This window comes from Adhaeretor mobilis (assembly GCF_007741515.1).
GTDB lineage: Bacteria > Planctomycetota > Planctomycetia > Pirellulales > Lacipirellulaceae > Adhaeretor > Adhaeretor mobilis.
Window position 1 is genome coordinate 230685 of the sequence record NZ_CP036263.1, and the last position, 115343, is coordinate 346027.

Annotated in this window: 91 protein-coding genes and 1 pseudogene (2 of these 92 cut by a window edge); 63 read left to right on the forward strand and 29 right to left on the reverse strand. The window is 54.5% G+C overall.

The genetic code is table 11. The features are described from left to right. The 5 genes from HG15A2_RS00880 to HG15A2_RS00900 form a co-directional block, all read left to right on the forward strand. Positions 1-225, forward strand: partial view of a hypothetical protein gene (locus HG15A2_RS00880; RefSeq protein ID WP_145056915.1) — the final stretch only. The gene continues 996 nt to the left of window position 1, outside the view; only the last 225 of its 1221 coding nucleotides appear in the window; the start codon falls outside the window, past its left edge; it ends in the stop codon at positions 223-225. An 84-nt stretch (positions 226-309) separates the two neighbouring features. After that, positions 310-1365: a PEP-CTERM sorting domain-containing protein gene (locus tag HG15A2_RS00885; RefSeq protein ID WP_145056917.1), complete on the forward strand. Its 1056-nt coding sequence runs from the start codon at positions 310-312 to the stop codon at positions 1363-1365. A 73-nt stretch (positions 1366-1438) separates the two neighbouring features. Beyond that, on the forward strand, positions 1439-2491 hold the full coding sequence (locus HG15A2_RS00890; RefSeq protein ID WP_218932229.1) for a DUF1559 family PulG-like putative transporter: 1053 nt from the start codon (positions 1439-1441) through the stop codon (positions 2489-2491). 143 nt (positions 2492-2634) lie between these two features. Then, entirely contained in the window at positions 2635-2997 is a 363-nt protein-coding gene (locus HG15A2_RS00895; protein ID WP_145056919.1) for a hypothetical protein, read from the forward strand. A gap of 76 nt (positions 2998-3073) precedes the next feature. Beyond that, complete coding sequence (locus HG15A2_RS00900) at positions 3074-4507, forward strand: PEP-CTERM sorting domain-containing protein (RefSeq protein ID WP_145056921.1); 1434 nt, start codon at positions 3074-3076, stop codon at positions 4505-4507. Here HG15A2_RS00900 and HG15A2_RS23710 read toward each other — a convergent pair. Continuing rightward, a complete protein-coding gene (locus HG15A2_RS23710; RefSeq protein WP_218932230.1) occupies positions 4497-4634 on the reverse strand; it encodes a hypothetical protein in 138 nt (45 codons plus the stop codon). The genes HG15A2_RS00900 and HG15A2_RS23710 overlap by 11 nt on opposite strands. A gap of 35 nt (positions 4635-4669) precedes the next feature. Here HG15A2_RS23710 and HG15A2_RS00905 point away from each other — a divergent pair, with 35 nt between their 5' ends. Together HG15A2_RS00905 and HG15A2_RS24420 are read left to right on the forward strand one after the other, a co-directional pair. Next, positions 4670-6007: a purple acid phosphatase family protein gene (locus HG15A2_RS00905; RefSeq protein WP_145056923.1), complete on the forward strand. Its 1338-nt coding sequence runs from the start codon at positions 4670-4672 to the stop codon at positions 6005-6007. 502 nt (positions 6008-6509) lie between these two features. Continuing rightward, a pseudogene (locus HG15A2_RS24420) lies at positions 6510-6602 on the forward strand (hypothetical protein); the annotation flags it as partial. A 428-nt stretch (positions 6603-7030) separates the two neighbouring features. On the opposite strand, the gene HG15A2_RS00915 reads toward HG15A2_RS24420, so the two are convergent. Next, a complete protein-coding gene (locus HG15A2_RS00915; RefSeq protein WP_145056927.1) occupies positions 7031-8047 on the reverse strand; it encodes a hypothetical protein in 1017 nt (338 codons plus the stop codon). Between the two features lie 516 nt (positions 8048-8563). On the opposite strand from HG15A2_RS00915, the gene HG15A2_RS00920 reads away from it, so the two are divergent. Then, positions 8564-9580, forward strand: a complete 1017-nt coding sequence (locus HG15A2_RS00920; protein ID WP_145056929.1) for a hypothetical protein — start codon at positions 8564-8566, stop codon at positions 9578-9580. 85 nt (positions 9581-9665) lie between these two features. Next, on the forward strand, positions 9666-11084 hold the full coding sequence (locus HG15A2_RS00925; RefSeq protein ID WP_145056931.1) for a polysaccharide biosynthesis/export family protein: 1419 nt from the start codon (positions 9666-9668) through the stop codon (positions 11082-11084). A 118-nt stretch (positions 11085-11202) separates the two neighbouring features. Here the strand turns inward: HG15A2_RS00925 and HG15A2_RS00930 are convergent, their stop codons facing one another. From HG15A2_RS00930 to HG15A2_RS00940, 4 genes are all read right to left on the reverse strand, one after another. Then, entirely contained in the window at positions 11203-12138 is a 936-nt protein-coding gene (locus tag HG15A2_RS00930; protein WP_145056933.1) for a hypothetical protein, read from the reverse strand. Positions 12139-13066: 928 nt separating this feature from the next. Continuing rightward, the gene (locus tag HG15A2_RS00935; protein ID WP_218932231.1) at positions 13067-15667 is read right to left on the reverse strand and encodes an O-antigen ligase family protein; all 2601 of its coding nucleotides are present in this window, start codon (positions 15665-15667) and stop codon (positions 13067-13069) included. Further along, complete coding sequence (locus HG15A2_RS23715) at positions 15660-16481, reverse strand: tyrosine-protein phosphatase (RefSeq protein WP_218932232.1); 822 nt, start codon at positions 16479-16481, stop codon at positions 15660-15662. The genes HG15A2_RS00935 and HG15A2_RS23715 overlap by 8 nt, the downstream gene beginning before the upstream one ends. A 53-nt stretch (positions 16482-16534) precedes the next feature. After that, positions 16535-18853 (reverse strand): polysaccharide biosynthesis tyrosine autokinase, encoded by a 2319-nt coding sequence (locus HG15A2_RS00940; protein ID WP_145056937.1) that lies wholly within the window; start codon positions 18851-18853, stop codon positions 16535-16537. A 797-nt stretch (positions 18854-19650) separates the two neighbouring features. Between HG15A2_RS00940 and nusG the strand changes: the two genes are divergently transcribed. The 26 genes from nusG (at position 19651) to HG15A2_RS01070 (ending at position 52916) form a co-directional block, all read left to right on the forward strand. Then, positions 19651-20328 carry a transcription termination/antitermination protein NusG gene (nusG, locus tag HG15A2_RS00945; RefSeq protein WP_145056939.1) on the forward strand — a complete coding sequence of 226 codons (678 nt, stop codon included), beginning with the start codon at positions 19651-19653 and terminating at the stop codon, positions 20326-20328. A gap of 69 nt (positions 20329-20397) precedes the next feature. Further along, entirely contained in the window at positions 20398-21750 is a 1353-nt protein-coding gene (locus HG15A2_RS00950; protein ID WP_145056940.1) for a nucleotide sugar dehydrogenase, read from the forward strand. 7 nt (positions 21751-21757) lie between these two features. Further along, positions 21758-22723, forward strand: a complete 966-nt coding sequence (locus HG15A2_RS00955) for an SDR family oxidoreductase (RefSeq protein WP_145056942.1) — start codon at positions 21758-21760, stop codon at positions 22721-22723. A gap of 93 nt (positions 22724-22816) precedes the next feature. Beyond that, complete coding sequence (locus HG15A2_RS00960; protein WP_145056944.1) at positions 22817-24850, forward strand: polysaccharide biosynthesis protein; 2034 nt, start codon at positions 22817-22819, stop codon at positions 24848-24850. 105 nt (positions 24851-24955) lie between these two features. After that, the gene (wecB, locus tag HG15A2_RS00965; protein WP_261342146.1) at positions 24956-26074 is read left to right on the forward strand and encodes a non-hydrolyzing UDP-N-acetylglucosamine 2-epimerase; all 1119 of its coding nucleotides are present in this window, start codon (positions 24956-24958) and stop codon (positions 26072-26074) included. An 82-nt stretch (positions 26075-26156) separates the two neighbouring features. Then, entirely contained in the window at positions 26157-27608 is a 1452-nt protein-coding gene (locus HG15A2_RS00970) for an oligosaccharide flippase family protein (protein ID WP_246117847.1), read from the forward strand. 271 nt (positions 27609-27879) lie between these two features. Then, on the forward strand, positions 27880-28437 hold the full coding sequence (locus HG15A2_RS00975; protein ID WP_218932234.1) for a class I SAM-dependent methyltransferase: 558 nt from the start codon (positions 27880-27882) through the stop codon (positions 28435-28437). Between the two features lie 116 nt (positions 28438-28553). Then, a complete protein-coding gene (locus HG15A2_RS00980) occupies positions 28554-29864 on the forward strand; it encodes a glycosyltransferase family 4 protein (protein WP_145056950.1) in 1311 nt (436 codons plus the stop codon). Further along, complete coding sequence (locus HG15A2_RS00985; RefSeq protein ID WP_145056952.1) at positions 29861-31177, forward strand: glycosyltransferase family 4 protein; 1317 nt, start codon at positions 29861-29863, stop codon at positions 31175-31177. The genes HG15A2_RS00980 and HG15A2_RS00985 overlap by 4 nt, the downstream gene beginning before the upstream one ends. 509 nt (positions 31178-31686) lie before the next feature. After that, on the forward strand, positions 31687-32529 hold the full coding sequence (locus HG15A2_RS23720; RefSeq protein ID WP_246117996.1) for an O-antigen ligase family protein: 843 nt from the start codon (positions 31687-31689) through the stop codon (positions 32527-32529). Positions 32530-32886: 357 nt separating this feature from the next. After that, the gene (locus HG15A2_RS00995; protein ID WP_218932236.1) at positions 32887-33255 is read left to right on the forward strand and encodes an acyltransferase; all 369 of its coding nucleotides are present in this window, start codon (positions 32887-32889) and stop codon (positions 33253-33255) included. A gap of 144 nt (positions 33256-33399) precedes the next feature. Then, positions 33400-34485 carry a glycosyltransferase gene (locus HG15A2_RS01000; protein WP_246117848.1) on the forward strand — a complete coding sequence of 362 codons (1086 nt, stop codon included), beginning with the start codon at positions 33400-33402 and terminating at the stop codon, positions 34483-34485. 366 nt (positions 34486-34851) lie between these two features. Continuing rightward, positions 34852-35808, forward strand: coding sequence for a glycosyltransferase family 4 protein (locus tag HG15A2_RS01005; RefSeq protein WP_218932238.1), 957 nt, complete (start codon positions 34852-34854; stop codon positions 35806-35808). A 172-nt stretch (positions 35809-35980) separates the two neighbouring features. Beyond that, positions 35981-36961: a polysaccharide deacetylase family protein gene (locus tag HG15A2_RS01010; RefSeq protein ID WP_218932239.1), complete on the forward strand. Its 981-nt coding sequence runs from the start codon at positions 35981-35983 to the stop codon at positions 36959-36961. Positions 36962-36990: 29 nt separating this feature from the next. After that, positions 36991-38409: a phenylacetate--CoA ligase family protein gene (locus HG15A2_RS01015; protein WP_145056963.1), complete on the forward strand. Its 1419-nt coding sequence runs from the start codon at positions 36991-36993 to the stop codon at positions 38407-38409. Positions 38410-38699: 290 nt separating this feature from the next. After that, entirely contained in the window at positions 38700-39800 is a 1101-nt protein-coding gene (locus tag HG15A2_RS01020) for a glycosyltransferase family 4 protein (RefSeq protein WP_391483935.1), read from the forward strand. 221 nt (positions 39801-40021) lie between these two features. Next, a complete protein-coding gene (locus HG15A2_RS01025; RefSeq protein WP_145056967.1) occupies positions 40022-40678 on the forward strand; it encodes a sugar transferase in 657 nt (218 codons plus the stop codon). A gap of 36 nt (positions 40679-40714) precedes the next feature. After that, complete coding sequence (locus HG15A2_RS01030) at positions 40715-41017, forward strand: acyl carrier protein (protein WP_218932241.1); 303 nt, start codon at positions 40715-40717, stop codon at positions 41015-41017. Continuing rightward, a complete protein-coding gene (locus HG15A2_RS01035) occupies positions 41017-42348 on the forward strand; it encodes an ANL family adenylate-forming protein (protein WP_145056969.1) in 1332 nt (443 codons plus the stop codon). The genes HG15A2_RS01030 and HG15A2_RS01035 overlap by 1 nt, the downstream gene beginning before the upstream one ends. Then, positions 42338-43084 carry an SDR family NAD(P)-dependent oxidoreductase gene (locus HG15A2_RS01040; protein WP_145056971.1) on the forward strand — a complete coding sequence of 249 codons (747 nt, stop codon included), beginning with the start codon at positions 42338-42340 and terminating at the stop codon, positions 43082-43084. Before HG15A2_RS01035 ends, HG15A2_RS01040 begins: the two co-directional genes overlap by 11 nt. A gap of 15 nt (positions 43085-43099) precedes the next feature. Continuing rightward, positions 43100-43777, forward strand: a complete 678-nt coding sequence (locus HG15A2_RS01045) for an acetyltransferase (protein WP_145056973.1) — start codon at positions 43100-43102, stop codon at positions 43775-43777. A 312-nt stretch (positions 43778-44089) separates the two neighbouring features. After that, positions 44090-46099, forward strand: coding sequence for a NeuD/PglB/VioB family sugar acetyltransferase (locus HG15A2_RS24935; protein ID WP_145056975.1), 2010 nt, complete (start codon positions 44090-44092; stop codon positions 46097-46099). 130 nt (positions 46100-46229) lie between these two features. After that, a complete protein-coding gene (xrtU, locus tag HG15A2_RS01055; RefSeq protein ID WP_218932242.1) occupies positions 46230-47924 on the forward strand; it encodes an exosortase U in 1695 nt (564 codons plus the stop codon). A gap of 116 nt (positions 47925-48040) precedes the next feature. Continuing rightward, positions 48041-49846, forward strand: coding sequence for a tetratricopeptide repeat protein (locus HG15A2_RS01060; protein WP_145056978.1), 1806 nt, complete (start codon positions 48041-48043; stop codon positions 49844-49846). 29 nt (positions 49847-49875) lie between these two features. Beyond that, a complete protein-coding gene (locus tag HG15A2_RS01065) occupies positions 49876-51579 on the forward strand; it encodes a TIGR03790 family protein (RefSeq protein WP_218932243.1) in 1704 nt (567 codons plus the stop codon). Between the two features lie 500 nt (positions 51580-52079). Beyond that, complete coding sequence (locus HG15A2_RS01070; RefSeq protein WP_145056981.1) at positions 52080-52916, forward strand: hypothetical protein; 837 nt, start codon at positions 52080-52082, stop codon at positions 52914-52916. Here the strand turns inward: HG15A2_RS01070 and HG15A2_RS01075 are convergent. Next, complete coding sequence (locus tag HG15A2_RS01075) at positions 52897-53805, reverse strand: hypothetical protein (protein WP_145056984.1); 909 nt, start codon at positions 53803-53805, stop codon at positions 52897-52899. The genes HG15A2_RS01070 and HG15A2_RS01075 overlap by 20 nt on opposite strands. 454 nt (positions 53806-54259) lie before the next feature. Here HG15A2_RS01075 and HG15A2_RS01080 point away from each other — a divergent pair, with 454 nt between their 5' ends. Both HG15A2_RS01080 and HG15A2_RS01085 read left to right on the forward strand, forming a co-directional pair. Next, entirely contained in the window at positions 54260-55096 is an 837-nt protein-coding gene (locus HG15A2_RS01080) for a PEP-CTERM sorting domain-containing protein (protein ID WP_145056985.1), read from the forward strand. 458 nt (positions 55097-55554) lie between these two features. Then, positions 55555-56283 (forward strand): hypothetical protein, encoded by a 729-nt coding sequence (locus HG15A2_RS01085; RefSeq protein ID WP_145056987.1) that lies wholly within the window; start codon positions 55555-55557, stop codon positions 56281-56283. Positions 56284-56540: 257 nt separating this feature from the next. On the opposite strand, the gene HG15A2_RS01090 is transcribed toward HG15A2_RS01085, so the two are convergent. Further along, positions 56541-57467, reverse strand: a complete 927-nt coding sequence (locus HG15A2_RS01090) for a hypothetical protein (RefSeq protein WP_145056989.1) — start codon at positions 57465-57467, stop codon at positions 56541-56543. Positions 57468-57907: 440 nt separating this feature from the next. Between HG15A2_RS01090 and sdhB the strand changes: the two genes are divergently transcribed. Then, a complete protein-coding gene (gene sdhB / locus HG15A2_RS01095; RefSeq protein WP_145056991.1) occupies positions 57908-58756 on the forward strand; it encodes a succinate dehydrogenase iron-sulfur subunit in 849 nt (282 codons plus the stop codon). Between the two features lie 329 nt (positions 58757-59085). Then, positions 59086-59463 carry an RNA recognition motif domain-containing protein gene (locus HG15A2_RS01100; protein WP_246117850.1) on the forward strand — a complete coding sequence of 126 codons (378 nt, stop codon included), beginning with the start codon at positions 59086-59088 and terminating at the stop codon, positions 59461-59463. Positions 59464-59731: 268 nt separating this feature from the next. Here HG15A2_RS01100 and fusA read toward each other — a convergent pair whose 3' ends face one another. After that, the gene (gene fusA, locus HG15A2_RS01105; RefSeq protein ID WP_145056995.1) at positions 59732-61840 is read right to left on the reverse strand and encodes an elongation factor G; all 2109 of its coding nucleotides are present in this window, start codon (positions 61838-61840) and stop codon (positions 59732-59734) included. A 460-nt stretch (positions 61841-62300) separates the two neighbouring features. Here fusA and HG15A2_RS01110 point away from each other — a divergent pair, with 460 nt between their 5' ends. Continuing rightward, on the forward strand, positions 62301-63209 hold the full coding sequence (locus HG15A2_RS01110) for a CAAX prenyl protease-related protein (RefSeq protein ID WP_145056997.1): 909 nt from the start codon (positions 62301-62303) through the stop codon (positions 63207-63209). A gap of 134 nt (positions 63210-63343) precedes the next feature. Here the strand turns inward: HG15A2_RS01110 and HG15A2_RS01115 are convergent, their stop codons facing one another. The 3 genes from HG15A2_RS01115 to HG15A2_RS24735 form a co-directional block, all read right to left on the reverse strand. Beyond that, positions 63344-65233, reverse strand: a complete 1890-nt coding sequence (locus HG15A2_RS01115; RefSeq protein ID WP_145056999.1) for a tetratricopeptide repeat protein — start codon at positions 65231-65233, stop codon at positions 63344-63346. 226 nt (positions 65234-65459) lie between these two features. Further along, the gene (locus HG15A2_RS01120) at positions 65460-66863 is read right to left on the reverse strand and encodes a class II fumarate hydratase (protein WP_145057001.1); all 1404 of its coding nucleotides are present in this window, start codon (positions 66861-66863) and stop codon (positions 65460-65462) included. Positions 66864-66948: 85 nt separating this feature from the next. Beyond that, positions 66949-67419, reverse strand: coding sequence for a hypothetical protein (locus HG15A2_RS24735; RefSeq protein WP_145057003.1), 471 nt, complete (start codon positions 67417-67419; stop codon positions 66949-66951). A gap of 252 nt (positions 67420-67671) precedes the next feature. Here HG15A2_RS24735 and HG15A2_RS01130 point away from each other — a divergent pair, with 252 nt between their 5' ends. Next, positions 67672-68241 (forward strand): tetratricopeptide repeat protein, encoded by a 570-nt coding sequence (locus tag HG15A2_RS01130; protein WP_145057005.1) that lies wholly within the window; start codon positions 67672-67674, stop codon positions 68239-68241. An 88-nt stretch (positions 68242-68329) separates the two neighbouring features. On the opposite strand, the gene HG15A2_RS01135 is transcribed toward HG15A2_RS01130, so the two are convergent. Continuing rightward, positions 68330-69778, reverse strand: coding sequence for a hypothetical protein (locus HG15A2_RS01135; protein WP_218932244.1), 1449 nt, complete (start codon positions 69776-69778; stop codon positions 68330-68332). 57 nt (positions 69779-69835) lie between these two features. On the opposite strand from HG15A2_RS01135, the gene HG15A2_RS01140 reads away from it, so the two are divergent. After that, positions 69836-70924 (forward strand): DUF1570 domain-containing protein, encoded by a 1089-nt coding sequence (locus HG15A2_RS01140; RefSeq protein WP_145057009.1) that lies wholly within the window; start codon positions 69836-69838, stop codon positions 70922-70924. Positions 70925-70930: 6 nt separating this feature from the next. Here HG15A2_RS01140 and HG15A2_RS01145 read toward each other — a convergent pair whose 3' ends face one another. The 3 genes from HG15A2_RS01145 to HG15A2_RS01155 all read right to left on the reverse strand — a co-directional run bounded on the left by HG15A2_RS01145 (position 70931) and on the right by HG15A2_RS01155 (position 73288). After that, positions 70931-71452: an AAA family ATPase gene (locus HG15A2_RS01145; RefSeq protein ID WP_145057011.1), complete on the reverse strand. Its 522-nt coding sequence runs from the start codon at positions 71450-71452 to the stop codon at positions 70931-70933. A 4-nt stretch (positions 71453-71456) separates the two neighbouring features. Further along, the gene (locus tag HG15A2_RS01150) at positions 71457-72257 is read right to left on the reverse strand and encodes a hypothetical protein (protein WP_145057013.1); all 801 of its coding nucleotides are present in this window, start codon (positions 72255-72257) and stop codon (positions 71457-71459) included. A gap of 101 nt (positions 72258-72358) precedes the next feature. Continuing rightward, positions 72359-73288 (reverse strand): ABC transporter permease subunit, encoded by a 930-nt coding sequence (locus HG15A2_RS01155; RefSeq protein WP_145057015.1) that lies wholly within the window; start codon positions 73286-73288, stop codon positions 72359-72361. Between the two features lie 246 nt (positions 73289-73534). Between HG15A2_RS01155 and HG15A2_RS01160 the strand changes: the two genes are divergently transcribed. The 6 genes from HG15A2_RS01160 (at position 73535) to HG15A2_RS01185 (ending at position 84734) form a co-directional block, all read left to right on the forward strand. Beyond that, positions 73535-75331: a hypothetical protein gene (locus tag HG15A2_RS01160; protein ID WP_218932245.1), complete on the forward strand. Its 1797-nt coding sequence runs from the start codon at positions 73535-73537 to the stop codon at positions 75329-75331. Between the two features lie 349 nt (positions 75332-75680). Continuing rightward, complete coding sequence (locus HG15A2_RS01165) at positions 75681-80126, forward strand: tetratricopeptide repeat protein (RefSeq protein WP_145057019.1); 4446 nt, start codon at positions 75681-75683, stop codon at positions 80124-80126. 268 nt (positions 80127-80394) lie between these two features. Further along, positions 80395-82149 (forward strand): hypothetical protein, encoded by a 1755-nt coding sequence (locus HG15A2_RS01170; RefSeq protein WP_145057021.1) that lies wholly within the window; start codon positions 80395-80397, stop codon positions 82147-82149. A gap of 52 nt (positions 82150-82201) precedes the next feature. Further along, positions 82202-82810 carry a hypothetical protein gene (locus HG15A2_RS01175; RefSeq protein WP_145057023.1) on the forward strand — a complete coding sequence of 203 codons (609 nt, stop codon included), beginning with the start codon at positions 82202-82204 and terminating at the stop codon, positions 82808-82810. A gap of 62 nt (positions 82811-82872) precedes the next feature. Continuing rightward, complete coding sequence (locus tag HG15A2_RS01180) at positions 82873-84348, forward strand: oxidoreductase (RefSeq protein WP_145057025.1); 1476 nt, start codon at positions 82873-82875, stop codon at positions 84346-84348. 2 nt (positions 84349-84350) lie between these two features. Beyond that, positions 84351-84734, forward strand: coding sequence for a hypothetical protein (locus HG15A2_RS01185; protein WP_145057027.1), 384 nt, complete (start codon positions 84351-84353; stop codon positions 84732-84734). Positions 84735-84768: 34 nt separating this feature from the next. Here the strand turns inward: HG15A2_RS01185 and HG15A2_RS01190 are convergent, their stop codons facing one another. Continuing rightward, a complete protein-coding gene (locus HG15A2_RS01190; protein WP_145057029.1) occupies positions 84769-85098 on the reverse strand; it encodes a winged helix-turn-helix transcriptional regulator in 330 nt (109 codons plus the stop codon). Between the two features lie 180 nt (positions 85099-85278). Here HG15A2_RS01190 and HG15A2_RS01195 point away from each other — a divergent pair, with 180 nt between their 5' ends. From HG15A2_RS01195 to HG15A2_RS01205, 3 genes are all read left to right on the forward strand, one after another. Further along, a complete protein-coding gene (locus HG15A2_RS01195) occupies positions 85279-85947 on the forward strand; it encodes a hydrolase (RefSeq protein WP_145057031.1) in 669 nt (222 codons plus the stop codon). Between the two features lie 35 nt (positions 85948-85982). Then, positions 85983-86843 (forward strand): pirin family protein, encoded by an 861-nt coding sequence (locus tag HG15A2_RS01200; RefSeq protein WP_145057033.1) that lies wholly within the window; start codon positions 85983-85985, stop codon positions 86841-86843. A gap of 374 nt (positions 86844-87217) precedes the next feature. Then, a complete protein-coding gene (locus tag HG15A2_RS01205) occupies positions 87218-87535 on the forward strand; it encodes a hypothetical protein (RefSeq protein WP_145057035.1) in 318 nt (105 codons plus the stop codon). 189 nt (positions 87536-87724) lie between these two features. Here HG15A2_RS01205 and HG15A2_RS01210 read toward each other — a convergent pair whose 3' ends face one another. From HG15A2_RS01210 to HG15A2_RS01225, 4 genes are all read right to left on the reverse strand, one after another. Beyond that, positions 87725-89521, reverse strand: coding sequence for an esterase/lipase family protein (locus HG15A2_RS01210; protein WP_218932246.1), 1797 nt, complete (start codon positions 89519-89521; stop codon positions 87725-87727). Positions 89522-89786: 265 nt separating this feature from the next. Beyond that, complete coding sequence (locus HG15A2_RS01215) at positions 89787-90635, reverse strand: class I SAM-dependent methyltransferase (RefSeq protein ID WP_145057039.1); 849 nt, start codon at positions 90633-90635, stop codon at positions 89787-89789. Positions 90636-90732: 97 nt separating this feature from the next. Then, entirely contained in the window at positions 90733-91275 is a 543-nt protein-coding gene (locus tag HG15A2_RS01220) for a tyrosine-type recombinase/integrase (protein ID WP_218932247.1), read from the reverse strand. Positions 91276-91755: 480 nt separating this feature from the next. After that, complete coding sequence (locus HG15A2_RS01225; RefSeq protein WP_145057041.1) at positions 91756-93390, reverse strand: DUF7453 family protein; 1635 nt, start codon at positions 93388-93390, stop codon at positions 91756-91758. A gap of 406 nt (positions 93391-93796) precedes the next feature. Between HG15A2_RS01225 and HG15A2_RS23725 the strand changes: the two genes are divergently transcribed. After that, positions 93797-94186 (forward strand): DUF4158 domain-containing protein, encoded by a 390-nt coding sequence (locus HG15A2_RS23725; RefSeq protein ID WP_218932248.1) that lies wholly within the window; start codon positions 93797-93799, stop codon positions 94184-94186. Here HG15A2_RS23725 and HG15A2_RS01235 read toward each other — a convergent pair. Next, positions 94132-94458, reverse strand: a complete 327-nt coding sequence (locus HG15A2_RS01235; RefSeq protein ID WP_145057043.1) for an SAM-dependent methyltransferase — start codon at positions 94456-94458, stop codon at positions 94132-94134. The genes HG15A2_RS23725 and HG15A2_RS01235 overlap by 55 nt on opposite strands. Positions 94459-94848: 390 nt before the next feature. Here HG15A2_RS01235 and HG15A2_RS01240 point away from each other — a divergent pair, with 390 nt between their 5' ends. Beyond that, on the forward strand, positions 94849-95649 hold the full coding sequence (locus HG15A2_RS01240; protein WP_145057045.1) for a hypothetical protein: 801 nt from the start codon (positions 94849-94851) through the stop codon (positions 95647-95649). A 302-nt stretch (positions 95650-95951) separates the two neighbouring features. Here the strand turns inward: HG15A2_RS01240 and HG15A2_RS01245 are convergent, their stop codons facing one another. From HG15A2_RS01245 to HG15A2_RS24740, 3 genes are all read right to left on the reverse strand, one after another. After that, positions 95952-96641 carry a class I SAM-dependent methyltransferase gene (locus HG15A2_RS01245; RefSeq protein ID WP_145057047.1) on the reverse strand — a complete coding sequence of 230 codons (690 nt, stop codon included), beginning with the start codon at positions 96639-96641 and terminating at the stop codon, positions 95952-95954. A 76-nt stretch (positions 96642-96717) separates the two neighbouring features. Beyond that, positions 96718-99186, reverse strand: coding sequence for a CBM96 family carbohydrate-binding protein (locus tag HG15A2_RS01250; protein WP_145063874.1), 2469 nt, complete (start codon positions 99184-99186; stop codon positions 96718-96720). A 135-nt stretch (positions 99187-99321) separates the two neighbouring features. Beyond that, a complete protein-coding gene (locus tag HG15A2_RS24740) occupies positions 99322-99453 on the reverse strand; it encodes a hypothetical protein (protein WP_261342147.1) in 132 nt (43 codons plus the stop codon). A 382-nt stretch (positions 99454-99835) separates the two neighbouring features. Between HG15A2_RS24740 and HG15A2_RS01255 the strand changes: the two genes are divergently transcribed. The 6 genes from HG15A2_RS01255 (at position 99836) to HG15A2_RS01280 (ending at position 104853) form a co-directional block, all read left to right on the forward strand. Further along, the gene (locus HG15A2_RS01255) at positions 99836-100195 is read left to right on the forward strand and encodes a hypothetical protein (RefSeq protein ID WP_145057049.1); all 360 of its coding nucleotides are present in this window, start codon (positions 99836-99838) and stop codon (positions 100193-100195) included. A 263-nt stretch (positions 100196-100458) separates the two neighbouring features. Then, positions 100459-100722: a hypothetical protein gene (locus HG15A2_RS01260; protein WP_145057051.1), complete on the forward strand. Its 264-nt coding sequence runs from the start codon at positions 100459-100461 to the stop codon at positions 100720-100722. A 401-nt stretch (positions 100723-101123) separates the two neighbouring features. Beyond that, positions 101124-102029, forward strand: coding sequence for a hypothetical protein (locus HG15A2_RS01265; protein WP_145057053.1), 906 nt, complete (start codon positions 101124-101126; stop codon positions 102027-102029). 4 nt (positions 102030-102033) lie between these two features. Continuing rightward, positions 102034-102729: a hypothetical protein gene (locus HG15A2_RS01270; protein ID WP_145057055.1), complete on the forward strand. Its 696-nt coding sequence runs from the start codon at positions 102034-102036 to the stop codon at positions 102727-102729. Between the two features lie 76 nt (positions 102730-102805). Then, a complete protein-coding gene (locus tag HG15A2_RS01275; protein WP_218932249.1) occupies positions 102806-103447 on the forward strand; it encodes a 3-keto-disaccharide hydrolase in 642 nt (213 codons plus the stop codon). A 284-nt stretch (positions 103448-103731) separates the two neighbouring features. Next, positions 103732-104853 carry a hypothetical protein gene (locus tag HG15A2_RS01280; RefSeq protein WP_145057059.1) on the forward strand — a complete coding sequence of 374 codons (1122 nt, stop codon included), beginning with the start codon at positions 103732-103734 and terminating at the stop codon, positions 104851-104853. Positions 104854-105062: 209 nt separating this feature from the next. Here HG15A2_RS01280 and HG15A2_RS01285 read toward each other — a convergent pair whose 3' ends face one another. Beyond that, a complete protein-coding gene (locus HG15A2_RS01285) occupies positions 105063-106085 on the reverse strand; it encodes a hypothetical protein (protein ID WP_145057061.1) in 1023 nt (340 codons plus the stop codon). A gap of 436 nt (positions 106086-106521) precedes the next feature. Here HG15A2_RS01285 and HG15A2_RS01290 point away from each other — a divergent pair, with 436 nt between their 5' ends. Together HG15A2_RS01290 and HG15A2_RS01295 are read left to right on the forward strand one after the other, a co-directional pair. Then, entirely contained in the window at positions 106522-108657 is a 2136-nt protein-coding gene (locus tag HG15A2_RS01290; protein WP_145057063.1) for a hypothetical protein, read from the forward strand. After that, entirely contained in the window at positions 108647-109576 is a 930-nt protein-coding gene (locus tag HG15A2_RS01295; protein ID WP_145063876.1) for a DUF1559 domain-containing protein, read from the forward strand. Before HG15A2_RS01290 ends, HG15A2_RS01295 begins: the two co-directional genes overlap by 11 nt. Before the next feature lie 48 nt (positions 109577-109624). On the opposite strand, the gene HG15A2_RS01300 is transcribed toward HG15A2_RS01295, so the two are convergent. Then, positions 109625-110197, reverse strand: coding sequence for a LysE family translocator (locus HG15A2_RS01300; RefSeq protein ID WP_145057065.1), 573 nt, complete (start codon positions 110195-110197; stop codon positions 109625-109627). Between the two features lie 518 nt (positions 110198-110715). Between HG15A2_RS01300 and HG15A2_RS01305 the strand changes: the two genes are divergently transcribed. Together HG15A2_RS01305 and HG15A2_RS01310 are read left to right on the forward strand one after the other, a co-directional pair. Further along, entirely contained in the window at positions 110716-112023 is a 1308-nt protein-coding gene (locus HG15A2_RS01305; RefSeq protein ID WP_145057068.1) for a serine hydrolase, read from the forward strand. 419 nt (positions 112024-112442) lie between these two features. Then, positions 112443-114317: a zinc metalloprotease gene (locus tag HG15A2_RS01310; RefSeq protein ID WP_145057070.1), complete on the forward strand. Its 1875-nt coding sequence runs from the start codon at positions 112443-112445 to the stop codon at positions 114315-114317. 207 nt (positions 114318-114524) lie between these two features. Here the strand turns inward: HG15A2_RS01310 and HG15A2_RS01315 are convergent, their stop codons facing one another. Both HG15A2_RS01315 and HG15A2_RS01320 read right to left on the reverse strand, forming a co-directional pair. Beyond that, entirely contained in the window at positions 114525-114761 is a 237-nt protein-coding gene (locus tag HG15A2_RS01315; RefSeq protein WP_145057072.1) for a hypothetical protein, read from the reverse strand. 181 nt (positions 114762-114942) lie between these two features. Next, positions 114943-115343, reverse strand: the end of a protein-coding gene (locus HG15A2_RS01320; protein ID WP_145057074.1) for a peptidoglycan-binding domain-containing protein. Its footprint extends 1192 nt past the window's final position; only the last 401 of its 1593 coding nucleotides appear in the window; the start codon falls outside the window, past its right edge — the gene reads right to left on this strand; its stop codon occupies positions 114943-114945.

Consider the following 115343-nt stretch of genomic DNA (forward strand, 5'->3'; position numbering starts at 1 on the left):
TCCGAACTTGATGGACCCTTGGTTACTGGTTCGGCCGGCGACTTCGACTTTAATCGCAAGATCGACTTGGAAGATTTCAAATTCTTCAAGGAAAACTTCCCTGGGGGAGCTGCCGGTTTGCAGGCCGCCATCTCGGCCGCAGGAGTACCAGAACCGACCTCTTGTGTGTTGGCTATCTTCGCGATGGCAGGGCTTGTAGCTCCTCGCCGTCGATCGAACAGCTAGTCACTTCCAGTTTCGCAGCTCTTTGATGACCTATTTCAGAGTTTATCGAACAAGAATAGTCAGCCAACTTGAGGAACCTCAGCGATGCGTATCAAACTATTAGTTGCTTTAACTTTTGTAACGGGAGTTGCTTTGCAGCAACACTCGATTGCTGATGAAGAGTTTTCGCTCGTCATCAACCCCTTCACCGGAGCAGCGTCACTCCGTAACGATGCGACGACGGCAGTAGACCTGGACGGATACTATGTCACCTCTGCTGGTTCGCCCGTGTTGAACCCTGGGGCTTGGAGTAGTCTTGCCGGTAACTCTGTTACCGGATGGACCAATACTGCCTCCGGAGGCGATCGATTGGGTGAAGTCAACCTGTTTGGATCGCTCGCCATAGCTGGCGGAGAAAGTGCTTCTATCGGAAATCCCTACACTGCATTTTCGCCGGTGACCTTTGGCGCAGCCGAACCAGCGCTTAGGAATCTCGACTTCAGCTACACGCTCGCAGACGAAAGTTCTGCTCGCATTGGTGATGTGGAGTTCAGCGCTCGCAACACTATCGTACTAGTAGTCGATCCAGTTACGGGCAATGCCTCACTGGAAAATCAGTCTAGTTTCAATGTCAATATCGACAGCTATCTAGTCACTTCGACCGCAGGCGTGCTCGACACGGTGGGCTGGTCTCCATTGGCAAGTGCCGATACCGCTTGGACATCAGCTACGGGTGCTGTCAATCGTCTAGCTGAGGGCAATTTGTTCAGCTCAACAACTCTGACGGCCAATGGTGGCTCGTTGGCGTTAGGCAGTCCTATCGATCCAGCGTTACTCAACGACGAGACCGACCTATCACTTGACTTCACGGCAGAAGGGATCGGAACCATCGCAGGTGGTGTACTCTTCGCCGCTGCGGCAACCTCGGCTGACTTTGACAACGATGGCAATGTCGACAGTGACGACCTCAATGGTCCGACCGATGGTTGGCAAGCTCGATACGGAAGCGATTTGAATGGGAGCGGTTTTCTTAGCTGGCAACGTCAGTTTGAAGGCAGTGCATCGCTTGCTCCAACAACTACTGCTGTTCCTGAACCAACCTCCATCATTTTAGTCCTATCGGCATCACTAATATTCTCCGCGAATCGCCGACAACGATAGTGCATGTTGTATTCGTGATAAGCCAAACCTCGAGAAGGAATTATAAGCAATGACGGTTCGAAGTATGAAACGAATGGGATTTACACTAGTAGAACTGCTTGTAGTGATTGCGATTATCGGTGTGTTAATTGGCCTTTTGCTCCCCGCGGTCCAGGCTGCCAGAGAGGCTGCCCGACGTGCTCACTGCCAAAACAATCTTAAGCAGGATGCTCTAGCTGTCATCGGGTACACAGATGTTAAGGGCGTCTATCCGACTGGTGTGACAGGGGGAAAGCTCTCCTCCAATATCGATCCTAAGTTGACTGGTGGAGAGATTGAGGCTGGGTTTTGTCAAATGGGAGTGGGTTGGGTTCCTTGGATTCTGCCCTACCTTGAACAGCAGCCGCTTTACGACAAGTTTTTTGATTCGAGCGGCTTGGGCATGAAGCCAGGCGATCCATTTCCATTTCCCAATATGCTCCAGTTTGGTCCAGCCATTTTAGGGATCGAAGTTTGGCGTGGAGGGGACACAGTACTTCCCTCTTTCCGCTGTCCATCCTCCGTGCTACCTGATCATGCAGAAGGCAGTATCAACATGGCAGCAGATGGCTATGCCACTAGTGACTACAAAGGCAGTATCGGATTCGCTGACCAGGGCATTTTCCACAGCCTTTGCGACCAAGCGCGTGCCTACTCCGGTGATAGTGGTACTCTCAACACGATTCGCCCTGGTAACGTCGAAGACGGGCTCAGCAATACCATCATGATTGGTGAGTCCTCCTACTACATTAAGACGCGGCAACAGGGAAGCGAGGGCGTCGTGTACTGGCCAGCATGGGCAGGTGGCATTCTAAGTGAAGAGCACACGCTCTTCAAAACGCGGCCACGGAGTGGAGAGAATATCAATTGCAATGTGGCTCCCAAGACACTCGATAACCTTTGGTACGGAACGCAGCCGGGGGTGGACATCACGAATCAGCCCTCCGGTCCGACCGACGATGACTGCGCATTCAGCTGGCATACCAGTGGAGCATTTTTTGCCTACTGCGATGGTTCCGTTCACTTCCTGCAAGATGACATTGATGACGACATCTATGAGAACCTCGGACAACGAAACGATGGCAACGTAGTTTTGGGGGAGTTTTGATAGCAATTCACCACGAGAAGGCCGTGACCGGCCAGAGAATGGACTGGTGTAACACAATGGTTCGGGCTTGTAGGCAATACGATTTATATTGTGTCTTTCTGTGCGGCCTAGTCGTGTTAAGCGGATGTGGGAGCCAGGACCTAGTGCCTGCACAAGGCAAGGTGAAATTCGAGGGTGAGGCAGTTTCTGCAGGAACGATCATGCTGATGCCGGTCGGGAAAGGCGAAAGATCCGTATCCCTGGTGTTTGAGCAAGGTGATTTCGCACTGCATACAGAAGGAGACCTAGGGGCCAAGCCAGGCACCTACAGAGTCATCTATCGAACTGAATTAGACGCAGACAAATTGCATCCAACGCTTCCCAAGGAGAAGGGGCTACCACAGGAAACGATTGTGATTTACCACAGTCCACAGACTCCTCCGCTTACCATCCCTCAAAACGGTACTGAAGAGTTAGTAGTCAATATCGACAAGAGAACTGGTTGGACACGTACCTTAAGTGATTGAATAAAGACAGGACGTTTTTTTAGAATTCCGCAAGAAGCAGCTTGTTCTTAGCTCCTATTGAAAGAAAGTTAGTCCAATGAGTACACAACCTTCACGTTTCATCTACTCTCTAGTTGCAATGGTTTCGATCGCGCTCAATCTAGCATTCGTCAGCGATGCGCAAGCGACTGTGATGATCAACAACGGCGGATTGAACAATATCAGCACGCCCTCGGAAGACCTCGATGTCTCCAATGGAGCTGGAGCCACGTCCACTGTGCTCAACATCATGGACGGAGCCGACATTGGCGTTAACGGTGATGGTCGAAGTGTGGGACTCTCGGAGCAATCCGTCCTGAATTTCTCCGGCGGTATCGCTCAAGGCGGTATCACGATGACTGGTAATTCGATTGCTAATCTTACTGGTTCAAGCGATATTTCCGGAGATATATCTGCCGATGGCAATAGCGAGCTGCAAATCAACAGTAACGCGTCTGTAGGCGGAGAAGTCTTTATTGAAGGCAATGCGACGGCGAGTTTCTTGGGAGGAGAGGTCGAAGTGTTTGGCATTGGTGGTGCAGCCACTGCCACGATCAACGGCGGATCGATCAACGATGACTTGGTTGCCGAAGGCGATGCCATCGTGACTGTTCATGATGTCTTTGTTAACGACGATGTGGATGCCGGTGATAGCGGTGTGGTGCATCTAATGGGCGGACTCTTCGACGAAGATGTCACAGCGGCTGGGAATTCAACGATCAATATTTCCGGTGGCGACTACGTTCGGATTTTCAGCGATGGAGCAGCTCTAACCGCCGAACAAGGCACGATCAACGTAACTGGCGGCATCTTTGGTGAAACTGGTGTCGACGACGGAGGCTTGGCCCTGGCTACGCTGGGAGGCACGCTCAACTTTGACGGTGCCGAGATCGCAGGTACGACTGAAGACATGGCACCGACAGCGGCTTTCTCAGCCGCACTCAACGGCAAAGTAAATCTCTCCAACGTGGACTTCGGAAATCTCGTGGTCGAGACCAGCACCAATGGCACCGTCAACTTGGGCGAAATCACAGCCAAGGACATCAGTGCCACAGTGTTTGGCGGAGGCGAACTGAATATTCTCAGTGGCGAGGCCGACTCGCTCAGCATCTTCGCCGAACTCGCCGGCGAAATCAATTTGCGGGGCGGGGACTTTGGTGATAGTTTAGTTACCTTGGAATCAGAGAGCATTCTCACAGTCTTTGGCAGTGACCTCACGTTTAACGGCACACCGGTAGAAGACCTCAATGCTGTTCTCGGCGCTGGAGCGTTTGATGAGGCCACGGGTAAGTTGGGGACCATTGCTGGCGACTTGGCTGGAGTTCTTGCTGACGGAAGCGCATTCAGCTTGTCTTTCTCACGAAGCTTCATTCCACCAACGGCTTCGCAAGTATTCCTCGTACAAGTTCCCGAGCCATCGACAACTGTACTTCTCTCATGCCTCCTAATGGGCTTGGCGATGAAGAAGCGCTCTGTGCGTTCTATGTGTTAGGAACGCCTTTCATGGCCACGGTGATTCTGGTGCGCACTGTGGCCCGGCGAGGCAGTCGAGCCGCATACGCGGAGTGTGGCAGATCGGTTGTGAGAATCAGTCCACCGAAATTTGCTGAGCTGGTCATTAAGACAATCCTATTTGGGAAATTGGACAAAGAGTATGACGTTTAACAAGCTGTTGCGTTTCTCGATAGCTTTGCTGCTATCCCTCATCGGCAATCAGGCTGTGATAGTTGCCCATGATAGTGAAGCCCATGACGGTGATTCGAAACCTGCAAGCTTCTCGCAGGTAGAGCAGTATCGCCCCACTCCCTTGCCAGATCGGGTAGTCCTCACCTGGAGCGACCAGCCTACGAACTCCATCGATATCACTTGGCGTACCGATCAGAGTGTCGGCAAACCAGTCGTCGAGTACACGTGTGCAGATGATCTGCTCGGTGATCTTCGGTCGGAGATTCCAGGATTAGGACGGGTCACAGGTGTCACTCAGGACTTTCAGTCTGACCTAGGGGCGTGCCTCATGCACTCGGCTCAACTACGTGGGCTGAGCCCAGAGACCATGTACGCCTACCGAGTGGGAGACGGCGAGCACTTTAGTGAATGGTTTCAGTTTCGCACAGCTAGCCGTTCCAACGATCCGTTTACCTTTGTCTATTTCGGCGATGCCCAGAATGAGGTGAGGTCGTGGTGGTCACGTGTCGTACGAGAAGCGAATCAACATGCTCCGCGAGCGGCCTTTATGCTGCACGCTGGAGATCTGGTCAATCGAGCCAATCAAGATGCTGATTGGGGCGAGTGGTTTGGAGCGGGAGGCTGGCTGAATGGCATGATTCCTGTCATCGCTTGTCCTGGCAACCACGAGTACCAAAATGGTCTTTCACGTCATTGGCGTCCCCAGTTCGCCTTCCCAAAGAATGGCCCGCCCGGACTGGAAGAAACAGCCTATTGGATCGACTATCAAGGTGCGCGGATTATTTCTCTCAATTCGAACGAAAAAATTGAGCAGCAGAAATCCTGGTTGGAAGCGGTCTTGAAAGATCCGCAACGGCCAAAATGGACATTTGTAACTTTCCATCACCCGATCTTTTCCGCTGCTAAGGATCGCGACAACCCAACGCTTCGCGACGCATGGCGTGAGATACTCGAGCATAACCATGTCGATTTGGTCTTGCAGGGTCACGATCACGCTTATGCGCGGTCTGGACTTGGGGGCCCTATCAACTTGCCAGAAGGAATCCGCAAGACGAAGAGCAATACGGTTTACGTGGTCAGCGTCAGTGGGCCCAAGATGTATTCCCTCCAAGAAACGTGGGAGGTCAGTCGAGTCGCATCAGGTGGGCAGTTATTCCAAGTTATCCATGTCCAGCCGAACCAGCTTCGCTACGAGGCGAGATTGGCAACCGGCGAGCTCTACGATGCGTTCAAGCTCAAGAAAGACGCCAACGGCAACAACGTCCTGACTGAGCAATTTCCTCACGTGGACGAAATCCGTCGCTAAGAACGTATCTTAAGATTTCAATCTTGAATAGTGAGCCGAAGGCGCTAGTCTTGGGTGCCTTGAGGTTGACCTAACAACCGGTCACTTGATGCTAACGCGTTCGGCGCAGGTAATTTAGCAACACGTCACTAACCATTTATTTGTTCGTCATTCTATCATGACAATGCTCTGTAGGAGTTGAGAACGTGCCAAGCAAAGACCAAGGATCGCTAGGTCTCTTGGTTCTTATCACAGCAATCGGGATTGTGTTAATCAGCACACTGCTCGCGCGAGCAAACCATTCATTTACTCTAGTCGCATGGCCCAACACGCAGAAATACTATCAACGACATTAACAATGCAGAACTCTTTACTCAACAAACTCAGTGGATAGCTGACCAAGTGCAATCCGCGGGGAATCCTAGGAATACCCAATTCGTTTCGCATCTTGGCGATCCATGCCCAAGAAGACCGCGAGGTAGCGTAGAAGAACGCTGCTGAGGTCGTGGGGAAGTTACACGGGATGAAGCTGGCCAAGGCCGCCAAGTGCGTTGAGGAAAGAGCGAGCGAGACGTTGAGCTACATGGCTTACCCACGCAAGCACTGGTTGCGTATTCGCACGAACAATCCGCTGGAGCGGACTATGCGTGAGATACGCAGGCGGACCCGTGTGCTGGTCGCGGCCCGCTGCGTCACAATGCAGGTGCGAAGGGGGCACACGGAAGTACCTGGACATGAGCCGCCTGAAAGATCAGCAGAAAGAGCGAGAGCAGCAGGAGGCGATGAAGCAACCCGAAGCAGTTGAGGGCGGACCTACCAGCAAGGGAATACCCTAAAAATGAATGTGCGCAGGTTGACGGACACTACCAAATCGCTAGGCCACATATTCTTGAAAGGTAAGCGAAAAAAGTTTGCAGTCTACAGCGTCATGTGAAGTCATGATGCGGTAGCCTACGGGTAGTAGCGGGCCAAAGTACCGTGAGCGCCGGATTAGCAATCGCTACTAATAACATTTACGATCACTGCCTCGGACCACACGAAGATCTAGCGAATGCGCACTTTGCTGCACAGTGCCGCAAGCAGAACTAGCGCAAGACCACTGGGCTCTGGTACGGCATTGGTTGCCGACACGAGAGGTGCAGGGGTGTTAACGTATTCGCGCTGCCAGATCAAGAAATCTGCGCCGTCGGAGTTCCCGTCGAGGTTGGCGTCGGCCGCTCCGGACACACCGTAGGCGGTTTGCCAGATCGATAGATCGACACCGTCTACGTCTTCGTCAATGTCGAAGTCTGCGCGGGAAACACCTCTCACAAGAAAGTTGTCGAAATATGCCGTGCCGGTTTGGTTCTGAGAATTTCCGTCAAAAGCCGCCGCCAGAGCAGCGATGTCGGCGTCTGTGAATTGATTGGAAGGGCCATCGACAAACCCCGTGCTCACGAGTGCTGTATTGTCTAAGAGGGCTTGGTATTGATTTTGACCAAAATCCAACCGGATCTGAAAGTGATGCCATTGACCGGAAAAAACCGTCATCCCAGCTTCGGTGAGAACTCCCGTGGATTGGGCCTGATACATCACATCGCCGGTTGTGCCATCGACGCCCAATGTGCCGAGGACATTGAATCCGCTTGTCGCGTCGTACGTCTCGACACCGAAAAATGGGCCGGTGCCACTGGGTGCTCCCGTAGCGGGTACCGCCATATCCCAGTCGACAAGAACCAAGCGATCATTGGGAATGGTCAAAGGCCCCACAGGAACTGCCCAGCGGTCGTCGCTGAGGGCACCTCGAACGACTTCCACGGCTTGTGTTCCATCGTTGGGATGGAACACCGTGTTTTGGACCGTGGCACTCCCTGCATTATTCTGCGTGGTGACCCACCCTTGCTGGCCTTCTAATGCGTCGGAGTTGGGGGCAATGGTATACCCAGCGCTCGACTCAAATCCGCCCGAGTCCACGATGGTGGTCGTGGCTTGAGATGCGGAGGGCAACGTAAGCAATGCGCAAACGCCAGCGAGAAAGTGCCGTGGCAATTGTGGCCGGAGCCGCGAACAAGCAGTAATCATAGTTGGATTCGAGGGTTGGGCCTGTCCGGCCGGGGCACGGGCGCATCCTTGGTTAGCGACCTGCTGTGATCTAGAAGCTTGCTAGCAGGCGATGCCGCAGCAGTACGGCGATTTCCGTAGACGATGCGCTCAGGCTGGCATTGAGAAGCTATTTTAACGGCCAGATTGAGAATCTGCAAATAATCGCGACCATCGAATTCCGATTAGCACGCAAGTCGCTCAGAAAGATTCGTAAGTTGTTTTGTCATAATGGGTTAGGTTCAGTGATGCAGCTCAAGCAATCATTCTATTAAGCACCGGGACCGCGGAAAGCCACCTTGCCGTTAAAGTCCAGCTAATCGTTAAGGTCTCGGTTACCGATAAGCAAGGTTATGGCGGGTTCTGCGCCCACGTTAGTGGGGCGTACACCATGGTGGTTTCCTGGGGGACCTGTATTTATGGAGGCGAACTAAACTCGCCTGCCGAGCGCTGACTACCAATTTTAGCCCATCGAAAAGTTCGCCAGATCCCTTCCCTATGGCCAAAATAACCGAATACCTGGAGCAAGAATTCCCAACTTGTGAGGATGACAGCGCAAGGGCTGCGCCAACGGGAATCGCATTCGAGCAGCTAGCTCTCCGAGCTTCCGACACGATTAGGCATTCGATAGCGAGAGTTTCCCTACTTAGCTTACTCATGCTCCTCCCGCTCTCTGGCTGCATGGTTTGCCAGTACGCCAAACGAACTGTTCTGAATGAGCCGAGTGCGTATTCATGGCGGAGTGATCGAAAGAGGAGCGTCAAAGTTTATCGATCCTGGGCTGAGCAAGCCTGGGCTGATCATGGCGGATCGGCTTGTGGGGCGGGTGTTTCGGACGCTTACGAGACCGGTTTCAAGGACGGTTTTGTCGATTACGTCTATGCCGGCGGTTCTGGTGAGCCACCAGCAATTCCACCTCGGAAGTACTGGAATGTAGGCGTGCGTAGTTCCGGCGGTAGCGCCGAAGCTACCGATTGGTTTGCAGGTTTCCGGAGTGGCTCGCAGGTGGCGCACAACGAGGGGTACCGGGAACAGGCCCTAGTACCTGCTTCGGCATTTCTTGGACCGCAAGAAAACTGCTGGGATGGGCCGCCTCGCTCCATCGACTCGTTCTCTCCGCCCGTTCCAGAGCATCAGAATCCGACGCATCAAAATCCGGAATTTCTGCTTCCAGGTCAGCTCGAGTCGAGTGAGAGTTCCGAAGGAGTTGCTCCTACACTACCCTTAGGCGATTCTTCTTCTGAGGAAGAGATGCCAGTACCCGGTGGCAGCTCTCCGAAATCAATTCCTCCAGCAAGATCAGATTCCCCTTCGATCCCTGAATCTAATTCGCCTGAACCTGATCCGGATGTCGACGAGCTCTTCGATGCACGAGCAGCTGATCTTGATTCACTTCGGCCGAACCGAATTCGACAAGCCAAGTTTACAGTTCCCATCCGCGAAGCTTCGAAGAGGCAACAAGGTGTTGCCGCATTCTCAGCGGCCGTGCGGGCTGCTTCGAAACCCAATCCGTAACGCACTCATTTGCCAGGGACGTATTAGTCAACGACCGAGTGTAGGTCTGGAACTCAGACTGCCAAAAAACAGATAACAAAATGCCATGAGCAACCTTTCGTCACTGCTGCCCCATTCACTAGTCGCGTGGTCACGAGCCACCCGGCAACTCCATGGCAATATGGTGCTGAGCCTAGTGGTATGCTTGCTCTCTAGTGGTTGCGCTGCGCTTACGAACCCTGTCGCCAATGGTATTCCGGCAAGAATCTTGCCGGAAGAGCTGCTGGCAGAATCTAAGGAGGGGTTTGAGCCCATTCCACTTACGTTGCTTCGTCAGGCTCCACCGAAAGAGTACTTCTTGGAGTCAGGGGATACGCTCGGAATCTACATCGAAGGTATTCTCGGCAACGAAGAGACACCGCCCCCGGTGAACATTCCTGACTCGACTGAGGAACCTCCATCGATCGGCTACCCATTCCCGATTCGTGATGATGGAACGATCTCGCTTCCGTACGTTGGAAAAGTAAAAGTCGCGAAGCCCGCCTTAGAAGAGAGTATCACTATCGAACAGGCTGAGGAAAAAGTCGTCGATGCTTATCGTGAAAAGGATATTCTGCGCGTCGAGGATAAACGCATATTGGTTTCGCTCTTCCGACCACGCTACGTTCAAGTCTTGGTAATACGATCGGACTCCAGCCAGCCTTCGGTTTCGCTGCAAAGCTCATCGCCACTAGCGCTTGGTGGGACGAGCGCTTCGATTGGCGGTGGGCGAACCGCCGTTGGGAAGATATTGGAGTTACCTGCCGGTCAGAATGATGTACTCAACGCACTGGCGCGCATAGGTGGCATACCGGGAATTGACTCAACGCAAGAGATCATTATCCAACGCGGCTACTGGGACGCCTACCTAGACCCCACAGCCTCCGACTGCCAATACCCGACCGAAGCCGATCTGACGGGTCGCAATCCCACTGGAGATGGCGCAGAGCGCCGCATCACCCGTATCCCATTGCGCACCCGTTGTGGCGAAAGTCTGTCGTTCGGCCCCGAGGATGTGGTGCTCAATAGTGGTGACATCGTGATCGTACGCGGTCGCGATCCTGAGTACTACTATACCGGCGGACTTATCCCATCGGCCGAAAATGTCTTGCCATTCCACCACGATATTACAGTCGTTGAAGCAGTCCTTCGGGCTCGCGGGCCACTGATCAATGGTGGTGTCAATTCTAGCAACTTAAGCGGGGCAATAGTTGGATCGGGCGTAGGCAATCCTTCCCCTAGCCTTGTTAGTGTGGTCCGCAAGTTACCCACGGGTCGGCAAGTGAACATCCGTGTGGACTTGAACGAGGCAATGCGCGATCCGCGTCAGAACTTGCTCGTGCAAGCAGAAGACGTGCTGATCCTCCAAGAGGCACCCAACGAGGCGATCACACGCTACATGACTCAGGTTCTGCAGTTCAACTTCTTTGGGCGATTCATAAATCGTGCCGACGCCCAAGGTAGTATGACCGCGGTCGCGCCTTAAGAGGTTTTGCGAATCCCAGAATCATTGAAGCCTGCACCACGTAAAAAAGCCGCCGTCGGGCAACCGACGGCGGCTTTCTGTTTTAAATCGTTTTGATGCCGAGCATGGCTCGACCGACTTACCTACGACGCCTTGAGACAGAGGACATCGAAATCAAAGCGATCAGACCCATCGCCATCGTGGTTGGTTCAGGGATCTTCGTATTAAGCTGGTACACGATGTAGTTGTCGAAGTATGCCGTGGCGGGCAGATCAACACCAGCCGCGAAGGTGCCCAGCGGAGCATCCGAAAAATCTTCGAGCGTAAGGCCACCGCTGACGGTACCGACGAATGGTTCTGTTAGTAAAGGTACCGTATCGAGAATTACGCTGTACACCTGCAAATCAAAATCCAAGTCAATGTGGAAATGATGCCAAGCACCGAAACCAACGGTAGATCCGGTGGGTGCCAAGCTGCCGGTTTCGTCTGTGTAGACGACATCCCCGCTCGTGGCGAGTACTCCCAACGATCCAATTAAACCGAAGTCTGATCCTGTAACACTAGCGTCGTCAATGGCATCAACACCAAAGTATGGGCCAAAGTCAGGACCAGGAGTTCCGACTGGCCCCTCAACATACATGTCCCATTCGATGCAGACGAAGCGGGCACTGTCTGGCCAGGCGGTGACAGGCACTCCCCAGAAACTCGGGCTGTCGCCGGTCTCGCGATGGACTTCAATTGCCTGAGAGCCAGTATTCACGGTAGTGGTTTGGACGACTGCCGTGCTGTCAGTGCCTAGTGAGGCGAGCCATGGGGCTGTCGTGGAATCTCCGGGCAAAGAAGCGTGCTGGCCTTCGAGAGATCCAACAGGCAAACCTCCGCCGGGAGCGAATGTGGTGTCGTAGCCCGAACCCGTGGGAGGCAGTCCTACGGACTCAAACCCATCACTATCAATGATGACTTGAGCATTGGCGATACCTGCGCCGAATAGAATGCAGCTCGAAAGAACTGCAACGATAGTTCCCGCAAGTCTATTGCGAGAGTTGGTAAAACCAACCAGTTGTGTCTGGATCATTAGCCCCCCCCTTTAAGATAAAAAACTGAACGTTTAACTAGTGGAAACTGAGAAAAGAAAATCGACTTTAACGGCACCCTACGTATTTGTACTCTACGGCCCGAAGGGCCCGCGTGGTGGGGGTCTGTAAGGGCTTCGCACCGGCCGCGGTCCCGAAGGAAATCCGCTGGCGGCCGAGACTACCGGTGCCGTTGTCTGCCCGCCGACGATTGGTGTAATTGAAATGGGAGTAGCAGTGGTACTTGCTGGCGATTGCCCTACATCAGAGCTACTAGTTCCCTGAACCCGCGTGGAGCTAAACGGATCAAAAAGCGTCGAGGCGTTGGCTCGGTAGGTATTAACCCCGGTGGGCAAGCCAAAAGGATTTGCGCTTAGTCGGCTTGGCTGGGAAAATGAAAATGGGTTGAACAACCGTGATTGAACTTTGGTCGAACCTCGCTGGCTAGATGCGACCTGACGGGCATCGAGATCTGTCTGGGCGTAGGCCGCGGAAGCTAAGATAGCGAGCCCCGCGCACACGAGGGGAGCAGCGGTGATCCTGAAAACGTATCTCATTGTGCAACTCATAGTGGTCTGCAGAACGCGACCTGCCAAACGATGCCGTTTGGAATGGGGCGCTCTAATAACAAACATGAAAAGGCATCATACCAACGCTGGCAGGTAGCCTGAGCTCTACCAATACAACCTAGATTACCAAGCCGTCACTACCCATTCAGCTGGCCGGTTATTCGCGTCAGGTTAACCTAAGGTACCCAGTTAGTCAACTATTCTGGGGCTGCCTAGCCCCTATCTGGACTACCCCCCAAGCGTTGGAGGAAACACGATAAGCAGCTCATAAAGCGGCTTTTATGGCGAAATCAAGCGCCCAGCGGTGTCTTTCAACGTAAATATTCTAGAAAAACGGAAAGCCGAAAGACTTGAGGACATCTCAATCCTCCCTGACTGGACGAGCATCATTTTCGGGATCTGCCGGAAGCACGCTGAGATCTCCAATGATTTGCCTGGCTGCTTGCAACTCGGGGCTAAGCCGCAGGCAAATTCGTGCCTCACGGATTGCCTGTTCATGGTCGCCAACAGTGATTAACACACGGGCCAGCGCAAGCCGCCAGCTGACTTGCCCGTACCTCTGACCCAACGCGCGTCGGTAGAGATCGATCGCAGCATCTGGATTTTCGTCTTGAAGTTCGGCCACCGCAAGATTAGCTATTTCGCTAGCACTGGCTTCCCCTGTGGAGACTAGTTCTCGCAGGCGTGCAAGCGCAAGCGACTCAAGTTCCTCAATCAACTGACGATTGCTCACGCTGCTTGTCTGACTACTACGTACACTCTCAATGTTCTCAATAATTTGGGAGAGCTGCTTCATCCTTTGGTAGTTGTCCCCAGCAAGATCCACAGCCAGTTGGGGACGCTGCATCTCCTCAAGATACAAACGGGCAACGCGTTGAAATTGTGTCGGACTAAGCGCTACGGCACGATTCAAATAGTCTACTGCTTCTGAGTCCCTACCTTCTCGAACGGCTAGCTGGCCGGCTAGCAAATTTGCCTGTGGATCGTAGGGGATTAATCGAGCCGCCTGTTGGATCAGGTCGGAGCCAAGCGGCTCTCCTAAGACAAGCAATCGCAATTCGCCTTCGAGTCCATAGAGTGGTCCGTAAACAGGACAGGCCAATCGTAACCCAGCGAGCTCCTCGGCAATTCGTGAGACGAAAGGCAATGCCTCGGGCTCCAACATGATTTGCCCCGTCTTGGGATCTCTCACCCGGCTAATCGAACGCCAGCGCGAGAGATTCAGCAAGTGGCCAAACTTCACGTTCCTCGGCTCTGCCTCAGAAGCTTGCTGCGTGGCAGTTATCAAGTCAACGTAGTCCTCATCACTGCCCTGCCAATCCCGTTCCGATATTTGCCGTTCGATCCCCAAGGCAATGTTGTTCCAGGCCGCACCACGGTAGGAGGAGAAGGCCCCCGCTACTGCCCACCAACAAACAAGCAGTAAGCAGCCTGTAGCGAGTAGCCTCCATAGGCCCCGTGACAGCCGGGGGAAACTGGGGCCGCTGCTGCTGCGAGGTTTTCTGGCGTTTGTCTTGTAGGCCTCGCGGCGCGCTATGGCCACGACAAGACCTGCGACCACAGCGGTGACCGAGAAGATTCCCGGTAGGTGCTGCCCAAAATCGCTGAGACTGTGCCAAGCAGTCGCCAGCAAGCCAATACATAACCCGAAAGCCGCCGTCGAGAGGGCTGTCTTGCCGGAGATCATGAGCCTGCCAGCGACATAGAAAATGCTGAGAACAAAAGCTAACACAGCAACCCCTCCCACCACACCAAACTCCTCCAGCAATTGGGCCCAGTCATTGTCAGCATGTTCGGCCATGCTCGTGGTCGTGTTGACATCGTAGAGCGGAAACACGTATTCATGCGTGCCGAGCCCGGTTCCCCAGAGCGGAAAATCCCACCATGCCCGCAACGTGCTACTGGTCATTTCCAACCGCGTATCCAGGTGTTGGCGATCCTCAAAAGTTGCCAATCGATCGTAGACCGTGTCAAAGCAAGTGAGAAACAGGACAAGAGCTACGCACCAGGGCACCATACCGAGGGCCCACCCACGTACACTCAGCACGCCTCGCCGGAAGAGCAGAACACCAACGACCCCTGATGCTAGTAGCAGCGAAAGTACGCCGTTACGACCCATCGAGGTAAAGACTGCAACAGCACAAAGCACGATTCCGGTAATCGGCCGCAGGTAGCGACTCCCCTTGAGGTCAACGAGCCTGCTCGCATGTCCACGACCACGACGATTGTCTTGCTTCATTTGGACTAAGAGCAGGGCTACTCCTGCCCCTAGTGTCAAGTTGACGAACTGACAGAAATGGCTGTGATTAAGAAAGCTGCCCGAGGTCACCACGCTGCCGCGATTGACCCAACCCCAATGAATGCTCGTTGAGAGGGAGAGTATTTGCAGCAACGCGATGCTTGCCTCGGCGCACCCCACGAGAAAAACGACCAGCAAGGCGCGACGGATTTGTTCCGAGCTGCGAAAGACACTCACCGTCGTAACGAATAACGCCGTGAACACTAGCGCCATCCGTAAGTCGTGCGCCGTCTCATAGGCGTAGAGCGAGAGGTTTGACCCAGCTTGTGGTGAGGAGGCGAGCGGGCCCAATAACTCTCCTCTGAGCTGCGTCGTGCGAGGAGAAATGGCCTCGAGCAAGCCGCTCGGTAAACGCATGAGTTGGAATATAATCAGTGCCAGCACGCACGCTAGAGGTAGATAGGTCCAGCTCCATGCCACACGAAAGCTTCTGTCGAGCCATGTTCGCACAAGCAGGCCTATCACCAGCAAGCAGGCAGTACTAACAACCACCAGCTCACTCCACGGTTCAACAGCCCCTAAACTAAATGGGAGGAACAATAGCAGGCAGGCCAAGACGACCAGGAAAAACCAGTCCCAGCGGCTTTCTTGCGCATGCCACTCCAAGGCGACGGCGGGGCGCATCTTGGGCAGACCAGCTACAGGAATGTGTGGTCTAGGCATCGGCGATAATCGTTTGAGGGTGCGCAATCGAGCTGCCGCGAAGCACAAGCAGCGGATTGTCGATACACAGTATTCGCGATCTGCTGGCCCCCACTTCGTCGGTAAGAACGGACAACACTCTGGTAAGCCGGGGAGGTCTCCGAACAACGTCGTGGGCATCGGTGGCGACCAAGCTCGCGAGCCCCAGTTGCAAAATTTGCCAAGCTTGATGGTGGGCTCTACGGCCAAAATCTCCCAATAGGCTTCCCGCCGTAAGCTGGATCACTGCCCCGGCATCGACCCACCTCTGTAGTAATTCATCCCGACCAGCCAGATAGAGGTGCCTTTCAGGGTGTGTGATGATGGGTTGTAGCCCTCGGTTGACGAGCATTTCAATGCTCGACAGCGGATCGACTAGCAACTCGTGCGGCAATTCTAAAAGCAAATGTGCGCCAGCGTTAGCCAAGGAGATGATGTCGCCGTTGTCGAGCAGTTTGGTGAGCCGTTCGTCGATGCGTATATCGCCCCCCGGCAGCAATTTCAACGGCACCTGCTCCGCTTCCAACACAGACGCCAGCTCGGCAATTCGCTGGTTGATGAGCTCTGCCGAATTGAGACGGTCATAACGACCAAGTTGATGGGGTGTAGTAACGACTGTCGTCACACCATCTTCTGCAAGCGCTTGGCCCAGGGCGACAGCCTGAGACATATCGGCGGGACCATCATCGAGGCCGGGCAAGAGATGGCAGTGAATATCCACGCACTGCTCGACATTAAATTCTGCGAGCCGCTTTTTCTGCGCGGGGAGCCAGTCAAGATTTGCTTCATCGTCCATTACCAACCTACTGATAGCCCCCCTGCCCCGCTTCGTTTCTCAGATACTGCTGATCAGATATCCAAGGGTTCCATCGCCTCTGAAGTGGCCTCAGGACTGGGCAACTGCTGGGATCGCGCGCGACTTTTTTTCCGTCGGCTGATATCTACCGGTGGCTCTGGTTCGCCATACGCCAGGTCCCCGTAGGTTCCGGAGCTGTGCCCGTAGTTGCCATAACCATAGCCATAGCCCTGGGAGTAGTTTGCTTGTTTCCGTCCTGGTACGGCATTCACCACGATCCCTATTCGTTGGGCACGCACCCGCCAGAGCTCATCTCGGGCAGCTACGCTCATTCGCCGAGTTGAACAATCAGCACGAAGCACCAGAATCGTAGCGTCTGTCTGCGCAGAGATAACTCGGGCATCTGCAACCGGCATAACTGGCGGCGAATCGATCACGATTTTGTCGTATTTCTGCTGAAGTTCGTGCAACAACTCGCTGAAATACCCGTTGTTCAGAAGTTCCACGGGATTTGTTGGTCGTGATCCACAAGGAAGCAAATCGAGGGTGTCAACTTCGGTTCTCTGAATCACCTCATCGGCAGGTCGTCGTTCGGCCAACACCGAAGACAAGCCGTGCTCAACCTGAATTTCAAATACCTCGTGCTGCTTGGGCTTACGCATATCGGCATCAATCAATAGCACGCGCTGGTCGGCCTGAGCCATCGTCAGTGCGAGATTACTTGCCACGACACTCTTGCCATCTCCCGGAGAAGGCGATGTGATAGCAATGACTTTTGCGTCGTCCCGCGTAAGTCCGAAGTGGATTGCCGTCCGTAGTGTTCGGAACGACTCAGCCGCCATCGAGCGAGGATGAGTCAACACGACTCGACCCGTCTCATGACGGTCGTCCTTGCCTGCTGAGAGCGGCAACGCGCCCAGGACTGGCAGTTGTAACGTGGCGGCAATCTCTTCGATCGATTTGAGGCGGTGATCCATGAGATCACGCAACCAAGCCAACCCAAAACCTGTCAGCCCGCCTAGCAATGCTCCGATAGCAAGAAACCGAGCAGGGATGGGGTAAGTCGGTTCTGACGATGCACGCGCCACCTCCATGATGCTGACATTCATCGCGCCCACATCCTCAGTCAGGTTAATTCCCTTGATTTGCTCGTCCACTCTGTCGACATCGCGCACCGTTCGCGCTAGCGAATTTTCCAATGTCGTTAGTTTGGCAGCTTGCGAGTTAACCTGCATGGCAAGTTTGAACTGCTTATCGTAGCTTCGCTGCAGTTCCTCGCGTTTCTGCTCGAGAAGCTGATGCTCCTGGCTAACGGTTTCAACGTAAGCAGAAACAATGGCCTTCTTCCTCTCCTCGGTCGCTTCTAGCTGCTTAGCGAGTCGCTCTTCCATAGCTGCCTTAGATTGTAGTGCCAGCTTGACCCGCGTGTGCCCGTCTCCCCAAGTCGCTCGCAAAGCATCGATCTGTAGTTGGATGTCTTGGATTTGCTTTTCCAGGTCAACCTGCAAGCGGTTCTCAAGGCTAATGTCCTGGGCGACGCTTTGCTGCCCGCTGGCAAGCTCCAGTAGAAAGGGACGCAAACTGGGGGATTCGAGCATTTGTTGAGTACGATTGTGGCGAGCCTTGGAATCCAGCAATGCCAGTTCAACGCGATCGAGCTCCGAGGCCAACGCGGCAAACCTTTTCGTGATGACATTCTCCTCTCCCACCTGCACCGCCAGGGCGGCATTCTGCCCGCGGAATTTCTCGAGCGCTTCGATCCGCTGCTCTAGCTCAGCATCGCGGCGTTGCTTTTCATTGCGAAGGATGTTGAGCACTTCCACGGTATCCGTGCGACGTTCTTCAGCATATTTACTGATGTAAGCATCCACCACGGAGTTAACGATCTGGGCGGCATCTTCCGCACTGGGAAGTTCGATCATGACATTGATAATGTCGTCGTTCTTACCTACCTGAACGCTGAGGTTCTTTTTCAACAAACCGATCGGATTATCCGTGGAGCGAAAGGTTTCTAGCTGGGAGCTTTCTGGTGCATTCGCTGCAGCTGCCAAGACAGGCGTGGAAGTAATGAGCTCCGCTTGCGTGTAGAGGTAGCTCGAAGAGGTGCCCCGCTGGGCATCGCTCGCAAAAATCTGCGGCAGACTACGCTCGACGTAAATCCGAGAAACACTTGTGTAGCGAGGTACCACGCGTTGCAAGTAAAGCCAGGCGCACCCGACCCCCAAGAGTACGGTCAGCAAAAGCAGCCAGCGCGCTTGCCAGGCGATACTCAGCAAGTTTGTTTGCAGTGCGCTATCATCGCCCTTGCCAGCGTTTGGCTGAGGATCTGCATCAAGCGAATAATCATCTTCATATTCAACAAGAGACGACATCGAAACTTTCTACTCTAAGACGGCGGATCAAAGCGGAGCTTCAAGAAAGAGATGAGTTTTCCGCGCGGCGCGAGCCACATTGACGAGAGACTAGCCAGCTCCGCTGGCAGATGGTGCTACTTGCTTGCAGCGTGTACAAAGTCAGCCTGTCGCTCTCACTCTTCCAGGTAAAAGGTACGAGTGCCATTCTATCTACTGCCAACCAGGGTGTCTTGGTATTGGGAGGCTTGGCGATGCAGATTTTTGCTAATCGCTAACATCCCCCGTCCTGTTTCTGCGGCTCATGAAGATTAGGAGGCTTATGCTGGATGTCGGTTGAGCCTCATTCAACTCTCAGGGCTGCGACACAGTACGCCCAGTATTACTGGAAGCCCTCAGCTTGCAGATGGCTTGCGTTGTTCCACCTACAGATTACACTGACAAATTGCTCTCAAACGCACGAATCGGGCCAATTGCTTCTGCCATCTGCGACCCACTCGGGTTCGCCGCTTGATTAGTCAGGCGGATCGCGAATGACTCGCAATCCGCGGATTGCTGGTCCTGGGATCGACAGTTGGCAGTATCGTGTCTACGAGCAGGGGAATAATAGAGAGTCCTTAGATAGGGGTACTTTCCGAATTGGGATGTGCACCCACCTGGACGAAGTCCAGGAAGATGCGACTTTCGGCAAGTCGCATCTTCTTCCGAGAAGGCTTTGAGCTAGGTGTCGGTTGGGTGAACATCATTCATTGTTAGGCAACGCAAGCTCTACCACTTCCAGCTCTCCTCCTACGATCCATAACTGAATTTGACATCTCATGTTGCGCCTTAAAGACAATCCGCCGATGACCTTGCCGAGCCTGCCAGCTTTGGCAGACGCTCCCGGCTGCTGGACCGCGGCATACTGCAAGCCCCGCCAGGAAAAAGCCCTGGCCTGGGAACTGTGCCGCGGCGAGGTGCCCTACTTTTTGCCGATGATACTTCGCGAGACCTATTCAGGGAGCCGGCGCCGCAGCAATCTCTATCCCATGTTCACGTCGTACGTGTTCTTCGCAGGCGGAGACAGTGAGCGCTTAGTCGTGCAGAAGTCGCACCGTACTGTTGGGTTCCTGGAGATCGACCCCGCTGCCCAAGCTTCTTTTAGCCGCGAGATTTCCTCCTTGGAGCTGGCGCTGCGAACGGCACCCAAAGAACTCGAACTCTATCCGCAGCTCGTCACAGGTAAACGAGTAGCAGTGATTGGCGGCCCCATGAAGGGGGCTGAGGGGATTGTCCTCAATGCCGACAACCCGGCTCGACTCTGGATCGGAGTCACAATGATGGGCGCTGGCGCCAAAGTTGAGCTCCATGCCGATCTCTTATCGCCTCTCTCAGATGAATCAGAGGAAGTAGCCGAACGCGTCATTGAACTCCCTGTAGGACTAGTCGGGGATGGCAAGCACGTGGCTACCAGACGTTCGCAAAGGGATAGTAGCGAATTCGAACTTACCAGATAGCACGCTGCCACACTCGCAACCAGTTCCTCCACAATAGCAGCAACTCCTTTACCCCCTCCGCCCCAGTTAATGGCTTTGAACGAAAACACTAGCACCGACTCCTTGGCACCAAGCTCCTCGGTTCCCGTCTCGCAGGCGTGCACCGCTGTGGTTGGGCTTGGGTACGTTGGCCTGCCGCTTTGCCTTCAGTTCGCGCGCAGTGGTCACCGCGTGCTTGGCTTGGATATCGACCAGAAGAAGATCGACGCGATCAACGCAGGCAAGTCCTACATCGGCCACATTCCCTCGGACGATATTGCAAGACTCACGAAAGACGAACTGCTCACCGCTTCTACCGATTTCCAACAGGTTAAGCAAGCCAACACCGTTGTCATTTGTGTACCGACTCCACTCACCAAGCATCGTGAGCCGGACATCTCCTACATCCTGGCCACAGGTAAGGCCATTGCGCCTCACTTGCAACCCGGCACGCTGGTTGTCCTGGAATCCACCACCTACCCGGGGACCACCGACACCGAACTGCGCGAAGTCCTCGAAGCCGGCTCAGGCCTCAAAGCGGGTGAAGATTTCCATCTGGCGTTCTCTCCCGAGCGAGAAGACCCCGGCAACCCGAACAGCCACGTCGGTCGCATACCCAAAGTCGTTGGCGGCTACACACCGGCCTGCTTAGAGAAGGCTGTAGAGTTCTACTCCTCAGCAGTCGACAAGGTCGTGCCAGTCAATTCTTGCCGCGCGGCCGAAGCGACGAAACTGCTCGAGAATATCTACCGCAGTGTGAACATCGCCTTGGTCAACGAGTTGAAGGTCATCTATCACGCCATGGGGATCGATGTCTGGGAGGTAATCGAAGCGGCCAAGACAAAGCCCTTCGGCTACCAAGCCTTCTACCCCGGCCCAGGATTGGGCGGCCACTGCATCCCTATCGATCCTTTCTACCTGACCTGGAAAGCCCGCGAGTACGGCCACCCCACTCGCTTCATTGAACTCGCCGGCGAGATCAACACCGCCATGCCCGATCACGTGGTTAGCGTTATTGGCGAAGCGCTCAACACGCACAAAAAATCCATCAATGGCAGTTCGATCTTAGTCATCGGCCTCGCTTACAAGAAGAACGTCGGAGACGACCGCGAGTCGCCCAGCTACTCGTTCCTGGAAAAGCTCACCGAAAAAGGTGCCAGCGTCGACTACTACGATCCTTACGTGCCCGTCGTCGAGCCAACCCGCGAGCATCCCTCGTGCACCGGCATGCGTTCAGTTGATTGGTCCCAGAAGCAGCTCCAAAGTTACGACCTCGTGCTGATCAGCACAGACCACGATTGCATCGACTACAACGAGCTCACCCAATGGGCACCGCTCATCGTCGACACCCGCAACGCCCTGAAGAACATTACCACTTCGCCCAATCAGGTTTGGAAAGCCTAACTACCTTATGTCCGAATACCCCAGCCCTGAATACCTAGTCACCGGAGGAGCCGGCTTCATCGGCTCCAACCTCGTCGAACATCTTGTCAACCAAGGCAAGACGGTCCGCGTCATCGATGATTTCTCCACCGGCAAGCGCGAGAACCTAGCGCCCTGGGCAGACAAAATTGAAATCGTCGAAGGTTCCATCTGTAACCCTGAGGACTGCGCCCGTGCCGTCGAAGGCGTCACCTACGTGCTCCACCAGGCGGCCACCCCCTCGGTTCCCAAGTCGATTGAGTTCCCTCGCGAGACTACCGAGGTCAACGTCATGGGCACTACCAACATGCTCGTCGCCGCTCGCGATGCCGGCGTCAAGCGAATGACCTACGCCGCTTCGTCCTCGGCCTACGGAGATACACCCACGCTCCCCAAGGTCGAGACCATGCCCACCAATCCGCGCAGCCCGTACGCGCTGCAAAAGCTCACCGGCGAGCACATGTGCCGCATCTTCTTCGAGCAATACGGCCTGCAAACCGTCGCCATCCGCTACTTCAACGTTTTCGGGCCCCGTCAAGATCCATCGAGTCACTACAGCGCAGTGATCCCCAAGTTCATCACCGCTTACCTACGCAACGAGTCCCCCACCATCTACGGCGATGGCCAACAGTCCCGTGATTTCACCTATATCGATAATGTCGTTCATGCCAATCTTTTGGCTTGTACCGCTTCTGATGAGTGCGCCGGCAAAGTTTTCAACATCGCGTGCGGCCAAAGACTGACACTCCTCGAGCTGGCTGATACCATCAGAGAAGCGCTCGGCGCTTCCGCCTCCCCCAAGCATCTGGAGGAACGCGCCGGCGACGTACGCGACTCACTCGCAGACATTACCAAAGCCCAATCGATTCTCGGCTACGAAGTGCAGGTGCCGTTCAAGCAAGGCATCGAACTGACCATCGAAGCCTACAAAGCACTCCAACCCGCCCTCTCATGATGACGCACTCGTGATAACAGCAGCAACGATGACAGTAACAAGAAACACTGGTGAACGCTTCTCCAGCAAATTTCACCTGGTAAACACGCAACAATGACTATGCCCAACGCTAGCTCAGAAAACTCCGCAAACGCTCAACCAACACCCCCAGCCAGTGGCAAGGCTGCAGGCCGCTGGCACAGCGCGCGCCAGCTCCTTATCCAAGCCCGCATTCCACTGCTCGTCATCGGTCATGCCTTGGTCTTTGTGGCCGCCTATTGGCTCGCGTTTCTGCTCCGCTTCGACTTCTCGCTTGACCAGAACTACCAGAGCCTCTTCCTCAGGACGTTGCCACTGCTGGTGATCGTCAAGCTGGCTACGTTCTATGTGGCCGGGCATTTCCACGGGTGGTGGCGGTACGTCACGTTTACCGACCTCGTCACCCTGTTCCGCGCGGCAACCATCGCTACCGCCATCCTGGCCGGGCTAGACTACTTCCTATTTCCCTATCAGGTTCCCCGCTCGGTCGTCATTCTCGATTGGGGGCTCACCATTCTCGCCATCGGGGCGCTCCGCTCGGTCTGTCGCATCGCCTTAGAGCAGTCACTCAAATCAAAATCGACGCAGCAAACCCAACGGGCCCTCATCGTCGGCAATAGCTTCGAGTGCTCGCGGCTGGGCCAGCTTATTTCCTCACGTCCCGAGTGGGGCTACGAGGTCGTCGGACAGATCGGGCTCAATGGCGAAGCCAAGAAAAGCCGCTTCGCCTTCAATGCCCAGCTGGCCGGCTCCATCGACCAACTTGCCGAAGTCGCTGAGGAGAAAAACGCCAGTGTCGTCCTCCTTCGCGCCGGCCTGCTGCCCGGGGCAACGCTCCGCCAGCTCATGGACGATTGCACCGAGGCAGGGCTCCAACTCAAGGTCATCCCCGATCTGAAAGATCATCTCGATGGCAGCCACAAAGTCCCCATGCGAGACATCGAGATCACCGACCTCCTGCATCGCGATCCCGTCCAGCTCGATACCTCCTCGATCAACCATCTGATCGAAGGCAAAACCGTCATGGTCACCGGTGCCGGCGGTAGCATCGGCTCTGAGCTGTGCCGTCAGATCATGAAGTTCAACCCCCACTCGCTCATCCTCTTAGGTCGCGGCGAGAACCGCATCTTCAAGATCGACTTAGAACTCCGCGCCCTCAATACGGATACCGTCATCGAAGCCCGCATCGCCAGCGTCACCGACGAGCGCCGCATGCGTGCGATCTTCGAGGCCCACCGCCCAGACATCATCTTCCACGCCGCCGCCCACAAGCATGTGCCGCTGATGGAAGAAAACGTCGCCGAGGCAGTCCAAAACAACGTGCTGGGCACCAAAACCGTCGCCGACCTGGCCAATGAATTCGCCGTCGGCACGTTCGTCTTTATCTCCACGGACAAAGCCGTCAACCCGACCAGCGTCATGGGCTGCACCAAGCAACTGGGCGAACGCTACGTGATGGCCTTGGCCGCCGATACGCCCACCCGCTTCATGGTCACCCGCTTCGGCAACGTGCTGGGCTCCAACGGCAGCGTGGTGCCCCTGTTCAAAAGGCAAATCGAAAACGGCGGCCCGATCACCGTCACCGACGCCCGCATGACACGCTTCTTCATGACCATCCCCGAGGCCAGCCAACTGGTCCTGCAAGCCGCCGCCATCGGCGAAGACGGCCAAATCGTCGTGCTCGACATGGGCGAGCAAATCAAAGTCATCGACATGGCCCGCGACCTCATCCGCCTCGCCGGCCTCCCGGAGCACGCCATCGACATCGAAGTCACCGGCATCCGCCCGGGCGAAAAGCTGTACGAAGAACTCTTCGACGACCACGAAACCACCGTCGACATGCCGCACCCCAAGCTCAACGCAGCGCGGTACGTACGGCACACCGTGGGCGAAGTTACGGGGGAGATTGAGTCGCTCATCGGGGCTTGTGGCGAGGGGGACGAGGCGCTGCGGGATGTGATTCGCTCGATCGTTTTGAACTACGCTTCGAGTGAGGAGTTATCGAGCGAGCCAGACCAGTGCGATACCGGCCAGAGTGAAGCCGTCGAGCATGTAGCTGTGCCAGAACAAAATCTACCCTACTCAGCTGCGACACCAATGCGACAGTAGTCGTGAGATGAGCGGATTAGGAGCTGCAATCGGTCGATCTATTGGAGTAAAGAGCAGCGTGAAACATTACGGGATTCTATCCTATGCCACAGATTGCTTCGAATAATGAAGATCATATGTATTGCAGGAGCTCGACCCAATTTTATGAAAATAGCTCCCATCATGGAAGCTTTTCATTCTCATTCTGGTATTGAACCGCTGCTTGTTCACACAGGCCAGCACTACGATGAGAAAATGAGTAACCTCTTCTTTCGAGAGTTGGGGATTCCGGAACCGGATATCAATCTCGAAGTTGGCAGTGGTAGCCACGCTGTTCAGACTGCCGAGATCATGAGAGCTTTTGAGCCGGTTTGTATCGAACATGCCCCAAATTACGTCCTAGTTGTCGGTGACGTCAACAGTACGATTGCCTGCGGGTTAGTCGCAGTGAAGCTCGGTATCAAGCTAATTCACGTCGAGGCAGGCTTGCGAAGCGGTGATCGGAGGATGCCTGAGGAAATCAATCGACTTCTGACTGATTCAATCAGCGACTTACTCTTTTGCACGGAGCGATCGGGTGTTGAAAATCTTCGCCGTGAAGGGGTCGCTGCCGAGCGAGTGCATCTAGTCGGTAACGTCATGATCGACACGTTACTGAAGAATCGCGAAAAAGCTGAACGGTCAACTATCCTCGCAGATATGGGGCTAGAAGCTGGAGGCTATGCCACAATGACCCTGCATCGCCCTAGCAACGTCGATAATCCTAAACGACTCTCGAACATCCTCGACGCCATTGACCACATCCAACGCGACCTTCCCATTGTCTTTCCAATCCACCCCCGTACTCGTAAGAACGTCTCGGCCTTTAGTTTTGAGGATCGGGTAAAGTCGATGAAGAACCTTCATGTGGTTGAACCCATTGGCTATCTCGATTTCCTTAAGCTAAATGCGTCTGCAAAACTCGTTCTGACAGACTCTGGCGGCCTTCAAGAAGAGACAACGATTCTGAAGGTGCCGTGCATCACCATTCGTGAGAATACCGAGCGCCCAGTTACGTGTGACATTGGTTCTAATCAATTGGTTGGCACAAGTACTGACGCGATCTTAGGTGCCTACGAGAGAATTGCATCCAACCAATTCGATCAGGCTGGCATTCCTGGACTCTGGGATGGCAAAGCTGCCAGCCGGATCGCAAGCATTCTGATCGATGTGGATGCTCAAACTATGTCAGTTACGAAACCTTGATGGAGCACTCTCACTTGGGTGAACGACTGCAATTGCCAGACTGGCTACAGGAAAGCCAATAATCTCTGAAACCTCAAGAGTCGTGAAAGTTGCTCTGCTCTTCCTGAGCCAGAGCCTTAACAAGCTAATCGGATTTCTATTTCTTCCGATAATTGCACGATCGATGACGTTGGAAGACTACGGGACCTACGGACAGGTGCTCTTGACCGGCAATTTTGCGGGCAGATTATTTTCATTTGGTCTGGCCACGGTGATTTTCGTTTTCTATGCGCAGAATCGTGGCAAAGAGGCGTCAGTTTTTCAGAGCAACCTCCTTGGCTCCATAGTCATTGGTTTGATTGGGTCGCTACTCGTATTTCTGTTTTCGTCTGAAATCGGCCTGTTCCTGGGGAACGACAAGCTAGGCCCACTGTTAAAAGTGTACGCGATTGTTGTCCCTTTCGGAATCGTCAAGACAACGCTCGATTCAACACTAATCTATTTCAGCAAGATCAAGACATCGGCTGTGCTGTTGGTGATCGGAAATCTCGTTTCGTTTGCACTCATGCTCTCTTGCTTGTTTTTCTACTACTCACTGTACAATTTTATTGCCTCAGTCGTCGTTGGCAGTATCTTCAACTCGCTTCTCCTAGCAGCGTTCGTACCTCGCGACCTGTTGCGATGGAAAGGTATGGACCTGAAGTTGATTCGCCGACAAATCTGGATTGGGTTCCCGCTAGGCATTTCCCTCATGCTGGGGCTTGTTTTCAAGCTCACCGATAGCGCGATCGTTAGCAAACTACTGGGAGTAGAGCAATATGCTGTATTTCGCAACGGCGCTATTGAGTTGCCATTTATTGCCGCGATTTACTCGTCGGTTACGAAGATCGTACTACCCGATATCTCAAAGTTGTTCGCCAATGGGCAAATGCTTGAGATCGTTAAGTTAAAAAGGAGGATCGCATCTTACAACGCGATCTTTATCTATCCACTCGCAAGTTTTTTGGTCGTTTTTGCCGAACCAATTGTTTCGTTTTACTTCTCTAAGAAGTACGTAGAGAGTGCGCCGATCCTTGCAATCTATACGCTGATCCTCTTTTTCCGCGTTGTCAATTATGGTGATATATTCACCGCGGCTAGCAAGAACTTTCAGCAAGTACTGATTTTCCTAACAGCAATCGCTATCAATGTACCGCTGACATTCATATTGGTGAAATCGATGGGCCCACCTGGAGCTGCCGTAGCGACCGTTGCAGGTTACGCATTATTGCTTCTACTATTGCTGAACTACAGCACGAAAATTCTGGATGTCAGCATACATGCTTATTTTGACTTTGTTTTACTAGGGAAGATTATTGGGGCGTGTGTGCTAGGCATAATATCGTCTTTCCTTATTTATCACTCAATAGGAGGGGGGGCTGGGTTCTGTGCAGCGCTGGTGATGTACTCGACTATACTCGCTTGTTGTTACTATTGGGGCGACATATTCCCAGTTGAGCTACTTGAGGCAATCATGTTGAAGAAGAAATTAGGTGCGGGCCTTAGCGTAGAATGATTTAACGAAAAAAAGAATCGCTGCAACGCAATTTGTGAGCAATCGGGGCACATCGCTGTGAGGATATTCCATCTAATGCTTCTTAAATCAAGCTGAATTGGGCGACACGTTTTTCAGAAAGTGAAGGAGTATGCTTAGCAAATTTAAATACAAGATGTTTCACACAATCGGCCGATGGGCCATTGAGCCCATCTTGGAGAAGGACTCACAAAAAAGACCCCCCAATGAACGATCTGTGGAGTATTCCTACGCGCTGAATTGGGTGAGCAAAATGCCTGTCGAGAATATTCTTGATGTTGGCACCGGCAAGTCAGCTTGGCCCCATCTCTTGACTACTTGTGGTTACCGTGTAGTTGCGATGGATCAAGTCAAAGACTATTGGGGTAGCTATTTCAATCGACACTATAAAATCACTGTTGATGACATTACCGATCCAGCAATCGATCATGAATTTGATGTAATTACGTGCCTCTCGGTATTGGAGCACATCCCGAATCATGTTGCTGCGATAGCTGGTATGAAAAGTTTGCTTACCCCGGGTGGAAGCATCGTATTGTCATTTCCATATAACGAGCGACGATACAATCCCAACATCTATGAGGAAGCTAGTTCGACGTATGGCCAAGATGCTAGCTTCGTAACGCAAGTTTTCTCACGAGAAGAAGTTAATTGTTGGTGTCGCGAATGTGATCTGTATGTCAAGGACCAAAAGTACTTCAAAGGTTTCACTGGCGAAATGTGGACTTTTGGTGAAAGGGTAATGCCTGTAGAAGAAGCGTCACAGGACACATTGCATCAATTGACTTGCTTGGTCTTAAATGCCAGATAGATGAAATATTTCACAAATCTTCTGGGCAGAGAGTCCAAGCAGATTTCCCGGTTGCTTGGGCCATCAATCTCTTGGTCAACTGACATAGCGATAGTTATGAAGCAGGCACTTAGTGCATGAAAAAGCCGTTGCACATCATTAACAATGCTCTCCCGGATATTCAGGGGGGGTACTCAATTCGGACTCACTCGCTCCTCATGGCTCAACGTGCGATTGGCATGATTCCCCGCGCCATCGTCGTTCCGTCAACACCGATTGATCGCAGGGAGCGAACAGTTGTTGGTCCTGGAATGGTCTCTTATGACTGCGATGGCATTGCCTATTTAGGCATCCCCGACCAGTCCAGCAGATTGAGAAAGGCAATTTTGAAGACGGCACTAACGCTCAAGAAAATTGGAGTTCGCGGACTCGGTCGCACCATACCCTATCGCGTCAACGAATCGACGGTGCATAGAATTATTGACTATGCCTGCCAAAACATCGACTTTGATGTCCTGCATGCGCATTCCCCCAGTCGCTGTTTCGACTTTGCCGCAAAACTAGGCCAAGCGAAAGGTGTTCCGATCGTCTACGAGGTGCGAGGTTTTTTCGATCTATCGCAAGAGGCCGAAGGAGCATCGACTCAAAAAGCAAGAGCAAAACGAATGCAAACCGAGCTTGCCGCCTGCCGTGGTGCTGGTCGGGTCGCTACGCTCGGCGCTGCGATGAAGCAGCATTTGATTGATCTAGGGATTGATTCGGAGAAAATAGATCTCTTTCCCAACGGTGTTGACGCACTCGAGCGGGTCAAAAAAACGGACCGTCTGGAATTCCGGAGACGCTTGGGATTCTCTACGGATGATTTTATCTGCGGATGCTTTACCAATGTGCGAAAACTGGAAGGACTGGGGACTGCTATTAAGGCAATCAAATTGCTTAATGATACTGGGCACAAAGTAAAGTTCTTGCTGGTAGGAGATGGGACCGACATGGCAAGGCAAAAACAGTTAGCCAACTCGTTAGGAATATCGGGGCAAATTATTTTTCAGGGGAGGGTGCCCAAAGCCGAAATCGCCTCCTACTACTCTGCTCTCGATGCTTACCTCATTCCCAGAATCAACAAGCCTGTGTGTCATATCGTAGCGCCTGTAAAAATCCTAGAGCCAATGGCGAAGGGTGTGCCGTTGGTGATTAGCAATCTCCCTGCGCTTGTCGAACACACGGGTGACGACCGTGGCTTAAGCTTTGAGCCCGACAACAAAACGGATCTTGCCAGCAAGATTTCAAGTCTAATCGCATCACCTGAAAGAGGATCGGCAATTGCCGAGAGGGCACGTGATTGGGTGCTGACAAACCGGTCATGGGAACAAATTGCAAGACGGACCATGGAAAGCTATCAAAAGCTATTGAATCAATCTGATTCCAAAGGGCCTAAATTGTTCGGATGAGAGCAGTTGCCTTCCTACCTGAGAGTGAGGCGATGGAAGCCGGGGTATCGGAACTAAAGGTAACCATCGCTTATGTCCACCATGGAACAGGGGTAGGTGGCGCTCCGCTTAGTTTAGCAAACATAATATCGAGTCTCGACAAGAAGAGATTTCGAGCAGTTGTGTTTTGCCTCCAAAGCGCTGCCTGCGATTTGTTTCGCAATGCTGGTGCGCAAGTCATTATTGTTCCTCATATACCGACATTTCGACACACCACCGCAGGCTCTACTTCTCCCGTCAGCCCAAAGTTTTGGCTAGCAAGGGTCCGGAATTGTTTGGCACAGGATACTTGGCGCAGGCACTTTGCAGCAGTGAATCCAGCTATCATTCACTTCAATTCTATTACCCTGACTCCTTTACTAAGTACTGCCAAACAAAGCACCACGAATGTTGTGGTTTCGATCCGCGAAACGGCAGTCCCGGGGACCTTTGGATTCCGTAGACGCTACACTAAATACATGCTCAATAAGTACGCCAGAGCAATCCACTTCATATCAGAGTTTGATAAACAATTGCATGGCCTGAAAACACCGATTTGCAAAGTCATTCGAAACTGGGTTGACTTCAAACTCTTTGTCAGGACTGCTGATGGAACGAATGTACGAACTTCTTTGGGAATTGGTGCCGGTCAAACTGTCGTGTTGACGCTGGGAGGTGTCACACGCATTAAGGGGACAGAGGTTTTTCTTAAAGCGGCATCCCTCCTGAAGCATCGCAAAGACATCACCTTCTTGGTTGTCGGTCTTGATCTTGACAAAATCGCAAACACGTCACCGCTCAAGAGAGCCGTTAAGAAGCTCTTGGGATATGGGCATGGGGCTGTTCTACACAAGATCTTCTCAAATTCCGAGTTAACGCAGAATACGATCTGCTGCAAACACCGATCGGACATCCCGGATATCATAGCAGCCAGCGACATGGTGGTTTTTTCGGCGATCCGGCCCCATCAAGCGAGACCCTCTTTTGAGGCAGGCGCCATGGCCAAGCCGATTATCGCGAGTCATTTTGACTGCCTGAAAGAAAGCATCACAGACCACGTCAATGGCATCTTTTTCCCCCCACACGATTCACAAGCATTGGCGAAAGCGATCAGTGAGCTCGCGGATTCAAAATCGTTGACGACATCAATGGGGTCTAAGAATTGGAAGCATGCGGTCGCTATGCACAACAAAGACATCAATTGCTCTCAAGTTATTGAGCTCTATGAACAATGCTTGAGAACCGCAGACGAAAGAGAGAAGACCGATAACGCCCAAGAAGCGACTGCCTCCTGATGTATCGCTCTCCTTCATCTAACCGTCTCGCAAAAATGACCGGGGTTGAGCGAAGCATTTGTGCACTCCTTGTCCTAGGTATTCTGCAAGCGATTTGCATGACACTACTTGAGCCAATAGTAGTTGAACGCTCATTTGTTCTTTTTCGACTCACGCCATGGAACCTGTTTCCTAGCGACATGCTATTGGTCCCACTTCTTGTCATCTACGGAGTCACCAGCCGTCTTTCTCGCCAATCGAACTTCGGTTACGGAAAGCTGTTGATGTGCTGGTGGGCAATCTGTATCTCAGGGCTAGTCTGGGGCAAGCTAAACGACGCGCCCCTTGTTATCGACGATGTTAGGTATTATTTCCTGCGTTCCGGAGCGACAGTTGGCGCTTTCTGGCTAGGGAGTCATGTAAGGAATTGGGCTCGGATCCTAAACTTAGTTGCGAATGCCGGTGTCGTTCTTGGCGCGTACTACGTCATAGAAGGGGGAACGCAGCTTACGACCGGAGGCCCTCTATTGATGAGTCCTGGCTTTCAAGGCTGCCATGCACTTAATTTACCACTAGCTATATTGATCGTCGATCTGTTCTTTGGTGCCAATGTCATTCAGGGACACAAGGTCTTGAAAGTGGTTGTTATTCTTTCAGGCATTGTTCTGTCGTTAAGCAAGCCAGCTGTAGCCGGAGCGTTCCTTGTTGTCATTGCTGCATTTATGGCAAGCCCAGCGAGTGTCCAGTCATCGAAGTCTGGCCAATACTTAAAATTCGGTGGAATATTACTAGTTTTAGTAACACTATTCTTGTTTGTAATCATGAATAATGAGTCAGCAATGAGTCACGTCCAGCGTGCCTATCTAAAGGAAGGTACGGGGGGCGAGCTTAGTGGCGGCAGAATGGCTATGTGGGAACATAGTCTCCTCGGGGTATGGAAGGACAACGCCTTATTCGGCCATGGAATGGGTCACTATGTGACAATGTGGGTAACTGACCCGATCACGAGAAAAACCATTTTTATCGAGAACTTGGACCACCACAATCAGGTCATCAAGTTTATCGACCAGATTGGTCTGGTCGGGTGTTCGCTCGTTGCCGCGATTCTTGTTGCGTGGTACAGGAAGACGATTGTTCTTGTTCGCTCTCTGAAAGGCGCTCGCCAGCTGGCTGCGACTAGTCTATTCGCTTTTGTTCTCTCGGTAATTGGCATATCTTTTTTCGGCGCTGGCATTCGTATGTCGTCGATTGGCTTTCTGTTTTGGATGTCTCTTGGTTTGATTCCTGCAATATCGAAGAGGCGTCCTAAGTCATTTCAAGTGCGGGACCGGAAAGAAATGGCTCCAAAGCCCTTGACGCATTCTTTTTGTTAGTTCGAGCCTGACTTGGTTAACCAAACACTACGAACACGCGAAGGCAAGAATCTTGGACATCGGGCACTTGCTTTGAAGAAACGTATAAGGGGTATCTATAAATTGACAAGACAGGCAGGAAATCGTGGCGTATTACAAACTCTAAGGTTAGGAGTTGGCATCCTAGTCAGCAGGACAATTTTAGTTCCTTTGAGCGGAATGCATGCTCGAATAACCATGTGGTGTTGGGGTGTAGAGTGGGGGAGTGGATTGAGAGCTAACGGTCGAATTCGATTGCACAATGCCGGGCAGTTCGTGATTGGAAGGAACGTTCGTATCAACTCGGGCCCTGCCAACTTTGTGGGGGGTGATCGACGAATGGCCTTCTGGGTCGGCTCCAAAGGTACACTCGATATCGGCGATGGTTGCGGTTTGTCCAACTCGACCATTGTCTGCATCGATAAAGTAAGTATCGGTGCTGAGACCTTCATTGGGGGCGGGTGCGAGATTTACGACACGGACTTTCATCAACTCGACCCCGACGACCGAATTGCTAATCGAGGTCACATCGGTCACGGCCCAATCTCGATCGGTCCGCGGGCCTTCATCGGTAGTGGCTCAACGATTCTTAAGAACGTGACTGTCGGCGAAGGTGCCGTTATAGGGGCGGGCAGCGTTGTGACTAAGCCTGTACCGCCTTTCGAGATCTGGGCAGGAGTTCCGGCACGGTTTATCCGAAGGGTGTGACGCACGAGATTTAGAAAGAAGTAGCTTTTCGGACTACGAATGAATGTACTGATAATAATAGCAATGAATTACCCGGGAGGTAGCGCAGCAGCTAACCGGATTCAAAAAATTGCACGAGGCTTGGCACGGGCTGGGGAAAAACCAATGGTACTCGCCGCACGCATTGCTGCTCACGAACTGGAAACGGCAATAGAAACCGAATGGCAGTATGATGACTACAACATTCCCTACAAGCATGTAGTATGGCCCACCACTGGAAGTTTCCTGCCTTACAACGCTCGCCTAATTTTGCACTTGCGCCCTAGATTCCAGAATGCGATCGAGACCTTGGCTGAACAAACACTCCCGGATGCCGTCATAATTTACGGGCATTCGGGACTAATCTCCAATCCAATCAGAAAGTTCTTTCAGAGGCGTGAGATCCCAGTAGTCATGGACATTACTGAGTATCATCCGACGACGATTCGACGAATGCTTATGACGCAATCGTTCGACCAGTGGCTTTGCATGAAACGACTCTTACCAAAGCTGGACGGTGTAATTGCAATTTCACGATGGTTGGAAGAGTTTGCAAGAAGGCACAAACGCCCCGTGCTTCGCATCCCTGCTCTCGGTGAAGGTCTTGAGGAACCGTTGTCGTCCTCTGCTGAATCCGAGAAGTTTACGATGACCTATCTCGGTTCAATGATTGAGCGAGACTTGCCCCACTCTCTGCTTGACGGGGTATTGGCGGCAGCTAGTCGTGGGCTGGAACTCGATTTAGTCATTGTGGGGCGTTTGGAGGCAACATCAGCTGGGCGCGCAGCAAGAGCCAGGATAAAAGGAGATCCGCGGCTATGTAAATGTGTGACCGTAACGGGATGGCTGACTGATGAGGAGATGAGAAGCCGCTTAAGAGAGAGTGACTGTTTTGTGCTGCTGCGGGACGACGAGATTCAAACTCGGGCCTGTTTTCCCACGCGTCTACCAGACTACCTTCAGAGCGCTAAGCCCACAATTCTGTCTGCGGTTGGCGACGTTAATTTGTACTTTAGGCACCGTCAGAATGCGTGGTTATTAAAGCCGGGCAGCGGCCCTGGCGAGTTAGCAGACGCATTGATTTACCTACATGAGCATCCTCATGAGGCGTCTGAAATAGGTCGCGCTGGATTTCACACATGCTTAGAGGAGCTGGGATACCAACAACATGGATCTCGGCTCTCCGAATTCCTGACAAAGCTCGTCGTGTAAACTTCAATCTCAGGTGGACTGCAACTCAATGCGCACAAGACCTACGCCCAATAGTCACCAAAGTTTTTTCGAATTATTACCGCTTAGTCGTGGGAGCGGACAACTACCCCGACAGAACTACTGAGAAGGCATACAGTAGCTTGTTGCTTGTGAATTCCTAGCTCGCCTATGAATACTGAAATCCAACCAGCGCCACTTGCGAACGATCAGGCAGTTACGCGCCCACTCAGCGTTTGCTTTATTTTCGCTTCTTCAGGAATTGGTGGCGCGGAGCGAACAATGGTACGCCTCATGGCTGCGTCTCATCCAGGCGTACTAAGGTGCTCACTGGTTCTGGCAGGACCAGAGAACTCTGATCTTATTCAAATGATTGAACCCTTAGGTGTGCCGTGGCAACGTGTGGGTAAACTTGCGGTTCGCTCGCTGTCTCAGGCTTTCACGAATTTCCAACCAGACATCGTTTATTGTTTCGGACAAATTCGCACTCTCTGGTGGGCAAGAGCGGCAAGAAGAGCAGGAATACCAGTTGTTATTGGCGCAGAACGAGGGTCAGGAACACGCTGGATTAACCGGATTGGTCGCTCTTTGGACAAGCGTACGCTCGACGGCTACATAACAAACTCACACACTACAGCAGGCGTACTCAAAGATAAGATAAGAATTCGACCCGAGCTTGTTCACGTCATTCGCAATGGTCTCTCCATCGATTCAGGAGAACCACCGCTACTGAATCCGCAATGGGAATTCGGTTCACCCACGGTGGTATGTGTCGCAAACATTCGACCGATGAAGGGACAGATGATCCTCCTTCGTTCAGTAGCATCCCTGCGTGATGAATTTCCGAATCTCCGAGCGGTACTAGTCGGAAGGGATCTGACTAATGGCCAGTTCGCTAAGCAGGCTGCGAGTGTAGGACTGAGTGACACTTATACTTGGACTGGATTCCTACCGAATGTTCGTGCGGTCTTAGATCGTGGCGATCTCTTCGTACTGCCATCTCGACTTCGAGAAGGCCTTCCAACATCAATTCTTGAAGCAATGCAGGCTGGGATCCCGGTAATCGGGACAGACGTCGGCGGCGTGCGGGAGCTAATAGTTCCAGGTAAGACTGGCATTTTGATTGAGCCTGATAATGTCGACGCTCTGGCAAGTGCGATTCGGACTATGTTGAGTGCACCCGACACTTGCCACCGTTTTGGCGAAGCGGGCCGTCAACTAGTAGAATCTGAATTTACAATAGAACGAATGGTTGAGAAGCACTGTCGCGTATTTCGCGAAATTCTTGACTCAAAAAATGAGCACTCAGAGCAGATAAATGCTTAATGCTATACCTGTGACTTACTACCACAGCATTGGGACCCATCCCCATGTCAGGCCGAAGTCTTTTCTTACCTTAGAGCCACATCTATTCGAGCAGCAGATACGACGGTTGATTAGTCGAGGATTCACGTTTGTCGATCTTCAGGCCACATACGACTATGTCTCTGGAAGTCGAATGTCGAATTCGCCAGAAATCGTACTCACTTTCGACGACGGTTTCCTCGATAACTGGACGCACGTTTTCCCAATGGCCAAAAGGCTTGGATTTAAATTTACGATCTTTATCAACCCGGAATTCGTTGACCCACGTGATATCGTACGACCCACACTCGATGACGTTGCAGCCGGCAAAATCTCCAATGAGAAATTAGATTGGTGGGGTTTTTTGTCTTGGCCAGAAATGAGGATTATGGAGGAGTCAGGATTGGTCGATATCCAGTCACACACCTTAACTCATACGTGGCATTTCAGTGGGGAGAAAATCGTAGATTACCATCACCCAGGAGATTCCTATCAATGGTTGACCTGGAACAGACACCCAGAGACTAAACCTTTCTGGATGAACAAATTCGATGAAGAGTTAGTGCCCTTCGGCACACCAATATACGAGCATGGTCGATCTATCGCTGTAAGGCGCTACGAACAAAGCAGGGAAGTCGATAAGCAATTGGCTGAGTTTACGGCCCAAAGTGGCGGTGCGAGTTTTTTCGAACAGGCAGACTGGCGTGCGCAGATTGAGCATGAACATAAATTGATCTTAAAAGATAGTGCAGGAACCTCCCGCTTCGAGACCGAAGCTGAGCATCAAGATCGTGTGAAGTCTGAGGTTGTCGATGCAAAATGCATAATTGAACAGAAGCTAAATAAAGAGGTTCGGTTTGTTTGCTGGCCAGGAGGTGCTGAAACAGAACTTGCTCGGCAAATCGCCTTGGACTCTGGACATCTTGCCACCACTAAAGGCGTCAAACCCAATGCGCCCTCTAGCGGTGATCCGACTCACATCTACCGAGTCTCTTCCTGGTTCAACGCACCAATTCCAATGTGGCTAAAATGGTGGATATTAGACGGGCAATTTGATCGCGCAAGTCAAGTCCGATCTCTGAACGCAGCGCTAGCTAGCTCCCTCGCTAATTTGCGACGTTTTTTTGTACAATAGGGCACGCCAGCGCATTTAGACAACGAAAGATGAACAAGAAACTTAAGGCAATCTACTACTCGCTTCCGCCACGATTGCAAGACTTGGCGATTTCTGCGCATGGTTACAGGCTGAAATCACAGCGGTTCGGTTCAGTTTGGAGACGGAAAGTCGACGAATTGATGTCTTCTCAATGGTGGAATGCTGAGAGTCATCGAGAATACCAGCTTTCGAAATTGCGACAGTTAGTCAAGGAGGCTGTCGATTGGACAACTTACTATCGTGAGACGCTCGGGGACAGCAAGATATCTCCAAGCAGTTTCCAAAGAATCGAAGACATCCGTAAGCTACCAATTCTAGATAAGAGTGTTCTGCGCTCACGAACGAAAGATTTTTATAACCTTGCACCTTGGCGAAAGCCAGTGGAGATAGAGCTAACGAGTGGCTCTACCGGCACACCTCTGGCCATACCGGTAGATCAGGAATCCATCTCGACAGCAGTAGCATTGCTAGAGCGGCAGTATCGCTGGGCAGGCGTCTCATTCATGCAACGCCACGCACGACTTGCGGGCGCTATTATATCAAAGAATGACGATCCTATCAGGCCATATCGCTTCAACTACGCCTGGAACCAGCTCCTATGCTCTAGCTACCATCTCACCCCGCCTAATATTCGAAAGATTGCTCAGGCATTAGGTGCGTTCCGACCAAAATACCTACATTGTTATCCTTCAGCCGGGTATTCTGTCGCAAAGTGGTTAAATAAAAATCCGCGTTTCAAGTCGAAAATCGGGTTGCAAGCTGTCTTTACAACCGCGGAAACCCTGTACGATTTTCAACGTCAGGAAATGGAGAACGCCTACGGTTGCACTGTATGGAATCACTACGGAAGCGCGGAAGGCGCGCCATTCATAGGGCAATGCGACCAAGGGAGACTACATGTTAACGATGAGTCGGGTATTGTCGAATTCCTTCGCCCTGATGGCACACCGGCAAGTGCCGGGGAAGAAGCTGAAATGGTCGTTACTAGCTTCCGCTCTTTTGGAGTGCCTCTAATTCGCTACCGCATCGGTGACTATGCTATCTGGTCGGATGAAGAATGCCCGTGTGGTCGTGAGATGACTGTTGTGTCAGAGATTCGCGGACGTCATGACGACGTTATGGTCACTTCTGAACGTGGGGTTGTCGGAAGGCTAAGCCAAGTTTCGAAGGTCGCTCCTCAGGCTTTTATCGAAAGTCAGATCGAAGAGCTGCAATTGGACTATTTCATTTTCCGTTATGTGCCTGACCCCAACTACTTTCTTGCCGAGCGTGACCTTCCAGCTATAGCAGGAGAAATGAGGGAGCGTCTCGGATCGGGAATTCATATCGATTTTAAGAAGCTCGACCAGATCGAGTGTGGCGCGCGTGGGAAATTTCGTTCGATGATCGGGTTACCACGAGAATTATGGCCAAGGGATTACCAATGAAGCCTAGCAAGCAAGACGTTTCTGTTAGGGCGTAAGTGCACGCATCCTGGCGGACCATTGGCATTCATCCACAGAAGCCGCTTCCAAGAGCTATCTCTTGCCGCATTTCAAGGTAGCCAAAAATCGTTAACGAAATTGTTTTCTCTTTCACGACAATGGGTGCTCACACATCAAGATCCACCCGAGCAAACCAACCCATTCGGCCCTAGCGATATCTAACCATCCCCAACCCACACTTCCTTCTCCTCGGTTCCTACCCCGACTCCGTCGCCGGTTTTCGTGGCGACTTAATTCGTGCGTTGGTCGACACCGGCAGTAAGGTGACGGTGATGACGGCCGACGCTTCTCCTGAGGTAGAGCAGCGTATTCGCGCACTCGGCGTGGAGTTTCGTCCTTACTCGATTCAGCGCAACGCCATGAGTATCAGCAGCGACCGTCAGACGCTCACAGAACTGCGCACCGCTCTCGCTGAACTGAAACCGACTACGATTTTGGCGTATACCATTAAACCGATCATCTGGGGTGGGATCGCCTGGAGAAGTAGTGCGGCGCGAAGGTGTAATGAGACACGCTTTTTTGCGCTGGTCACGGGGCTCGGGTATGCGTTTCAAGGTGGTAGCCTCAAACGTCGCGTGTTGAGCACCATCGTCACCAAGCTTTACCGGACTGCTTTGCGACACGCGACGGCGGTGATCTTTCAAAACGCCGACAATCGCGACCTGTTTGTCGAGAGGCGAATCGTTGACGCAGCGAAGTGCCATGTCGTGAGCGGCTCGGGGATCAACGTCGCTGAGTTTGCCCAGTCGCCACTGTCAAAGAAGCCGCCGGTGCTGAAAATTGATGGGCCTGCGGGCCCACCGCACTTTCTGCTGATCGCTCGTCTGCTGGGCGAGAAGGGGATTCGTGAGTACTGCCGCGCCGCGGAGCAAGTGAAAGCGAAGGTCCCCGAGGCGCGGTTTTCGCTCGTGGGTCCCGAAGATCCGTCACCCGATGGGATTTCCCTTGAGGAGATCAAGCGTTGGCACGACGCGGGCACCATTCACTATCACGGCGCGACCACTGACGTGCGCCCGTTTCTACAGGATTGCCACATCTACACGTTACCCTCCTATCACGAGGGGATGCCGCGCACCGTGCTGGAAGCGATGGCCACGGGTCGCCCGATTCTCACGACCGAAGTGCCTGGCTGCAAGGAAACCGTGCAACAAGGCGTCAACGGTTGGTTGGTTCCCAAAGCAGATGCCGACGCGCTGGCCGAGCGGATGCTGTGGTTTATCGAGAATCGCGATCAATGGCAGACGATGGCCGACGCCAGCCGGAAACTGGCTGAGGAGAAGTTTGATGTGCGGATCGTCAACCAGCAGATGCTTGCCATCATGGGATTAGAATAATGATGGGTTTAGACTAACGGCGGGAATCGAGCAGCAGAGTGATTGCAAGTCTTGAGATTGGAGAAGTTGGACCGGATTACCAGATTGGCTAGATCAACGAGATTTTTTTGAGACGGGATTTACTAGATTGACTGGATGGATGATTGATGGTGTTCTTCTACAAATAGTTTCCCGTCGATCCTGTGCATCCTGTTATCCGGTCTAATATTGCCTGAGTATCGATGAAAAGAGCTTTAGACATCATCGCTGCCGCTTGCGGCTTGGCTGCACTGTTGCCATTCATTTTACTCATCGCTCTGCTCGTGCGTTGGAAAATGGGAAGCCCTGTGTTGTTTCGGCAAGTGCGCCCAGGGCTCGACGGCAAGCCGTTTGAGATGGTCAAGTTTCGCACGATGCGCGACGCGACCGATGCCGCTGGCGAACCCCTGGCGGATGCTGAGCGGCTAACATCGCTGGGGAAATTCTTGCGCTCCAGCAGCCTGGATGAATTGCCCGAGCTGTGGAACGTGCTCAAAGGCGACATGAGCCTCGTCGGGCCGCGTCCGTTGTTGATGGAGTATCTCGATCGCTACACGCGGGAGCAGGCGCGGCGGCATGAGGTGCGACCGGGTATTACCGGTTGGGCGCAAATTAACGGGCGGAATGCGATTAGTTGGCAGGAGAAGTTTGCTTTGGACGTGTGGTATGTCGATAATGCAAGTTTGTGGTTGGATCTCAAGATTCTCGTCCAAACCGTCTGGCAGGTCATAGCCCGCAAGGGAATTAGCGCCGGCGAGCACGCGACGATGCCGAAGTTTGAGGGGCCCAAGTCTGAAGGCTCGGCGTTTGAGGGGCCAAATGTTGAAGGGGCAGAGTCTGAAGGCGTCGGCGAGCCGTGAGTCCCTGAGTCGTGGAGTTGGCTATGGAGTTAATCGTTGAATAGCATTCGGAAAGAAATTGAACTGTGCCTACGAGCGGGCATCGAGTTGGCTGGCCTCGAGTCGCCAGCGGAACTAAACGACGAGACACGCTTGCTGGAGACAGGGCTCGACTCGCTCGGCCTGGCGATGCTGGTTGTCGATCTCGAAGACCGCTTGGGCTACGACCCGTTCACGCTAATGAAAGAGCCGGTCTACCCGAAAACGTTCGGGCAGTTCGTGCAGCTCTACGAGCGCTTCTCTGAACATCGTCGTGCTGAACATCGCCGAGCCGAGCATCCTCAATCTGAGAATTCTTAGTGAAGCACCTCATTGATCACATCTCGAACCGAGTTGACGATAGTCCGCTAATCTTTCATGGCGATGTCGCCCTGTCGTCCGGTCAGGTGCTCGAAAGAGTGAACGCGATTAGATCGAGTGACACTTGTTTGCGAGGGAATCGGTGCCATGTCCAGAGTGACAATGGTCAAGGGGAGAATGATCTCGACGCAATCCTGAGCCTCATTGCCGCGGATGGGTGGTCTGCTGCCATTGTCATGGGTTCCAGCGGAGAGCGACCCACCGAGCTAAGCGAGCTTCCAACAACGTGCGACACGCGTTGGCACTTGGCGACCTCGGGGACGACTGGCGAGCCGAAATGGGTTGCACACAGTTTGGCGAGCTTAACCCGTTCACTCAAAGTCGATTCTAGCAAAGGAGCGACCGTACGCTGGGGTTTACTCTACGACCCGTGTCGATTTGCGGGGCTTCAAGTAGTGCTTCAGGCGCTACTTGGCGGATCGAGCTTGGTGATACCTTCCGACCGGACGAACTTTATTCAAACGGTTTCCGAGTTTCAGAGTCACCGTGTCAATGCGCTATCAACAACTCCCAGCTACTGGCGCAAGTTGTTGATGGCCGGGATCGCGGAGAATCTCGACCTCCGCCTCGTGACCTTAGGTGGAGAGATCGCGGACGCGACACTGCTTGTGGCACTCCAGGAAGCATTCCCGCAGGCTCGCGTCACTCACATCTACGCAAGTACCGAAGCAGGCGTTGGCTTCGCGGTGAGCGACGGCCAGGCAGGCTTCCCGGCAGAGTTTCTCGATCGCCCAGCGCAGGGCGTCGAACTGAAAGTCGACGAGCGGGGGCAGCTCTTGGTACGCTCGCAGGAGACTCCCGCCAGCTACGCCGACGGGACATCGATCACGGATAGGCAAGGCTGGGTCCCAACAGGTGACCTCGTCGAAAAGCGTGGCGATCGCTACTGCTTTCTCGGCAGGACGAACCGAGTGATCAATGTTGGTGGGGACAAGGTCCATCCCAAAGAAATCGAGGACGTGGCTCTTTCAGTACCTGGGGTCGCTTTGGCGCACGTGAGGGCGAAATCAAACGCAATCGTCGGCCAGGTGCCAGAGCTCTTTGTGGAGCCCAGCAGTGATGTTGCCACCGATGATGCCGATCGCACGGCGTTGCGTGAAACGGTTCTGGAGCGCTGTCGCGCTGAGTTGCCCCGCGTAAAATGGCCCGCGAAGGTCACGATCGTCGATGAACTGCAATTGTCAGCAGCGGGAAAGTTAGTTGGCACAAGTCCCCAGGGCACTGTTTCCAATGGGGATGGTTTCAAGGAAGGGGTCTCGCATGCCGTCTAATGAAGCACGACTAGTCCTGGTAACGGGAGCAACACGCGGCCTCGGGCTGGCGATTGCAGAGCGCTTAGCTGCCGATGGCTATCGGATTATCGCCACGGGTCGACAGCCTAGTGACGCGCTTGATGCGCTGATCAAGGAGAACCCCTCGATCGCCTTTCGCGCGTTGGATTTAGGCGATCACGAGAGTCTCCACCCGTTTTGCACGGCGCTCAAAGAGGAGTTTGGCCCGCTTTACGGCCTCGTCAACAACGCCGCTATAGCCCGCGATGGTGTGCTGGCAACCATACACGATAGCGAAATCGCCGAAGTCGTGAACGTTAATGTACTGGGCACGATTTTGCTAACCAAATACGCCCAACGCGCGATGTTTCAGAAAACCGGCCGGCAAACCGACGCCCGGATCGTGAACATTGCGTCGGTAGTGGGAACCTCCGGCGCTAGTGGCCTCTCAGTCTATGGGGCAACGAAAGCAGCGCTGCTCGGATTTACTCGCTCGTTGGCTCGTGAAGTGGGGCGGATCGGCATTACCGTCAACGCGGTGTCGCCTGGATACATGGAAACGGAGATGTCCGCTGGACTTGGAGCCGACGCACTGGCTAAGGTAGTGCGACGATCTCCGCTGGGGGTTTTGAGCGAAGTTCAGGATGTCGCAGCCGCGGTTGCTTATTTACTCTCTGACGATGGAAAGCGTGTCACGGGGATCGAACTGAAAGTCGATGCCGGCGCAACGAGTTGACTCCCTAAGGAAATCATGCCAATCAAGAAAAAACTAGTTGTTGTCGGCGGAGGGGCCCTGGGAAGGGAAGTAGCTCTCTACGCGCAAGACATGATTGACGCCGAAGCCGCGGGACTAGAGTTTGATGGCATCGCCGGATTTCTCGACGACTCCGCTACCGCAGCAGACCAGCTGAGTGCGCTGGGCGTCCAATTCGACTTTGTCGAGCCCGCTCAAGGTCACGTCGCGCGGAACGACTGCGTGTATATCATTGCTGTTGGAAACGCCAAGGTGAGGCGCGTGCTTCGAGATGGCCTCGCAGGGAAGCCGCACTATGCCAACGTGATTCACCCGACTGCTTACGTTGCCTCCTCAGCCGTATTGGGTCAGGGAGTAATCGTCGCACCGTTTGGATTTGTCGGCGCGAATGCAACACTGCAGGACCATGTTGTGCTGAACACCTACGCATCGGCCGGACACGATTCGCTGGTTGGTCGGTACTGCGTATTTTCTCCCTATGCGGTCATCAACGGAAATGTCGAGCTCGGCGAGGAAGTTTTCATGGGTACGCACGCGACAGTGATCCCAGGCTTGACGGTGGGTAAGAGCTCGTCACTAGCAGCCGGTGCGGTCGTCGTCCGGGATGTTCAGCCAGAGTTTTTCATGATGGGCAATCCCAGCAAAGGCTGGCGGATGTATGAAGATAACTCGTGAGAAACGATGTAGACGGCTCCCGAAGAGCGAACGCGCCGCTTAGCAGCAACGGCGGGCGGTCGTAGCGATTGAGCGGAGCGTGCCGGTCGCAATGCTAGCAGCTCTCAGCGGGACTTCTTCTTAGATGCCTGTTAGTTCGATCTCACCGAGGCACGAGGTTGGGATTTCGGATCAGGAGACCGGACCCTTCATCAGCCTATCTGATATCATGGAAGGATCGAGCCATTTCGCAGTACGCGATCAAACAGCGGGTGATCGCACAGGCTCTACGAAAACGTCCTTTCTCTACGCACTCTTGCAAAGACCATAAGTATGCCAGACGGTTGTGAAATTGTTGTCATCGGGGCCGGAGGTCACGGCAAAGTAATTGTGCGGGCTCTGCAAGAGTCGGGCGCATCGGTGGTCGCAATTCTCGACGACGACCCCGCGCTTTGGGGTCAAGAGTTTTCAGGCGTTCCCATCACTGGTCCTATCGAGTCGAGCACAACGCATGTTTCCCTATCCGCGGTTCTGGCAGTTGGCGATAACGCAACTCGCAAGGCACTCTCCGAGCGGCTCGATAGAGAATGGCTCACCGTCATTCACCCGAATGCCAACGTCGATCCAACAGCGGTACTAGGCCCAGGAACTGTGGTTCTGTCGGGGGCAATTGTTCAACCGGATGCCCAGATCGGTTCCCATGCGATCATCAATACCGGCGCATCGGTAGATCATGATTGCGTCGTCGGCGATTTCGTTCACGTTGCGCCAGGAGCTCGCCTAGCGGGCGAAGTTTCCGTGGGTGAAGGTGCCTTCTTGGGTATTGGCTCCTCGGTCGTTCCGAATATCGATATTGGTGCCTGGACGACGGTTGGAGCTGGGGCAGCGGTTGTGAATCATTTGGCAGAACGCATCGTAGCTGTGGGGGTACCTGCCAAACCGACAACAAGAACCGACTCCGCTAACCCTCCCTCTACGAATCTGCCCGTGGGCCCTTCTCCTGGCGACGGAGGTAAGGGATCACCACGAGACCCAAACCAAGCCGAACATCTCACCAGCGATGCGGACCTTACCGCGCTCCCCGAAACGCTCGAGGAAGCCGCCGCGAAGGAGGAAGCCGCGGCGAAGGAGCAGGCCAGTGAGCCAGCCAACGACGATCAGCCCCCGCGTATCTACCTCTCCCCACCGCACATGTCGCTACGCGAGCGCGAGCTATTGCTCGACGCATTCGATTCCAACTGGATCGCGCCGCTAGGGCCCCATGTCGATGCGTTCGAGAAGGAATTCGCCGAGAAAGTTGGCGCTCGAGAGGCCGTGGCGCTGAGCAGCGGAACGGCAGCCTTGCACCTTTCTTTGATCTTAGCGGGCGTGCAGCAGGGGGACGACGTCCTCACCTCTTCCTTGACCTTTGCCGCTACCGCCAATGCGATTACCTATGTCGGAGCAAAGCCCGTATTCATCGATAGCGATCGTGAAACTTGGAATATGGACCCCGAGTTGCTGGGTGAAGAATTGGAAGCTAGCGCAAAGCGTGGGAAGCTGCCCAAGGCGGTAGTCATCGTCGACCTGTACGGCCAGTGCGCGGATTACGATCGGATTGCCAAGATCTGTCGTTTCTACGATGTGCCACTCATCGAAGACGCTGCCGAAGCCTTAGGGGCAACCTACCGCGGCAAGTCGGCCGGTACGTTCGGCTCCTTCGGAGTATTCTCATTTAACGGCAACAAGATTATCACCACCAGCGGCGGCGGAATGTTGGTGACAGACCAAAAAGAGCTGGCCGACAAAGCACGGTTCCTCGCGACGCAAGCTCGGGACCCGGCACCGCACTATCAACATTCTGAAATCGGCTACAACTATCGCATGAGTAATCTGCTCGCTGCGGTCGGTCGCGGTCAATTGGCTGAGCTAGACTCGCGAGTCAATCAGCGACGCGCCAATTTCGAGTACTATAGCCAAGCCTTGGGCGATGTGCCAGGCATCCGTTTCATGCCGGAGATCTCCGGCGGTCGATCCACACGTTGGCTCACTTGCTTACTTGTCGACCCAGATAAATTTGGCGCGACTACCGAAGAGATCCGCCTGGCTCACGAGCGAGAAAACATCGAATCCCGACCGCTCTGGAAGCCCATGCACATGCAGCCAGTCTTTGCCCAGTGTCCAATGCGTGGTGGAACGGTCTCTGAGCAGCTCTTTGAAAAGGGCCTGTGCCTGCCCAGCGGTTCCAGCCTGAGCCGAGACGAGCGTCAACGCGTGGTCGAGGTGCTGCTCGCTGCCGGGAATCGGCGGACCACACCCGTCGATAGGGAAGAAAAGGTGGCGACATCGGTTCAAGCAAGGTAGAGTTAAGGATTCCCTGCTTGCATTCCGCAGCGACTTTGTAATTCTTCCCACAATCTCCACCTGAAACGTTCAGCGCATACCGTAACAGATGAACAACTCGCGTCCAACTTGGAAAAACTGGTTGCCAGTTGTGCTTACAGCCATCGTGCTTTGCGCAGCGTACAGTCCCCTGCTGTCTAAGTTTTTTCGCAGTCTGTGGAACCGTTCGCACTATCAGCATTTTCCCTTTGTGCTGGGTGCTTTTGCTTGGCTGCTTTGGCAGCGGACCAGTCAAGCCGTGCCGAGTGAATCGCCCAACAAGAAGTTGCTCGGCTGGCTTAGTGGCTTCCTATTTGCGGTTGCCTGGGCGATGCTTGCGCTTGCTTACTATGTCCACAGCCCGTGGCTTGCTGCTGTGTCTGCAGTGACGCTTGTCGCCGGATTCTTAGTGCGTTCAAGGCGAGTCCGTTTGATCCAAAACGCCTGGGGCATTTGGCTCCTCTTGTTACTCATCGTGCCGCTCCCTACGCATCCTGATCAACAACTGATCGCGGTACTGCAATTGCAGAGCAGCCGACTAAGTAGCACACTGCTCGACTGGATAGGCATTTCACATTTGATGTCGGGGAATGTTCTACGCCTTGCAGGAAAGGAACTGTTTGTTGACGAGGCTTGCAGTGGCATTGTCTCCCTCATGTCCATCGTCGCCTGCGCAGTCATCTATTCGGTTTGGAATAACCGGTCGTTGATCCACATGCTTTTCTTGACGTTGGCGGGGATCGGCTGGGCAACATTAATGAATGTGACTCGGATTTGCACCATCGCCTATGCTTTCGATCGCTGGGGAGTTGACTGGACCGCTGGGCTCCCCCACGAGCTGTTAGGGCTGGCTGTCTTCTTGCTGACTTTCCTGGCTCTCGTAAGTACCGATCGTCTCTTGCTCCGCTGTATTTCGCCAATAGCAGCTCCCTACCATGAACTGCACGGGACGATACCCAAGTACGGTCGGCTCTTGATTGCTGGTTGGGATGCGACCCTCCGACGGTTTTCACCACGTCTGGTGGAAGCTTCCAGGGCGGCTGAATCGCAAGTCGATTACGTCAGGCTATTCGCTGAGAACATGCGTCTCGCCATGCTTGGTGCTGTTCCCCTAGTCGCGTTTGCGATGTTAGGGGGAATTCAAATGGTCTATGGCGATTGGCTCTTTGACCTCGAGAAAACACAAGCAGCAGTTGGCGACAACGCCAAAGTGTTGGAAAACGCAGCCACAATTGATGCCGAGCTGCTTCCAAAGCAATGCGCCACATTCAATCGGGTCAGTTTCACGCTGAAGGAGCGAGAATCAGACAACGTCTTCGGAAAGTATTCTCAAACTTACGAATACCAGGACTTTGATAAAGACACCATGTTGGTTTCCTGCGATTACCCCTTTAGCGGAGGTTGGCATGAGCTAGCGATCTGTTACCAGGGCATTGGCTGGGAACAAACCGACCGACAGATTGTTGATGCCCCGGGCGCGGACGAGAATGAAACATGGGGCTTCGTAGAAATTAGCTTTACGGGACGCGAGGGGGCACATGCCCACCTCGTTTACTGTCAGTTTGACGAGCACGGACAAGCCGTTGCTCCCCCCACCTCCTCGTTCACCGACTACATTTTCCAAAGGCTGCTGAGACCCTCGGGTAGTGTGCAGGGCAAGCAGTTCTTTCAAGTGCAAGTCTGGACAACCGGTGCCGGTGAAGTTTCAGAAGAGAAGCAGGAGAAGGCGCGCGAGTTATTACTGGATACTCGCGAGCGATTTCGTCGTTTTATTACCCAAGGCAGCGCGAGTTCGCAATTGGATTAGGCAGCGAGGATGAGTGCTTTCTCTGAAACCAATGACCCTCACCACTTCTAGCAGATTTCATTGGCCTTCGTGGTCGAACCGATTTAACGGCAAACTTCTCAATAACCTATTCGTCGATGTTCGATAAAATCCATCACCTACTGACACGTCTCGCTCGCGCTTTGTCAGAATTTGGCGCGATGCTCGTGCGGCCTTTGGAGAGGGCTGCCGAGGCGATTGCTCACACTTTCTTTGCGGCTTGGGAAAGCACTGAAGGGCTCTTCGCGAACGCTTTCTACTGGCTCACTTGGCCCTTCCGCGCGGTTGGGCGGTTGATCGCGGCGGTGGGGCGTGGCATTTTGCCCGAAGCGATCCGCGAGAAGCTTGCCTCAATGGGAAGCTGGCTTTCCGCACTGCCGACGCGAATGGTTGCGGCAGTACTGCACGCCAGCGAGGCACTCAATCTCGACCGTCCACTGCTTGGGTTGGTCTGGCTCTTGCAACCACTATGGCGGCCCATCGCTGCGGTAGGTGGTTTTGCATATGCTTGGTTTACTACGCGTGAGTGGCGTCAGCTGAAGTGGGCCCTCCCAGCACTCGTCATGTTATTGCCATTTGCTGCGGTCTGGGCGCATTCGTTTTGGAACGGCAATGGTGCCGTTGTGTCACGTTACAAAGATTCGATGAAGGAAGCGTTGGAGACGCAAGATTACGAAAGTGCTCAGCTGTACGAACAGAAATTGGCACAGCTCGGCGTCGATACACAACTTACCGAGTATCGCACCGCACTGGCACTCGCTGAGGAAGACAAGCTAGACGAGGCCTACAAACGGATGCAGTTGCTTGCGCCTGAAGAACAAACAGGCTACCCTTCGGCCCATTTTTGGATTGCCCAGCGGCTAGTGAGCGGGCAATTGATCGACGACAAGAAAGAATCACAGCGACTTGCCAAGGTCCATTTGGATCATCTCGAGTCGCTGAACATGACTGGTTCCTATCAGCAGTTCTTGCGCGCGATCTTGTCCGTTCAAGATGGGCAACTTGAAGAGGCAGCTCTGTTACTCAAGCCGCTCGTTGCGATACTACCCGGCGCGGCCTTTGAACGCATGCGGATCAATCTTGCGCTCAAACGCCCCGAGCAAGCACGTGAAGATGCCCGTGCATTGGTAACGCATGTGGCAGGTCAAGAGCGACGTGGGACGGTGCTCCTTCCCGGCGAATTACAATGGTGGCTGGCTGCCGAGGAAGTCTTAGGCAACCTGCAAAAAATGCGTACGATCCTCGAGAAATGGCGCGCCTTAGAACCTGAGAACCAGCAAGCCAAACAGGCGCTCGCCAGAGTGATTCGACGGCAGGCCGCCCAATTACTCAAAGATCCCCTGCCGGATCAGCAGCAGATTGTTGATCTTTGGCTGACGGCCGCTGAACTGGAAAACAACGCCGGTTCGTTACTGCAGATGGCCCGGGCGATCTACAAGGATCGCAATAAGTCGCCGATTTATGGTCGTCTCTTGGAAGCCTTGCGAGAGTCGCCACGCACTCCCGCTCAACTCTTGTTGGCTGTGGGTACCGAAGCAGCCGTTGCCGAGCAGTACCAAGAGGCACGCCAGTTCTTTGAGATCGCAGTTCAGCGCGATCCCACGAATCCCGCAGCCTGGAACAACTACGGGCTCGTGCTTGGCGAAGGGGCAGATGCCCGGCTCGAAGAGGCGCTCGTCGCCGTCAATCGAGCACTGGAAATCGCTCCCCAGGAGTACCGTTTTCGAGAAACGCGTGGTCAAATCTTGCTGCGACTCAAAAGGTGGCAGGAAGCGATTGAAGACCTTGAATTCGCGCTCAACGGCATGCCCCAACTTGGGGCGATCCATGAATCTCTCGCCCTAGCGTATACTGCCCTTGGTGAGGACGAACTAGCAAACCTCCACCGAACGCTAGTGGAATGACCCTAACCAGCACCTTTCACTTGAGACGCATGACTTTGAAAACCTGGACCTTGAAAACCTGGCTGACCTTCGCCGTATTGTGCCTTGCTCAATTGCACGGGCTACCAAGCGCGCATGCTGACTTGAAACCCAGTGAAATCGCAATCATCGCTGCCCGTGGCAGTAAAAGTTCAGAACGACTAGCAGAATACTACGCTCAGCAGCGGGGTATCCCGGTGGAGAATATTTGCAAGGTAGTCATGCCTCGTAAAGAGACGATCTCGCACGAGGAATGGCGCTGGGCCATTCGGCCAGAGATTCAAAAATGGCTTTCAGAAAACGATCCTGATCGCAATCTGCGATGCTTGGTCACTACCTGGGATGTGCCACTGCGGATCGAGAGCGACAAGAAAGACAGCCCTAGGCTTTCCCGATACCAAGAGCACCTCGTGGGCGAACGCACTAAGCGGATCAAAGTGCTGCGAGATATCGTCGCCGAATTCGGCTTGCTCGCCCCAGGTATCGGCCTTACCGGGGATACTGACAGGCCGTCAGCAGGCAACGATTCGTCGATGGCCGACTCCGGAGATGCTAAGAAAACATCAGAGATTGACGAGCTTGCGCAAAAACTGGAAAAGCAGCTGCAGGAATCTCAAGCTCGAATCCGCCAGCTTGCCGATCCTCAGCAACGCCAGCAGGCGAGCATGAAAGTCCAGCAATTGGCTACGGCCGGTGGTGGGATTCGTGTACTCCTAGAGTCGCTCCAATCACGTATTCAGGCTGACAAAGAGGGTTCCACGCAGCTTCAAGTCGAGTTTGAGAGGCTGCGTGGGATGCTGATCGCTTATGCCGAATTGGAACAACGCTTGGAGCGATCAGCGCCAAGTATTCAGCGCGACTCCTTACTGCTGGATACGCTCTCGAGATCACGGGGCATGATTGCCACCGTAAAGTGGATCGACAAGCAGCTAAAGACGGTGACCAAGAATGAAACCAACAGCAGCTTCGATAGCGAACTGTCGTTGGTGCTCTGGCGTGACGACGATTACCAGCTACTTCGCTGGCAGCCCAATTATTTACGGCCCGAGTACGACAACTCCCAACTACGCGACTCCTATCCCACGCTGATGGTGGCACGTCTTGACGCGCCGACACTAGAACTGGCCAAGGGCCTGATCGACACGGCAATCAAGATCGAAAAAGAGGGACTTCAAGGCAAGGTCTATCTCGACGCACGAGGTATTGGCAAGCTCGATCAAAGTAACGTGTCTCCCGGCAGTTACGCTGACTACGACCGAGCCCTACTGATCACCGCCAAGGGTTTGAAAGAACAGACTAATTTGGACGTCACGCTCAACGAGAAGAGCGAATTATTCCAGCCGGGCGATTGCCCCGATGCCGCCCTCTACTGCGGTTGGTACAGCCTGGGTAAATACGTCGATGCTTTCGACTGGAACCCAGGGGCCGTGGCCTATCATCTAGCCAGTGGGGAGGCCACCACGCTGCGCAAGAAAGACAGCCAAGTCTGGTGCAAACGCCTTCTCGAAGACGGCGTCTGCGTAACGATTGGCCCTACGTACGAGCCCTATCTGGTGGCCTTTCCACGCCCCAATGAATTCTTTGCCTTGCTCGTCCAAGGGGATCTGTCGCTCGTCGAGTGCTACTATCGCACCAAGCCCTTCAACAGCTGGATGATGACCCTCATCGGCGACCCGCTCTACCGACCCTTTGCGAACCGCATCGTGCGGAAGTAACAAGAATCCACGTTGGGCTTCGCATGGCGCTGCCATCAATCATTACGTCGCGGTGTTTGCACCGTGTTGCAATGACCGCGAAGCATTAGAGCCGCAAAGTCGGCGCGGAAATCGATGCCAATTCCTGCCAGTTACGAATAAGTCGCCTGCGCTTTCTAGCAGGGAGAATCGGGTAGCCGCGACACTTCGCCTAGCCTGCCGGTTGCTTAATTCTTGCGTATCGCTCGGACCAGTGTCGGTGCTACCCAAAAAATTGAGCGTGTGTGGAAAAGACCGTCCCAGGTCCCTAACCTCAAGGACAACAACAGCTTAAGGGGATTTTCCAACACCGCCGCCAGATGTTAATTTAGGAAATACAGGAGGAATGACGGGAATTCGCTTTGAATCGCTCTCCGGGTGAAATAAGCTCGGCATCGGGCCCATAACAGGGCTCTTTGTTTTTTCACTCTTTACACGCGGATTCAAAGAGGGTGCCGGCGCATCCGGGAGATCAACGACCGATGAGGGTTCTTTTCTTGGCTGCTTCTTTGGCCTTGCTCGTTACCGAGTGCCGCGCGGCACTCGTGCTGAACGACTTGACAGACTACACCAACGATTTCAATTTTTTGAACACGACAGAGTCGGAGAATTTTTGGGACAACGACCGATCAACCCAGTCAACCAGTGGAACGACACCCAGTGGAAGCCCAGGCTGGTACTGGCAAGATGGTGTGACTTCCAGCTTCTTCTACGGTACGGGAATAGCCTCCTCTCCAGGCGCCTATTCCTTCCAGAGTGGTGTTCCAGGCGATCTTGCTTTAGGTAGCTACACCGATTTAGATGGCAGTGACACCATCGAACAAGTTGCCTGGGGCATTGTCTTGCACAACAACACGGGGAGTACGATCTCCGAAGTGGAAGTGACTTACACTGGAGAGCAGTATCGCCGAGCTGGCGCAGGACTAGATAGCCTAACCTTCTCGTTTCAAACTTCCTCGGCAGAGATCACTGATCTGGAGCCACTTAACTCCGCACCAACTGGCTGGCAAAGCGATCCCAGCCTCACTTTCGATGCGCCGCTGGACCCTGGTAGTCCACCCTTCTATGACCCACCACTTCCTACTGATACTTTGACCACTTCCGAAACCTTGACCAGCACCCTCAGCGTCAACCTGCCTGCTGGGCACTTTCTCGGGCTTCGCTGGCACGATGCCAACATTACGGGAAGCGATGCGGGTCTCGCGATCGACGATCTCACGCTCAGCTTCACCGCCGTCCCCGAGCCGTCCGCCTTCCTCTTCGGCGGTTTAATCTGCGGCGTGCTGGGAGCAAACCACTTCAGCAAGCGGCGGCGTTAAGACTTGCGCGACCTACGCCTTGCAACTTGCCGGCTCTTCGCTTCCGTAACCAAGTGCCAAGGGCACAAGCCGTGCCGACCAGCCCGACTCCTAAGAACGCCGACGACTCGGGCACTGCGAGGACAATCGGGTTCGAGGTCGTTTGCCGCGACGTCACCACAACCGTGCCATCCAGCGACGCCAGCAGGGAGTTGGTAATCGGGGTGCTGTTCGGATCCTCGATAGGCAGTCGCGGTAAGGTCGTTTCGTCGTAAGCAGTTTCACCGTCAATTGCTGAGGTGTAGAAGACGAACGGTCCGTCGAGGGTTTCTTGCCTAGCAAAACCGCCCCACCCGATTCGGGTCGGTTTGACTATGCCTCCGATAACTCTGTCCTGCGCGTCAATCCCATCGCCCTCGACGTCATAAACCCAGTCCATATTCTGGGCGGTATCATTCGAAATAAACGCGAAGTCGTTGGTGATCGAAACGGTGCCGCCAATCACGGGACCAAAATTATCAGCGACGTCATAGATGCCACCGTTTGCGTCGTAGGCGGACCAAATCAAAGGAATCTGCGGAAGGCTGGCAGGCACCCAGAATTCCGTTCCGTGTTGCGGCAATTCCTTCCAGTTGTCGATGCGAAGCTTATTCGAGACCGTATCAACCACGCCCTCCCATAGCGGGCCGCCATTGGTTTCCGGGTTCGCAGAGCCCCTATCCCAATACTGAATTCCTACGAGGTCGGCGTGCAGCACGCTAGCATGCTGGATAGTTACTAAGCAGATGAGAGCCACTAGTGCCTGTTGCATGCGAGTGTTGATCAAGGTGCTGCGTTTCTTCTTGCGGGTATTGTGACCCACACACTTGGTAGTGCGGTTGAGACTGCGGATGGCCGTAGTGAGGGGCATTTACTTCGTCACTACTGTTAGAGCATAAGTCTGCAGCTTAGATCCAAGAAAAGTAGTGGCCTAGCAAAAAGTTCTACTACCTCAGTCGATTTCACTCTGCAGAAATCACCCTGTCAAACACACCTAGCCTGCGCCTGGAATGCGGGCTGAGATGGAACTAACGTGCCCATGCAACCGCTTATCGACACAAGATGTTGATACTAAACACTTTGCGATGCAAGTGCACAACTTCCGGAGGGGCGGTTTTTCCTGAGGGGTGGCTTAGCACGCTGGAACTCGTCTTAGCTGATTGTAATGCAAATTACTTGCGGTGCCTCGCGTTTCGGGGTAGCATCCACGCTCTAGGTGCGGATCTGTGCATGCACAATCCGCGGCCTAATTCATTCATCGCTTATCATCAGTGGAGTTTCACTCACCAGAGGAGTGTTTCTTCAGTTCACAATCGGAGGGGGCAATGATTCGGATTTCTCTAGTCTCACAATTTTCCAGTTCAGTTTCCGGCGTACTGTTTGCCGGCACAGTTCTATTAAGTCTCGCAAGTTCGCCTGCCAGCTCACAAGCTGCACCAGTGCCCTACGGCGACTTTTCCGCGACGACGGTCGATTACCTCGCCGTCACTGAAGAGACACTACTAACCACTTCCGGTAAGCCCGACGGTCTGTTCGGCGCGCCAACGGTTGCGGGCGACTCGCTCGATTTCGACCCCATTGGTTTTTCCGCCAGCTCCACGGGCGGTGGCCCCTCGGACATTTTGGATGTCCAGCTCAAATTCATGATTCAAGCGAAGGACGGCAACGTCATCGAAAGCATTTTTCTGAGCGAGGCAGGGGACACGACCTTGGATAACGGCTTCTCCAGCGACGATGCTCTCTCGCGAGTCACAGCCAATGTGTTTATTGACATCCTGGAAGTCGATGGTGTTGGTGTCGGTGGTATCAGCGTTATGGGAGACATGGAATTCACTCCCTCAGATGGTGACTACCAACTGAGCGTCGATAATCCGGGCGGCTCAAGTTACAACTCTGGCTGGAGCGGCAAGTTCTTCCGTGAGTTCGGCCCGATCTTGGCCGACAACGGCCTGACCGGCAAGGTCACGAAAATCTCGGTGGCCTTGGACAACACATTAACGGCCACTTCGGCTTCCGGATCGACCGCCTTCATCGCCAAGAAGGACTCCGATGGCGTGGTCATCACCACCAATCCCGATAAGAACGAAGTCCCCGAGCCAACCTCCCTCGTACTGGCTCTAGGCGGCCTACTGGCCTTGGCCGGCGCCCGTCGTCGTAGCTAACACGAATTGGGCTAAGACGACTCGCCTCTCGGCGGGTAGACGGAAATCAGCAAAAACAGGTCGACTGCGGTCGGCCTGTTTTTTTTTTGCAGTAGCGCGGCCATCCTGGCCGAGTTGTGGGATGGTACGGAATTCCAACCCATTCTGCGCTGGTCGGACAAGACCGCAATGAAGCTCGCCAAGGCTCAAGCGATCCTCTCTCTTAAGGACGTGCCCCGGCTATCCTAAGTGATTACTCCGCAGAAGCTTAAGAACCGAGGAGAGCCCGACTAGGTAGTTCCCGCAGCGGCGCCGCCAGAAATTCGAGCCAGATTAAGGAGCCGTTAATATTCGCGCAATCGCTAGAATTTGGTTGCTTGTCGCGTGGGGCATCGGATAGACTGGGCAGAAGTAGGCGGCCTAACCAATGAGTCACAACTGGGGCTCACCACTGGCTTTTTAGCGTAAGAGGTTGATTGATGAGATTATTTACTTTGGGTTTCGTCATTTACTGCACTGCGATTTCCAGTGCCTCAGCAGTCCTCGTTTCGGGTAGTGCATCCGATGATTCTGCAACAGTCAATGGTGGTGGCTTTGGATCGACCCCAGCCTCTGATTACTTAGGAGTTGTTACTAATTTGAGCCCTTTGCAGATCAACGGTGACTCACAAACAGTCTCAAGCTCATTTAGCCCAGTCGTTGGAGACGTAATAGGTAGGGATTTGGCCAGTACTGGTATTAACTTTACTGGTGATACAATCACCTGGACTGTTAGCCTCCCTGGTGTCGGGGGTGATTTCGTCCCTGGTACGTTCGATGTGACTGCAAATTTTTCAACTAGCTTAGACTTTGACGGGAACGCTTTTAGCGGAACTCAACCAAACGCATTGAACTTTGATCTATCTTTCGATGGAAGCAGCCAGGATGTATTTCAGGCGCAATCAGGAATCCACACTTCGGCTACTCTTAGTGTCACATCTTTCGGTGGAGCTCCAGTCACGGAAGTCGTAGTCTCAGCAGGCTTCCCAGCCGGAAATTCTTTCGATGCAGGATCTGAGCAGTTTCGTATATTTTCTGATTCGCTCTCTGTAACATATTCTTTTGAGACTGCTGCCGTACCCGAACCCTCAGCCTTCCTCTTCGGCGGACTCGTCTGCGGCGTGTTGGGAGTTACCAACTTCCGTAAGCGTAAGACTGCTGAAGTGTGATCTGCCGTCGGCTCAAGCCGACCTATCAGCAAACCCAAGAGCCGCGATCTGGCGCACCCAGCTCGCGGCTTTTTTCGTGCGCAGCCGTAGGGGTTGTCGAGCTCCGCGAGGCGCTCTCACTGGTGTATCAATACGAGCACGCAGCGCCAGCAAGTGAATGACGGGCCAATGATCCACTTGCTGGCGCCGCGTGCTTGTAGGTGCCTAGCAACACAGGTTGAGCCACTCGCCTCGCTCCACTCGGCACTATCCAGTGGTTACTGACCACCGCTGCGGCGTTTAATCGCTCCAACCAGCCCCAGCAGTAGTACCAACGCCGAGAACGCCAATCCCTGCGACGCTTCAGGCACCGCGGCCAAGATTTGCCCGCGATAGGCCGGCAGGTAGGCATCGCCGGAGGCGCGACGATCGTTGAAGGGCGAGTCGGGGTCGTCTGGATCGGGCTCGGTGATAAACGAGTGCGTGCCCAACAGCAGCATTTCCCCCATGCCACTGATCCAGAAACTGGGCCCGCCTGAGTCGCCACTTTGCAAGAACGTTTCGTCGGGGATGTGGTCGTCTGACTCTTCGTCAGCCCCTGTTAAGTCGCCAGCTGCAGAGTCGTCGAAATAGACCAGCGAGTCCGTCACTGCCGAGCCGAGCTCCACGTCTTCGTAAACATCGCTCACCAGATTGCGACCCACGCGAAAGCCGCTCGTGTTATCGGTGCCAAATTTTGTTCCTCGACCGACTTGATAGAACGGTTCGTCGGTATAGTCGCCGGGCAAGGCGATTGAATAGATGGCCACCAGGTGAGGGTCGACTGGCGCGTTGAGCGTTCCGACCCAAATGTCAGTGCCACCGATGCGCCCACCGCCGGTGACCGTTCGTATCGAGCTCAAACCGCTGGGATCATTGTCATGATGAAACACAACCGTGCCAGTGGCATGAGCGTGTGCAGCACTGATAAAGTGGGTCGTCGAAATCATCGTGGCCCAGTACCCATTAGTGCCGCGGGCGACGCCGGAGAAATCGAGCGCTGCACCACCCGTGACCGCAGCCGAACCGATAAACAGCGAGCCGCCGCCAGCAAACCGTTCGTGCCGCGCGGTTTCCAGGCCATCCACCACCAAGTTGGCGCGACTTGCCGCTGAGAGCGCAAGCACAATGAGAGCCGAGCAGATCGCTAAAATTCTTCGTCGCATGGATGTTTCCCGAACTCGCAGCCAATTCAACGAAAGATTCCCTTTTGGGTCATCCTTCCGCACCTCAGTCTACCATCCGCCCAGCAGATTGACTTGTGGGGTAGGGTTTTACCGCAATGCGGTCTTGCCGTTCAGCCCAGGATTGGGGGTGCCACCGGCTACCCTGGCACACGGTTTTCCCCTGCGATGTCCCCCGTTGGCTGTGTCGGGCCTGCGATGGACTTATGGATATGTCTGGCCCTCTGGGTGTGGTCCGAGCTCTAATCCTGCGGTTGGTACTCCAGGGCTTCATACGCTGAATCACTCACCCAAAACGCCCTCTCACCAAACCGCCCCAATACGCTATAATTGCGATCACGGCGGGAGCACTTCGACCTAGCATGTCTCCCCCCTATCACCAAATCCCTCTCTCCCTAATTACCTAACTCCTTACGCACGCAATGATTGCACCAGCCGGAACACCGCAGATCAACTCGTTTGAGGTTCGTATCCTTCGCCAAGAAGACCCAGAGTCTCCGAGCCACTGGGAACGGCACACCGTCACGTACGAGCCAAATCTCAACGTGATTAGCGTGCTGATGAAGATTGCTGCCCAGTGTACGACCAGCGATGGCGATTCCACCACGCCGGTAGCCTGGGATTGCAACTGTCTGGAGGAAGTTTGCGGTGCTTGCACCATGCTGGTCAACGGCCAGACGCGGCAATCGTGCTCTGCACTGGTCGATAGCCTGCTGGCGGAAAACCCCGACTCGATCGAACTACGCCCCATGAGCAAGTTCCCCGTGGTACGCGACTTGATGGTCGATCGCGGGCGCATGTTCCAAGCCCTGGAACGCGTAAACGCTTGGGTCGATGTCGATGATTACTACGACCGCGGTGGCGGACCGAAGGAATCACAAGCTTCGCAGAGCATACGCTACCCGCTCTCTGAATGCATGACCTGCGGCTGCTGCGTGGAGGCTTGCCCCCAATACACGAAGATAGAAGTTTCTCGCCGTCATGGGGAAACTGACGAGCAGTTAAAGGCTCGGCAAGATGCCGCGTACGAAGAAGGCTTCGTCGGTGCCGCGGCCATTAGCCAGGCGATGCTCTTTAACGAGCATCCCACCGGTGCCATGAATGCCGGTACGCGTTTGGAAGCGCTGATGAGCCCGGGCGGCATCCAAGCTTGCGGCAACGCCCAAAACTGCGTTGCCGTGTGTCCCAAGGAAATCCCGCTCACCCGCAGCATCGCCCACGCTGGTCGACAAACCACGTTGCACATGGTGAAGAAGTGGTTTGACAAGTAAGCGTGAGGAATGTCGATCCGAGGCTTCGTAGGACTACTTTCCGAGAGTCCTAGCCCGCGAGCTATGCCTCGCCGGGAATTGACCTAGACACCGCCTTGCCGCTGGTGAGAAATACTATCTTCACATGAACTTCACATTCGGTAGAATGTGAAAGTTCGCAGGTGGGAAATAACTCTGGAGCGAGAAGTGGCTGCCCATCATCGCGAGCAACTGATTTGGGATTCTATTCTTTTCGCAGGCGACGGGGAAGTTGCCTAAGTAAGGAAGGCAGATCTCTCCCTGGCATGGCGGTGCCCAGCACTCTTCTTCTGACTAGGCTGGTCGTTGCTTTGTCTTCTGTCTTCGTAGTGAAGTCGTTTCGACCGCGCGTGGTCCCCGATGTACCCGGCCTTAAAGGCACCGGGTTCATATGCTCCGACGCGCGGGGCGATGTCGGAGTTCACCCGATGAAATTGTATGTCGGAAACTTGTCTTACAATACGACCCAGGAAACACTCGAAGCAGCCTTCGCCGCTCACGGCGACGTAGGCGAAGTGGCGATCATCAACGATCGCGAAACGGGCCGCCCCCGTGGGTTTGCTTTCGTCACGATGACCAACGACGACCAAGCCCGTACGGCTTTGGAAGCCGTGAACGGCCTAGAGATCGACGGCCGCACCGTGACGGTTAACGAAGCGCGCCCGAAACCAGAACGCAGCAGACGGTAAGAGTTGGTAGGCGGTGCTGGCAAATGGCTCGCCAGTGATGACAGCTCATCGGTTTGGTTTTTTTGACCAAAGCTGATTTGTCATTAACTGCGAATTGCACCAATGTCTGTTGGAGCGATAATCACAGACGCGGTGCCCGACTACAGGCAACTCGTGCTCTCGTTTGCTTCATGGTTCTCAAGTAGAAACACCAAAGAAGAAACCTCGGCCGCTGGCGGGTAATGCTCAGCGACCGAGGTCTTTTTTGGTGTCCACCTAAAACGTGGCCCTAGGCGAGCTGCAATTCTTTTTTCCGCTCTTCGACGATTTCCTCTTGGATATTCTTCGGTACCGGTGAGTACTTTGCGAACTCCATGGAGAACGTGCCCTGCCCTTGGGTTTGGCTGCGCAGGTCGTTCGAGTAGCCGAACGTTTCGGCCAGCGGGACCTCGGCGATGATGACGGTCATGCCGTTGGAGGTTTCCGTCTCGGCGATCATGCCCCGCTTGGAGCTGATCTGACCGACCACCGATCCCTGGAACTCTTCGGGGCACTCGATCTCGACCTTCATGATTGGTTCGAGCAGCATGGGCTTCATGCGACTGAAATTCTCGCGGAAGCACTCACGAGCCGTGAGATTAAACGCCATGTCGCTGGAGTCGACATCGTGGAAGGTGCCGTCGTGCAGCTCGATTGCCATGTCCACTACGGGGTAACCAGCCACAGGGCCTTTTTCCATCATGGATTCGAAGCCCTTGCGGACCGCTGGGATGTACTCCTTGGGGATGCGACCACCGGTCACCTTGTCCTCGAAGAACATATCGGACGTATCGCCACTCTCTTCCATCGCGGCACGGTCTTCGTCGGTCATCGGACGCATGACGCCAACGATATGGCCGTACTGACCGGAACCACCGGATTGCTTCTTGCGTTTGTGATCGTACTCATAAGGCTGCTGACCCGATTCACGGTAGCTTACCTTAGGAGCACCGACTTCAGTCTCGACGCCGTACTCTCGCTTGATACGCTCGACGTAAACTTCGAGATGCAACTCGCCCATGCCAGCGATGATCGTCTCGTTGGTCTCATCGTCAGTGAATACGTGGAACGTGGGATCTTCCTTGCGGAAGCGTTGCAGCGCCTTGCTGAGCTTGTCAGAGTTGTCACGCGACATCGGTTGGATCGACATCTTAATGACCGGATCAGCGACGAAGATGTTTTCCAGCGTGCAGTAGTTGGCATCGTCGCAGTAGGTATCACCCGAAGCACAGTCGATACCCATAATAGCAACAATGTCGCCCGCCTCGCCGGCATCGACTTCTTCACGCTTGTCAGAATGCATCTTCACAATGCGGCTGAAGCGTTCCTTGCGGCCGGTTCGTTGGTTGAAGTAGGTGCCGCCCTTTTCGATCTTGCCCTGATAGATACGCGTATAAGTGAGCTGTCCGTATTCGTCGTCGGTGATCTTGAAGCCCATTCCCACCAGCGGCTTGTTGGGATCCGAAATGAGGATGCGCTTCTCCCCGGTCTGGGGGTCCATACCCTTGTTGGTGATTTCTGGCGGAGAGGGCAAGTAGCGTGTGATGGCGTTCATGAGCGGCTGGACGCCCTTGTTCTTGAAAGCAGAGCCTAAGAACACAGGGCAGAATTCCTGCTCGATGACCGCTTTACGCACGATGTCGTGGATGAGCTCTTCGCCGATCTCTTCCTCGGCAAGCAGCTTCTCCATCAGATCGTCGCTGTACATGCTCAGCGACTCAAGCATCTGGGCGCGGAACTTCTCAGCATCCGCCTGCAAGTCTGCGGGGATATCCTCTGTGCGTACTTTTTCGCCGTTCGAGCCATCGAAGTAGTAGGCCTTCATCGCGATCAGATCGACAACGCCTTCAAAGTTTTCTTCTTCGCCAATGTTGATCTGCATGAGTACCGCGTCGGCACCCAGCTTGTCGCGAACTTGCTCAACAACACTGTTGGGGTTCGCACCCGTACGATCCATCTTATTGATGAACGCTAGGCGAGGAACGTGGTAGCGCTTCATCTGGCGATCGACGGTCATCGATTGCGATTGCACACCACCGACTGAGCAAAGCACAAGGATCGCACCGTCGAGTACGCGCAAGCTGCGCTCTACCTCAACGGTAAAGTCAACGTGACCTGGAGTATCGATGAGGTTAATATCGAAGCCGTCCCACTTGAGGTACGTGGCAGCGGAGGCGATCGTAATGCCGCGCTCCTTTTCAAGCTCCATGTTGTCCATGACAGCGCCATCGCCACCACCGCGAACATCTTCGATCTTGTGAATCCGACCGGAGTAGAACAAGATGCGCTCACTGAGGGTGGTTTTCCCCGAATCGATGTGAGCAGAAATACCGATGTTGCGAACTTTATTGAGGTCCATAGTGACTGCCTCGACTTAACTCTGGTAAAATGGGTGCTTAAAAACTAACGACAAACTCTATAGGGTGGCCGAGAATCCGTGCTCGAATGGGGGGCTCGCCCGACGCACTTGTGCAATAGGTTGCGACGACGGATTGCTCTTAGGGCAGAAAGCGTCACGGTAGGTGAAGCTTCTTGAGGTGAGACCAAGCTCCCCATTCTACGCAAACGCGATGAAACTACCAGTGCAAACTGCTCGCCGTAAATCTACTTTTGCGGGAGTTTTACGCATCGGAGTCGCTCGACGCCAGAGCGATCTGGAGGACAGGAGCTCGCCCGTCCGGCAGCGGTTTCGCTCAGAAGAGCTTCGCGCAATCTTCTTCACCCGCGATTTCAGGCTACAATTGCCTATTCCGCCCCCAATTCTGTAGGGAATTCCCTCGGTGGCGCTCCACATACACTGGCTCACAGGATCGCCACCTATGTCTGACACCCTGCCCCCTGAAACTGACGAGGACGCCTATGAGGGTGGCGAATACGGCAATGGCACGCCCCCCCAGCGACTGCCTGAGGGGTGGCTGCGGAACTGGCCCATTGCCACGTTTTTGCTGCCGTTGGTGGTCTTCATGCTGGCGACTCAGCTTGAGCCCACGCCACCCAGTTCCCCCAATCTCGTTTCGTCCGATATCGACTCAGCCGACTCAACCGACTCAGCAGCCGAGATGCCGGCCGAGGATACGCTCGCCTCACTGCCGGTCGAAGAGAAGGAGCAGCTGATTCCCTACCGCTACTACCCGGTCGTCTACACCGTCAAGATCGCCTTGGTTATTGCTGCGATGATCGCCGTCTGGCCCGGGTACCGCACGTTTCCATTCCACGTGAGCCCCTTAGCAATCGTGGTGGGCGTTGTCGGCGTGGTGTTGTGGATCGTGCTCTGCAAGCTCGACCTTGAGGTGATGCTGCTCAAGCCGATAGGCCTGGGTTGGCTGGTGGAAGCGGGCGAGCGCAGTGCGTTCAATCCGCTAGAGCAACTCAAAGACACGCCGTTATGGGCTTTCGGATTTCTGGCTATTCGGCTCATCGGATTGGCCATCGTCGTCCCAGTAATCGAGGAGTTCTTCCTCCGCGGCCTCGTGATGCGTTTCGTCGTGAACGACAACTTCGATCGCGTCCCGTTTGGCTACGTTACGCCACTAGCGATCATCGCGGGCACCGCGGTGCCGATGCTCATGCACCCGGCAGAATTGCTAGCCGCATTTGTGTGGTTCAGCCTGATCACCTGGTTGATGGTCCGCACGAAGAACATCTGGGACTGCGTCGTTGCCCACGCAGTGACAAATCTGTTGCTAGGCATCTACGTAATCGCCACCGGCGAGTGGTACTACATGTAGGGCAGTCGGCGGTCGGCGGTCGGCGGTTTGGATTCTGTGAGTGGGGAGTCGTCTCGCGCGAGGGCTTAAGTCAAGAATTGACGGACACTCTTCCGCAGCAGGCTGCAGCCTGCTCCCTGCCTACAGCCCACTTGTCACTCCCTAAACCCAGCCTGCTGCACGCTTTCGTCTCCGCCAATGATCGGCTGGGTCCGGAACGGTAGCCCAGCCTGATAGCGTGCCAAACGGTGATGGTAGTTCGTTACAGCCGATTGCGGTGCGCTGGCGATGGCTTGTTGAATGGTCTTTTGGGCGAGCTCAAATTGCCCCGCGTTCGCCTGAGCGGCCGCCAGCGTGTCGAGCGCGACATGACGCTCGCCGTAGCCACATTTCAAGGCCTGTTCAGCACCGCTGAGAGCGTTCTCCGAATCACGAAAACGCTCATCAGGGCAAGTTGCCAGCAACCAGGCACCGTTGCGGTAGGCGTGGGCGAAGTCGGGATTCAACTCCACGGCCTTGGCATAGTCGGTCAATGCGTTGTCATACTGACCCAAGTCGGCCAGCAAATCGGCGCGGCTACAGAAGACTTCAGCCGAGCTGGCACCGCCGTCGATGGCAGCATCGAAGAACTTCACGGCCTTGGTTAGCTGACCCTCGACATGCAGCATTCGCCCCAAGCCGACGTTGGCGGCGGCGAGCCCGGCATCGAGTTTCAGCGAACTTAGGTAATCCGCCTTGGCGAGGTCTGACTTGCCAGCTTGCAGGTACAGTGTGGCACGATTCGAGTAGGCCTTCGCGAATTTGGGATTCAACACAATGACCTGATTGAAGTCATCGAATGCCGCAGCGAATTCGCCACTCTGCGCGGCAGTGACGCCGCGATTGTGCAACGCTCGCCAGCAGTTTCCGTCGTACTTCAATGCAGCAGCAAAGTCGGCATTGGCCAGCTCGTCTTGACCCTCATCGGAACGAAGCTCCCCCCGACGATTCAAAGCCCAGGCAGCCAATTCCCGACCGAAGACCGCACTTTCCCCAGCGGCACCGCCTTCGAGAGCTGAGTCCACAAGTTGCGTAAGCTTCGTGTAATCGTCCTGCGTCTTTGCTTGTTGGGAAAACTTGTGCGCTTCGACCAGAGTGCCAACCCACTCGGGAGTGCGAGTAGCTGGCTCCTCGGCGGCAAGTGTCTCCACTGGCCCTTCAGCGGCTTCTACGGCTGGAGCTGCAAATGCTGGCGACTTTACGTCGGCTAGGCGAGATCCGCCCGCAGTTGGTAGCGGTGGTCGAGCGGTCGACTCCCACTCTGCATTGAACTTAGAAAGGAGCTGCTGATCGTCCGCGGTCGGTTTTCGGTCACTTGTATAAACTGCTGACTCAATTTGAACATCCCTGGCAGGCAAACGCGAAACGCGCTTTTCAGATGGTTTTGGTTGTGATTGAGTTGACCGTGACAGTGTCGGCAGTGTTTGAGCTGGTTGCGATTGGGAAGCGAGCTTCGCCGAGAGAGGCACACGCGTTTTGCGGAGCTTCTCGCCCGTAGTTTCGCTAAGGCGCTGAGCTACGGTTTGGGTTTGGTTTGCTGTGCCCCGACTGCTGAAGCTGGGACGTCGGAACCCTTGTCCGCGGAGTTGTATCTGTGGCGAACGCGTGCCGTATCGTTGCGGCAATGGTTGCATGGCCGTGCGGCGAGTTGGCTTGGTAACGACCTCCGGCTTGCGCTGCGGCTGCATTTGCTGCGGTTGCTTTTGGAAGGCAACCGGTTGCACGGTGTTCGGAGCGGTCTTCTTTTGCGAGATGGGTTGATCGTCGGAGGTTACAAATACCACTCCGTCTGACGAGTCCGACGGCGTCGTGCGAGAAAACTGGCCGACGATAGCGGGCGGTTGCTGCAGTTCCAGCGAGTTGTCGGTAGCCGTGGCAACGGCCATGTCTGGCTCAGCAAGGTGCTGCTGAGAAACCGGCTGCTGTGCGAGCGACATGCTCGGCAAAGCCGCCACAGTGGAGGAGAACAGGGCCAATGCCGTAACGATTCGATGCTTCACTTCCATGTGAATTCATCCGCAGTAATTTTTTATTGGGAAGAGGTAACGATGCTAGCTGCATAGCGACCAGCGGACCGCACGCGCACCTATTGCGGTAGCGATCATCCTTTGCATCGGCGAGCAGAAGATCGAAACGTGACAGAAAAGTCGCTGGAATCAGAAATTGCTTTGCAGCTTGCCTAGGCCCCCGCGAATGCTAGCAAAAAAAGCGAGGACCTTGCGACGAGATGAGCTACGAGGGACGAGTCATCTTCTCTGCATCCAACAACTTATCCAACTCCTCTTCGCCCATCAGTTTCTTGGAGAGCACCAGCGCCCTGATGGTTGTGTCCTCCGCGAGAGCTTGCTTTGCCAGCTTCGCGCACGTTTCGTAGCCGAGTGCTGGCGCAAGGCTCGTGACGGTCATCAACGAGCGATCCAACAACTCCTGGCAGCGGGCTTCGTTGACTTCTAGGCCCGCAAGCAATTTATCTACGAACACGTCCGACACATTCGCTAGCAGTTTTACGGATTCCAAAAATGCGTCAATCATCACCGGCATCGCCACATTCAATTCAAACAGCGAGCCCACTCCGCCCAGTGCCGCGGTGGTTACCGTCGAGTCGTTGCCAATCACGCGGCAAGCGACTTGCATGACGCTTTCGCACATCACCGGGTTCACCTTGCCCGGCATGATCGAGCTGCCCGGCTGCGTGGCCGGCAGCAACAGTTCGTACAGTCCGGCGCGTGGGCCGCTGCCGAGGTGACGGATGTCGTTGGCAATTTTGCTCAGCCCCACGGCAATCGACTTCAAGTAACCGTGAGCCGTCACGACTCCGTCCTTCGTGGCCTGCGCCTCGGGATGGTTCACCGCTTCGAGGAACTCGTATTCGTACTGAAACTTGAGCCGCTCGTTGAGCACGAGTGCCACTTTCTCAGCGAACTCCGGATGGGTGTTGATGCCCGTGCCGACGGCCGTACCGCCAATGGCCAATTCCTTCAACTCTTCCATCGCAAAGCCGGCACGAATCACAGCATTCGACGCTTGTGCTGCGTAGCCGCCAAAGACTTGTCCCATGCGAATGGGAGTAGCATCCATCAGATGCGTGCGGCCGATCTTCACAAGGCTATCCCACGCGTTCGACTTCTCGGTGAGACTTTCGCTAAGCCGGTTCAGTGCTGGGATGAGCTTATGCTCAATCTCCGAGGCCGCCGCAATTGACATCGCCGTCGGGAACGTGTCGTTGGAAGATTGTCCCATGTTTACATGATCGTTGGGATGAATCTTGTCTCCGTCCGAAGCAATACCCGCATTTGCCACGTTGGCGATCACTTCGTTGGCGTTCATGTTTGTCGAAGTGCCTGAGCCCGTCTGGTAGATATCCACCGGGAAGTGCGCATCGTGCTTGCCCGCAGCGACTTCCTCTGCAGCAGCGATGATCGCCTGTGCTCGGCCCGCATCAAGTTTCCCGAGATCAAGATTCGCCTGTGCACAGGCAGCCTTGAGATGACCGAAGGCGTGAATCACTGCGGCGGGGACCGGCTCGTGGGCGATCGGGAAATTTTCCACGGCACGCGCGGTCGAAGCGCCGTAAAGCGCCTCCTTAGGAACCTGCATTTCGCCCATCGTGTCGCGTTCGGTACGTGTATTGGCCATGTCTCGCTCAATCGTCGGTTAGAGAAATCGATTCCACAGGCGACCAATTTAACGCTGGGCCAGATGCTCGGCTACGGTCACACGGCTACGGTTGCCCGAGCTTCGCCAGCACGACAGCCAGGATCGCCAAGAGGAGCCCACCACCAACGGCCAGCAACATCCGAAACTTCGCCCGTCGGGCAAGTTGCTCCTCCCGAGTAGGCGGCTGTCTTGTCTCTGGCGCCGGCTTCTCAACCGCTTGCGGCTTCGCTGCTACTGCCTTGCTCGTCGCCACTTTCTTAGTTGCCGGCACCGGTGGAGAAGCTGGCGGCGGGGGTGGTGGCGGCCCCGCTTGCGTCTTCGGCGTTCCTGCAGTCGACGAAATCCCATCTGGCGGTGGTCCTACCGGTGGCGGCGGAGGAGGCGAAGGCGGCATCGGTGGTCTGGCACCAGCTTTTTCGCGCTGCGCCACCGCAGGTGTAGGCTGTCCACAGTGCGGACAAGCCACAACCTGCCCGACCGACTCAGGTGAAACCTGAGAAACCTCTCGGCAACCAATGCACTGGATAGCGATCATGGGAATATAGGAACTGGCTGAAAACGCAATTGCGAACCATCTCACGGAGAAGATAAGGTACCCCGGCTGTAGGGTACCGTCGAGCCGAGCGAGGCGTACCACGCCCCGAATTCATAGTACGCCTCGCTCGGCTCGACGATACCTACGCATTTTTTGCCTGCCGGCCCACGCTGGACGCACTCACCCGGCCGAGTTACGGTACAGAGCACGCCTTTCTTTCCCCCTCTCCAAAGCAATAGTCGCAAGTTCCGCATGGCCAAACGCCGCAGAAGCTCTCGCAGTGGTAACTCCCGCCGCACGACGGTGCGCCGCGACGCCTCGGGGCATGGCTGGATACTTGTGCCTCCGAAGAGTGTTCGCGAGCGAAGCGAAGATCTTGACGAAGTTCGCACCATGATCGAAGAGGGTGAGCCGGACATTGCGATCGACGAACTGCGCTGGCTGCTCGAGGGCTCCAGCGAAATGATCGAAGCCCACTTTCTCTTGGGCAAGTTGGCCGTGGAAGTCGACAACGACTTGCCGCTCGCCCGCGGGCACTTCGGCTTCGGTTACCAAATCGGCATGAAAGCCCTTCGCGCCGAAAAAAGTCCCCAGCCGGTGCCGGCGCTGCACCCAGCTAATCGCACGTTCTTCGACGCCGGACGCGGATTGGCCTGGACGCTCGATGCACTCGGTAAAAAGGAGATGGCCCTAGAAGTGGTCGAGCACCTGCTTTATTGCGATCCCAACGACCCGTTGAACCTCGGCACTTGGATCGACGAAATCAAAACCGCCGGGCAGCAGATCGTCGATGTGGGCTCGCTATTTGGACCGACTTCGTAGGGTGCGTGAGCGCAGCGAAACGCACCTTGAGTCGACGGTCGTTTCGATCGTGCGTTTCGCTGTGCTCACACACCCTACTGTTAGCACGCTACGGCAATACCAGATTCTTCAGCTTGTACTCCACCGTTTTCGCTTGAATTGCTGCAGGCGTGCGATACACCCATGTGTAATTCTCGATTTCGTCTTCAATTTCAAACAAGTACGCGAAGCCCATCTCCTGGTCGTTGCGCATCGTCGTTTCAAAACCTGCATGATCGACCGTCATGCCTTGTTTGTCCTCCAGGAGCGTGAGATTCTGAAACACCCAATCGCCATGCGAGTCGAGTTCGGCCGTTTTGCTCTTCAAACGCAGTCGCATGTGAACCTCATAGAGCCCTTCAAGCTTCACGATGTGCTCGAGCCTCACAATCACTCCGCCCGCTTCTTGCTCGCTACCCACATTCTTTTTCAAGTTGTCGAAGCGAAACTCGACTTGGCGGGCAGGCGCTAGTACTTGGAGCTTGCCGGTGAGCGACTTGATCCGCCGGACATCTCTCGCGGGCAGTTCCAAGGGGAGCATAATCTCGGTCGAATAAGAGTCAGGCGGCACATCGATATCGAATTCCGCTTCCGGCAGCGCGACTGGCACAGGATTGCCCTGGTCGTCCACCGCCTCGATATCGGCCACGCGTTGCGTAATCGAAAGCGGCTGCAAACGCGGCTCCCAAGCGACGTGCAACTTCACGTGCAGCCGGTTTTCCTGTGGCGTGACCATGCTGCGCCGGCTGGCGAGTTCGCTCGCTTCAATGCGGAACGGCCCCGTGTAGCTGCCGCGGCTGAGCCTTGTCGTTGAGCCGGGCTCCAAGTCAACCAGCGCCAGGCCCTCGTCGCCTGAGAATTCGTACGGCCCGAGCGCCGCTTGATCGAGAATCGAATCCAGAGCCGGCCAGAACTCTTGATCCTTGATATCGAGCGACAGCGTGCGCGGCGTAGCATCTTGTCCCACGCGACCGCGATAGTCCACCAAGCGGTTGCCGGTTTGCTTCGCGAGATGCTCCAGCACTTCAGCCAGAGGGATGTTAGGCTCTGAGAGCGAAAATCGGCTCGCCTGAAACTTCTGTTTGACCGCCTCCTCAACGACGGCCGTCTCCACCTTCGCGAGCCGATCCTTGGTCTTGGCGGAAAGCTCTGCATCCTGGCTCAGCAAGAGCGCTAAGAATGCCTCCAACTGCTCGGGAGGGTTCAGCGGCGCAATCTCCACGAGCCGCATCTGTGGCTCGACGACTTTCGCGCTGCTACCCGCGCGAATTTGCTCAACCAATTTGGTGGCCTCTTCCTTCCAGGCGGGCGGCTCATCGGCATATGTCGGCGAGCTCGCAAAACCTACGGCCCCAAGCAACAGCAGGGCGAAGCTGGTCAAACGGCGGAATGAAAGAGCAACAGTCATGGGCGCAACCAGCACAATCGATAGAAAAGTCGGTTTGAGCACCCATTGTAGCGGCTGAGGCGGCCCTCCGGAGGGTGAAGTCGCGCCGTGAGCTAGACTTTTTTTGAGCATTGATCCTGACTAATAGCTGTAGGGAACCCGAGTGCAGCTTCAACCGAACCCATCCCCATGAAACCAGCAACACGACTTCCCCTAGCACTGGCAATCCTCTCGGCGGTGGCAACGAATGCCGTGGCCAACGGCCCAGCTGACTTCATGCTGCGCGCGACGATCGACGGCCAGCGCGTCGAAGGTCAGCCGCTTGCCTGGACCGATTCGCAGATGTTGCTGTTGGGGCGTGACGGGCAGTTGCACGACTTTCATCCGAAAGAAGCCAAAGACGCAAAGAAAATTGCGAAGGGCTTTGTTGCCTACTCCCCCGCACAACTCAAGGGCCGGTTGCAGCAGGAGTTCGACCGCTCCTATGCCGTAACCACCACACAACACTTTGTCGTGGTCCATCCACGCGGTGAGTGGTCTGCGTGGGCGAATCGTTTGGAATCGCTCTACCGCTCGTTCACGCATTACATGAGCGTGCGTGGCTTTCCGATCAAACGCCCCAAGATGCCCTTGGTGGCAGTGGTGTTTCGCAACCAGGCGGACTACTACCGATACGCCGCAGCCGACGGCACGCCGCTTGCGCCAGGCACGTTGGGGCATTACTCGCCGCAGAGTAATCGCGTGTTCCTGTTCGATATTTCCGGCGGTAGTGGCGACGCCGACTGGCTGGCCAATGCAGAAACCATTATCCACGAAGCGACCCACCAAACTGCTTATAACACGGGCGTTCATCAGCGTTTTTCCGAGCAACCCCGTTGGTTGGTCGAGGGCCTCGCCATGATGTTCGAAGCCCCCGGCGTGTGGGGAGCGAGTTCTATCAAAGGTATTGAAACTCGACTGAATCAGGGCCGCCTACAGGATTTCCGCAACTCCATCGCAGGCAGCACGTCCGATTGGATCATGCGTACCGTAGCCAGTGACAACGAATTCTCCCGTTCGCCCGGCGCTTCGTACGCTGCTGCGTGGACACTCTCATTTTACTTATGCGAAACTCGCCCCGAGGAATATTCCCGCTACTTGGATCGCGTGTCTCGTCGCGAGCAGTTCACTACTTACGGCAGCAAACAACGCGTCGCCGACTTCGCGGCAGAGTTCGGCAACGACTTCACACTACTGGATGCCCAAGTGCAGCGATTTGTGAGTGAACTGCCCAGGTAGGGTCCGCTAAAGCAAGGCTAGAAACTCATCAGCTTCTCGCGGTCGCTGGAACTCAACGACTTTCAAGGACTCTTGGGCGCGCTCTGCGAACAACCTCGCATACTTGCGGCGATATTTGGGGTGCGTCTTCCAGGCCCAAAGCAGCACGGAGTCGCCACTGGCAAAAGTGCGTCGGAATGTCTCCCTGTTGCCTGGGGTGATGCACTGCCCCGAAAACGACCTCCAAAGGGATCGCTTCGCGAGCCGATAAATCACCTTCGCTCGGCTATAGTTTAGCCAGATGGCTGTGTCGGCACGAGGCAGGGTGATGTCCTGAGTCGAAGTATAGTTGCCATCGATTACCCAACGAGGTTGATCTGCTGCTTGCTGAACGCTCTCACGGAACTCCTCGGCGGGGGTCTCTACCCAGCCAGGATTCCAGAAGAGTTCATCCAGGGCGACGTAGGGAATCGATAGTTCTTGCGAGAGCTTCTTCGAAAAGGTACTCTTGCCGCTCCCGCTGGTTCCTACGACGACGATGCGTTTCATGGGGCTATTGCTCTACGGGCGGCTTGGGTCTTCGAGCAAGTATTAGGCGAAAGTACTCCTCTTGGTGAATGAGGTGGTATCGCTGCGTTGTGTTTTTGCCGGTGTCTCGATAACGGCAAGTCCATTGCAGCGTGATGGAGTTTGGTTTCTTGAAGAGTTGGCAGGGAATCGCTTTCCCCGGTTCGTTTGGGTCGTAGATAAAGAGCTTTCCTTGTTTATCTTTCCCTACGAGGAAAGCATGGTAGGTCCTATTGGAAGTTCCGTCTGGGAACCGCCTCCAACCTGCTCCTGAGAAGACGGCGAGGTGATCTGAATCGGCAGCTAGGATGCGTAGCAACTCTGCTTGGGTAGCAATCCCCCTGTCCTGCGCAGTTAGAAGTCGCTCTTTGCCTGGCTCTGTTTGCATCAATCGGAAGTAGTCTCGCTTGTAGAGATCGGCCACAAGGGAACTCAGTTGCGCGAGTGACTCCTTGGAGTTCGTTGGAGATTGCTTCCCGTTGACGATGAGCTCTCGTGGGTACGTCACAGCTTTTCCGGTAGCAATATGATCGTAGATGGTCTTGGCAAGTCGCTCAGCAGGAATGACGTCTTGTTCTAGGTTCTCAGTTCTGCCGAGTAGTGCCTCCGTTACGGCTGCGATCCCGACACAACGTTTGTCGCTGTTGGTCGGCAGATTCGATAGGATGATCTGTCGCTGGGCTACTGTGAGTTTCGAGACGGCAGCTGCTTGAGCGTTTGATGCAACTTCCTGCGCATGAGCTGGGTTGCAGATGACCAGAACGACGGTGAGAAGAAAGGTTCGCAATCCAAGGATCTCGATCGGTTTTCCTGAGGAACGGTCAAAGCCGCCAAATTGGCCGAAGGACTACCTCATCGTAGCCTTGGGCAATGCCCTAGTAAGATGGGCTACAACGGTGCCGGCACATCCCGCTTGCAAAATACCAACGTCGCCAGTGCCATAGCCGCTAGGCCAATTCCCACGAGCACCAAGTTGTACTGCCAAAACATCGGCACGTACTTGTCTGGATTATCGACGATGCCGACAGTCAGCAGTGTCGGCTCGTACGCCGACAGGAACGACCACTTCTTCAGCCACTCGAACTGGGGCGAGAGCAGGCCTACGATTTTGAAGGCGATTTGCAAAAAGTAAAAGCCGACCATGATCGCCACTGCACGCCCACGCGAACCGACTGCTGCGGAAAGCAACGTCGCTGCACCCAATAGAAAGATGCCGATGCCTACCAGATTGATCGTCGCCGGCCAATAGACGGTCCATTCCGGCGGAACATCAAACTTAGAGGTGGCAATGCCGATGGCCGTGCTTAGCCAAGCGACGACTCCCAGCAGCACGACGCCGACAAGGGAAACCGCTAAGTGAGACGCCACCAGTGTGAACCGGCTCAACGGTTGCGCGAGCAGCATCTCCATCGTGCCGTTGCCGACTCGACCAGCGATACAGTCCGAACCGCGTGCCACCGCCCACAAGGCCAAAGCCAACACCACGGGCAGTTCTTCATATCCAAACGCCACGCGACCCAGTGGCGAGGCGAGCGTGTCAACCGATACTGGCAGCAGCATGAGGGCGAAATCAGGGATGTCGCCGCTCTTGAGCATGTTCACAACCGAAGAAAAGTTAATCTGCGAAGCAATCCAAACCCGCAACCAAATGAAGGCGAACAACATCGCACCGCAACCTACGAGCAACAAGCGGCTAGCAGCAAACGAGCGTTGGAAGAGGGCGAGCATAGGTGTGGAGTCGGCAGGGGGCAGTCGGCGGAGGGCAGTCTCATTGGCGTCATTTCGTGCCTGCGCATAACGCACGAACGACTTCAGCATAGCAATAGCTGTTGCTCGCAATTCAGACTGCTATCCTACCAAGAATTATTACGAAGCTGGTCGCCGAATTGCCGCTAGTGTCCATCCCGTAAGCTGTCCTACCGACCGAAATGCCATGTCGCGAGGAAGGCTCACACAACGAGCCAGGGCTATTTCCCGTTTGCCAATCAAACCGAGACCGCATAGAAAGTGGTATCGCTGGAGGAAGACAAGTCTCTTTACTGCTAGGCAGTCCTGGCTGAATTCATGGTGGATAGAACAATCGGCATACATAGTACCTGTCCTCCCAACCGGCGAAACTTGGCGGCTTTCACCCTAGGCGTATTCTTCTTCGTCGTTGCTCTCCTAGGCAAAGCGAACGCGGGTGGGGGGCCGGAGGGCGTGTTTTTGGTGGTGAACTCTAAGAGCAACGACTCGATCACCGTTGCCAATCACTACATTTCATTGCGAGATATTCCCGCCAACAATGTGTTCTACTTGCCCTGGAATCCGCGCAGCAAAATCACTTCTCCAAAAAGGTTTCGCACGGAAATCTTGCAACCAATTATCGAGGAAATAAATGCTCGTCACCTGGGGGGGCAGATTGATCAGATCGTCTATAGCGTCCATTTCCCCTTTGCGGTTGACTATCGTGCCGAACTAAAAGCTAAGGAGATCAAAACTCCAAGCTCGTTACGTGCGTGGACATCGCTCACGGGTGCGACTTACTTGTATCAATTCACGCTGGGCGAACACATCGAGCTATTTGGCTTGAACACCAATTTTTATTGTCCTCCGTTGGAGACCAGCCTAAAGCGCTCACGCGCTTTCAACGGCCAGTCGCATTGGAAACAGGGTGGCATCTCCGATCCTAAGGAAGGGATGCAGTATCTGCTATCAACAGCTCTGGGCGTTACATACGGCGATGGTAACACCGTAGACGAAATTGTCTCGTATTTAAAACGCGCCAAGCAATCAGACTACACCCGCCCGCAGGCCAGCGTTTGCTACATGACCAACGGCGATATTCGCTCCAGAGTCCGTTCGCGCACATTCGAGTCAGCCGTCGCAGAGCTGAGGAAGTTAGGCGTCGAAGCAAGCATCATCAAGGGGAAAGTGCCCAGTGGTAAGCAGAACGTGATTGGCCTGACGTTGGGTACGCCGAAGCCTATTCTGACGGGAAGCGTGGGGCTGGCTCCCGGTGCTTTGGTGGACAATCTCACAAGTTTTGGAGGCGCTTTCCATTTGTCTACCAAGAAACGTGGACAAACTTTGCTGACTCATTATTTGCGCAATGGGGCAGCAGGTGCCTCAGGCACGGTCATCGAACCAACGGCCAACCCCAATAAATTCCCCAATGCTGCGTTGCACGTACACTATGCGCGGGGCTGCTCCCTGGCTGAGTCCTTCTATCAATCCATTAGTGGTCCTTTTCAACTGATCGTCGTGGGCGATCCGCTATGCCAACCGTGGGCGAAGCCCAAGACGCTCGCGATGAAAGAAAAGCTCCCGCGAGTCGTCTCAGGAAAAGTCCGATTGCTCCCAGAGGTGATTCCTGCTTCCTTGGACGCACGAAACAGCGCGAAGGAGAACGGCACGGGCTCCAACGCAGGAGCGAACCCGATGCTCGGATACGAGATTTATCTCGATGGCGATCGGCTTGGAGCTATTCCTCCAGGGGAAGAATTCGACTGGGACACTACGCAGGCTGCAGACGGGTATCATCGATTAGTGGTCGTGGGCGTGGAAAAATCCGACGTTCTTACCCAGAGTCGCTGGTCGAAGGATTTGCTCGTAAGCAATGCACGCGAGGCCATCGAACTACACTTGCCCGGAGGCGACCAATACCGATCTGAGGAGGAGTTGGAATTGAAGATCGAATCCACCCTCCAGGAAGTTGCCATCGTTACCCACAATGGCCAGGAACTTGGGCGGCTTCCCAACGGCACTGGCAGGCTGAGGGTGCCAGCAGAGAAACTGGGGAAAGGCCCTGTCACCTTACAGGTGCATACCGAAGGGAATCCAGGCGTCAGATCACGGCCCGTCCTGCTTGAAATTCATTAGCCGCCCGGCGTCAGTTCGCCAGAATCACTAAGTTTCCTAATTGGTACCTTTGACTGAGCCTTGCTGGCTCGTTGACATGCCGCAGGTCACGGATACCATGACAGTTACGGCGATTGGTACCGGAGCTCAGGAAAGCCACCCAACGGTGACTCCACTTGCAAGCAGAGAGCAGCTGGCGCTTGTGTTGCGGCCTCTTTCCCCTGGTCCCACAAGTACGCTTTGCGATGCATTCAGTTCCTAAAGGGCTGGTCCTAAAGGGCTGTGCTCTTACTGGGCTGGGCTAGGTATAGAAACTTCGGTTGCCCCGGCAGGCTCATTCACAACAACTCAGATTTGCGGAATCGATTCGATGCAACGCTACCGAGTCAACTACATCCTGCTGGCTAGTCTGGTCGGCGGATTCTTGGTCTTTTCTGGCGCTTCCTACGCTTTTTGGAACTATCAGGTCAATCGGAATGCCACCGACTTGCTGGATCTTGCGGATCGCTACGAGGAAGAAGGCAAGCAAGCGGATGCTCTGAAAAATCTCGACCAGTACTTGCGCTTGCGTCGCGACGACGATGAAGTTCGCATTCGCATGGCCAATCTGGCTCAAGAGATCTCCGCTCAAGACCAAGCGAGCATCGATGATTATCGCAAGGCGTACGCTGTACTTGAAGACGCCCTCCGCCGAACCGACGACCCGGGCATCCGGCGGAAATTTGCCGACATACAATTGAAGTTCGGCCGACCGATTGATGCCTTGAAGACGCTCGAACCTCTGATCGAGTTGGAGCCGAATAATACGGAGTTGCAAGCCCTCAAAACGCTCTGCCTCTTTCAAGCAAAAAAATTCAAGCCCATGCTGAAGCAGGGGTATGCAATGATCGGCTACAACCCGATCAGCGAAGAGTTTGATCTCGAGAAAGCCACCGCGCCTGGGGAGCTGGAGACGTACGATTTGCTCTCCCGCTATCTCTCTACAATCGGGGAAAACGAGGAGCTCAATAGTCGGATCATCGAGCAAATGGTGATCGCCAATCCGGATACCTTCAAATCGCACCTGATGAACTACAAGGTGGTTTCTCGACGACTTCAGAACGAGAAGGCTCGTACGGAACGGGAGACGACCACCTATGAACAGGCGGTAGTGAAATCCCCCACCCCCAGCCGCAAGGAAGCAGCGCGAAAGGAATTGGAGGCTAAGGAAGCGGAATTCAAGGCTCAACTGGAAGAGATCGAAGCGGAGGCTGAAGCTTCTCTGGCCAAGGCGTATGAGTTGGGCCCCGAGGAAGAGCAAGTCCTCTTGGCTATGGGCAATGAAGAACGTACGGAAGAGCGGTTCGATGAGGCATTGAAATTCTACCGCGAGGGCGCCGAGAAGTTTCCCGAGAATGCAGCGTTCCCGCTGGCGATCTCGCAGACCCAATTGGCCAACGAAGATCCCGAAGCGGCAAGAGCCACGCTCGCTGCTGCGGTTAAAGAATTCGGAGTCGAGCGCGGCTATCCGCTTGCCAAGTCCTACATGGAGTTACTCCTCCAAGACAAAGACGAACAGGCAATTGACCGACAGATCAGCGCGTTTGAGAAAGGTAAGCATCCGATATTCGAGGAGGTTGCCGACTTCTACCGAGCTCGCCAAGCTCAGATGAATCGAGACTTTAAAAAAGCGATACAGATTTATCGACGCGTGCGACCCAAGCTCACTGGCGATCGAGGCTTGCAATTGCAGGCAGGTGTTTACCAGGCGGCTTGCCATGCCGCGCTGGAAGAAGGCGATTTGGCGTTGGATATCTACCGCTCGCTCGCACAGACCTTTCCAGGAAACGCACTCGTCGAGAAGCAACTGAAAGCAATTGAGCGGAGTCAAGGCAGCGAGGGTAGTGACTCTCCCGAGAGAGAACTGCAGCGCATGATTGATGTCCAGCTCGCGCGCGAGGAATCTGAGCAAGACTGGAATCCCATCCAGCTCTACATCGATGGGCTCGTCGACCGTAAGCTCACGACCGAGGCTCGCAAGCATCTGTACGAAGCGCAGGTGGCCGTTGCCCGCGGGTTGTGGGACGAGGCGCAAGATCGCATTCGCGAAGGCTACGCGAAAGATAGCGAAGACATCAACATTCATTATTCGGTAGCAAGGCTCTTGAATGTGATGCCCAACAAGGGCCCTGCCGTTGCGATGAAGTCGCTCGACAAGACCGTCAAAAAGTTTGGCGATTCGGCCTACAGTCGAATCATGCTTGCCGATTTGCTCGCTTCCTTGTACCGGAAGACCGGCGACGAGGAGGTCGCCGACCAGATTCGCACGGTCGCGGAGGATATGGGCGATTGGACTATCGACCAAAAGGCCAACGTGTGGAATGCTGTTGGGTCGCAGTATCGAAGGCTCAAGAAGTACGACGAAGCGTGGCAGGCAACCCTCCAAGCGACCAAACTCACGCCGAACTCGGTCAAACTGTACGATGCTCTGTTCGATATCGGCTACCAAGAGCGCAACGACGCACGCATGGAGGAAGCCCAAGAGCTGCTTCTTAAGTACCTTGGCGACAAGAACGATCCGGCTTATTTAGCACTTGGGGCGAAGCGTATTCTCATCGGCGTTACTTCTGGGGCACTGGCTCGTGAAGAACTTACGAAAGCCGAAGCCATGGTCGATCGAGCGCTCAAGGCTCGGCCCAGTTGGTCGGAGTTGAATATTTTGAAAGGTCAGCTCGCCTTGCAAGGGGCCAGCAGTTCGCAGGATCTTTCCCTGGCAGTCGAGAGTTTTCGCCAAGCCATCAAGAACTCACGCGCCACCCCTAATGTGGTTGCGATCCTTGTGCAGCTACTTGCTCGACAGGGTAATTATGCTGAAGCCTACCAGCAGATGCAGGCCATCCCGCACTCGGTTCGTAGTCAGTATCTTGGCCAAGTGGAAGCCGATGTGCTAAGCAATAATGGCGATTCCGCGGGAGCCTACAAGTCGGCAGAGACGCTCGCGAAAGCAGCACCCGATAACGGTAACGTGCAAGCGTGGTTTGCTGAAATCGCTCGTAATGCCGACAAGCTGGACGATGCGTTGGAAGCTGCCAATCGAACCGTTGAAATTCTACCCGACTCCTTCGGTGCCTGGACCACGCTTGTCAATGTGCTGATTTCGCGTAAAGAATTCGACGAAGTAGAGAGCACACTGCGGAAGGCCCAACTCGCGCTCGACGCAAGTTACATCCCAACGCTAACGGCCTACTACTACAAACGCAGTGGCAAATGGCAGCGTGCCGAGAATATCTATCTCACAATCTGGGGTGAGGAGGATTCCGATGGATCCAACGCACGCCGCATGGCCGACTTCTATCTCACTTGGAATCTCAACGTACCCAAGGAGACGGAGCTAATAGAAAAAGCAAAGCCCTACATTAACCGCATCCTGAAAGATGCCAACGAAGGAAAGTATTCGTTCGATACGGACAACGCCCGCTGGGCTCTCCGCAAGGCCGCTACTATGATGGCGCGTACCGGCGACTATCGCGACTCGCTCAAAGCAGAACGGCTGCTCACCACAGCTTACGAAAAGTCTGCCAACAAAGAGCGAATGGCCGGTTTGCTCGCCGATATCTTTTCCGTGCGAAGAGATCCCGCCTCCTGGTTGAAAGCCGTGGAGATTTTCAGTGATCTGAAACAAACAAGTAAGCTTACCAAAGCGGGAGACGTACGTCTCGGACAGCTACTCTACCAAGTGGGCGAGTGGGAGGCTTGCCAGGACCACATGGAAGATTTGATCGGCCGTTACCCGGAAGATGTTAAGCTGCGTGTGCGCTATCTCGGCATGCTCATCGAGCAACGCGAGTTTGAAAAAGCAGACCAGTGGTTGACCGGCATTCAAGAGTTTGATGAGACGGGAGAGCTAACCCTCGAACTGCGGGCCCAACTGGCCTCAGCTCGTGGAGACATGGAACAAGCTCGCCAGATCCTGCAACGAGTGACTCCCGACGTGAGAAAACTCACTAAAGCTACCCTCCCAAAATTGCTCACGGTTGCTGGCTTTGCCCAGCGCGTTGAAGACTACGAGTACGCAGAGAGTCTCTACGAAAACTATCTGCGCTTCGATAAGAACCCCCAGGTGTTCATGCAACTTGCAGCGTTAAGAGCCAATCACTTAAATGCAGAGCAAGGCTTGCAGGAATTGCAGCAATTCTTCTCGAAAAACATCGACTCGGTCTTGCAGCAGGCAGTCGCGGTTTATCGCAGTCGCCGTGCGGAGTATGGCGATCGGCTTGACGAGACTATCAACAAGATGGTCAAAGCGGCTTTACGAGACGACCCCGAATCTGCTAGGCGACTACTTGCCGAGGCAGAGATGCTAGAGATCCAGGAAAACTACGACGGGGCGATTGCCGCCTACGAGGCGATCCTCGATCGCGACGATATCCCTGAAACCCTGCGTGCAAGCGGCATGAACAACTTGGCGTTCCTCTACGCACTGACCGGACGCGAACAGGACAAGGCGTTACGACTCGTCAACGACACCATCGAACTCATTGGGCCGCTTTCCGATGTGCTCGATACCCGCGGATTGATTCATGTTGCTCGCGGAGAAGGGCTCGACGCCGCAAAGGACATGCGCATGGCCATTCGTATCGGTGCCACACCAAGCAAATACTTCCACCTAGCTCAGGCAGAACTCTTGGCTGGCAATGAGGAGGCCGCCCTAGAGGCGTGGGACCGCGGGGAGAAGATCGGCTTGGAAGCGTCTGTGCTCACTCCGTTGGAGCAGGAGGGCTTCAAGCAGGCAGAACGAAAAATCGAATCCATTCGTGCCAAAGGTGCCGAGCTCTAGAATCGCTGGGAAACCTCAGGGGTGGTTCTGCGGATTATCCCGACCGTAGCGAGCAACGTGACGCCGGCACCCATAGTGAGTACCATAGAGAGATCGAAGCTAGGCGTGCAACCGTCGGCGTGCTTGGTATCATAATATCCAAGGGATGGCCGCTTGGACGATCACTCGTCTCGCTCAACCCTATTGCTGTGCTGTGGTACAAAATTGTGTGTTGATAAACTGTATTGATAAACTGCGCCGCTAGTCTGGTGCCTCAGGGAGTTCCTCTATGTTACTCAAACGCTACCGCATTGCTCTGTTGGCAATCGCCTGTATGTCGATTTCGATAGGCTTCACTGACACGACGTTTGCTCAGCGGCGATCGAGTACATCTGCTGTTCTGGGCCGCGGTATACACTCCTACTTCGATGGGCAATCCTACGAAGCAGAGAGACAACTGACGTCTGCAATTTCGGCCGGAGTCAGCGATCCACTCGCCTTCTACTTCCGCGGTCTCTCGCGACTCAGCCAGGGTCGCCAATTTGAAGCCGAACAAGACTTTCAGATCGGGGCCGCGCTCGAGGCACGCAACTCGCCAAGTGGTCGCGGCATAAGTCGGGCGCTTACTCGTGTGCAAGGTGTGCACCGACGAACTCTGGAAAAATTCCGTCGCCAGGGGCGCCTCACCAATGCCAACGCAGCTACCCAAGAAGCTCAAGCCAAGTACCGTAAACTCACCACACGCGAAACTTATGTACTAAGAAAGCCTGTCGAACTCCCCGTAGCGCAATTGCTAGAGCCCTCTTCAGTGGAAATCGTCACCCCCGATTCTCAAGTGATGCCCGGCACCTACGTCGAGTCGGCTCCGGTTCAACCCGCGATCTCGAAGCCATCGCTGGAGGAATCCCCATTCGGTGAGCCCGTTAGTGAGCCCGTTGTCGCGCAGCCTTCCAAGGACGTAGCCAATAAGCCAGTCCCAACAGCTGAATCTGCAGCGCCCTCGCCGTTTGAACCTTCGCCCGCACCAGCAGCTCCTGTAACGGTCGATAGTGGCGATGCATTATTCGGTGACTCCGAACCAGCCAAAACTGCGGTCACCGAATCGACGCCCCTTCAGCCAGTTCCACAACCAGTGCCAGCTCCGCAGCCAGAACCAGTCGCCGAGCCGCATGTGGTTGCGAACGAAAGCGACGAAGACCCCTTCAGTGCTCCCGAGCCCACAGAGATGGCCAAGACCCCCGCTGACGACCTTTTCGGAGCTCCTGCCGAAAGCGAAACGCCCGAGGCAGACGATCTGTTTGGAGAACCAGAAACGGTTGAACCAGATTCCAGTACACCTGCAGAGACTGACATGTCCGCTGAGGACCCCTTTAGCTCCGATGAACCTTCCGAACCCGAAGCTGCTGATGACTTGTTTGGCGAGTCTGAACCGGACGAATCAGCTGAGCCCACGCCTGCAGATGTTGCCTCGGAAAAACCTTCACCTATTGCGGAAGCAACCACCGCGAAAATCACACTTCCCGAATCGAGCAAAGTAGAATCTGGCAAGCTACTTGGCGTACTCGGTAAGGTAGCTGGTGGACTTCTTCCCAAGCCAAATATCGAATTGCCCAAAGATTTGCCCCCATTTGGTCAAGGCGCTCCCGGCCCCGGTGACGCCGGTCAGGACGCCGCACCTGACGCCGGTTTCGAGCTGGGGCCAGACACTCCGGCAGGAGAACCTCTACCCGCGCCAGCAGCACCTCAGCCCGCCGCGGCACCTGAAGACGACCTCTTTGGCGATATAGCAGAAGAGACTGATCCATTCGGAGAAGAAGCTGAAATGGCTGAACCGGAACCCGAGGCAGCCGAACCCAAAGAGACGGAATCAGAGAAAGTGCTTTCCGGAGAAGAAGAAGTTGCTGACGAACAAATGTCAGAGAAAATCTCCGAGGGGGAAACAGACGATGAAGCCACGGAAGAGTCTTTCGAAGAAAGCGAATCCGATGTTCATGAGTCCACGACTGAGGAGTCCGAGGACGACCCTTTCGACCTGTTCGAATGATTTCCTTTCTCTGGCAAAGTAGCCCAACCAGGCAGGCGAGGAATTACTAGTCGTGTTCAGTTTTCCTAGGCGAAACGCCGACGCGTTGAGCAATGGTACCCCTCGTTGCTTGGCATGGGTATTGTTCACGGCGCTCGTCGGCTGCACATCGCTTATCGGTTGCGAAGGCAATTCGAAAGTAGCACCACCGCAGGTTCCCGAGCTCACTCCCGAGCAAAAGCTCGAAGTGGTGGTCGGCCGCCTGGAGAGTCTCTTTCAAGAAACACGCATCAATTCGGGGCTCGTCGTGAGTCGGTCGATCACGCATCGCTATCTGCCGGCCTCTGAAACGGGCTCTAGTCCAATTGACATAATCCCAGTAGATAACACGCCAGTTGATAGTGATCCCGTTGACGGCCGCAGTGCCAACGATGACTCCATGGCAGTTCCCACCGGCGAGATTGAGGTGGTCACGAAACGCTCCATCGCCTTGCGCCCCGGTGAGGAACAAACCTCAACCACTGAGGAACCTACCGAGCCAGCACCTCCGGTTGTTCACCGATCGGACAGCGACACTAAAAAGTACATGCTCTCCTTTCGAGAAGATCGCTGGCAGCTAGATACGCAGCTGACGAAGGAATCCGAAAAGCTGTGGTTTGAGTACGCGCTCGAGAAACGCTAGTCCCTGATCATCTCCTATCCTGTAAGGAGCGTCCTCCGAGGCGTTCTAGGAAACTATTCTCTATGTCGGACGCTCCCTCGTTTCCCAAAGTCGCCCAATTGCGGAGCGTCGAACAACTCTCCCAGCGATTGGAGGAGTTAAAAATCTCGCTGCCGATCGACAGCGAAATTCAAACCGCTGCGGCCGGCTCTCCCCTAGCGCAGCCCTACGAAGTGGCTGGTCACACAATTGGCAATCGCTGGTGCATTCATCCCATGGAGGGCTGGGACGCCAACCACGATGGTAGCCCCACCGAGCTCACTCTACGTCGCTGGCGGCGTTTCGGGCGCAGCGGTGCCAAGTTCATCTGGGGTGGCGAAGCTGCTGCCGTGCAACCCACCGGACGCGCGAATCCCAATCAAACGCTTGCCACCGAAGAGAATCGCGCGGGGCTCAAATCGCTACTGGACGAACTACTCGCCGGCCATCGCGAACAGGGCCTCACGACGGACGATTTGCTCGTCGGTTTGCAGCTCACCCACTCGGGCCGTTTCTGTAAACCCAACGATCACCATCGCTGGGAACCAAAAATCGCTTATCACCATCCACTGCTCGATGAGAAGTTCGGCATCGATCCAGAAGATGAAACCATTGTCTGGACCGATTCAGATCTTGAGCAGCTCATCGATAGCTATGTCGCGGCAGCGCGACTCGCCCATGAAGTTGGCTACCAGTTCGTCGATGTCAAAGCATGCCATGGCTATCTACTGCACGAGTTTCTCAGCGCTCGCACTCGACCGGGCCCCTACGGTGGCGATCTCGCGGGGCGCAGTCGCGTGCTGGTTTCGATCATCGACCGTATACGCCAGGAACTTCCCGACTTGGCTATTGGAGTGCGTCTGAGCATCTTCGACACCGTGCCCTATCGTACCAGCCGCGAGACGGGGCAGCCGATGGACTATCAGTCGCTGCTACCGTACGAGTACGGCTTTGGCGTGAATCCACAGAACCCGTTGGAGTACGATCTCACCGAACCGCTGCAACTCATGCAAACGCTCATCGAGCACGGCGTCGCGATGCTCAACATCAGTTGCGGCAGTCCTTATTACGTGCCCCACATCCAACGCCCCGCCATCTTCCCACCCGGCGATGGCTACCTGCCGCCGGAAGATCCGCTCGTTGGCGTGTGGCGACAAATGGACGTAGTACGCCAATGCAAGGCGGCACTCACCACCGCCGGCCACGGCAACGTGCCACTGGTGGGTAGCGGCTATTCGTACCTGCAAGACTACCTCCCACAAGTTTCCCAAGCCGCGGTCCGCGAAAACTGGGTCGACTTCGTCGGCCTGGGCCGTATGGTGCTCAGCTACCCTGAGCTACCGCTAGATGTTCTTCGCGAAGGCAAGCTCGCCAGAAAACTCATCTGCCGCACCTTCAGCGACTGCACCACCGCCCCCAGAAACGGCATCGTCAGCGGTTGCTACCCTCTAGACGAACACTATAAGAAGATGCCAGAGCGACAGGAGTTGATACAGATTAAGCAGGCATTGGATGGATAGCCATGTCACGGCCAATTCGATTTGACCTAGTCACGCTGTTCGTCGGTACAACCGTCTGGGCAGCACTGCTCGCCGGGATGCGGCTGCTCGGCTTTCCACCGCGTGGATACGTGGGTGTTTCCGTATATCTCATTTCAGTGGGAACCTCACTGGTCGTTTTTCGCAAGTACAACCGCCCGCTATCCATCTCGATCTCCTGTGGAATTGTCGTTGTGGTTCTTGGCGAATTGTTTCTTCAGTTGGTTCAAGGAACTCCTGCCCGAGTACCTAGATTAGAATTAGTTGTCTGCGGAGCCGGCTACGGGACCATCGCCTTCTTTGTTTTCAATGGTGTACAAATTTTGTCCGCCTGGGTTCGATTGCTGCTAAACCGCAAAGTCGGCTAGAAAGCGATCCCGCCGTACAGCGGCACCCTTTCACCTAGCGTCGCGTCTCGACGGCGGTGCCCCAGGCTTCCATCGATTGCAGTATCGGCTCAAGGCTCCTGCCGAGTGCCGTCAACGAGTACTCCACCTTCGGCGGAATCTCGCCAAAGTCTTTTCGATCCACCACGCCATCTGCTTCAAGTTCCCTTAACTGCTTGGAGAGCGTCCGGGCAGAAATCGTACCGAGCGAGCGTGTCAGTTCTCCGAATCGCATCGTGCCATGCAGCAGGAAGTGAATGATCAGCACCTTCCAGCGACCGCCGATGACTCTCAGCGTCGTCTCGACCGGGCAACTCACGGCAGCTTGCTTCTTGACCTTTGCCACGACACCTCCCAAATAGTATCTCTTGTGTTACTACTAACAAAAATGCCCATACTTGCAGAATGACTCCGACAGGCGTAAAAATCAAGGCGTCGCATGACATGAGTGGTATTGTCGTTCTCGACTCTGCACGGCCACTCAACAGCATTGCTAACTCTCGTACTCTTGCAAAGGAGAATCGGAATGGCTTCCACCAATGGAATGATTGACCCGGATGATGTTGTCATGTTGCTCATCGACCATCAGAGCGGCCTGTTTAATACCGTGCAGGACCTTCCCGTTCCCGACCTGCGAAACTATGCCATTGCACTAGCCAAGACCGCGACGTTGTTGGACATACCTGTGTTGACGACGGCGTCGGTGCCGGACGGTCCCAATGGGCCGCTGATTCCTGAAATTCACGAGTTCGCGCCACATGCACAGTTCATTCCGCGAACCGGACAGATCAATGCCTGGGATAATCCGCCGTTTGTTGAGGCTATCGAGAAGACCGGGCGCAAGACGATGGTAATTGCCGGAACACTAACGAGCGTGTGCCTGGCATTCCCAGCAATCAGTGCAATCGAGGCGGGCTACAAGGCGTATTGTGTTGTCGATGCCTCGGGCAACTGGAGCAAGATGGCAACCGACTTGACGATCGCACGCATCACACAGGCGGGTGCGATTCCGATGGACACGTTTGCAATGGTTGCTGAGTTGATGCGAACTTGGAACCGGGCAGAAGGCTCACAGTTTGGCGCAATCATTGCGGAACACATCGTGCCCACCTACAAGTGCCTGATGGAAAGCTACGACAAGGCTCAGGCGGTTGTGAAAGATGGCCCCGAAACGATGATGGATAGGTACCAATGAAATAAGACAGGCCAAGTCACTTGGAAAGTAGAGCCATGAAAAACATCAAGCAAATCGTACGCGACATTCCCCAACACTGGGTTGGCGACGGCTTCCCGGTACGGAGCCTGTTCTCCTACAGTGGCGGGAATGAGTTCGACCCGTTCCTACTGCTCGACTATGCAGGTCCCCACGAGTTTGGCCCAGACCAGACTAAGCGAGGTGTGGGCGAGCATCCGCACAAAGGATTTGAAACCGTCACGATCCTTTATCAAGGAGAATTGGAACACCGCGACTCCAGTGGTGGTCATGGTACGATCGGCCCAGGCGACGTGCAATGGATGACGGCCGCTGCGGGAATTGTCCACGAGGAGTTCCACAGCCGCCAATTTGCAAAGGAGGGTGGTACCCTGGAGATGGTGCAGTTGTGGGTCAACCTACCAGCCGACGCGAAGAAGACGCTGCCCAAGTATCAAGACTTGCGCGACGAGCAGTTTCCTCGTGTTGCCTTGCCAGATGTCGCTGGAACAGTTCGCGTCATCGCTGGCGATTTTCTAGAATGTCGTGGCCCGGCCGAAACCTTCACACCTATCAACGTCTGGGACGTGCAGCTCAACGCAGGTCGCGCTCTGGATGCGCGAGTTCCAGCGGGGCACACCGCGCTGCTCATCGTTCAAAACGGCAACCTCACGGTGAACGACGTGCCGGTCAAAGCCGTCGAGCTGGTGGAATGCGAGCGAGCGGAGGAAGCCATCAAGCTGCACGCAGAAACCGCGTCGCGGGTCTTAATTCTCACCGGCGAGCCCATCGCCGAACCAGTCTACGGGCAAGGCCCATTCGTGATGAACACACGCGAGGAAATCCAAGTAGCAATCGCCGACTACCATGCAGGCAAAATGGGAAAGCTCAGTTCGTAGGACTAGCTAGTTGTTTGCGAGCGAGCGGAATTCGTAGGCGATTCCATGTGACCAGCTCCCCATTGGAGTTTCGCAAAAACTCCCCGCTCCTCGCACAGATCAACGCTACGGAATGCCGTAAGTCGTGATCTGGTAGCGAGTTGGATACAATCTGTGGTCAGCCCGATCACGATATGATCTTAGCGAATGAAAGCAAATGCTTTCCAAAAAGCAACATAACGTGATGCGCTGCAACGACTTGTGGACTGCGAACTAGTTCTGGCACGAGACATGCCTTCTTTACCGGTGGTCAAGCGACTGATTCACGCAATGGTTGCTGTGGATTTAGGAACTTAGGTTTTATGGCGCTCCTCCCGCGCCAAGGAGAAGAAAACATGATTCGAAAAGCGTTAATCGCGGTTTGTGCAGTCGGCCTTATAGCCGTGGCAGGTGCCTCTGAAGCGGATGCCGGCTGTCGTCGTGGCGGCGGTGGCTACTACGGCGGTGGCGGTTACGGTGGCGGCTATTACAACTCGGGTTATCGTAGCTCTAGCTACCGTGGCGGCTATGGCGGCGGTTACCACTCTGGCTATCGCGGCTATTCACGCGGACCAAGCTACTACAACAGCGGCTATCGCGGCGCCTACGGTTACGGCGGCGCTTACGGTCGAGGCTACGGCCGCAGCGGCGTCAGCGTATCCTTCGGTTTCTAGAGCAACTCCCATTTCACTGCGGTGCTCGCACCTCGCTAAAAGTGAAGGGAACTAGAAACATTTCGATCCCCGCAGTCGAGCTTATTCGGCTGCGGGGTTTTCTGTAGATGAGGATCGCCAAGCGAAAACGGCATTCCACGGAGGCGAGGGAACGACCCCCGAACATCTCTCAGGCTCTTCGACAGATTACTATTCCTGCGCCGAGCGAACCTCAAGATGCCTATGGTTTTGGGAGCTATCTAGACCGGAAGGGTGCACCGTCTGGTCACGACTTGGTGGAAATACTCCGCAGTTCGCCAGGTGTACACGCAGGATGCGAATTACCTCGGAGGTTGTGGAAGGCTCGCGGTGCAATGATTCGTGTTTGGCGTCTACTAGTATCTCACTGGCAACTCCCAGGAGACGAGCACTCGCTACGGGAACCACTCCGTCGGCTGGTTCACCATCACGCATGTTTTTCCCAGTACCAATGATTGAGTGGAGCTTCACCCAGGGAGAATAGGGTAGTCTCGTAGTTGAAGCCAGCAGTGCACTTTCCGGTTCCAGCAGGTCGATGCTCGTGGGAAATCGCTCGGCGAATTCTTCGGTAAAAACATCCGGATTGTCACGAATTAGTTGAGTGTGCGTAGCTTCTGTACTGGCATCCGTCTCTACGAGCATCGATCCTAGGCGACCGATGGGGCGACGTGCCCAGGAGGAACCGGCATGAGGTGTCCCAATAAATACAACTCGTTTCACATCATGTGAGGGCTGAAAAAAAAAGCTCTGGTGCAAATCTCTTCGTGTCTCTTCTGTGGTAACCAACGCTCCCAAGGGAATGCGCGCGATTGATTGCCAGAGCTGATCTCCACTGCTCGTGACTTGAAGCTTTGCCACATTACCACCCATGCTATGTCCGACAAGCACGATTTGCGAGAAGGCAGGATCTTGGTGTTGGGGGTCGTATGTGCTGCGGATCTGATGAAGTTGCCGTCGCAGTACTGCCGCACTCGTGAGGAACGGTTCTCCCGTAGAGTACCGGAAACCCCACCACTGGAATCTGGCGTTTAAGTCTGGCCGAGCGCGGAGCTCATTAACTAGGTTGGTCCAGGTCTTCGGGTCACTCAGCAGCCCATGAACGAAGATCACCGGAATCTTGCCGGACTGATACGGTTCGATCATGAACAGACCATCGCCTGAGCCTGTTGCTCCCGGCTGGAGAAAGTCATTGAGCCACTCACGATCCCCGCCCAAGCTCTCGTAGGCGATCGGAGCGGATAAATCACGTACGAGAGAAACTGCAGAGCGCCCTAGTTGCACATCCGATTCGCGTAGTGGATCGTAGAACTCAAGTTGATAGGAAGCTTGCTCCTTACAGAATCGAACTAGGGCGGTCGCTGCAAAGGACTGTTCTTGCTGTGTGAATGGTTGCGGATTGATGACGTTGCGTGAAACAACCAACGGTACTCCCAATCCTGTACTGCGATAGGCTGTCGACACCGCAGGAGTGGAATACTCCCCGACTGGTTCCAGATGTTGAAACTGATCGGGCGACCAGTTGAATCCGTGATAACAGGTCGGCAAAAGAGTCGTCCCACAGGAGCTGGCAACGATCAACCCTCGATTGGGGTCCCAGCGACCGAATCGCTGGCCTGTGACAATCAGTTTAGCGACAGAAGATTGGTAGAGGCCAACCGCTCGCGTAGAGGACTTTCCCTTGCTCGCAATCTCACGATCGAGAGCTTCCCATGCTTTGCAAGCAGTCTTGAGATACTCTTCGACACAATCGGGACAGTTCTTGGCCTCAAGATCAACCGCTGCGAGGTAAGAGTCTTCGGCTGCTATCAGGCCCCAATTGCCGATGCCATCTCCATTCGGAGCGGTGTAAGCAAGAGGGTGCCACTGCGTGCGCTTCGGGGCGACCGAACATCCGACAACCAGAACAGCACAAACAGCTACCACTAGTAGGCGCTGTGTGATTTGAAATCTGTGAACGGACTCATCCATTAGCCTGATCCTCTTCCGTGACTTCGTAGCTTGGACCGCGCAGCTTCCAGCTACCGACAGTTCAAACATACCACTTCCCTTGTCGGGAAATGTTGCACGTCACCGTTCAGGAAGAATTGGGACCAGCTTTTCGCCTTCCTGAGTCGGGAGAATCATTCCAATCCGAAAGGTTTAGCAGCGAATCGCTCTCGTTCAGCAGGGCACTCGCGACTCACTTCTGCCTGGGATGGTTTGTCCAGGGGAGGAGTAGCAGGTTGAGGTCGGCTTATTTCAATTCAAACCGCATGAGCTGATAGCCAATAAAACCACGGCGAGTTGCCTTCTCCAGCAAGTTCGTAGCGCGCTTGAAAAGTGCTGCTTCCGTCTCATCTTCCCAACCCTCAACACACTGATCGAGAAACGTATAAGTTGGCAGTGTGTTTGGGCTAATGTCTTCAGTGTGCGTTAAGGACAAGTCACAACTAGCTGCTAATTCTTTGTAACGATCCAGTGTCCAACTGATATCGATCGAGCCGTAGGCGGAGCGAACTGCCTCGTCCTCACCTAGGTTGATGCCTTCCATAAAATTGGCTGCACGTTGATTGAGCAGAAAGTCGGATAGAGTAAGGCTTCCTCCCTTGCGCAGAACCCGAGAGACTTCAGCGAAGAAAAGTGCTCGATCGAAATGAAACACACTCTCCACGCACAATGCCAGATCAATAGAACTGTCGGCAAAAGGGAGTTCAGCTGCATCGGCAGCAATGAAATGCACTAGGTTATTCGGGCTAGGTTCGATCCAGGCAGCGGCATGGCGCAACTGTTGTGAATTGATATTCAAGCCAATTAGTTCGACTTGTGAGTAGTGGCGATTGAGGCAGGAGATCGTACCTCCGAAACCGCAGCCGACATCGAGAATCCTTTGCCCGTTGGTGATTTCAGCAAGATCAAGCAGCTTCAGGCACATTGCCTCGGCGGCATGACCATAGTCGCTGGCGCTCACGTGACCCTGAGCCGGATCTTCGAAGTATCCCCAATGGACGTGCTTCCCGAAGGCCGCCTTGATTTGCGCATCGTCCTTGGCAAGTTGGCGCATGAGGCGCGCAAAGTAGGGTACGCTGGAGGTTGGTTGCGTCATGGGCCGATTTCCAACAACTTTCGTGTTGCCCTTGGGGTCTGACGACCAACGGAACAGGATTATACGCTAAGCGGTCGTCAGCCCTGCCCAGGCGGGCCTAATCCTTCCAGAAATCCTTGAACCGTGCCGCTGTGAGCTGGGTGTAGCGGACGGTGTGCTGGATGTTCTTGTGGCCGAGATACTGCTGGATGGCTCGTGTGTCGTGGCCATCGTTGGCGAGCTTGTAGCCTGTTGCATGGCGAAGCATATGCGGATGCACCCGGAAACCGAAATTAGCCTTTTCGCCAGCTCTGGCAATCATCTTACGAACTGCTGAGGCCGTTAGTGGCCCTTTTCGTTCCGTGACAAACACATAGGGCGAGCCCGGATAGTCGCGCTTCAAACGACGCAACGCACGGATTTCTGGACCGCGAATTGGATGAACGGATGGAAGGCCGTCTCTTAAACGGCTGACGTGCATCCGTCCCTGTTCTAGCTCGACCACATTCCATTGTAAGGAAACGAGTTCCGAGACTCGAAGACCGTGGCGGTAGGCAACAAGAATGATAGACGAGTCGCGATGGCGATGCCGTCCAACTTTTGACGCGGCTCTTATTAGCCGGTCTACTTCCTTGTCAGTGAGGTATTCACGTGGTCTCACATCGGAGTTTTTGGCTTTGAAGGCGGTAACTTTCCCGAAAACGATGCTTGGCGTCGATTGGTTGAGGTGTTCATACCTCGAAGAATCGGCCAATCAATAACTCAAACTTTCCCTAAAAGGGTCAGATGCGGGAGAGTTTTAACTTGCAAGAGTTGGCTTGTGCAACAATACACCTCTGCAACTTTGCGTCAGCGAAAAGCGGCTTCGGGTTGTCTAGCCAACTTGCAACTTGTCTCACGGCGAAATGCAGGCGGTAGATATAACGTTCGCGGCAATTCGCGAATTGCCCCTCGACTGTACGATGTCGCAGTCTCGTAAAATTGACAGCTTTCTGATCAAGAGCTTACGCAATATTCAAGGCTCTTTTCTCGATACCCTACTCGCTGAAAAAACCAGAAGAGTTCACAACGCTATTCAGGCAGTCAATTGCAATACTTCCGTTTTCAATTCGCCGAGATTTCTTTGTAGCATGGCACTCGACTATGCACGATTTTTAGGATAGCGCCGGTGGCGGGTGGTCAGTAGGCCCAATCCCGCTGCTATGCAAATGCTGATCGTTGTAGGCTCGGGCACAATGATCTCACTGATCACAGCGATCCCGCCAGGTCCTCCTGTGTTCGATACCAGCAACGCAAGCTGAGATATTTGATTCAGACCACTTCGCTTGAGACCGCTGCTGGCCTCCGTCTGGCTAAATTGAAAGCTGATAATTTCGCCTTCTATGAATGGCTCTCGTTCTCGGGCAACTTGAATCAGTCCCAGTTCATCGTCAAATAAGAAGATGCCGCTTCCTCCACTATTCGGTGCCGTATTCGCCAAGCTTGCAGTGAATGCCACTTGCCCCTGATCGTTGAGAACGGGATCTGAAAATGTAGAGAAGGTACCGTCGCCGTCGGGCGCCAATTGCCCAGCGCGTACAATCTCGGTGAGCGGCTCAGAGCCATTTCCGAGAAAGATCGCTGAAACGTTGCCTAGGAGCGTGTTTGCCAAGCCAGCTCTGAAGGCCACCTCACTTCGATTGTTGGTTGTCAGTCCGACAAATCCTGTCAAGGTTTCGTTTCCGTCTCCAATGACTTTACCGCTCCGTGCGATTTCCCTTGGCACCGCGCTACCATCTCCAAGGAAAACGCCGCGATTGTCACTGGAGCCAGCAACCGTGTCACGAAGCGTTGCTAGGAAGGCGACTTGTCCACTCTCATTTAACCCAATATCCGAAAAGGAAGAAAACGCTCCGTTGTTACCCGGTGCCTGCTGGCCACCTCGCACAATCTGTTCAAGTGGCGAGTCTCCATCGCCTCGAAATATGCCGTTCTCGGTGTTGGATGAGCCGCTGAGACCAGCTAGCAAGCCAACGAAGGCTGCTTCGTTGCTATTGTTAAATGCCGGAGTGCCGAGTGCGGCGAAGTTTCCCTGGCCTCCAGGCGCAGGATCCTGCGTCCTGGCAATTTTTATTAGCCCGCTGGAGCCATTACTACGGTACACTGCCGCATAGTCATTGAAGCCCCCACGGGTGTCACCCAATTGAGTGAAGAAGGCAACTTCGCCCAGATCGTTAATGATGGGATCGAAGAGCCGAGAGAAAATACCATCACCACTCAACGTGGGCTGGCCTTCACGCGCGATCAGTGCCAAAGGGCCGCTCCCATCTCCTCGAAGGATCGCGAAATCGTCGCTACTTCCCCCGCTGGTTCGCCGTAAGCTTGCGCGAACTGCAACTTGGCCGGTGTTGTTAATTGCAGGACTTAAAAATCCCGCTAACTCTCCATTGGCATCGGGTGCAGGCTGGCCTTCTCTCGCGATTTGCACGACCGGCGTTTTTCCGCTTCCCACGAATAGGCCACTATCATCATTGGAGTTGCCCGTTGTGCCCGTTAAGGATGCGAGAAATGCCGCAGCACCATCATCACTTAAAACGGGAGGCAGGAAGTCCGCGTACATGCCATTGCCGTCAGGCGTCGCTTCGCCGAAACGAGCGACTAGTATGGGTGTATTCGCGTTTGCCAGAGATGCAACAAATCCCACTACTGTTGCAGCAAAAAATGTGATATCACGAATTCTTACTGAGGCCCGCGCAGAGAGCAATAAATGGGTACTGGGAAGAAAAAATTTAGACATAGTCAATCCGTGCCTGGAAGGAACTTGTGGAACAGCAGTGCAAGCGTATCGATACTACCAGCCTAGAGCTTAGTCAAAAAATTTCACTCACCCATACAACCAATATGTGTGGCAAGACTACAATGATCCATGGAGAACAGAAAAAATAAATACCCATTGCCGAGGAGGCGATCGACCATGTACTCAACCGCACATAATCGCCAGTTATCGAGCGAAGCGAACGCTTCCCCAAGCGATGTTAAACCCCAATTCTAAGGTCGGGATACCGGCAAATCAAATAGTTTGCGTCGATCCCGAAGCAGGGAAGCACGTTCCAGCGAACCAGCTTCAACTGGCCACGTCTTGGGGCTATAAATGACTCTAAATCAAGTCCAGATAGAGGTTTTCATGCAAGGAGGCTTTTCCCGTGCCCGTCGACTTTCTCACCGACGACCAGGCCCAGCGATACGGGCGATTCGCGGGAGAACCGACCCCTAAGCAGCTTTCTCGGCACTTCCACCTCGATGATACCGACCGGGCTCACATCGCCTGTCGACGTGGAGACCACAACCGACTCGGCTTCGCCGTGCAGCTCTGCACGGTCCGATTCTTGGGAACATTCCTGCCGGACCCAACTGATATCCCGGCCAGTGCGAATCTCGCTCGTCAGTTAGGACTTATACACGCAGCTTGCCTGCCACGATACTTGGAGCGTCCACCAACTCGACTGGAACATGCGGCAGAAATCCAGCGTCTCTACGGCTATCGCAACTGTTGTGAATTGATATTCAAGCCGATCAGTTCGACTTGTGAGTAGTAGCGATTGAGGCAGGAGATCGTACCTCCGAAACCGCAGCCGACATCGAGAATCCTTTGCCCGTTGGTGATTTCAGCAAGATCAAGCAGCTTCAGGCACATTGCCTCGGCGGCATGACCATAGTCGCTGGCGCTCACGTGACCCTGAGCCGGATCTTCGAAGTATCCCCAATGGACGTGCTTCCCGAAGGCCGCCTTAATTTGCGCATCGTCCTTGGCGAGTTGGCGCATGAGGCGCGCACAGTAGGGTACGCTGGAGGTTGGTTGCGTCATGGGCCGATTTCCAACAACTTTCGTGTTGCCCTTCAGGCAAGACAACTAGGACATGGTGACTCCGATTGAGTCAGCATCGCCAGAGCCGAACTCGTTATAAAGTCATCGTAGCAACTTTAGCCGCTTGTTTTCTCGCGGAAGTTGGACAAACCTCTGCGAGGGAGTGGGGACGCCAACTCGACGAGGTGGATTTCTCCCGAGTAGCATCTTCAGCCGACGAGTTCACCCATCCGAATAGTGTTGGTCTCTTTTTTCCGCACTTCGTCATTTTGCGACGAATCTCTGTAACACCTTCACGGCTGCTTCGCTTGCATTGTTAGAGGCAAAACGTCACTCAGGCGACCTCTCACTGAGTCCGAAAAACTCCCCTAATTTTGGAAGGACACGACGATGACTACTCAAAATCGATTTGCGACGTTGGTGCTGGCACTTGTTGTTACAGCATCCTTGGCCGCCACCGCAACGGCCCAGCGAAAGGGCAACACTCGATTCGAAACGAGTCAACTCACTGCACAAACAGCCCGAGCTGGGTTCCTAAACCCTCAGTCACCTGAAGACGTGAAGTTCTTGCAGGCACTGAATACGATTTCTCCCTACAGGCAGTGGATGATTGGCGCTAACAAGACAGGATTGGTTTACCCAAAATCATCTTGGAGCAGCGGTTCGATGCAAAGGAATTACAACCTCAAGAATAAAACGGTACGGAAGTTCCTTCAGTATGAGAATATGGGTGCTGGCCAGGGGATGGAATTGGACTGGACCGACCACGCTAGTGCAAACATGGCCATCCAGAAATCGCAATGGTTCTTCTCGACTCCCTACGGTTCGGGCTCAGTCCAGTCACCGATTATTTACGGCGAACCGATCGCGATGGCTTGGGGTTCGAAGAGCAAGTTCGTGAAATTCTCGAAGCAGGCGGTCGGCGTGAACTTGGACTGGTCCAGCTCACCCTCCTACGAATGGGTGATCCTGGGCGGTCGGCCGGGAACGAACGTCAATCGTGGGAAGGACTGGATCGCGCTCTTCAATCTTAGGATCAATCAACCGCTGATCCGCTTCGATCGAAACGTCGGTGGCGGCATTGGTTTTGTTGGTGAAACTAGAACAGGCGACTCACAGGCCGACCTCCGGCAATTCCTCCGGAAGATGCAAAGAACTGGTAAGATCCTCAGGACACCCTGGACTAACTGATCGTCAGGGGCCAGATTGCAAGTGGAAATGAAGTAGAGCGAAGAATGTTTGTCGACAAGCGGCGGCTAACTTCCCAAGGGAGCTGGCCGCTGTTTTCGTTGCGTCCGAGATGCGACAGACCAAGAGCTGCGGGCATTGTGACTTCGCGAAAAAAATCTGTAATACTCCGACAGTTGCCAACTGCTAACCTGCACAAGAGTCATCGTTTGACGCACTTTCAGAGTCAGTAGTGGCACACGCCGGGAGTTCTGGGGAGTCTAACTCCAGTCGGTCGATGTGACAGATCGCACCCACGAACCTCCCTAGCTAGCCTGGGTCGTTGAGCATCGGTAATAGGAATCAACGACAGCTTGGCCGGTGTAATTTGGGCCCGCTTGATCGTCCGCCCCCACGTACTGGAACGGCATGCGCTGCTTTTGCCGTCCGTAGCACTTCAAAAGATGGTGCTGGGATGAAAATTCGAAATCTGCTTGTCGTAGCCCTTCGACAATTTGCCGCGGAGAGGTTGCCCCTTCAATCTTGAAGTTACTGGCATCCAAGTTAGCTACCAATATTCCGTGTGGATTGAGCCACGATCTGGCTCGGAGAACCAAATCAAGTTTGTCACCAATGTAGTGCAGACCGTGGACGCAGGTAATCAAGTCGAAATTCTCATCGGGCGACCAATGCGTGAGTGAGGCTTGCACCAGCTGGAGCCTCTTTGATTCTGAAGGCAAGAATTGCCCAACGAGATCAACACCAACTATAGTGATCGCTAAGTCGTCAGACTCAACAAGGGATGCTGCTTGAATGAGGGCCTTCCCCGTTCCGCAGCACAAGTCCAACCACCGTGCATTTCCATGAGTCGCCGCCAGTTCCTTCAGCAAGTCCATTGGATTAAGCCGCAGCTCCTTATCATACCCGTTCGTGCCCAGCAAATTGCGTTCTCTATTCATGCAGCAATTAACGACAACGGATGACCTCTCCAACACATCATCAGCTAGCAACTTCATAGGTCAATCCAAAGTGCGTTTGCAGAAGAAGCGTTCATCGACCGAGTTGTTGCAGTCGATCCGACTCGAATGTGAATCAGGCTGTGCGGCGGCGGCTTCGCGCGTAAGTGAGCATGCCTAGCAGGAGCATCGGCAATGTTGATGGCTCGGGAACTACCGTCGCGGCTGCGGCCAAATCCGAAGCGGCTCCTTGTCCGCGTTGCCAAGCCAGGAAATCATTGCCATCGACGTCGTGATCGGCATCGGCGTCGCCATCTTCGAGCATTGCGTTGCCCGTCATCCCATAGCCCGACTGCCAGTTTGCGAGGTCGGCCCCATTCACGAAGCCGTCCTCGTTGAAGTCGCCTAGCAGCGGTACATCGCTCAGGGACAACAACAACTGCGGGCCCAGGCCACTGCTGTTGTCTTTGGAATCGAAGCGGATCGCACCGAGCGATCGATCGACGTCTTCGCCGTCGAAACGTACCTCGCGAGAAATTAGGAAGTTCACCTGCTGGTCGCCGTTGAGTTGCAGAAAGTCAGTGACGTCCAGAGCCACGGACTCGAAAGATTGGCTGAGCGTGAGGTGACCGAGGAATTCGGCAGTATCGCCGACGCCGGTGATGAAGTTGTCCGCTATCTCGGTTACCGTGCCGGTTGTTTCAAACAGGTTGTTAGTCATGGCCCAGGTGATCGAAGACTCGTCCCAGTTGTCGCCGACGATTCCGTAGACGTGGGCAGTGACGAACTCGGCGTCGCCTTCGTTGATTTCGCCGTGCAGTTGCAATACGGCTTGTTCCACGACAGATGATGAATCTACTGCGGAGGTATCGAACTGGACCAGTCCGACCGCTCGACCATTAGGACTATTAGTGACATTGCGTACGTAAAGGTTGTTGCTACTACCAGCGTTGTTGCTGAGGTTATTGCCGGCTCGCACCGTGGCGTCGTCAGTCGCGGTGAGCGCGAGCGTTTGGTCTGGCGCTGTGCGCGGCACGGACACTAGCAACACGCTTTCGGGCGATTGCTCTACGTCGATCTGCAGGCTGTTTGTCACGACGGAGCGTTGGGTAACCTCAGCGAGATTGCCTTCCGAAACTTCTTCGATCTGCACAATGGCACCTGGCTGAACGTTGAGGTCGGAGAGGTCGAACGTCAGGCTGCGGCTCTGTGTTGCCTCGTTTGCCGAAAGCACATAGTACGTGTCTTTGGATTCGTTGTAGCTGGTCGCAACGTCAAGGTTGTTGATGCTGTGCGTGGCTTCATCAAGTAGAGACTGTGCACCAACAAAGCCTTTTGTGAACAGCTTGAGCACGCCGGCGGCTGCACTGGCTCCGCCAACATTGTAGGGGGCGTCGAAACGACTGTTCGTGAAGATGCCGTTCTTCTGGAGGAAGCTGTCCTCGGCGTTGGAGTCGAATTTGAATAGGTACAGCTCGTCGGCTTGCTGGTTCGTAAGGCCGGTGATGATGCCCCCGAGCCGCGCGTAGCGTGACGGTGTGTTGAGGTCATCGGTTCGATCCTCGAAGACGCCGTTGGAGTGAACATTGAACTCGGTAAGGCCGAAGCCGACTTCACCAGACAGGTTATTAACGGCAATGTCATTTGCCGCTTCTTGTTGGATAAACGCCAAGTCATCGGCGTAGCGGCGGCCGTCTTGGTTGTATTGTTGGTAGGCGTAGGTGTGGACCAGTTGAAAATTAGGATCGACTTGGCCAAGGAAATTGGTGTTGAGGTTGTTGATGACCAGTTCGCCCCAACCTTGCTCGTCGTCGCGGGTGTCGGAGTTGTCCGTGCGGGCGAAGTACTCGTTGGCGCCGCCCGCGGTGATGGGAGCGAGGATGTTGGCTTGGAGGTTCTTACCGAAGTCGCGGTTCACGTCGGCCAAGGCACTTTGAATGGCGTCTGATGCTAGTTGTAAGCGGAGCAGGTAGTCTTCCTGAGTCACGTCCTGGCTACCCTGATCGGGCTCGTTGTACATGCTGTATCGCTCGACATCGTGGTTACTACCGAGGTAATAGGCCTGGGCGTAGTAGTGCTGCCAATGTTCCCAACTGTCGGCCCAGCCGGCGGCGGTGCCGGCCTGGGCGAAGGGGAATTGGCCCTCAGTTCGGTTGATCATGGCTAGCGGGCTGATGCCATTGCTAGTCAACTCGCCGTAGGCAAAGTCATAGTTAATGAAATCCGATTCGTTGTGTTGATAACCATTTTCAAATGCCGAGAAGTTGATCAACGAAGGATTGGTCGGGTTGGCCCGCACCGCAGTGCGTCGCGCGAGGAAGCTGGACTCGCTGCTCACACCATCACCGTGGCCGGGGATGTCGTCGACCTGTTCGATGTTGGGGGCGGAAGTGAAGATGCGTGCGCCGTTGACGCCGGTCCACCGCCAGAACGTGCTGGTATTGGCCCCCGGAAGGTAGTTGCCGCTATTCAGCCCAATGATACTGGGTGTTTCGCCAACGACCGTCGATTGGATTGTGACAGTTTGGCCAGATACGTCGTGGGTGGCCAAGAGCGCAGCAAGCACTGCGACAAGACACAAAGCAGCTGCCATCGGGAGTTTCATCGTCCGCCTCTATGATTTTGCGCAGAATCACCTGCTGAGGTGTCTGTTCCGTTTACTGTCTCTGCCCGTTGCACTGCCCGCCCGAAATTGCGGATGCCATGCCGCTCCGATCACCTCTGCGGAGCAGCCTTCATTCTACATGATGGATTCCTTCTTGCCGCATTGCAGCAGGCTGGCCTGACGGCGATGGAGTGTCCCTTGGTAAGTGAGCAGCACAGCTTGCCAGTTACCGATAGAGCCTGAAGAAAATCGCAGAGCGGCTCTCATCGCCCTAGCGTCATTTTATGGCAGAAGGGCTTCCTGTCTCACCAACCGCTGTTCAGCCTCGAGTTCTGCGCAACTCTGATCATGTGCCTCAAGACGCATGCAACCTAGCATTGGAGTTCTATCGACGGCGCACAAAAGTCAAATAGGCCACAATGGTGGTATCGAAATGTGGACACATGGGGGATTCCAAAACTATGCTATGACGCTGCGATTGCAGTAAGACGTTATAAAATAAGGACTTACGAGAAATGTTGTGTTTCTGGCACGCTACATGCATTATCTCTTACCAGATCGCTCAATGCTTGAGCGACACAAGTCAACAACCTATCGTTTCACTGAAACTACCGTGTTTCAAGAGACAACATTTTTTCGGGAGAAAGCCATGATGACACGAATCCTTACTTTGGCCGTTATTGCAACTGGTATGACATTCACAGCAGCTACTGATGCAGAGGCCCGTCCGTTCGTTCGGCGTGTTGCCCCTGTTCGACGGGCTGTTGCCATCGCCCCAGTACGTCGTGTTGCTCCAGTACGTCGTGTTGCCGCTGTTGCCCCAGTTGCCCGTCGCGCAGTGGTTGCTCCGGTGGTTCGACCAGTGGTACGCCCAGTGGTTGCTCCCGTGGTTCGACCTGCTTACTACCCGACTCCTGTTTATCACGCACCCATCTACAGTGGTGGATATAGTGTCGGCGGTGGAGTAGGCGTCTACTCGCCAGGCGTGTCGGTCAGCGTCGGCTTCTAAGCGAAACATAGCAACTCAATGCCCTGAAGAAACGCCCGCCTTTCCCACTTGGGATTGGCGGGTGTTTCTATTTGGAACTCTCTTTTTGGGCGCTGGTGGCATGTTCATATCGACATCATTAGCAGCCTGCGTGTTGTCATTCGTGCCAATCCGCGCTAGATCTTCCCCAGAGCATTGCTTTGTCGACCGCCCGTTACGAAAATAGTAGGGCAAGTGGCGACTCCCGCTACTTGCCCCGCCTTAGCATTCCAGGGAGTTTTAAAATGATCAAACGTATTTGCATCCTGAGCGTCGTCGTTTTAGGTCTGACCGCCGCTAGCGCCACGGAAGCCGATGCCAGAGTCTTTGTGCGTCGTGTGGCACCCGTGCGACGCATTGCTGCTCGCGCCGTTTTGCCACCCTACCCGGTCGCTCGTCGCGCTGCTTACGGACCGGTCTATCGACGGTCCTACTATCGCCCCGCGTATTACGGTTCCAGCTACTACCGCCCAGGGGTTTCGGTCAGCGTCGGTGGATTCGGCTGGTAAGCACTTGCCCGATTGGCACGCTGTTAAGCACGGCCGCTGGGTTTCCAGCGGCCGTTTTGCATGCGCGAGTTGTCGCGGGCTGCTTCACCGCGAGTGCGAGTTTCTCGTAAGCATAGCGACCGCAACTCGAAGTGTAAGCGAGGGAAACTCCGAAACTCAGCCTATCCATCGCCAACGCTTCGGGTTGTGATAACGCTACGGCGCTTGCACCAAAGTGAACAGCTCGCAGGGCGTGGCAAACCGGTTTGGCGGCGTCAGTGAATACGCTTCAAAAAAGATCTCAATTCCCCATGAACAACTGACAGCTTTCCGACGTATCGATGGGTGGACTGAGCTGGGAGCATGGAATCCGCCCCATTTTTCTTTTCTAACGCCCTTATCCAGGGCAAAAAGCGCACCGCATGAAACGCCTCGCTCCTTTCTTTCGCCAACGACTGGCGGAACTCGACCGCTTGCTGCGCGGTGATGCCACTCAGGCTGAGGCTCTCGAGGACAACAAACTCGATGTCTCTGCCGGCGGGCTGCTCGTCATTGCCATGCTGCTGGCTGCTTTTTACGGGCTTTGTATGGGTTCGTTTTCTTTACTCAAGGAAATGCCTGTCGAACTGGTCGATCCCTACGGGCCGGTCAAGCAAGTCTTGGCTTCGATGATCAAAACGCCCGCCTTGTTCTTACTGACCCTGCTGGTCACGCTTCCTTCGCTGTATGTGTTCAATGCGTTGGTAGGCTCGCGATTAACACTCCTCGGCATGACACGCCTCTTGGTGGCCGCGATGAGTGTGAATATTGCCGTGCTGGCCTCGTTGGGCGCAATCGTCGTTTTCTTTTCGTTAACGACCAAGAGCTACCCGTTCATCCTGCTACTCAACGTAGCTGCTTTCACCGTGGCTGGCGTTTTGGGCATGTTGTTTTTGTTGCAAACTCTCCATCGAATGACCAAGAGCGAGCATCGTGAACACCCCAAAGCAGTGGCGAAACCCTCGATTCAGATGAAGTCTCCGATTGAACTCACCCCGCTGACTAGCCAAGAAAAATCGAAGAGCGAGACAACGTCATCCGAATCAACGAAGGGAACCCTTCAGACGAGTGCACTTGATATGCCCCAGGGACAAGTGCTTGGTGGTTCGACGAAAGTGGTATTTCGTTGCTGGATCATCCTGTTCTCGCTTGTAGGTGCGCAAATGGGCTGGGTGCTACGACCCTTCGTCGGCAGTCCCAACATGCCGTTCACATTCTTTCGTGAACGCGATTCAAACTTCTTCGCTGCGGTAGTTGGCGCTCTGCAGCAACTGTTCACTGGAGGGTAACAAAGTGTTCACCCTGCAAACGGCAGACGATGTGCTACGCCGCGCCGATTGGACGGCCCGCTCTGATGGCAATGGAGCTCGTGGACGAAGCGCGCACTCTCTCATTCGCTTGCTCTCTTGCATCGTGACGTTCGCCTTTCTCTACGGCGCGGTCATGGGCAGTTTTCGTGGCTTGGCGGGCTTGCCGAGTTGGGAATGGCAGATGCTATTCTCCGCAACGAAAGTGCCGCTCCTACTGACTGGGTCGTTCTTTATTACGCTGCCCACTTTTTTCGTGCTCAGCACTTTGCTCGGTCTCAGGCAAGACTTCACTGCCACGGTACGCGCGTTGTTTGCCGCGCAAGCTGGTCTCGCGATCACGCTTGCGGCACTCGCACCGCTGACCATGCTTTGTTACGCATCGACGTCCAACTATTCGCAGGCACTCGCCTTAAACGGTCTGATGTTCGCGGTCGCTAGCCTAGCAGGTCAGATGCTCTTGCGTGTGCATTACCGGCCACTCATAGCTCGCAACCCGCGGCATCGCCAGATGCTGCTCGCTTGGGGAACGGCCTATGCGTTCGTTGCGATTCAACTCGCTTGGTTACTGCGCCCCTTCCTGGGCACCAAAGGCCTTGAAGTGCAATTCCTTCGCACCGACGTCTGGGACAACGCCTATGTGGTGGTTGTGCGATTAATTTGGCGCGCAGTGTTTGGCTGAGACTCAACCTTCGATTACACTCTACCTATTCTCAACTCCACGTAGTCTCACTGTCACATAATAATGGAACCAACTGATGCGTACCTTACTTTGCATGTCTCTCGTGGCACTGTTCGCCTCACCAACCTTTGCCCAACAACCGAAGACTCCTGGTTGGGAAAGTCTGTTCAACGGCAAAGACCTTAAGGGGTGGACAGAAATAGGCAATGAGAAATGGGTTGTCGAAGAGGGCACGATCTATGGTGCTGGCATCACGAAGGAATATGGCTACCTAGCCACTGAGAAAACATACCGCGATTTTCATATGTCCCTCAGATTCAAATGCGAAGCGGGTGGCAATAGCGGCGTGTACTTGCATACCGCATTCAAGCCGGGCACCGCGACCGTCACCAAAGGACGCCAAATCGAGATCGATCGCAACATTGGACACCACACGGGCGGCATCTACGGCGATGACAAAGGCTGGCTCGTGTGGCCGGCACCGGAACTCGAAACGGTGATTCGACCGAACGATTGGAACGAAATGCTGATCATGGTCGAAGGGAATCGTTACATCACCTACCTCAACGGCATCAAGATGATCGACTTTACCTACCCGTCGCCCGCCGCCGAGGAAGGCGTCATCGCGCTACAGCTCCACTCCGGCGGCGAGGGTCGCATGCGATTCAAAGACCTCTGGATTCGCGATCTGTCGAAGCAAAGTGCCGCCGGCGAGTAAAGTTGGCTGGTCGCCAATACACTTTGAGGTGATTGGGGCAGGCGAAACCGTGTTAGGCCCCATAATCGCATGTGGCTCAGTCATTAAGTAGCCAGTAATTCAAGCTTGCCTTGCAGCGAGCTACCTGCCAATCCTCTAGTGCTTTAGAGCTTTAATCTTGAACTATGGGACGGCGAAGGAGGGGCATGTATCAAAGTGTTGCGGGCTCCAATCGGCGAGTCTAAAATGCACTCTTGGCTAAGGTTTTGCTTTCGAACTCTAAATCTCTTTTTTATATTGCATCCATGACTATTGCTCGTGCCACAACCGCTATCACATTGCTCCTGGTGTTAAGCCAGTCGTGTCGAGCTGTGATCATTCTCGATTATTCGCATGATTTAGCGACGGACAATTTCTTTGGCTCGACGGCAACTGCGAAAGCTGCGGTCGATGCTGCAGCTGCTGACATTAATGCCTTGATCAGCACGACACTCTCACCCATTGCGAGTAATCAGGTTGTTGGCACCAGCGGAAGCACGAGTCTTACACTCAATTGGAACTGGTCGTATACCAATCCGTCGAGTGGGGCATCCGAAGCTTTCACACCACTGATTGGTGCCAACGAAGTGAGGATTTTTGTTGGCATGCAAGAACTGGCTGGGAACACACTCGGGCAAGGTGGGCCAGGTGGAGTTTCGGTTGGTTTTTCTGGAGGTGGGTATGAATCGGAATGGGTGGATGCCGTAGCGGACGCCGAATCAAAATCGAACGCCACTTTCGGTCGCGGTGGAGGGCCTACCATTTCCAATATATCCGGTGGACTGACTCTAAACGCTACAACCGCAAATATAAGTTTGGACCACGGATCCGCCCTCGGCAATCTTTGGTTTGATATTGATACGGACAACGATACGGTTACAGACTCAGCGGCGGAGCTTGCGGACTTCTGGCACTTTGATCACACGAGCGCCGTTGAGCCCGGAAAAAACGATTTATATTCGGTCGCACTACACGAGATCCTTCATGCCCTGGGGATCGGCACCTCCGAGTCTTGGGAAGAAGAACGAAATGGAACGGAATGGCTAGGAACCGAAGCGATAGCCGAAAATGGAGGATCGGGGATCGACTTAGTTGATAGTGGCGGCGGACACATTGCCTCAAACACCATTAGCCCTCGGCTATCCGACGATATGATCATGCAAGAGGCGTTAATGTCACCCTTATTGATTACCGGCACACGCAAAGAATTAACGTTAATGGACATCGCATTTGCACGTGATATTGGCTGGGATGTGGTAGCGGTCCCCGAGCCTTCCGCCTTTCTATTCGTCGGATTAGTGGCCGCCGCCTACTTCAGTCGCAAGGGCTTGCAAGGAAAGCAGGTCGCTAAGAAACCGCAGTGCGTTCTGCCCGGCTCAGGTTACTAGAACCCTTCTTCGTTCCGGGTGCAGTCGTTAGCAACTAGAGTAGCAACGAGATCCAGACCAATCGACACGATGAACGCCATCGCTGTGAAAGTGGCACGATCAGCAAGTGCTACTAAAATCTTCAATGCGCTGACTCCCGATTCGAACCGCAGTTGGCGAACTACTGTCGGCGCAACGCTGTTGCAATGGCTAGATTGAGACGCGTCAATTCAGAAAGTCGCTCTTGAGCGACCAATGGCAAACGCCGTCATCACTAGGAGAACGAGGGTTGCCGGCTCAGGTACCGAGGCGCTTACCGCGGTCGCTGCTCCGGGCGTGCCGTACTGTAGGTGCCAGATCATTAGATCGGCGGCGTCTACAAATAGGTCGCCGTTTGCGTCGCCCTCGGCGAGGGTAATTCCGCTACCGAAGCCGCCTTGCCAACTGAGTAGGTCGATGCCGTCGACGAGAGCGTCTTCGTTGAAGTCGGCGTCGAGTCGCGACACGACTTGGATCACGGCATCGACCGCTCCCACGGGAACATAATTGGGCGCAGTGAGCTCGAAGATGTCGCGATTGTCGGTACCGCCGGTGGTACTCCAACGGTGGATTGTGTCGTTCGGCAGTCCGAATACGGCGCTCGAATCGGTGGGCGTGCCGCCGGCGTGCCAGAGGCCTTGCGAACTGATTTCGAGATAGAGATCCGTCGTTGTTCCCACGGCACCGGCTAGATAATCGACCGTTGCAATGCGCCACGAGTCTGCGCCTGAATCGTTCGAGCAGTGCATGTCGTGTACTGAGCAACTGGGGCCCAAGCCCGAGCCGTCGGGCAATAGGCCCGCACCGTCCAGCAACGAGAGTCCGGAGAAACCGGCGAGGTAATCGGCCGTGGGCCCGATCGACAAACCTTGACTCGTGTCGAACACGAGTTGATGCCGTAGCGATTGTGGGATGAGGCTTGCCGTCGGGTTGTGCACATCGATGCTTTGAAAATCGAGCGCGGCGGAGTCAGTCGCGACAAGGTTCAGAGAAAATGCCGAGAGTGTCATTTCTGCGGCAGGACGAGCCCAGATTTCAAGCTCCGCATTGCTGCCAGCAAGCACTTGGATGACCGGCGCCTCGGGACCGTTGTCTTGGTTGGAGATCCAGAAGTTGGCGATGTCCTCGGCATTTGCCGTCAATGAGGACAGTCCCAGCGCTAGGCAGAATGCGAACGCCGCGAGGCGAACACGAATTTGGTGTTGGTTAACCATTTCGCGAACCTGGGAGAGAAAACCGTATCACTGGAATCACTGATTATACTGTGAAGTATCGCGGGTGGGAAAGAAAACGTGTCTTCTGGCCAGGAAGACTGCATGGTCGAACTTTAGTGTCGCTTCGACCGGAGGCTCGCCAACCAAGCAATACGTTCTGTCAAAGAGCTTATACTGGTTTCATCCGCGGGTGACACGGCTGTCGGAATCAACATGGAAATTGGACAAAATTGTCAGCCTGCGGGATAAAGAGAAACTATGTGAGAAAAGATCCAAGAAATGTTAGACTGACCTGTCACCTTTCGAGTCGGTTTCTTGATTACACCAGTAGGAGGCACCATACCCAGTGACGGGTGCCGCATTGCGACGGGCAGCGACGCCCCGCAGAAGTACATCACGATGGACGGCCACCCTGTGTGACGAGTAGTGAGCAATCATGAACACCTGCCCGAAGCTCCCGTTGCTGCAGCTCTCGTTGCGAGCGTTAATCATTCCGTTTGCGCTGTTGCTGAGCAGCTCGCTCGCACCAGCGGTGACATTCACCTGGAATACCGACAACAACGGCGTCTGGAATAATCCCTTCAATTGGACCCCCTTCGGCGTGCCCAACGATGCGGTCGACGCTGCCGTATTGGGTGGTGTGATTACCGGGCCACGCACGGTTTCCTTGGCGTCCAATGCCACGGTCGGCTCGCTAACTTTTAATAATTCCAATACGTTTACGCTCGACAATTCTACTTCTACTTCGGAGCATCTCACGCTGGGCGGGCCGTTTAGTGGCGACGCGTTTCTCCGGGTATTGGATGGCAACCATGTGATCGAGGCGCCATTGGTCCTCGCGGCTGACACCCAAGTGAACATCAACGAATCGAGTTTGTTGGAAGTCGACGTGACATCGACATCTCTCAACGGGCCGACGCTCACGAAACTTGGCGGCGGCGATTTGCGAATTCACCAAGTGCTCAATCTCAACAGTGGTACGCTGCTTGGCAAAAAGGGAACCATCTCTGGCACCGGCGAAGTCTTCGGCAACATCGACAACAGCAGCGCAACCATCGCTCCCGGGGATGATGGCGAAGGGACATTCCTGCTTCATGGAGACTACGCGCAGGGCGACCAGGGCCGCTTGGAAGTTGAGCTGGGGGGGGCAGGCTCGTTGGACTATGACCGGTTTACAATTAACGGCAGCGCCAGCCTCGATGGCGATGTGCGCGTGTTGCTCAGCCCGGGTTTCACGCCCAGTGCGGGGGACCAGTTTACGGTGATGACCTATGGTTCCAAATCCGGTGCATTCGATGACATTCTCTTGCCATCGCTTAGTAGTGGGTTGAAACTGGACGCGATTGTCGAGAGCACACAGTTGCAAATAAGAGCCGGTAAAATCGTGAATTGGACTGGCGGGGGAGGCGTCAAACTGTGGAATGCTCCGGGGAACTGGCAATTCGGTGAGGTGCCGGACGACGACTTTGCTGTGATCGACGGTGCTGGTACCACGACGATTGTTGGCTCTCAGCTCGCTCCCATCCTGGGTTTGCAATTGACCGGCGGTCGTCACCTTTCCATCCAGTCCCTCACAGGTGCGGGCATGCTGGACGTTGCTGGAACGGTATCGCTCGACCCCACGGCTTCACTGAGCATCGCGGGGAGCATTTCCCACCTCAAAGCTTCGACCGTTAAAAACCAAGGCGGAGTGTTGATCGATTTCGGTGCAAGTCTCAGTGCCAGTCACAAATACCTGCAAACCGGTGGTAGCACGACGCTCGATGGCGTGCTCAGTGCGGATCTCGTGCAGATCGACGCGGGTACGATTAGCGGAGCGGGCACCGTTGATGGCAGTCTCGCCGTGGGAACTGCCTCGACGACGGCGAAACTTCTGCCAGGGAATGGTCTGGGAACGTTCAATGTCGACAACGATTTAACTTTGGGACCGAATGCAGAACTGTTTATCGAAATCGATGCCAGCGGGTCGGCTGTCGTTGCCGATCAACTGGTCGTCGGTGGCACGGTGACGCTAGGCGGTACATTGAATCTTGATCTCGTGGCGGGTAGCACGATTCCATTTAGCAATCCTGTGCAAATTCTGCAGGCAGACAATCTTGGGGGCAATAGCCGGTTCGACGACATTACCGGGCTGGCAACGCCCGAGGGTTCGCTGATCGTGACGTTTCTTCCAGGGGGTTCTGGCTCCTATACTACGATCAGTCTTCACTTATCACAAGAACTCGGCGACATGAATGGCGATGGCGATGTCGACACAGACGATGCCACAATGTTTGCCTGGGCCATCCGCGATGCCGACACCTACTACGATATGTTCATTCTGGGTGGCGGTGGTGCCGACGACAAAATGGCCGACATGGATTTCGATACGGAGCTCACGTTTGCCGACATCCCATTGTTCCTCGCCGCTGTCGAACTATCGGGCGGAGCCGTCGCAGCAGCAACTTCGGCAATTACTAGCGTGCTGAATGCGCAAACAGTCCCTGAGCCAAATACGATGCTACTCGCTCTAGTTGGTTTGAGCGCATGTTCGGTGCATCGCCGAGAAAGGCAGCTCGCGGATGGTTGGTAAATCGTCCACACGAGATGCTGCCTTCACCCTAGTCGAGCTGCTTGTCGTAGTCGCGATCATGAGCGTGCTCTTGGGCCTCTTGCTGCCCGCAGTCCAAGCGGCGCGGGAAGCGTCGCGTCGCTCGGCTTGTCAGAACAACTTGAAGCAACACGGTTTGGCGCTGCTCGGCTATCATGCGCAGTCAGGCCATTTTCCAGAAGGTGCGCGCCAGCACGATCGCGAAGGCCGATTCAGTATCGGCTGGCATGTGCTGGTGCTGCCGATGTTGGAGCTCACCTCGCTTTACGAGACAATCGAACCGCAACCCAACGGTGGTGCGCGGTATTCCGGTGGAAATCTGATCCCAGAGGTGTTCGTTTGCCCCAGTGCCGCACCACCGACCGACAAGACCACTAATCTAGAAAGCGCGAACTATGTGGGCGTGGCCGGCTCTGGAGAAAGTCGCGTGGAGTGGACGCTCGACGAACGCGTCAACGGGCACGTCTTCACCGACGGCACATTGTTTATCGCGAGCCGCGTGAACATGGGCGATATCACTGACGGCAGTTCGAATACGCTAGTAGTTGGAGAGCGCACATTCTTCAACACCGCCGAAGATTGGGCTTTCGGCTGCGAATGGCACGCCGCGGGTGCGTCGCTCACACCCACACGTATTACTACGGGAGCGGTCAAGAATATGGTGTGGCCAATCAACACGATCGAGCACGGTCGAGCTTTCTACATCCGCGACTTCAGCGTGCCTGCGGAACAACGGTTAGTGCTCAACAACGATCTTCCCTTTGGTAGCCACCACCCGGGCGGCGCTTCGTTCGCGCTAGCCGACGGCAGCGTTCACTTCTTTAGTGATAGTACCGACTTGCCTACGCTGAAGCGACTAGCGAGCATTGCCGACGGGGAGTTGACCGAGTGGGTGCCATAGGCGGAAGGCGTTGGGTAGGGTGCCATTTGATTGTGGTGCCGGTAATGGTTAGCCATCGAGCAACGCCCGCAGGACGAACCAGCAGCCAACGGCGCAGAGCAATGCGCCCGATAAGACATCGACTGCACGAAGTCGCTTCTCAGTCGCTTGACGAAATCGAAGCAACGCCCCGGCTGCTGAATAGATCAACAAGCCGATCGCGCCGACAAGCGAAATAATAGCAGCTGTCTCTAGCGTTGATTGTGAGTTGCGATTGGCGAACACTGCCAGCACAACCCCCGGGAATTTGGGGTTCAAACATTGCAGCATGACGCCATTGAGCAAAGTAGGAGAGTACTGCTTGGTAACGTGTTGCGTTCTCCTCGCCAATTGGACCCCTAGGTAGATGATGAACAGCCCGCCAACGAACTGTAGCACTCTGATTGCCAAAGGAGACAAGCCGCTGATTTGTTCCGTGAGAAGACCTATCGCAATTGCCACCACGGCGTAGACGAGCACGATCCCTAGTTGAAACGGTACGAGCTGGGAAACACGATACCGCGTGGCCAACAGAAACGAGGCCAAGCCGGCAGGCCCCGGACTAAGCATGAGTGGAATAACGAGAATAAAAGTGTCAATCACGTTGGCTATTTCTTAGAGGTATAAGTCTACAGATCTACGGGATTCTCGGATATTCTCAGCATCAAACATTCATTCTGGAGTCTTCAGCGGCGCGTTTCCTCATTCAACACCGTAGGTGCAGTGCAATCCAACAAGCTGCGTCATTGGGCAACGACTTGAGAATACTCTCGCTCAGCGACGGCGTAAGCTGAACAGGCTCTAGTGCATTGGCTGTGTGTTGTCGTCAACTGTTCATAGTTCGGCAACGAGTTGCCCTAAGGCTGCCCTGCTGTTGGGCTCAGGAGTCGCTGACTTGGCCGCTGCTTCTCGGCAGCTTCCACCTCAATTCTATGTTATGCCATTATAGGGCGCAGCCGGTGGTGGTACGTCACGCAGCAATCAACAAGAATGATTGTACCATCCAGACTTGCTCTTTGCTTTCCAGTTGGAAAGACAGAAACTAAATTGCTACGATGGGGTTCTAAGTGGAGAGGAGATGCGGAGACTTTGGAATTTTGACAATCGAGGTCATCAAGAAGATGAGCAATAGTACTCAATGGTTAGCGATAATTTTTCTTTGGGCGTCTTCTGCGACGTTCGCCGCGGGGCAGGACTTTGACGAGTTAACCGCCTTGGCCAATGGCGCCCTTCTCGGTCAGCATGTTGAAGAAGCAGTGCCCGGCTTCGAAATTCAGTTGATGCGAGAAGGAGAGGTACTTTATCACCACGCCTTCGGTGACTGGTCTCTTGATCGCGTCGCTGAGGCGAACAGCAGCACGAAGAACGTGACTGGCGCCGTAATGATGTCCATTGCTCAAAGTGGCGAGGGGAATTTTTCGCTAGACAGCCGACTGAGTGACTTCTTGCCATCCTTCGACCAGCCAAGCTACCGAGACATAACCATTCGGCAAGCTTTCAGTCATTCCTCAGGTCTCGGAGCACTCGATTTCACTGGCATACTCGAAAACGATTCCATCACATTGCAGCAAGCGGCCGAGCAGATTAGCCAGAAACCCCTGGTAAACGGCCCACCTGGAAGCCAATTCTCATACGGTGGATTGTCGATGCAGGCCGCAGGTGCCGCTGCCGAAGTGGCTACAGGGCAAAGCTTTGTTGACTTGTTGGCCGAACGTATCACGGGGCCTCTCGAAATGGAGAATACACGTTTCGTTATTGCGAGTGCCAGTAATCCGCGCATTGCCGGCGGTCTGGAGTCAACGGCGTCCGATTTCAGCCGATTTATGGACATGGTGATGAATGATGGCGTTGATCGAGCAACCGGGACTCGGTTGCTATCTGAGTCATCCGTTGCCGAGATGCTCACTCGGCAAACAAGCGAACTCCAGCCGGTAAATTACTCTCCGGCAGGAAACAATCGATACGGTATTGGTGTCTGGCTTGACCAATTGGACCAAGCAGGACCAGCGGTAGATGTTTTGGCAGGCGGCGCGAAAGGATTCCACAGTTGGATAGACAAAGAGCACGACCTCGTATTCACATTCGCAACAGATCAAACGTCATTCGCCAATGTCGAGCTACTATCGTCCATGATGCACGAATCCATTCTTACAGACTTGTATGCAGCAGGCGATTACGATCTTGATGGCGATGTCGATGGGGCGGACTTCTTCGTGTGGCAACTCAGCAATAGTTTAACCGGTGCAAACTTACCCGCGGACGGAAACGCCGATGGCACCGTTGACGCAGCGGACTATCTAGTTTGGCGAAACAACTATGGTACGGGACCACTGATCAGCGCTCTCCAAGTGCCTGAGCCCGCGAGTATTCTACTGCTCTTCTTAGCGGCAGCTAGTTGCAATAGGAGACGTTGCCCCCAACGTTGTTAGCTGACATCGGTGGGAATTACCGAGGCCTCGAATCGTCCCTGATCTAATGCATTGCCGCAACGAGCGACTGCGTTGACTGGCTTCGTACCTCGACGCGGTTGATACCCGACCGCTTGAGGAGTGATTTGACCTCTGCCCGTCCAGCTTCTCACTCAGCATCGCTCGTAGCAACGTAGTCCAACAAACCGCTGGTGAAAAACGGTACCGACTTCGTTGCGGACTTAAGCCTCCCTGGATCTTCGTGGAATTGTCTTCCTGCCCTCGCTGAGTCATTCGCTCCTAGCCGCCAAATCTCCTTGAATTAGCCATCGAAATGAAAACCATGTAACACTCTGCAAAGCGCTTCGCTTAAGGGGTTAGCAGCTGGCGTCCGTCGGCAATAAGAACTAACGCAACCTCTTACCTTGAGAGAATTGACCATGGCTACGAAAGTCCCAAGCAAGCAGCGTCGGCTCGTCTACCAAACGTTAGAAGCCCGTCAACTGATGCATGGCGAAAGCATCGCTGCCCTGCCCGAGGTCGATGTCCGCCAAACGGACCAGCCTGTGCAAATCGCTTCAGCTTTGCCTCAACGCTTCTCTCTCAATATGAGCCAAGAGGTACTGGCGATGGACGGAAGGTTTGGGGGTATCATTATCCCTCAAGATACCTCTCCGCCGGACACCGTCGACTGGGCTGGAGTCATTCCGAGACTAAGTAGCAACCCTGGCGCCTCGGCTACGATCTACTTGGACTTCAATGGCCACAGCGAGGAAATGTGGGGCTTGCGCAACGATATCGAGACGCCCAAGTTCGATATCGACAACGACCTCAGCGGGTACTCCGCGGCTGAGAACCTAATGATGCAAAATATATGGGCTCGCGTGGCCGAGGACTTCGTGCCCTTCAACATCAATGTCACGACCGTCGACCCGGGCTCGTTCAAAAATGGCGAAGCGTTGCGGATCGCGATCGGCGGTCACTGGGAAGACTGGTACGACAAACCTGCCGGCGGTTTGGCCTCTCGCAACGCGTTCACAAACGACGTTTCCAACGTGGCGTTTGTCTTTTCCGGAACGCTAAACGATGGGGCGGATACGCCTGATGAGGAACCTCGCCTTGCGCAGTGGATAGCCGACGCGGCATCGCACGAAGCCGGGCACTCCTTTGGACTGGCTCACCAGAGTTACTACAGAACCAGGAATGGCATCACCGTGAAGGAGGAATATCGCAAGGGCAATTCGCAGAAGGGCCCCATCATGGGGTCGACCTTCTTTTCTGATCGCAGTGTGTGGTACTACGGTAAAACCGGCCCCGCGGCCCAGATTACGTACCAAGATGACATGGCGATCATCGCCGGTACGAAGAATGGCTTCGGCTACCGGGCCGACGACCACGGTGATTCCCTTAGCGACGCGACGGAAATCCCTTGGGGTACAACCACGGTATCAGGCATCGTTGAGCAAACGAGCGACGTCGATGTCTTCCGCTTTGACACCGATGGTGGCCAGATCACGATCGACTTGGATGTGGTAACGCACGGTGCGAATCTCGACGCTAGGATCGAACTATGGGGCACGGCGCCGCAGGTATCTTCGCGAACATTCCCCTCGCGCAGTATCGATGCGTCCGACTTCACGAGCACTCCGCGGCTACTCGCCAGCAGCGATCCGGCCGACGCTTTGGATGCAAGTATCACTAAGAACATCGACGCCGGCACGTACTATGTGAAAGTATTGAGCCACGGCGAGTACGGCGATGTAGGCCAGTACAAGCTGGGCGGAGATTTGAATCTCAAGCGGAATGCCAACAACCCAATCAATGGCACTGATTTGCTAGCCTGGCAGCGAGGCTTCGGCACCGTTGATGCCAGGAGGTCCGATGGTGATGTCGACAAGGACCTGCATGTTGACGGCGATGATCTGGCGGTCTGGCAAACTCAGTATGGCAAGACCGCACCCGTAGTCTATCGCCTCACCTCGCCAATTGTTGGAACTGACGACGCAGTAGAACCGAGAGCAAAGTTCCAAGCCAATACGATTCTAGGTTCCAGTGTTGCGAGCGTTGGAGTGGGATCGACCGCACCTCGACAAAAGCCGTTGGAGGCAATCGCTGTGACAGAGCTCAGCGAACAGCGAATTCAGAGCGCCTGGCATGCATTGCCAGAACAGACCCGCGATTTAGGCAGCGACGACTTCGCTAGTGCAAGAGACGGCCATTCCACGAAAGCCACTGAGCCAGTTGACGCAGCCTTCGTGACGCTAGACATCGACAAAGGATTCACCGGACTGCGATTTGCCTCGGTCTTCAGTTAGCTTCGGTTGGGTGCCTTCGAGCGCCACCGCGCAGGTAGCTGGGACCGTCCATCCTGCCTAACTCATGTCGGCTTCATCGTTGGACTCGCATTTTAGCGTATCTCAGTGCGATCCGAGTGACCCACATTTCGCACCAAGGTCGATGCCTCATGTGTGAGTTAGTATCTGACATAAATGCATTGAGCATGAGGCAACCGCAGGAGTTGGTTATGCACTTCCCAGCGGTTGGTGATTTGGATTCGGAATAAAGCCTCCCGTGATTTTGCCTCGCTCACCCACCTTCCAGCAACCACGGATTCGTTCGGGGGGAACGGCTCCATTCGAGTCTTCGATTCCGTCCATTGCGTAGACGTAGCCGTTTGGATTCTGCTTCGCCTCAGCGTGGGCTGCTGCATCAGGGACGGGTGCATCAGAAGACTCTGTCTTGGGTTTTCTAAACCACATAACTTGTTTTCTTTTAATAACCGTAGTAATAAGTTGTCTTACTCGATTAGCACTCTACGTAAGCTATTTCCCTTGGACGGCCTTGGGAGGCTGGTAGAATGTGTAGCTATTCTACGTGAGCTTGGCCTACCGCGACTAAAACGATTACTCGCTAACTAGCCCATGAGTGACCCACCTGCTGCTAGAAAAGTCCCCAAGTACAACTCCACCCGCAGGCACCCGGGGAAACGGTTACGCCGGCGAGCGGAGCGTTTCGCACAAAACCGGAACTGCGCTGCTTCCTCCGACGCGCGACGGGTATGATCCAGCAGAGCAAAAGCACCAGTGTCGACGGCTCCGGCACGCTTGCCAGTTGCGCAGTGAGTGCTGGACTCGCCCCGAAGTTCGATTGCCAAGCGGCGAGCTCCGTGCTGCTCAACGAGCTGGCGGTAACGCCGTGTTGCCAAGTAAGAAAATCGAAGCCGTTGACTGCGTCGTCGAAATCGAAATCTCCTGGGGTGTCTGCAACTCCGGCTTCCCGCGTTGGCGAACCAACGTCCAAATGAAGGTGGTGTGTATGCACCGAGCTAGGGTCCAAGTACA

Excerpts from the sequence above, each read along its gene's own strand:
- HG15A2_RS01060 (WP_145056978.1), top strand. The coding sequence starts at position 48,041 with ATGTTCGATAAAATCCATCACCTACTGACACGTCTCGCTCGCGCTTTG.
- HG15A2_RS01155 (WP_145057015.1), bottom strand. The coding sequence starts at position 73,288 with ATGCTGAAGTCGTTCGTGCGTTATGCGCAGGCACGAAATGACGCCAAT.
- fusA (WP_145056995.1), bottom strand. The coding sequence starts at position 61,840 with ATGGACCTCAATAAAGTTCGCAACATCGGTATTTCTGCTCACATCGAT.
- HG15A2_RS01090 (WP_145056989.1), bottom strand. The coding sequence starts at position 57,467 with ATGCGACGAAGAATTTTAGCGATCTGCTCGGCTCTCATTGTGCTTGCG.
- HG15A2_RS01040 (WP_145056971.1), top strand. The coding sequence starts at position 42,338 with ATGCCGTCTAATGAAGCACGACTAGTCCTGGTAACGGGAGCAACACGC.
- HG15A2_RS00900 (WP_145056921.1), top strand. The coding sequence starts at position 3,074 with ATGAGTACACAACCTTCACGTTTCATCTACTCTCTAGTTGCAATGGTT.
- HG15A2_RS01065 (WP_218932243.1), top strand. The coding sequence starts at position 49,876 with ATGACTTTGAAAACCTGGACCTTGAAAACCTGGCTGACCTTCGCCGTA.
- HG15A2_RS01235 (WP_145057043.1), bottom strand. The coding sequence starts at position 94,458 with ATGACGCAACCAACCTCCAGCGTACCCTACTGTGCGCGCCTCATGCGC.
- HG15A2_RS00915 (WP_145056927.1), bottom strand. The coding sequence starts at position 8,047 with ATGATTACTGCTTGTTCGCGGCTCCGGCCACAATTGCCACGGCACTTT.
- HG15A2_RS01145 (WP_145057011.1), bottom strand. The coding sequence starts at position 71,452 with ATGAAACGCATCGTCGTCGTAGGAACCAGCGGGAGCGGCAAGAGTACC.
- HG15A2_RS01140 (WP_145057009.1), top strand. The coding sequence starts at position 69,836 with ATGAAACCAGCAACACGACTTCCCCTAGCACTGGCAATCCTCTCGGCG.
- HG15A2_RS01010 (WP_218932239.1), top strand. The coding sequence starts at position 35,981 with ATGTCGAATTCGCCAGAAATCGTACTCACTTTCGACGACGGTTTCCTC.
- HG15A2_RS01210 (WP_218932246.1), bottom strand. The coding sequence starts at position 89,521 with ATGGATGAGTCCGTTCACAGATTTCAAATCACACAGCGCCTACTAGTG.
- HG15A2_RS00995 (WP_218932236.1), top strand. The coding sequence starts at position 32,887 with ATGGCCTTCTGGGTCGGCTCCAAAGGTACACTCGATATCGGCGATGGT.
- HG15A2_RS01045 (WP_145056973.1), top strand. The coding sequence starts at position 43,100 with ATGCCAATCAAGAAAAAACTAGTTGTTGTCGGCGGAGGGGCCCTGGGA.
- HG15A2_RS01115 (WP_145056999.1), bottom strand. The coding sequence starts at position 65,233 with ATGGAAGTGAAGCATCGAATCGTTACGGCATTGGCCCTGTTCTCCTCC.
- HG15A2_RS00975 (WP_218932234.1), top strand. The coding sequence starts at position 27,880 with ATGCCTGTCGAGAATATTCTTGATGTTGGCACCGGCAAGTCAGCTTGG.
- HG15A2_RS23715 (WP_218932232.1), bottom strand. The coding sequence starts at position 16,481 with ATGGACGATGAAGCAAATCTTGACTGGCTCCCCGCGCAGAAAAAGCGG.
- HG15A2_RS01225 (WP_145057041.1), bottom strand. The coding sequence starts at position 93,390 with ATGTCTAAATTTTTTCTTCCCAGTACCCATTTATTGCTCTCTGCGCGG.
- HG15A2_RS01275 (WP_218932249.1), top strand. The coding sequence starts at position 102,806 with ATGCGTACCTTACTTTGCATGTCTCTCGTGGCACTGTTCGCCTCACCA.
- HG15A2_RS01170 (WP_145057021.1), top strand. The coding sequence starts at position 80,395 with ATGTTACTCAAACGCTACCGCATTGCTCTGTTGGCAATCGCCTGTATG.
- HG15A2_RS24935 (WP_145056975.1), top strand. The coding sequence starts at position 44,090 with ATGCCAGACGGTTGTGAAATTGTTGTCATCGGGGCCGGAGGTCACGGC.
- HG15A2_RS01195 (WP_145057031.1), top strand. The coding sequence starts at position 85,279 with ATGGCTTCCACCAATGGAATGATTGACCCGGATGATGTTGTCATGTTG.
- HG15A2_RS01180 (WP_145057025.1), top strand. The coding sequence starts at position 82,873 with ATGTCGGACGCTCCCTCGTTTCCCAAAGTCGCCCAATTGCGGAGCGTC.
- HG15A2_RS24735 (WP_145057003.1), bottom strand. The coding sequence starts at position 67,419 with ATGATCGCTATCCAGTGCATTGGTTGCCGAGAGGTTTCTCAGGTTTCA.
- HG15A2_RS01025 (WP_145056967.1), top strand. The coding sequence starts at position 40,022 with ATGAAAAGAGCTTTAGACATCATCGCTGCCGCTTGCGGCTTGGCTGCA.
- HG15A2_RS01250 (WP_145063874.1), bottom strand. The coding sequence starts at position 99,186 with ATGAAACTCCCGATGGCAGCTGCTTTGTGTCTTGTCGCAGTGCTTGCT.
- HG15A2_RS01200 (WP_145057033.1), top strand. The coding sequence starts at position 85,983 with ATGAAAAACATCAAGCAAATCGTACGCGACATTCCCCAACACTGGGTT.
- HG15A2_RS01255 (WP_145057049.1), top strand. The coding sequence starts at position 99,836 with ATGATGACACGAATCCTTACTTTGGCCGTTATTGCAACTGGTATGACA.
- HG15A2_RS00960 (WP_145056944.1), top strand. The coding sequence starts at position 22,817 with ATGACTATGCCCAACGCTAGCTCAGAAAACTCCGCAAACGCTCAACCA.
- HG15A2_RS00925 (WP_145056931.1), top strand. The coding sequence starts at position 9,666 with ATGAGCAACCTTTCGTCACTGCTGCCCCATTCACTAGTCGCGTGGTCA.
- HG15A2_RS01120 (WP_145057001.1), bottom strand. The coding sequence starts at position 66,863 with ATGGCCAATACACGTACCGAACGCGACACGATGGGCGAAATGCAGGTT.
- HG15A2_RS23720 (WP_246117996.1), top strand. The coding sequence starts at position 31,687 with ATGAGTCCTGGCTTTCAAGGCTGCCATGCACTTAATTTACCACTAGCT.
- HG15A2_RS01285 (WP_145057061.1), bottom strand. The coding sequence starts at position 106,085 with ATGGTTAACCAACACCAAATTCGTGTTCGCCTCGCGGCGTTCGCATTC.
- sdhB (WP_145056991.1), top strand. The coding sequence starts at position 57,908 with ATGATTGCACCAGCCGGAACACCGCAGATCAACTCGTTTGAGGTTCGT.
- HG15A2_RS00980 (WP_145056950.1), top strand. The coding sequence starts at position 28,554 with ATGAAAAAGCCGTTGCACATCATTAACAATGCTCTCCCGGATATTCAG.
- HG15A2_RS01080 (WP_145056985.1), top strand. The coding sequence starts at position 54,260 with ATGATTCGGATTTCTCTAGTCTCACAATTTTCCAGTTCAGTTTCCGGC.
- HG15A2_RS00920 (WP_145056929.1), top strand. The coding sequence starts at position 8,564 with ATGGCCAAAATAACCGAATACCTGGAGCAAGAATTCCCAACTTGTGAG.
- HG15A2_RS00985 (WP_145056952.1), top strand. The coding sequence starts at position 29,861 with ATGAGAGCAGTTGCCTTCCTACCTGAGAGTGAGGCGATGGAAGCCGGG.
- HG15A2_RS01070 (WP_145056981.1), top strand. The coding sequence starts at position 52,080 with ATGAGGGTTCTTTTCTTGGCTGCTTCTTTGGCCTTGCTCGTTACCGAG.
- HG15A2_RS00905 (WP_145056923.1), top strand. The coding sequence starts at position 4,670 with ATGACGTTTAACAAGCTGTTGCGTTTCTCGATAGCTTTGCTGCTATCC.
- HG15A2_RS01240 (WP_145057045.1), top strand. The coding sequence starts at position 94,849 with ATGACTACTCAAAATCGATTTGCGACGTTGGTGCTGGCACTTGTTGTT.
- HG15A2_RS01135 (WP_218932244.1), bottom strand. The coding sequence starts at position 69,778 with ATGCTCAAAAAAAGTCTAGCTCACGGCGCGACTTCACCCTCCGGAGGG.
- HG15A2_RS01280 (WP_145057059.1), top strand. The coding sequence starts at position 103,732 with ATGACTATTGCTCGTGCCACAACCGCTATCACATTGCTCCTGGTGTTA.
- HG15A2_RS01185 (WP_145057027.1), top strand. The coding sequence starts at position 84,351 with ATGTCACGGCCAATTCGATTTGACCTAGTCACGCTGTTCGTCGGTACA.
- wecB (WP_261342146.1), top strand. The coding sequence starts at position 24,956 with ATGAAGATCATATGTATTGCAGGAGCTCGACCCAATTTTATGAAAATA.
- nusG (WP_145056939.1), top strand. The coding sequence starts at position 19,651 with ATGTTGCGCCTTAAAGACAATCCGCCGATGACCTTGCCGAGCCTGCCA.
- HG15A2_RS01245 (WP_145057047.1), bottom strand. The coding sequence starts at position 96,641 with ATGAAGTTGCTAGCTGATGATGTGTTGGAGAGGTCATCCGTTGTCGTT.
- HG15A2_RS01260 (WP_145057051.1), top strand. The coding sequence starts at position 100,459 with ATGATCAAACGTATTTGCATCCTGAGCGTCGTCGTTTTAGGTCTGACC.
- HG15A2_RS01305 (WP_145057068.1), top strand. The coding sequence starts at position 110,716 with ATGAGCAATAGTACTCAATGGTTAGCGATAATTTTTCTTTGGGCGTCT.
- HG15A2_RS00930 (WP_145056933.1), bottom strand. The coding sequence starts at position 12,138 with ATGATCCAGACACAACTGGTTGGTTTTACCAACTCTCGCAATAGACTT.
- HG15A2_RS00885 (WP_145056917.1), top strand. The coding sequence starts at position 310 with ATGCGTATCAAACTATTAGTTGCTTTAACTTTTGTAACGGGAGTTGCT.
- HG15A2_RS00940 (WP_145056937.1), bottom strand. The coding sequence starts at position 18,853 with ATGTCGTCTCTTGTTGAATATGAAGATGATTATTCGCTTGATGCAGAT.
- HG15A2_RS01110 (WP_145056997.1), top strand. The coding sequence starts at position 62,301 with ATGTCTGACACCCTGCCCCCTGAAACTGACGAGGACGCCTATGAGGGT.
- HG15A2_RS01005 (WP_218932238.1), top strand. The coding sequence starts at position 34,852 with ATGATTGAACCCTTAGGTGTGCCGTGGCAACGTGTGGGTAAACTTGCG.
- HG15A2_RS01165 (WP_145057019.1), top strand. The coding sequence starts at position 75,681 with ATGCAACGCTACCGAGTCAACTACATCCTGCTGGCTAGTCTGGTCGGC.
- HG15A2_RS01130 (WP_145057005.1), top strand. The coding sequence starts at position 67,672 with ATGGCCAAACGCCGCAGAAGCTCTCGCAGTGGTAACTCCCGCCGCACG.
- HG15A2_RS01215 (WP_145057039.1), bottom strand. The coding sequence starts at position 90,635 with ATGACGCAACCAACCTCCAGCGTACCCTACTTTGCGCGCCTCATGCGC.
- HG15A2_RS00955 (WP_145056942.1), top strand. The coding sequence starts at position 21,758 with ATGTCCGAATACCCCAGCCCTGAATACCTAGTCACCGGAGGAGCCGGC.
- HG15A2_RS01290 (WP_145057063.1), top strand. The coding sequence starts at position 106,522 with ATGAACACCTGCCCGAAGCTCCCGTTGCTGCAGCTCTCGTTGCGAGCG.
- HG15A2_RS01295 (WP_145063876.1), top strand. The coding sequence starts at position 108,647 with ATGGTTGGTAAATCGTCCACACGAGATGCTGCCTTCACCCTAGTCGAG.
- HG15A2_RS00890 (WP_218932229.1), top strand. The coding sequence starts at position 1,439 with ATGGGATTTACACTAGTAGAACTGCTTGTAGTGATTGCGATTATCGGT.
- HG15A2_RS01205 (WP_145057035.1), top strand. The coding sequence starts at position 87,218 with ATGATTCGAAAAGCGTTAATCGCGGTTTGTGCAGTCGGCCTTATAGCC.
- HG15A2_RS23710 (WP_218932230.1), bottom strand. The coding sequence starts at position 4,634 with ATGACCAGCTCAGCAAATTTCGGTGGACTGATTCTCACAACCGATCTG.
- HG15A2_RS01000 (WP_246117848.1), top strand. The coding sequence starts at position 33,400 with ATGGTACTCGCCGCACGCATTGCTGCTCACGAACTGGAAACGGCAATA.
- HG15A2_RS01265 (WP_145057053.1), top strand. The coding sequence starts at position 101,124 with ATGAAACGCCTCGCTCCTTTCTTTCGCCAACGACTGGCGGAACTCGAC.
- HG15A2_RS00935 (WP_218932231.1), bottom strand. The coding sequence starts at position 15,667 with ATGCCTAGACCACACATTCCTGTAGCTGGTCTGCCCAAGATGCGCCCC.
- HG15A2_RS01085 (WP_145056987.1), top strand. The coding sequence starts at position 55,555 with ATGAGATTATTTACTTTGGGTTTCGTCATTTACTGCACTGCGATTTCC.
- HG15A2_RS01315 (WP_145057072.1), bottom strand. The coding sequence starts at position 114,761 with ATGTGGTTTAGAAAACCCAAGACAGAGTCTTCTGATGCACCCGTCCCT.
- HG15A2_RS01015 (WP_145056963.1), top strand. The coding sequence starts at position 36,991 with ATGAACAAGAAACTTAAGGCAATCTACTACTCGCTTCCGCCACGATTG.
- HG15A2_RS01075 (WP_145056984.1), bottom strand. The coding sequence starts at position 53,805 with ATGCCCCTCACTACGGCCATCCGCAGTCTCAACCGCACTACCAAGTGT.
- HG15A2_RS24740 (WP_261342147.1), bottom strand. The coding sequence starts at position 99,453 with ATGAGAGCCGCTCTGCGATTTTCTTCAGGCTCTATCGGTAACTGGCAA.
- HG15A2_RS01160 (WP_218932245.1), top strand. The coding sequence starts at position 73,535 with ATGGTGGATAGAACAATCGGCATACATAGTACCTGTCCTCCCAACCGG.
- HG15A2_RS00950 (WP_145056940.1), top strand. The coding sequence starts at position 20,398 with ATGGCTTTGAACGAAAACACTAGCACCGACTCCTTGGCACCAAGCTCC.
- HG15A2_RS01310 (WP_145057070.1), top strand. The coding sequence starts at position 112,443 with ATGGCTACGAAAGTCCCAAGCAAGCAGCGTCGGCTCGTCTACCAAACG.